Origin of the sequence: Acutalibacter sp. 1XD8-33 (assembly GCF_003612555.1) — a bacterium.
Classification (GTDB): Bacteria; Bacillota; Clostridia; order Oscillospirales; family Acutalibacteraceae; genus Acutalibacter.
This window is the reverse complement of record NZ_RAZF01000007.1, coordinates 1-115343: the sequence shown is the minus strand read 5'-3', so window position 1 is coordinate 115343 and position 115343 is coordinate 1. Positions and strand designations below refer to the sequence as shown.

The 115343-nt window shown below is 55.9% G+C and carries 94 protein-coding genes, 3 tRNA genes and 4 pseudogenes (1 of these 101 running past the window's edge); 72 read left to right on the top strand and 29 right to left on the bottom strand.

Features of this window, described 5'->3' with window-relative positions; all coding sequences use genetic code 11:
* From D7X94_RS07605 to D7X94_RS07590, 4 genes are all read right to left on the bottom strand, one after another.
* Positions 1 to 189, bottom strand: the 5' portion of a protein-coding gene (locus D7X94_RS07605; protein WP_120427127.1) for a hypothetical protein. It extends 48 nt beyond the left edge of the window; 189 of the gene's 237 nt are visible here — the first part of the coding sequence; it begins with the start codon at positions 187 to 189; its stop codon lies beyond the left edge, outside the window.
* Positions 186 to 332: a hypothetical protein gene (locus tag D7X94_RS18390; protein WP_158590944.1), complete on the bottom strand. Its 147-nt coding sequence runs from the start codon at positions 330 to 332 to the stop codon at positions 186 to 188. The genes D7X94_RS07605 and D7X94_RS18390 overlap by 4 nt, the downstream gene beginning before the upstream one ends.
* Before the next feature lie 762 nt (positions 333 to 1094).
* Complete coding sequence (locus tag D7X94_RS07595; RefSeq protein WP_120427125.1) at positions 1095 to 1385, bottom strand: helix-turn-helix domain-containing protein; 291 nt, start codon at positions 1383 to 1385, stop codon at positions 1095 to 1097.
* A 44-nt stretch (positions 1386 to 1429) separates the two neighbouring features.
* Complete coding sequence (locus D7X94_RS07590; RefSeq protein ID WP_120427124.1) at positions 1430 to 1669, bottom strand: helix-turn-helix domain-containing protein; 240 nt, start codon at positions 1667 to 1669, stop codon at positions 1430 to 1432.
* A 102-nt stretch (positions 1670 to 1771) separates the two neighbouring features.
* On the opposite strand from D7X94_RS07590, the gene D7X94_RS07585 reads away from it, so the two are divergent.
* The gene (locus D7X94_RS07585) at positions 1772 to 2005 is read left to right on the top strand and encodes a helix-turn-helix domain-containing protein (protein WP_120427123.1); all 234 of its coding nucleotides are present in this window, start codon (positions 1772 to 1774) and stop codon (positions 2003 to 2005) included.
* Positions 2006 to 2028: 23 nt separating this feature from the next.
* On the opposite strand, the gene D7X94_RS07580 is transcribed toward D7X94_RS07585, so the two are convergent.
* Positions 2029 to 3669 (bottom strand): penicillin-binding transpeptidase domain-containing protein, encoded by a 1641-nt coding sequence (locus D7X94_RS07580; RefSeq protein WP_120427122.1) that lies wholly within the window; start codon positions 3667 to 3669, stop codon positions 2029 to 2031.
* Between the two features lie 164 nt (positions 3670 to 3833).
* Between D7X94_RS07580 and D7X94_RS07575 the strand changes: the two genes are divergently transcribed.
* Entirely contained in the window at positions 3834 to 4202 is a 369-nt protein-coding gene (locus D7X94_RS07575; protein ID WP_120427121.1) for a sulfite exporter TauE/SafE family protein, read from the top strand.
* A gap of 12 nt (positions 4203 to 4214) precedes the next feature.
* A complete protein-coding gene (locus D7X94_RS07570; RefSeq protein WP_120427120.1) occupies positions 4215 to 4589 on the top strand; it encodes a sulfite exporter TauE/SafE family protein in 375 nt (124 codons plus the stop codon).
* A gap of 150 nt (positions 4590 to 4739) precedes the next feature.
* Here D7X94_RS07570 and D7X94_RS07565 read toward each other — a convergent pair whose 3' ends face one another.
* From D7X94_RS07565 to D7X94_RS19490, 7 genes and pseudogenes are all read right to left on the bottom strand, one after another.
* Positions 4740 to 5273 (bottom strand): HdeD family acid-resistance protein, encoded by a 534-nt coding sequence (locus tag D7X94_RS07565; RefSeq protein WP_120427119.1) that lies wholly within the window; start codon positions 5271 to 5273, stop codon positions 4740 to 4742.
* 161 nt (positions 5274 to 5434) lie between these two features.
* The gene (locus tag D7X94_RS07560) at positions 5435 to 6283 is read right to left on the bottom strand and encodes a hypothetical protein (RefSeq protein ID WP_120427118.1); all 849 of its coding nucleotides are present in this window, start codon (positions 6281 to 6283) and stop codon (positions 5435 to 5437) included.
* Positions 6284 to 6364: 81 nt separating this feature from the next.
* Positions 6365 to 6925, bottom strand: coding sequence for a GNAT family N-acetyltransferase (locus D7X94_RS07555; RefSeq protein WP_120427117.1), 561 nt, complete (start codon positions 6923 to 6925; stop codon positions 6365 to 6367).
* The gene (locus D7X94_RS07550; RefSeq protein ID WP_120427116.1) at positions 6925 to 9222 is read right to left on the bottom strand and encodes an AMP-binding protein; all 2298 of its coding nucleotides are present in this window, start codon (positions 9220 to 9222) and stop codon (positions 6925 to 6927) included. Before D7X94_RS07550 ends, D7X94_RS07555 begins: the two co-directional genes overlap by 1 nt.
* A gap of 891 nt (positions 9223 to 10113) precedes the next feature.
* Complete coding sequence (gene rsgA / locus D7X94_RS07545; RefSeq protein WP_120427115.1) at positions 10114 to 11235, bottom strand: ribosome small subunit-dependent GTPase A; 1122 nt, start codon at positions 11233 to 11235, stop codon at positions 10114 to 10116.
* Between the two features lie 951 nt (positions 11236 to 12186).
* Complete coding sequence (locus tag D7X94_RS19090; RefSeq protein ID WP_279221766.1) at positions 12187 to 12519, bottom strand: zinc ribbon domain-containing protein; 333 nt, start codon at positions 12517 to 12519, stop codon at positions 12187 to 12189.
* Positions 12520 to 12639, bottom strand: a pseudogene (locus tag D7X94_RS19490) (helix-turn-helix domain-containing protein); the annotation flags it as partial.
* A gap of 117 nt (positions 12640 to 12756) precedes the next feature.
* On the opposite strand from D7X94_RS19490, the gene D7X94_RS19080 reads away from it, so the two are divergent.
* From D7X94_RS19080 to D7X94_RS07495, 10 genes and pseudogenes are all read left to right on the top strand, one after another.
* Complete coding sequence (locus tag D7X94_RS19080; RefSeq protein ID WP_120427114.1) at positions 12757 to 12948, top strand: hypothetical protein; 192 nt, start codon at positions 12757 to 12759, stop codon at positions 12946 to 12948.
* Between the two features lie 19 nt (positions 12949 to 12967).
* On the top strand, positions 12968 to 13084 hold the full coding sequence (locus D7X94_RS19075; protein WP_158590943.1) for a sigma factor-like helix-turn-helix DNA-binding protein: 117 nt from the start codon (positions 12968 to 12970) through the stop codon (positions 13082 to 13084).
* Positions 13085 to 13386: 302 nt separating this feature from the next.
* Positions 13387 to 13733 (top strand): annotated as a pseudogene (locus tag D7X94_RS07520) (type II toxin-antitoxin system PemK/MazF family toxin); the annotation flags it as partial.
* 440 nt (positions 13734 to 14173) lie between these two features.
* Positions 14174 to 14683 (top strand): recombinase family protein, encoded by a 510-nt coding sequence (locus D7X94_RS07515; RefSeq protein WP_158590942.1) that lies wholly within the window; start codon positions 14174 to 14176, stop codon positions 14681 to 14683.
* Complete coding sequence (locus D7X94_RS07510; RefSeq protein WP_158590941.1) at positions 14658 to 14924, top strand: recombinase family protein; 267 nt, start codon at positions 14658 to 14660, stop codon at positions 14922 to 14924. Before D7X94_RS07515 ends, D7X94_RS07510 begins: the two co-directional genes overlap by 26 nt.
* Positions 14918 to 15031: pseudogene (locus tag D7X94_RS19835) on the top strand (hypothetical protein); the annotation flags it as partial. The gene D7X94_RS07510 and the pseudogene D7X94_RS19835, both read left to right, overlap by 7 nt.
* Positions 15032 to 15073: 42 nt before the next feature.
* Positions 15074 to 15265 (top strand): recombinase zinc beta ribbon domain-containing protein, encoded by a 192-nt coding sequence (locus tag D7X94_RS07505; RefSeq protein WP_120427110.1) that lies wholly within the window; start codon positions 15074 to 15076, stop codon positions 15263 to 15265.
* A gap of 18 nt (positions 15266 to 15283) precedes the next feature.
* Positions 15284 to 15415 carry a hypothetical protein gene (locus D7X94_RS19485; protein WP_279221764.1) on the top strand — a complete coding sequence of 44 codons (132 nt, stop codon included), beginning with the start codon at positions 15284 to 15286 and terminating at the stop codon, positions 15413 to 15415.
* 3 nt (positions 15416 to 15418) lie between these two features.
* Positions 15419 to 15649, top strand: a complete 231-nt coding sequence (locus D7X94_RS07500) for a hypothetical protein (RefSeq protein WP_120427109.1) — start codon at positions 15419 to 15421, stop codon at positions 15647 to 15649.
* Positions 15646 to 15864 carry a DUF4368 domain-containing protein gene (locus D7X94_RS07495; RefSeq protein ID WP_158590940.1) on the top strand — a complete coding sequence of 73 codons (219 nt, stop codon included), beginning with the start codon at positions 15646 to 15648 and terminating at the stop codon, positions 15862 to 15864. Before D7X94_RS07500 ends, D7X94_RS07495 begins: the two co-directional genes overlap by 4 nt.
* Before the next feature lie 123 nt (positions 15865 to 15987).
* Here D7X94_RS07495 and D7X94_RS07490 read toward each other — a convergent pair.
* Together D7X94_RS07490 and D7X94_RS07485 are read right to left on the bottom strand one after the other, a co-directional pair.
* Positions 15988 to 16075: transfer RNA gene (locus tag D7X94_RS07490), tRNA-Leu, on the bottom strand.
* Positions 16076 to 16549: 474 nt separating this feature from the next.
* A complete protein-coding gene (locus D7X94_RS07485; protein WP_120427107.1) occupies positions 16550 to 16960 on the bottom strand; it encodes an RrF2 family transcriptional regulator in 411 nt (136 codons plus the stop codon).
* A 144-nt stretch (positions 16961 to 17104) separates the two neighbouring features.
* Here D7X94_RS07485 and D7X94_RS07480 point away from each other — a divergent pair, with 144 nt between their 5' ends.
* The 7 genes from D7X94_RS07480 (at position 17105) to D7X94_RS07445 (ending at position 23414) form a co-directional block, all read left to right on the top strand.
* On the top strand, positions 17105 to 18385 hold the full coding sequence (locus tag D7X94_RS07480; protein ID WP_120427106.1) for an O-acetylhomoserine aminocarboxypropyltransferase/cysteine synthase family protein: 1281 nt from the start codon (positions 17105 to 17107) through the stop codon (positions 18383 to 18385).
* A gap of 772 nt (positions 18386 to 19157) precedes the next feature.
* Positions 19158 to 19231: transfer RNA gene (locus D7X94_RS07470), tRNA-Gln, on the top strand.
* An 89-nt stretch (positions 19232 to 19320) separates the two neighbouring features.
* Positions 19321 to 19397: transfer RNA gene (locus D7X94_RS07465), tRNA-Pro, on the top strand.
* A 248-nt stretch (positions 19398 to 19645) separates the two neighbouring features.
* Positions 19646 to 20041 carry a recombinase family protein gene (locus D7X94_RS07460; protein ID WP_330558183.1) on the top strand — a complete coding sequence of 132 codons (396 nt, stop codon included), beginning with the start codon at positions 19646 to 19648 and terminating at the stop codon, positions 20039 to 20041.
* Positions 19996 to 20370: a KilA-N domain-containing protein gene (locus tag D7X94_RS07455; RefSeq protein ID WP_120427103.1), complete on the top strand. Its 375-nt coding sequence runs from the start codon at positions 19996 to 19998 to the stop codon at positions 20368 to 20370. The genes D7X94_RS07460 and D7X94_RS07455 overlap by 46 nt, the downstream gene beginning before the upstream one ends.
* 248 nt (positions 20371 to 20618) lie before the next feature.
* A complete protein-coding gene (locus D7X94_RS07450) occupies positions 20619 to 21779 on the top strand; it encodes a DUF2971 domain-containing protein (protein ID WP_120427102.1) in 1161 nt (386 codons plus the stop codon).
* 72 nt (positions 21780 to 21851) lie between these two features.
* Positions 21852 to 23414 carry an ATP-binding protein gene (locus D7X94_RS07445; protein ID WP_120427101.1) on the top strand — a complete coding sequence of 521 codons (1563 nt, stop codon included), beginning with the start codon at positions 21852 to 21854 and terminating at the stop codon, positions 23412 to 23414.
* Between the two features lie 772 nt (positions 23415 to 24186).
* Here D7X94_RS07445 and D7X94_RS07435 read toward each other — a convergent pair.
* On the bottom strand, positions 24187 to 24420 hold the full coding sequence (locus tag D7X94_RS07435) for an IS66 family transposase (RefSeq protein ID WP_243111227.1): 234 nt from the start codon (positions 24418 to 24420) through the stop codon (positions 24187 to 24189).
* A 260-nt stretch (positions 24421 to 24680) separates the two neighbouring features.
* Here D7X94_RS07435 and D7X94_RS19480 point away from each other — a divergent pair, with 260 nt between their 5' ends.
* From D7X94_RS19480 to D7X94_RS18125, 4 genes and pseudogenes are all read left to right on the top strand, one after another.
* The gene (locus D7X94_RS19480) at positions 24681 to 24932 is read left to right on the top strand and encodes a Hachiman antiphage defense system protein HamA (RefSeq protein ID WP_330558188.1); all 252 of its coding nucleotides are present in this window, start codon (positions 24681 to 24683) and stop codon (positions 24930 to 24932) included.
* Positions 24881 to 25033 (top strand): Hachiman antiphage defense system protein HamA, encoded by a 153-nt coding sequence (locus D7X94_RS19475; protein ID WP_279221763.1) that lies wholly within the window; start codon positions 24881 to 24883, stop codon positions 25031 to 25033. The genes D7X94_RS19480 and D7X94_RS19475 overlap by 52 nt, the downstream gene beginning before the upstream one ends.
* Positions 25034 to 25217: 184 nt before the next feature.
* Positions 25218 to 25496, top strand: a complete 279-nt coding sequence (locus D7X94_RS07425) for a hypothetical protein (protein WP_120427098.1) — start codon at positions 25218 to 25220, stop codon at positions 25494 to 25496.
* A gap of 342 nt (positions 25497 to 25838) precedes the next feature.
* Positions 25839 to 26006 (top strand): annotated as a pseudogene (locus tag D7X94_RS18125) (tyrosine-type recombinase/integrase); the annotation flags it as partial.
* Between the two features lie 325 nt (positions 26007 to 26331).
* On the opposite strand, the gene D7X94_RS07420 reads toward D7X94_RS18125, so the two are convergent.
* From D7X94_RS07420 to D7X94_RS07405, 4 genes are all read right to left on the bottom strand, one after another.
* The gene (locus tag D7X94_RS07420) at positions 26332 to 28116 is read right to left on the bottom strand and encodes an L-fucose isomerase (protein ID WP_120427097.1); all 1785 of its coding nucleotides are present in this window, start codon (positions 28114 to 28116) and stop codon (positions 26332 to 26334) included.
* 384 nt (positions 28117 to 28500) lie between these two features.
* Positions 28501 to 29295, bottom strand: a complete 795-nt coding sequence (locus D7X94_RS07415; RefSeq protein ID WP_120427096.1) for a helix-turn-helix domain-containing protein — start codon at positions 29293 to 29295, stop codon at positions 28501 to 28503.
* A 71-nt stretch (positions 29296 to 29366) separates the two neighbouring features.
* On the bottom strand, positions 29367 to 30194 hold the full coding sequence (locus tag D7X94_RS07410; RefSeq protein ID WP_120427095.1) for a sugar phosphate isomerase/epimerase family protein: 828 nt from the start codon (positions 30192 to 30194) through the stop codon (positions 29367 to 29369).
* 15 nt (positions 30195 to 30209) lie between these two features.
* The gene (locus tag D7X94_RS07405; protein ID WP_120427094.1) at positions 30210 to 31415 is read right to left on the bottom strand and encodes a Gfo/Idh/MocA family protein; all 1206 of its coding nucleotides are present in this window, start codon (positions 31413 to 31415) and stop codon (positions 30210 to 30212) included.
* Between the two features lie 521 nt (positions 31416 to 31936).
* On the opposite strand from D7X94_RS07405, the gene D7X94_RS07400 reads away from it, so the two are divergent.
* The 3 genes from D7X94_RS07400 (at position 31937) to D7X94_RS07390 (ending at position 36763) form a co-directional block, all read left to right on the top strand.
* Positions 31937 to 33709: an ABC transporter ATP-binding protein gene (locus D7X94_RS07400; protein WP_120427093.1), complete on the top strand. Its 1773-nt coding sequence runs from the start codon at positions 31937 to 31939 to the stop codon at positions 33707 to 33709.
* The gene (locus D7X94_RS07395; RefSeq protein ID WP_120427092.1) at positions 33710 to 35479 is read left to right on the top strand and encodes an ABC transporter ATP-binding protein; all 1770 of its coding nucleotides are present in this window, start codon (positions 33710 to 33712) and stop codon (positions 35477 to 35479) included.
* 639 nt (positions 35480 to 36118) lie between these two features.
* Positions 36119 to 36763, top strand: coding sequence for a helix-turn-helix domain-containing protein (locus D7X94_RS07390; RefSeq protein ID WP_243111222.1), 645 nt, complete (start codon positions 36119 to 36121; stop codon positions 36761 to 36763).
* 341 nt (positions 36764 to 37104) lie between these two features.
* Here D7X94_RS07390 and D7X94_RS07385 read toward each other — a convergent pair whose 3' ends face one another.
* Positions 37105 to 37971, bottom strand: coding sequence for a DUF362 domain-containing protein (locus tag D7X94_RS07385; protein WP_120427091.1), 867 nt, complete (start codon positions 37969 to 37971; stop codon positions 37105 to 37107).
* A gap of 524 nt (positions 37972 to 38495) precedes the next feature.
* On the opposite strand from D7X94_RS07385, the gene D7X94_RS07380 reads away from it, so the two are divergent.
* The 5 genes from D7X94_RS07380 to D7X94_RS07360 all read left to right on the top strand — a co-directional run bounded on the left by D7X94_RS07380 (position 38496) and on the right by D7X94_RS07360 (position 47675).
* Positions 38496 to 40373 (top strand): LTA synthase family protein, encoded by a 1878-nt coding sequence (locus D7X94_RS07380; RefSeq protein WP_120427090.1) that lies wholly within the window; start codon positions 38496 to 38498, stop codon positions 40371 to 40373.
* Positions 40374 to 40539: 166 nt separating this feature from the next.
* Complete coding sequence (locus tag D7X94_RS07375; protein WP_120427089.1) at positions 40540 to 43566, top strand: type I restriction endonuclease subunit R; 3027 nt, start codon at positions 40540 to 40542, stop codon at positions 43564 to 43566.
* Positions 43559 to 44743 carry a restriction endonuclease subunit S gene (locus tag D7X94_RS07370; protein WP_120427088.1) on the top strand — a complete coding sequence of 395 codons (1185 nt, stop codon included), beginning with the start codon at positions 43559 to 43561 and terminating at the stop codon, positions 44741 to 44743. The genes D7X94_RS07375 and D7X94_RS07370 overlap by 8 nt, the downstream gene beginning before the upstream one ends.
* A gap of 5 nt (positions 44744 to 44748) precedes the next feature.
* Positions 44749 to 45870 carry an AAA family ATPase gene (locus tag D7X94_RS07365; protein ID WP_199715041.1) on the top strand — a complete coding sequence of 374 codons (1122 nt, stop codon included), beginning with the start codon at positions 44749 to 44751 and terminating at the stop codon, positions 45868 to 45870.
* A gap of 11 nt (positions 45871 to 45881) precedes the next feature.
* Positions 45882 to 47675: a type I restriction-modification system subunit M gene (locus D7X94_RS07360; protein ID WP_120427086.1), complete on the top strand. Its 1794-nt coding sequence runs from the start codon at positions 45882 to 45884 to the stop codon at positions 47673 to 47675.
* A 172-nt stretch (positions 47676 to 47847) separates the two neighbouring features.
* On the opposite strand, the gene D7X94_RS07355 is transcribed toward D7X94_RS07360, so the two are convergent.
* The 3 genes from D7X94_RS07355 to D7X94_RS07345 all read right to left on the bottom strand — a co-directional run bounded on the left by D7X94_RS07355 (position 47848) and on the right by D7X94_RS07345 (position 54180).
* A complete protein-coding gene (locus D7X94_RS07355) occupies positions 47848 to 49626 on the bottom strand; it encodes an ABC transporter ATP-binding protein (RefSeq protein ID WP_199715039.1) in 1779 nt (592 codons plus the stop codon).
* 384 nt (positions 49627 to 50010) lie between these two features.
* Positions 50011 to 51720 (bottom strand): ABC transporter ATP-binding protein, encoded by a 1710-nt coding sequence (locus D7X94_RS07350; RefSeq protein ID WP_120427085.1) that lies wholly within the window; start codon positions 51718 to 51720, stop codon positions 50011 to 50013.
* A gap of 885 nt (positions 51721 to 52605) precedes the next feature.
* Positions 52606 to 54180 carry a cellulase family glycosylhydrolase gene (locus D7X94_RS07345; protein WP_158590938.1) on the bottom strand — a complete coding sequence of 525 codons (1575 nt, stop codon included), beginning with the start codon at positions 54178 to 54180 and terminating at the stop codon, positions 52606 to 52608.
* Between the two features lie 584 nt (positions 54181 to 54764).
* Here D7X94_RS07345 and D7X94_RS07340 point away from each other — a divergent pair.
* From D7X94_RS07340 to leuB, 34 genes are all read left to right on the top strand, one after another.
* Positions 54765 to 55760 (top strand): glycosyltransferase family 2 protein, encoded by a 996-nt coding sequence (locus D7X94_RS07340; protein ID WP_120427083.1) that lies wholly within the window; start codon positions 54765 to 54767, stop codon positions 55758 to 55760.
* A 489-nt stretch (positions 55761 to 56249) separates the two neighbouring features.
* The gene (locus D7X94_RS07335) at positions 56250 to 57563 is read left to right on the top strand and encodes an oligosaccharide flippase family protein (RefSeq protein WP_158590937.1); all 1314 of its coding nucleotides are present in this window, start codon (positions 56250 to 56252) and stop codon (positions 57561 to 57563) included.
* Positions 57560 to 58699, top strand: coding sequence for a CDP-glycerol glycerophosphotransferase family protein (locus D7X94_RS07330; RefSeq protein ID WP_120427081.1), 1140 nt, complete (start codon positions 57560 to 57562; stop codon positions 58697 to 58699). Before D7X94_RS07335 ends, D7X94_RS07330 begins: the two co-directional genes overlap by 4 nt.
* Positions 58700 to 59210: 511 nt before the next feature.
* Positions 59211 to 60599 carry a sugar transferase gene (locus D7X94_RS07325; protein WP_120427080.1) on the top strand — a complete coding sequence of 463 codons (1389 nt, stop codon included), beginning with the start codon at positions 59211 to 59213 and terminating at the stop codon, positions 60597 to 60599.
* Between the two features lie 751 nt (positions 60600 to 61350).
* On the top strand, positions 61351 to 62070 hold the full coding sequence (locus tag D7X94_RS07320; RefSeq protein WP_120427079.1) for a WecB/TagA/CpsF family glycosyltransferase: 720 nt from the start codon (positions 61351 to 61353) through the stop codon (positions 62068 to 62070).
* Between the two features lie 36 nt (positions 62071 to 62106).
* Positions 62107 to 63216 (top strand): non-hydrolyzing UDP-N-acetylglucosamine 2-epimerase, encoded by a 1110-nt coding sequence (gene wecB, locus D7X94_RS07315; RefSeq protein WP_120427078.1) that lies wholly within the window; start codon positions 62107 to 62109, stop codon positions 63214 to 63216.
* Positions 63213 to 63758, top strand: a complete 546-nt coding sequence (locus tag D7X94_RS07310; protein WP_120427077.1) for a GNAT family N-acetyltransferase — start codon at positions 63213 to 63215, stop codon at positions 63756 to 63758. The genes wecB and D7X94_RS07310 overlap by 4 nt, the downstream gene beginning before the upstream one ends.
* Before the next feature lie 56 nt (positions 63759 to 63814).
* Entirely contained in the window at positions 63815 to 65896 is a 2082-nt protein-coding gene (locus tag D7X94_RS07305; protein ID WP_158590936.1) for an LTA synthase family protein, read from the top strand.
* A gap of 38 nt (positions 65897 to 65934) precedes the next feature.
* On the top strand, positions 65935 to 66528 hold the full coding sequence (locus tag D7X94_RS07300) for a GNAT family N-acetyltransferase (protein WP_120427075.1): 594 nt from the start codon (positions 65935 to 65937) through the stop codon (positions 66526 to 66528).
* Between the two features lie 179 nt (positions 66529 to 66707).
* The gene (locus D7X94_RS07295; protein WP_158590935.1) at positions 66708 to 67010 is read left to right on the top strand and encodes an OadG family transporter subunit; all 303 of its coding nucleotides are present in this window, start codon (positions 66708 to 66710) and stop codon (positions 67008 to 67010) included.
* 58 nt (positions 67011 to 67068) lie between these two features.
* Positions 67069 to 67428 carry a biotin/lipoyl-containing protein gene (locus D7X94_RS07290; RefSeq protein WP_120427073.1) on the top strand — a complete coding sequence of 120 codons (360 nt, stop codon included), beginning with the start codon at positions 67069 to 67071 and terminating at the stop codon, positions 67426 to 67428.
* 37 nt (positions 67429 to 67465) lie between these two features.
* Positions 67466 to 68632 carry a sodium ion-translocating decarboxylase subunit beta gene (locus D7X94_RS07285; protein WP_120427072.1) on the top strand — a complete coding sequence of 389 codons (1167 nt, stop codon included), beginning with the start codon at positions 67466 to 67468 and terminating at the stop codon, positions 68630 to 68632.
* Between the two features lie 212 nt (positions 68633 to 68844).
* Positions 68845 to 70320, top strand: coding sequence for a pyruvate carboxylase subunit B (locus tag D7X94_RS07280; protein ID WP_120427071.1), 1476 nt, complete (start codon positions 68845 to 68847; stop codon positions 70318 to 70320).
* Between the two features lie 488 nt (positions 70321 to 70808).
* Entirely contained in the window at positions 70809 to 72314 is a 1506-nt protein-coding gene (locus D7X94_RS07275) for an O-antigen ligase family protein (RefSeq protein WP_120427070.1), read from the top strand.
* A gap of 14 nt (positions 72315 to 72328) precedes the next feature.
* The gene (locus D7X94_RS07270; protein ID WP_120427069.1) at positions 72329 to 73948 is read left to right on the top strand and encodes an O-antigen ligase family protein; all 1620 of its coding nucleotides are present in this window, start codon (positions 72329 to 72331) and stop codon (positions 73946 to 73948) included.
* A gap of 234 nt (positions 73949 to 74182) precedes the next feature.
* On the top strand, positions 74183 to 75946 hold the full coding sequence (gene ptsP, locus D7X94_RS07265; RefSeq protein ID WP_120427068.1) for a phosphoenolpyruvate--protein phosphotransferase: 1764 nt from the start codon (positions 74183 to 74185) through the stop codon (positions 75944 to 75946).
* A gap of 334 nt (positions 75947 to 76280) precedes the next feature.
* Positions 76281 to 78110: a translational GTPase TypA gene (gene typA / locus D7X94_RS07260; RefSeq protein ID WP_120427067.1), complete on the top strand. Its 1830-nt coding sequence runs from the start codon at positions 76281 to 76283 to the stop codon at positions 78108 to 78110.
* A gap of 699 nt (positions 78111 to 78809) precedes the next feature.
* On the top strand, positions 78810 to 80513 hold the full coding sequence (gene pgeF, locus D7X94_RS07255) for a peptidoglycan editing factor PgeF (protein ID WP_120427066.1): 1704 nt from the start codon (positions 78810 to 78812) through the stop codon (positions 80511 to 80513).
* On the top strand, positions 80510 to 81394 hold the full coding sequence (locus D7X94_RS07250) for a radical SAM protein (RefSeq protein ID WP_120427065.1): 885 nt from the start codon (positions 80510 to 80512) through the stop codon (positions 81392 to 81394). The genes pgeF and D7X94_RS07250 overlap by 4 nt, the downstream gene beginning before the upstream one ends.
* Positions 81395 to 81676: 282 nt before the next feature.
* Positions 81677 to 82177 carry a CHAP domain-containing protein gene (locus tag D7X94_RS07245; RefSeq protein WP_120427064.1) on the top strand — a complete coding sequence of 167 codons (501 nt, stop codon included), beginning with the start codon at positions 81677 to 81679 and terminating at the stop codon, positions 82175 to 82177.
* Between the two features lie 10 nt (positions 82178 to 82187).
* On the top strand, positions 82188 to 82694 hold the full coding sequence (locus tag D7X94_RS07240; RefSeq protein ID WP_158590934.1) for a GNAT family N-acetyltransferase: 507 nt from the start codon (positions 82188 to 82190) through the stop codon (positions 82692 to 82694).
* A 331-nt stretch (positions 82695 to 83025) separates the two neighbouring features.
* Positions 83026 to 84324, top strand: a complete 1299-nt coding sequence (locus D7X94_RS07235) for a M18 family aminopeptidase (protein WP_199715037.1) — start codon at positions 83026 to 83028, stop codon at positions 84322 to 84324.
* 21 nt (positions 84325 to 84345) lie between these two features.
* Positions 84346 to 84753 (top strand): VOC family protein, encoded by a 408-nt coding sequence (locus D7X94_RS07230; protein WP_120427062.1) that lies wholly within the window; start codon positions 84346 to 84348, stop codon positions 84751 to 84753.
* Positions 84754 to 84807: 54 nt separating this feature from the next.
* Positions 84808 to 85731: an alpha/beta fold hydrolase gene (locus D7X94_RS07225; RefSeq protein WP_120427061.1), complete on the top strand. Its 924-nt coding sequence runs from the start codon at positions 84808 to 84810 to the stop codon at positions 85729 to 85731.
* A 40-nt stretch (positions 85732 to 85771) separates the two neighbouring features.
* Positions 85772 to 86194 (top strand): GNAT family N-acetyltransferase, encoded by a 423-nt coding sequence (locus D7X94_RS07220; protein WP_199715035.1) that lies wholly within the window; start codon positions 85772 to 85774, stop codon positions 86192 to 86194.
* Positions 86191 to 88161 (top strand): GNAT family N-acetyltransferase, encoded by a 1971-nt coding sequence (locus D7X94_RS19830; protein ID WP_120427060.1) that lies wholly within the window; start codon positions 86191 to 86193, stop codon positions 88159 to 88161. Before D7X94_RS07220 ends, D7X94_RS19830 begins: the two co-directional genes overlap by 4 nt.
* 181 nt (positions 88162 to 88342) lie before the next feature.
* Positions 88343 to 88990, top strand: a complete 648-nt coding sequence (locus D7X94_RS07210) for a lysoplasmalogenase family protein (RefSeq protein WP_120427059.1) — start codon at positions 88343 to 88345, stop codon at positions 88988 to 88990.
* 350 nt (positions 88991 to 89340) lie between these two features.
* Positions 89341 to 90819, top strand: coding sequence for a UDP-N-acetylmuramoyl-L-alanyl-D-glutamate--2,6-diaminopimelate ligase (locus D7X94_RS07205; protein ID WP_120427058.1), 1479 nt, complete (start codon positions 89341 to 89343; stop codon positions 90817 to 90819).
* Between the two features lie 128 nt (positions 90820 to 90947).
* Positions 90948 to 91451 (top strand): effector binding domain-containing protein, encoded by a 504-nt coding sequence (locus D7X94_RS07200; protein WP_120427057.1) that lies wholly within the window; start codon positions 90948 to 90950, stop codon positions 91449 to 91451.
* A 463-nt stretch (positions 91452 to 91914) separates the two neighbouring features.
* The gene (locus D7X94_RS07195) at positions 91915 to 93249 is read left to right on the top strand and encodes an aminopeptidase C (protein ID WP_120427056.1); all 1335 of its coding nucleotides are present in this window, start codon (positions 91915 to 91917) and stop codon (positions 93247 to 93249) included.
* Between the two features lie 603 nt (positions 93250 to 93852).
* Positions 93853 to 95205, top strand: a complete 1353-nt coding sequence (locus D7X94_RS07190) for a UDP-N-acetylmuramoyl-tripeptide--D-alanyl-D-alanine ligase (RefSeq protein WP_120427055.1) — start codon at positions 93853 to 93855, stop codon at positions 95203 to 95205.
* A 15-nt stretch (positions 95206 to 95220) separates the two neighbouring features.
* Positions 95221 to 95613 (top strand): VOC family protein, encoded by a 393-nt coding sequence (locus D7X94_RS07185; RefSeq protein ID WP_120427054.1) that lies wholly within the window; start codon positions 95221 to 95223, stop codon positions 95611 to 95613.
* Between the two features lie 161 nt (positions 95614 to 95774).
* Complete coding sequence (locus tag D7X94_RS07180; protein ID WP_120427053.1) at positions 95775 to 96974, top strand: L-serine ammonia-lyase, iron-sulfur-dependent, subunit alpha; 1200 nt, start codon at positions 95775 to 95777, stop codon at positions 96972 to 96974.
* Between the two features lie 101 nt (positions 96975 to 97075).
* On the top strand, positions 97076 to 98152 hold the full coding sequence (gene leuB, locus D7X94_RS07175; RefSeq protein ID WP_120427052.1) for a 3-isopropylmalate dehydrogenase: 1077 nt from the start codon (positions 97076 to 97078) through the stop codon (positions 98150 to 98152).
* A gap of 540 nt (positions 98153 to 98692) precedes the next feature.
* Here the strand turns inward: leuB and rpmB are convergent.
* Complete coding sequence (rpmB, locus tag D7X94_RS07170; protein WP_120427051.1) at positions 98693 to 98890, bottom strand: 50S ribosomal protein L28; 198 nt, start codon at positions 98888 to 98890, stop codon at positions 98693 to 98695.
* 307 nt (positions 98891 to 99197) lie between these two features.
* Between rpmB and D7X94_RS07165 the strand changes: the two genes are divergently transcribed.
* Positions 99198 to 99482, top strand: a complete 285-nt coding sequence (locus D7X94_RS07165) for a CD3324 family protein (protein ID WP_120427050.1) — start codon at positions 99198 to 99200, stop codon at positions 99480 to 99482.
* Positions 99483 to 100074: 592 nt separating this feature from the next.
* Here D7X94_RS07165 and D7X94_RS07160 read toward each other — a convergent pair.
* Complete coding sequence (locus D7X94_RS07160) at positions 100075 to 101112, bottom strand: YdcF family protein (protein WP_120427049.1); 1038 nt, start codon at positions 101110 to 101112, stop codon at positions 100075 to 100077.
* Between the two features lie 396 nt (positions 101113 to 101508).
* Between D7X94_RS07160 and D7X94_RS07155 the strand changes: the two genes are divergently transcribed.
* The 3 genes from D7X94_RS07155 (at position 101509) to D7X94_RS07145 (ending at position 103124) form a co-directional block, all read left to right on the top strand.
* Positions 101509 to 102027, top strand: a complete 519-nt coding sequence (locus tag D7X94_RS07155; RefSeq protein ID WP_120427048.1) for a pyridoxamine 5'-phosphate oxidase family protein — start codon at positions 101509 to 101511, stop codon at positions 102025 to 102027.
* A gap of 33 nt (positions 102028 to 102060) precedes the next feature.
* Positions 102061 to 102687: a histidine phosphatase family protein gene (locus tag D7X94_RS07150; protein ID WP_120427047.1), complete on the top strand. Its 627-nt coding sequence runs from the start codon at positions 102061 to 102063 to the stop codon at positions 102685 to 102687.
* A 227-nt stretch (positions 102688 to 102914) separates the two neighbouring features.
* The gene (locus D7X94_RS07145; protein ID WP_120427046.1) at positions 102915 to 103124 is read left to right on the top strand and encodes a cold-shock protein; all 210 of its coding nucleotides are present in this window, start codon (positions 102915 to 102917) and stop codon (positions 103122 to 103124) included.
* Between the two features lie 327 nt (positions 103125 to 103451).
* Here the strand turns inward: D7X94_RS07145 and D7X94_RS07140 are convergent, their stop codons facing one another.
* From D7X94_RS07140 to D7X94_RS07130, 4 genes are all read right to left on the bottom strand, one after another.
* Positions 103452 to 105509, bottom strand: coding sequence for a DUF4097 family beta strand repeat-containing protein (locus D7X94_RS07140; RefSeq protein WP_147401675.1), 2058 nt, complete (start codon positions 105507 to 105509; stop codon positions 103452 to 103454).
* On the bottom strand, positions 105506 to 105658 hold the full coding sequence (locus D7X94_RS18385; protein ID WP_158590933.1) for a hypothetical protein: 153 nt from the start codon (positions 105656 to 105658) through the stop codon (positions 105506 to 105508). Before D7X94_RS18385 ends, D7X94_RS07140 begins: the two co-directional genes overlap by 4 nt.
* 1 nt (position 105659) lies before the next feature.
* Complete coding sequence (locus D7X94_RS07135; protein WP_120427044.1) at positions 105660 to 106061, bottom strand: DUF2089 domain-containing protein; 402 nt, start codon at positions 106059 to 106061, stop codon at positions 105660 to 105662.
* Positions 106062 to 106317: 256 nt separating this feature from the next.
* Positions 106318 to 107298 carry a BadF/BadG/BcrA/BcrD ATPase family protein gene (locus D7X94_RS07130; RefSeq protein WP_120427043.1) on the bottom strand — a complete coding sequence of 327 codons (981 nt, stop codon included), beginning with the start codon at positions 107296 to 107298 and terminating at the stop codon, positions 106318 to 106320.
* Positions 107299 to 107571: 273 nt separating this feature from the next.
* Here D7X94_RS07130 and D7X94_RS07125 point away from each other — a divergent pair, with 273 nt between their 5' ends.
* Both D7X94_RS07125 and D7X94_RS07120 read left to right on the top strand, forming a co-directional pair.
* Positions 107572 to 108801 (top strand): hypothetical protein, encoded by a 1230-nt coding sequence (locus tag D7X94_RS07125; protein WP_120427042.1) that lies wholly within the window; start codon positions 107572 to 107574, stop codon positions 108799 to 108801.
* 178 nt (positions 108802 to 108979) lie between these two features.
* Entirely contained in the window at positions 108980 to 114898 is a 5919-nt protein-coding gene (locus D7X94_RS07120; RefSeq protein WP_120427041.1) for an S-layer homology domain-containing protein, read from the top strand.
* Positions 114899 to 115343 lie beyond the last annotated feature (445 nt).

Below are 115343 nucleotides of genomic sequence, written 5' to 3'. Positions count from 1 at the left end.
CAGCAGAAGAATACCGCCGACGGCCAGGGGAACGGCCATGCCGCTGGCCAGCATGGCTGTGCCGTAGCGGCCGGGCGGCGTGGACCAGCTGCCAACCCGGTCCATATAGGCGCCGCCCACCAGCAGGGCCGCCAGCGCCCAGATGCTGCCGATCAGGCTAAGAAAGCCGCCGATCACTACTCGCTTCATCCTGACGCCCCTTTCGCCTTCTGCCCCTTTCTGTGCCGCAGGAAATCCATCACGAACTCCGCCGCTGTAAAGACCGCCAGCAGGCAGGCCAGCCGCGCCGCCGCCAACAAGAACAGAATAAGGCTCTGTAGAAATTTTCCCAAGCAGATCCCTCCTCAAAAAAGAATAAGGGCATACCTGTCCCCATTGGGACGGGCATGCCCGCGGTACCACCCAAATTGCGCCAAGAAAAGCGCCAACTCAAATCCCGTTAACGCCGGGGTACGCCGCCGCTCGTCGCGGCGAAAGCGCGAAACTTCCCCCAAAAAAGTTTCCAGGAGCGGCCCGAACCCTTTTCCCAAGCGGCTTTCACCCGCCGCCGCCTCTCTGGATGGGAACGGCCCCATGGGCCGCAGGGAACGTCTTCTCCACGCTGAATCCAGTATCAAGCACAGTATACCGCGATTTTCCCGGTTTGTCAATAGGCCCGGCCGCGCGTTTTTTGCCCCCAGCAAGGTCGTGAGGGCTCTGCCCTCACACTCCCGCCACCTTTGAAAAGGTGGGCGAAACTTTTACCCTGCTTCCTCACTACGTTCGTCGCAGACAATTAACGTATTTTTGTCGAGCTAACCTAACAGCCGTAAGAGTTTTGCAGACTTCGCTCTGCGAAGTCTTAGCTTTCTTCAAAAGCTCGCAGGGGATTGGGGGTGAGCGTTCTGCCGGATACTTGGCAAAGCCAAGTATTGCAGACCACGCTGCGAACCGACCGAGCCGGCAGGCGAGACCAACGTCCCCAAGGTCTTGCCCTCGACCTTAACTCCTGAGAAGCGTATTTTTGCGGGTGTGAATAATAGTTAATGCTCGCTTCGCTCGATTAACTATCCGAGTTTTGCGAAGCAAAACTCTTGCAAGAGGGGACGGAGAGTTCATCTCGTATAACGAGATGAACTCTTTTGCAACTGAGAAAAAAGTCCCCTGGAAACCGGAGCAAGCCAGCCGCGCGGTGTGCCAGAAGCCGAAGCGTCCTCCACAAACCGGACCACATCGTTGGGTGTGCACTGGAGGATGGCGCAGAGCTTTTCCAGGGTGAGCAGCGTGATATTCTTCCCCTTTTTCAGGGAATCCAGGGTTTTGTTGTCAATCCCCTCCCGCAGAAGCCGGTACTGGGTTACGCCGCGGCTTTTCATGGTTTCCCAGAGCGGACTGTAGTCGATCATTGGAACCACCCCGCATATTCCAGTGGAATTCTAGGGAATACCCCCTATGGCTCCAGGTTGTCCTCCTGAAACAAAGGGGAGGCGAAGAACGCCTCCAGCCCGATTCCCAGCCCCTGGCACAATTCATGGAGAATTCTCAGCTTGATGGAGTCATAGGCGCAGTGGACGATATTGTTGATGGTGGATTTTGGCACGCCGCTGCGCAGGAAAAGCTGGTATTGGGTCATGTTCCTCTGGACCAGCAGTTCTGTGAGCCGCTGGCTTACCGCCTGATTCAATTTCATCTGGATCACCCATAGCGATTGTAGCAATCCATAGGACAGAAATAGTCCTTGTAGATGGACCATCGGCAAGATTAATGGTATACTACAACTGAGGTGGTATAAGTGGAAAAAGAATCCAGAGAGATAAGTCGGATATTGCGTCTGCTGCGGGTAAATCGTGGCCTCTCCCAGGAGGAGGTCGCCAAAGTGCTGGGCATCAGCAGGCCCGCCTATTCATATTACGAAACAGGAAAAAGTCTGCCGGGGCTGGCGGCGATCCGAAAGTTGGCGGAATTTTACGGGGTTTCCGCAGATGTTTTTATCTATCCGGAGTGGTTTGGAGAAACGGAACGCTAAGAGGGCCCGCCGCTTTTTTCAGGCTATGCTTCCGGGGCGAACTTCAGCCCCGCGATCCGCTCCCCAATCTCCCGGAAGATCCTGGCAGTATCCCCGCTTTCCAGCGCCGACTCCTTCAGCACGGTAATACAATACCGGGGACCGGAGCCATCGCTGAGAAATCCGCAGTACCAGAAATGGGACAGTTCCTGACTGTTTTCGTAGCGGCCTGTCTGAGCGGTTCCGGTCTTGATGCCGCTGACGCAGTTTTCCGGCGCGCCCCTTGCTCCCGTGCCGTTCTCCGCCGCGTTAATAAGACAGTCTTGCAGCCGCCGGGCGGTTTTTTGGCTCATGGCCTGGAGCGTCACATCGGTGACCGGACGGTGGGGGGTGAGGGAGCCCTCGCCGTCCACCAGGCCCGCAATGAGCTTGGGCGAGCGGTAAACTCCGTCAGAGGCGATGGCGTTCATCATGGCGCACAGTTGCAGAGGAGAAGCGGTAACATCCCCCTGACCAAAAGAGAAATTTGCCAGGGCTCTGAAGTTGGTGAGAGACTCCCCCTGCGGCAGAGTGCCAGAAGCGGTAAACAGTCCCCGACCAAATTCCTGTTCTACCCCCAGCCCTAGATTATACGCCATGTTCAGGATCGGCTGGCTTCCAATGGCTCGGGCCGCGCTGATAAAATAGCAGTTGCAGGATTTTTCAATGGCACCTTTCAAATCCACCTGGCCATGAGCAGTGCCGTCAAAACACTGGAAAAGCATTCCGCCGGCGTTAAGGGAACCGGTGCAGTCAAAGGACTTCAATTCTTGTCCGCTTTCCAGCTCCACCGCAGCGGTGACCAGCTTAAACACCGATCCAGGCGCATAGGCCTGAAAGGCTCTGTTTACCAGAGGAGAGTCCTTTCGCTGGGCGGCTTCGCCAATACGGTCGGGCTGAAAGTCCGGCAGGCTGGCCAGCGCCCGGATTTCGCAATTGGGAACCTCCGTTACCACTACAGCTCCCTGGCCAAGAGTCTGGGAAACCTCTTCCACGATCTGTTGGATGTCCAGATCGATGGCGGCCACTACGCCTCCAGCTGTCTCCTTCATGGAGTCTGCCACCATACGCTTAGCTCCGGCAATGGCTCGGCCCAAGGCATCCACCTGATAATAGACGGAAAGCTGTCCTTGGCTGCGGTCCAAGGCGTCGTCCATGGCCAGCTCAATTCCCGACGCGCCCCGGCCCTGGCTGTCCAGATATCCAACCACATGGGGGGCCGGCTGTTCCTCCCCATACCGGTCCGCTACCAGAAACATATCAATGCAGTCATGCTCCACTGGCCGGTCCAGGGCAAGGAAAAAGGGTTTTCCGTTTTCCAAAGCCAGCGCCAGGCGGTCCCGGTGCTTTCCGCCGGTGGCGGTTTCCAGCGCGCCTATGGCCTCAATGGTGGGGGCCACGGCGGCAACCCAGCTGTGGGAACCGCCGGTTAAGGGGCGCAGCGCGCAGTCATAGATGGTGCCCCGGGATTTGGCAATGTCCAGCTGGTAAAGGCTCTGCTGTCCAGCCGCCGCCACATACTCCGCGTCGCCGGAGACATTTGCCAGAGAGTGTCCCGCCACGCCCATGAGAATCAGCAACAAAAACATGAGCAGATAGGCCCGGTTTTTGGCTCTTGACAGATTTCCTTTGCGGCTGCTTTTCAATTTGGAATCCCTCTTTCCCAATAGTTTTGACGTGTTTTCATAGTATTTCTTCCTGTCTGAGAAAAATACGCATTTTCTCTTGAAAGAGAGGAAAGCTATCTGTAACACGGCTGAAATAGATCAAAAGAGCTTCTTGCTTAATGATATCAGACAGGGAGGATACCATGCAGGGTAGAAAGCAGAAATGGAAGTATTCGGTCGCAGGAGCGCTGGCAGGGCTTGCCAACGGGCTGTTCGGCGCTGGGGGCGGAATGTTCCTGGCTCCTTTGCTGGCTCAGTGGACAAAGCTCCCCCAGCGAAAGGCCTTCGCCACCTCCGTGGGAGTGATTCTGCCCTTATCGGCTGTGTCCGCGGCAGTGTACTGGTGGAAAGGCGCCGTGGACCTTTCCGCCGCCTGGCCCTACCTGCTGGGGGGCTTCCTGGGAGGCCTGGTTTCGGGGCGTGTCTTTCAAAAGGTGCCGGTAGACTGGCTGCGCAGGGGGTTTGGCCTGCTCATCCTGTATGGCGGAGTTCGAGCGCTGTTTTTTGCGTGAGGAGGGGGAAGCATGGAGTGGATCTGGAGTTCCGGCATAGGATTTCTGACCGGCATTCTGTCCGGGTTTGGAATAGGCGGCGGCAGCCTGCTGCTTCTCTGGCTGACGGCGGTTCAGGGCATAGAACAGCTTCAGGCGGGGGGAACGAATCTCCTGTACTTTATCAGCTGCGCTCTGCCCGCGATTTGGGGCCATATAAAAAACGGCCTGATGGAAACTCAAGCCGTTTTATGGTGTTCCCTTGGGGGAGTCCCGGTATGCATCGCAGCTTCGCTAGCGGCGGCGGGGATGGATACCAGCCTGCTGCGCCGGTGCTTTGGGGCATTCATCCTGGCGGTAGGACTGCGGGAAGTGTTCCACCGGAAAAAGAAGCCATCAGAAGGCTGATCCACCGGAAGCGGCATCCCGGTCCGCCGGTTATATAGTAAACGCACTTAAAAATCGGTATATACCGATTTTCAAGCTGGGCGGCTGAGGAGGTCGTGACCTCCCCGCCTGGTTCAAAAGAGGTAGGATACCCCATTTGAACTGCGTTAACTATAGGTCCTTATACAGATGGTCAGCGGCGATGGTGTTGGCCAGGGTATAGACTCCGTCAAATACAAAGCCAAGCCCAATGAATACTACCAAAGTTTCCAGGGTAGCAAAGGGACGCAGGACCATCACCAGGCCGAAGGCCGCCAAAATAACGGCCGCCGCCAGGGAGATCTGCCATTTGGGGAAGCCCAGGGCCTTCATGTCCAGGGCTTTTTTGATGGCGGAAACGCTGTCTACCAAAATATAGACGCCCAGAGCGATGGGAATCAGGGAGGCCAGTACCTGAGGCGTTACCAGCAGAAAGATTCCCAACAGGCCCAGCGCCACCCCCAGAAACAGATCAAAGCGCTGGGCATAGCCGCCCCCGTCCTTCCAATAGCCCACGGCCCGGACAACGCCGTACCCCAGCGTCACTACCCCAATGAGCGTACAGGTCCACCGCAGGGCAGAGCTGGGGAAAAGCATCAGAACCACGCCCAGAGCTGTATACAGTACTGACGTGAGCACCAGACTGTTGCGGATACTTTTCAACATAAGACCGTCTCCTTCAAATAGTTTTTCCAACGCGTGTTCACACAGGCTGAATATAGCCAATTAACTTAAAAGATGCCTTTTCGAGTTGCAGATAACGGAATAACGCAGAGGCAGGTAAAACCGCCCCCAAACCCCGTATGAACACCCCACGCGGGAATTACCTAGAATTCTCCCGCCAGGTCAACTGCCCGGAAGCTCTCCGAGGCCCCGCACTGCTTCACATAGGGCTTCATTGCCTCAAAAGCCTGAGAAGCGTTTCCGTCCCAATAGAAATAGGTCCACTGGGACAGCAGGCTGTGGGCATAGTTGCAGTGAATATTGCCGGTGTATATCTGGGCGACAGGGTCTGAGATCCGGTTCCCCGTGTCCGCCGCGCAGTCTTTTCGAAAGGTGCAATATTCCTGGCCGTTCTTCACATAGATGATATGAACGGAGAGATCCTCCAAAGACAGGTCCAGCCGCTCCTGGATCCCTGCCTCTTGGTTATAGCTGTTCTCCGCCTCCACTTTCTCAAAGTAAAAGTGTTTCCGGTAGCCCTCCAGAATATCCGCCTCCTGCTCCCGGAATTTCTCCGGCACCAGCAGGTTCAACGTGCAGTCGTCCATGACGAGCTGCTCCTCAATGGGCCGGCCGTCGGCAGATTCAATCGGGTTTACCTTCAGATAGTTCGGGTCGATCCGCACAGAACAGCCATTGGGGTCGATCTCCTCCGGGTAATTCATGCCGTTCAGAGTATATAGGAGAGTACCCTCGCCGTCCGCATCCTGGAAATTATAGGCGTCCATCACGAACGCGTCCAGATTCTTCTCCAGCAGGGGCAGGAGTTTTTGGCTGCGCCCCGCAATCTCCAGGTACTTTTCCGTGCTCTCGTCCTCGCCGCTATACTGCACTACCGTGGTATAGAGGCTTTGGCTTCCGGCTTCTCCGGACTCCGCCGCGCCTTTCTTTCCGCCGCAGCCCGCCAGGATTACCAGCAGGCAGAGGGCAAAAAACAGGGCTGTCTTTTTCATGGGGCATCACTCCTGACTTTTTTATGGGATCATGATACCGCATGGTTTGAAAGAATGGCTTGCGGGTTTCTGAAAAGTTTCTTACTCTTGGGATAACTTTCTCATCATGATATACTCATGATGCAGCGTGCCGTCCTTCAGGCGGAACGCGTCCGGCCGCACGCCCACTATGCGAAAGCCCATCTTCTCATAGAGCCCCCGGGCTCGGGTGTTGCCCTCCACAAATTCCAGCTCCAGCTGGGAGACATCATCCCAGCCCTTGGCGATGTGCTCTATCTCCCGGAACATGGCCGTGCCGATCCCCTGGCCCCAGAACTCCTTCAAGAGGGCAATGCCGATGGCAGCCCGGTGCCGGGTTATCAGGGCGGCACTTCTTGTGACCTCGCAGTTCCCGGCGATTCTGCCCTCCACCTCACAGACCAGCGTGGCGGCGTTCTCCGAGGCGTTCATACTCTCAATCCACTTGGCCTCTCTCTCAGGGGTATACTTACCACACTCTTCGGGGCTGCGCACGATGAATTCCGTCTCGCCGGCTGACTGCACCAGATATTCCAGCAGGCCGGGGATATCCTCATTCCGGGGATTCCGGAGCAGGGCCTTCCTGCCGTCCTTCAGGGTGAATTCCACTTCTCTTGTGCGCATTATTTGTCCTCCTCTCTGATCTGCACCCGCCGGATCTTGCCGCTGATGGTCTTGGGCAGGTCCTCCCGGAACTCCACAATCCGGGGATATTTATAGGGTGCGGTGTGCTTCTTCACGTAGGTCTGGATCTCCTTTTTCAGCTGGTCAGTGCCTTCAGTGCCCCTGGTCAGCACAATGGTGGCCTTGACCACCTGCCCCCGGATAGGGTCCGGCGCGGCGGTGACGGCGCACTCCAGCACATAGGGCAGCTCCATAATCACGCTCTCGATCTCAAAGGGCCCGATGCGGTAGCCGCTGGACTTGATCACGTCGTCCGTGCGGCCCACATACCAGAAATAGCCATCCTCGTCCCTCCAGGCGGTGTCGCCGGTGTGGTACATGCCGTCGTGCCAGGACTCCTTGGTCTGCTCCTCGTTCTGGTAGTAGCCCCGGAAGAGCCCGCAGGGAACCCGGTTGTCCGTACGGATGACGATCTCGCCGGTCTCGCCCACGGGAGCTGGGGAACCGTCCGGCAGGACCAGGTCCACATCATACAGGGGGCTGGGCACGCCCATGGAGCCGGTCTTGGGGATGGACCCCACGGGGTTGTAGATCACGCAGGTGGTCTCCGTCTGGCCGAAGCCCTCCATGAGCATCAGGCCCGTGGCCCGCTTCCACTGCTCGTAGACCTCCGGGTTCAGAGCCTCTCCGGCGGTGGTGGAATACTCGATGCCGGAAAGGTCATACTTGGACAGGTCCTCCTTGATGAAGAACCGGTACATAGTGGGCGGGGCGCAGAAGGTGGTGATGTGGTACTTGGCGAACATGGGGAGGATGTCGTGGGCGTCGAACCGGTCGAAGTCGTAGGTGAAGATGGCGGCTTCGCACATCCATTGGCCGTAGTATTTGCCCCACATGGCCTTGCCCCAGCCTGTGTCCGAGATGGTGAAGTGCAGGCCGTCAGGGTTCACGTTGTGCCAGTACCGGGCGGTGATATAGTGGCCCAGGGCGTATTTGTAGCTGTGCTCCGCGATCTTGGGATAGCCCGTGGTGCCCGAGGTGAAATACATGAGCATCAGGTCGTCCCCGCAGGGGGAGTCGGGCTTCCTCTCATACTCATCCGGGAAAGCGGCCATCTCCTTGTCAAAATCTCTCCAACCCAGCCTGTTTTCCCCCACCATGATCTTGATCTCCACGCCGGGGCAGTTCCGGGCGGCCCGGTCGGCCTCGTCGGCGGTCTGGCCGTCGCTGGTGCACAGGATGGCCTTGACCCCTGCGGCCTGAAAGCGGTAATCGAAGTCGTGCTCCATCAGCTGGTTGGTGGCGGGGATGATCACCGCGCCTATCTTGTGCAGGGCAGTGATCACGTACCAGAACTGGTAGTGGCGCTTGAGCACCACCAGCACCCGGTCCCCCCGGCGGATGCCCAGGGATTCCAGGTAGTTTGCGGTCTGGTTGCTCAGGCGGCTGATGTCCGAGAAGGTGAACCGGCGCTCCACCTTGTTCCGATCCACATGGAGCATGGCCAGCTTCTCCGGGGTGCGGCGGGCGATCTCGTCCACGATGTCAAAGGCGAAGTTGAAATTGTCCTCGTTTTTAAAGCGGATCTCAGAGAGGATGCCGTTTTCGTCCAGCGTGGTCTCCACAAAGGGGTTGGAGACGTTCTCCCGGTGCCGGCGGGCCAGCTTGCGGTCGATGAGGGTCTGGAATTTGTCCGGCTCGGCGGGCTTATCCTCTGTTCCCTTCATGACCATGGCGTAGAGCTGGCAGTCCTGGCCGCCGGTGGCGATCATGCCGTGAGGGGTGCCGGAGTTGTAGTAGATGGAGTCCCCCTCGTTGAGCACCTCAATGTGGGAGCCGATCTGGGCCTTCATGGATCCCCTCACCACGATGTCGAACTCCTGGCCCGCGTGGGAGGCCAGCTTGATAGCCACGTGCTGCTCGGCCTCGGAGTAGGGCATGGTGACGAAGAAAGGCTCGGCGGTCTTATTCTTGAATAGCGGCGCCAGATTCAGGTATTTGAAGCCGTGGCGGCGGGTGATGGGCAGGCCGTCCCCGTGGCGCACGATGGTATAGCTGGACAGGGTGGGACTCACGCCCCGGATCAGGTCGGTGGGGTCCACGCCGAAGCGCTTGGCGCACTTATAGATGAAGGTGAAGCTGAAGTCCTGCTCTCCGGCCTCGCACCGGGCGTATTCCTCCGGGCTCACCCCCGTGCACTTTGCCATCTCCTCCTCGGAGAGTCCGGTGATCTCCCGCATGGTGCGGATGCGCTCCGCCACCTCCGCCAACTGTGCTTTCAAATCTGCTCTTTCCATTGGGCTTTCCCCCTTAAAGATTTATATTGAAAATAATATGCTTTTTGAGAGTAATACGGAGTGGCCTTCGCCGCAAAGGGCGCGGCTACGGCAAGGTCGTGGGGTTTCGCCCCCACATAACGACCAGCTTAAGGCCAGCTGGACCGGCCAAAGCCGTCCAGGGTAAAAGTTTCGTCAACCTTTTCAAAGGTTGCGCGGTGTGGAGCAGAGCTCCACGACCTTGACCTTAAACATCTGAGAAGCGCAATTTTTGCGGGGTGAATTGGCGGACGGAGTCCGCCAAGAGGGGTGCTTTTTGCAAGAATAAAAAGCACCCCTGGGTCCCGGAGAAGGCCAGCGTCCCACGTATGGGGGTAAGTGTCTGCCAGTGGCAGACAAGCTACGAACTGACCGAGCCGGTAGGCGAGACCCCTGGAAACCGGAACCAGCTGTCCCTCGTCGGGGAATGAGCGCCTGCCAGTGGCAGGCGGGACAAAGCCCCTCAGTCCCGGAACTAATCCAGCTCTGTGAGCATGGACACAAAAAAACCGCCCCACAGGGAAGTATCCCCTATGAGACGGACAGAATCCGCGGTACCACTCATATTGCGGCCCCTTTTCACCAGGGCCGCCCCTCGCCGGGCTCCAACAAGCCCTTCGCACTAACGCGGCGTTCACGGGAGGCGTCTACACCCGGCAACACGCTCGAAAGAACAACATGGGCTCGGTTTCGGACCTCCGGCTCGGAAGGGATAGGCGGCGCACAAAACAGCGCCCAGGGATTCTCCTGCTGGAAAGCGTCCCGTTGGCTCACAGCAACCGCCAACTCTCTGAAGCGGATGGCTCTCCGACCGGCTTCGTCATAGCCTTTATTCTATATATTTCAATATTATATCCTGGAAAGGGGTAAAAGTCAATACGGTTCTGAAAAATTTTTCCTGTACTTTTTCTCCTGGCGCCGGGCTTTTGCCAAAGCCTTGCTGGGCTGGCCCTGCTTCATGCGTACCGTGCTCAGGTGATGGCTGTGCCGGGATTCCCAGTTAAGGACCTTATAGCTTTCCCAGCGTCCGGGGTCCAGCTCACCGCTGGCCAGCGCCGCGCGGACGGCGCAGCCGGGCTCGTTCTCGTGGCGGCAGTCTGAGAACCGGCATTGGCCCAGGTACTGTTCCACATCCGGGAAGGCTTCGCTAAGGCCGTCAAGAGAGTCCCACATGCCCAGTTCCCGCATCCCGGGAGTATCAATGAGCAGCACGCCCGAGGGCAGGCGCAAAAGCTGCCGGTGGGTGGTGGTGTGACGGCCCATGCCGTCCTTTTCCCGGACGCTTCCGGTGGCCATCCGTTCTCGGGGGATCCCGGGCGGCGAGGCCGTTTCCTCCGCCGAACCTGGTTGCGCGGCAGAAAAGGAGTCCTCCCAGAGGCGGTTAATCAGGCTGGACTTGCCCACACCGGAGGACCCCAGAAACGCCGCCGTGGTCCCCGGGGCCAGATAGGGCAAAAGCCGGTCCATGCCTTCTCCGGTTTTTGCGCTGAGAGCCACTACAGGAACCTTTCCGGCGGTTTTCCGGGCAGTGGCGATCTGCTCTCCGTGGTCCCCGGGCAGGTCCAACTTGGTGAGCAGCACCACAGGCCGTGCGCCGGAGTTCCAACTGAGGGTCAAGTAGCGCTCCAGGCGCTTGGGGCTGAAATTCTCATTAAGGGATTGCACCGCAAACACCACATCCATATTGGCGGCCACGGCCTGCTCTGTACCGTGCCAGGAGTCTATCCGGGAAAAAAAGCTCCTGCGGGGCAGGGTTTCCACAATCTGCCAGTCGCCGGCAGCTGGCAAGGCCAGCACATAGTCCCCGGTGGTGGGAAACTTCCGCCCGCCGTCGTAAAGGTATTCCTTGGTTTTCAGCCTGCCATAATGTTCACCCTCCTGGGTCATCAACTGAAAGCGTTCTTTAAAAACCGCCGTTACCCGGGCGGGCAGGGCGGGGCTTCCCTCTGGGGGAAGAAACTCTTGGGGAAAGCCGTAAGCGAGTAGATCTGTCATTGAATTCCTCCAATCGAAAATTGGTCTTGGGGTTTCTGGTTTTTCTGGAAAACATATGCACGCTCATGAAACCTCTCTCCTTTCACGCAAAAAATCCGGCCCCACAGGAGGCCGGTTTTGCCGTTTGATTTCAGTCATAGGCGCGAAACAAGCCTATGAAAAGGCAAGGCGGGCGGCGGCTTCTCTGTTTTTCGGAAAATATATAATTGCCATACGCTCACCGCCTTTTTTATGGATTGCGGATACAGTATATCACAGCCGGAGGGAGATGTCAACCGTTCCTTCGGCCATGGGAGCGTCCAAATGCAGGAGTACAATACAAATTAGACAGAGGCGAAAGAAAAAAGTAGAAGAATGAAGTCAGGTCGGTTTAAAGTTGAGTTACCACACTTAGCCGTACCAAGAAGAGGCCACATCCTTCATGCGTAAAAGTATAACATAGAGCATGAAACTCCGTCATCCCTAATGAAGTACGCAGAGAAATATGGTGTGAGCAGGGCCAGCCGGAAGTGCAATAAAAGCCGGTCCTACATCTACTTCTGGACGGCGCACTGGCGCGGAAGTATAGAGTCTCTAACTTGTCAGTCCCGGCGACCGCACAGCCCCCCAGACAGCACACGGAGGCGGAGTACCAGTCCCTGTGGGTAAAACAGGCCAGTCGTGCATAAGGTTTGTGGTCCCATCAACCGGGTCTAAAATTCAAAAACGATCCGCCTCTATTTCCTGCAATCCAGTTTCTTTTCCCAGAAGCAGATTCACAAGCCAGTCAAAATCCTGCTGCAATACCAGACCGCAGGTAAAGGCAATATTCTTACCGTAATCCTGAAACAATCCTGAAACACCGCTAATCCAAACAGATCCTCATAAAATTTTCTTGCGGCATTTATGTCAGCCACAGAAATAACTATACAAGTGAATTTCATAGTATCAGCTCCTTGGAATTTTATGTCCTTATTTCGGCGAGACACCGGTTTGTTTTTCTTCTTCACCATCCTTTGCCCGCCAACGTTTTAGCGTTGGTAAGAATTGTTGCAGTTCAGCTCTTGCCTCCTGCGCTGTAAAATTCACATGATTTTCCTTGTTCCAGGTATCCAAATGTCGCAAAAGTATTTCTATCAATTCCTCAATTGAAAAATCTTGCACAAATTGACCTTTTTGGTAGCAATAGGCGCAGTATTCCTCTGATTTGCATCCATTGCTCTCTGTTCCTTTGTCACTATTCTTTACTAAGATCATCCCGCAACTCTGGCACTGTCCGGCGGAGCGTCCCAGCAGGAAGTCCACCGACACATCAAAAGTTTCAGCAATAAGTCTCAGTGTATCAATATTCGGTACAGTGTCCCCGTTTTCCCAACGAGAAACTGCCTGCCGTGTGACCAGTAGCTTTTCTGCAAACTCATTTTGAGATAAGTTTAGATATTTTCATAACTCTAAAATTGTATTTCTCGTTTCCATTGATACAAACCTCCGTATCTATTTTATACGCTAATCTGGGAACGGTGCGTTAAGATCGACAAGCCCTTGTTTGATGCCTTTGACCGTTTTGAGTTGGAGGATATTTCTTTCACGCACAAAGTGGACAAGCACTATGAGCGGACGGAACAGACGGAGGTCACGCTGAGCAGGCGGGCCTTGAAGCCCCAGGAGAGCGTGGAGGAAACCGTTTCACAGCGGATGGAAGTGGACAAGCTGCATCAGGCCCCAACTGCCTGAAAAGCAGCGCCGCCGTCTGGTGCTGTACTACTTCGGGGAGTTTACATACGAGCAGATTGCGGATATGGAGGGATGCACGATTTCGCCGGTCAAAAGGTCTATTGAGAAGGCAATCGAGAACTTGAAAGTTTTTTGATTTAGGGGGGCAAATTTCGCATTTGAGTGAGGAACAGGTGAAGGGCGATGGAAAGCCCTTCACCTGTTCCTCGTTTGTGCGGCGAATGGGTTTGACCTTTGACAACTTCATCCCCATTCATCAAGCACATTCCTATTGCCGTGAGCCACTTTTGTCGCCGCGCCAGGATGTGCCGGACAGGACAGCGGGACAGGTTTATGGAAACGGGAGCATTTATGCTCCACCAACCTTGATATGTCATGCTGTCCGGCCCCTACATAGGCGGCGCAGGCCGTCTAATTTTTATGGGGAGGTCAAACACCATGAGCAGGACATATTTGCGCGGCGACCTGTATTATGCCAACCTGGGCCATGGGATCGGCTCGGAGCAGAAGGGCACCCGGCCCGTCGTTATCATTCAGAACAACGTGGGCAACAAGTACAGCCCCACCGTTATCATCGCCGCCATCACCAGCAAGGCCAACGCCAAGGCCAAGCTGCCCACCCACTACTATCTCTGGACGCCGGGAACGGGCTGACGCAGCCCTCCCTTGTCCTGTTGGAGCAAATTCGCTCCGTGGACAAGCGGCGGCTGTCCGGCTACATCGGCAGGCTGGACGAGAAACATATCCGGGGCATCAACCACGCCCTGGCGGTCAGCATCGGCCTGATCGAACCCGTACCCCCGAAACTAACCCTCTGCTTATGCTGCGCTTGTGCTGACGCTTTTCGCGGCACAGGCGCTTTTGCTTTGCGGAGGCCGCGTCGGGACAGCCTGAAAAAGAGATTTGCGCCTACTGCAAGAAGCGCATGGGGGGTGTATTTTGACGTGACGCCCCAGGGGGGGGATCGGGGACAGGTATGAAGAAAAAAGCCTTGCCGCCCCGCTGACCGAGCATACGGTCAACAACGTGAAATATGAGGTCGTTTCCGCCTTTAAGGAATCTGAAGCTGGAAAAGAAGCGGAGGATTTGACCGACAAGATGAAACGGCTCATTCTGACCGAGGACATCAAGCCGAGGAAAAGTGATTTGCACCTTTGTGTTTTGCAGTCAGGGCCATTACAATGAAATAGAAATGTGTTTGTCTGGCTGCCGGGAAGGAGGAAATATGCAGTCCAGAACAGGCAATAAGCACGACGTTACCGCGTTATATCTCCGCCTCAGCCGTGACGATGATCTCCAAGGCGAGAGCAATTTCATCGTGAACCAGCGGATGATGTTACAACAGTACGCACTGGAGCATGGACTGACCATAACTCAGGAGTACGTTGACGACGGATGGAGTGGCACGAACTACGATCGTCCCGCTTTCCAGCGCATGATTGACGACATTGAGGACGGCAAAATCAACTGCGTAGTGACGAAGGCTTTGTCCAGATTAGGCCGAAACTACATCCCGACCGGGCAGTACACGGAGATTTACTTTCCCAGCAAGGGCGTTCGCTATATTGCCGTAAACGATGACGTGGACAGCGACCAGGGCGACGATGATTTTTCGCCCTTCCGAAACATCATGAACGAGTGGTATGCAAAGGATATCAGCCGCAAGGTACGCAGTTCAAAAAAACTGCGCGGCGACGCCTGGCGACCCCATGTGTCCGCCGCCCTACGGCTATAAAAAAGACCCAGATAACCCCCGGAAATGGATCATCGACAACGAAGCTGCCGATGTCGTCCGCAGGATTTACCGGCTTTGCGTAGAGGGGAAGGGAATCGAAACCACGGCCCACTTGTTGCAGGAGGATGGTATTTTGATCCCCACGCAGTATTGGGAGAGCAAAGGCATCCGCAAGGGCGGCAAAAAGAGCCAGGATACCCCTTACAAAGGGTGTAAGACCACCCATCAACCAAAATCCTGACCCTCCGGGAGTACACGGGCACCCTGGTCAATTTCAAAACCTACTCAAAGTCCTTCAAGAACAAGCGCCGCCTGGACAATCCCGAAGAAAATTGGGATATCTTTGAGAACCACCATGAGGCTATCATCGATAAGACCACATGGGAACAGGTGCAGAAGCTCCGGGAGGGGGCGAAGCGCCGGAAGCCCAAAAACACCAAGAAGAATATGTTCGCCGGTCTGCTGTACTGCACCGACTGCGGCCATAAGCTGTATTACAACATTAACCATCCCAACAGCTCCATTGAATATTTCAACTGCTCCAACTACCGGGGCACCTGCAACGAAACCCACTACATCTGAGCTGACTCACCGGAACAGGTGATACTGCTGGAACTCAACCGCATGGTCAGCTACCTGAAAAACCATGCCGAGGAATTTGCCGAACTGCTGGCTCAGAAAACCGCCAAGGACTATGAGCTGGAGAGCCAAAACAGGCGGCAGCGCCTCTAGGAGTTGATTGCCAGGAATAAAGAGGTTGACCGGCTGTTTGAGCGTATTTACGAGGACAATGTATCGGGTAAGCTGACGGATGAACGCTTTATGAAAATGTCCCAGCGGTATGACGCGGAACAGCAGCCGCTCAAAAAGGACATTGAGGAATTGCAGCGCCAGTGTGACAAAGAGAACGACCGGGCTTTCTGCAAGGAGCAATTTTTGAAAGCAGTGCGGAGTTCATGGAGATGAAAACGCTGACGCCCACCATTCTGCATGAGCTTGTAGAACGCATCGACGTGTACCAAACCCAGGGCAGGGGAAAGAACCGGACGCAGCGCATCGTGATCCACTATAACTTCATCGGTGTCCTGGATTTGCCGGAGGTAGAGGAATACCCGGAGAACGTGGTGCTGGACAGCCGCCAGGGTGTGGCGATTGAGTATCTTGTCGGCAAGGCCAGCTAAAGAAAACGGAGCGGCCCGAGAGCCGCTCCACCGGGGCAGACCGCCCCATAGAAATAGTAAAGGAACAGCCTTTCGACTGTTCCTTTACATACGAGTGTTCAGTTGCGTTATGAACACTCGACATGGTGCCGGTGGCCGGACTCGAACCGGCACGGGTTATTAGCCCGGTGGATTTTGAGTCCACTACGTCTGCCAATTCCATCACACCGGCATGTCTATTTTCAACGTCCAACACCCGCTCCATTCTCTGGAAAACGGAGGAATATGAAAACCAAACTATATATTTACCTTTTATTCTCCTCATGCTTTCTAAATGTTTACACGTCCCGGCAATCGAAATAATCTTGCAGATTTCGAATCCAGTTTGCCAATCAATTTGAACATCCCCAAATTATATAATACAGTATACTACGTATTCTAAAAAAAAGCAAGAGTTTTTTGCCCAAGCATTGCAATTAGGTTACACAGGGGTCAAACGGCCCGTGTAACCTAATCTTTATATATCTCCCCCGGGCCGGAAAGTCAAGAGAGAATCCCCAAAGAACACGATGCGTTTGAGGGGCGCGAAGCTGCAAAAACTGAAATTCTGTTAGGCATATACCACAAAAAGGATCCCACAAGGAACTCAATCTATATATAATCGGTCCATATCGAAAGAGGGGACAGACAGTTTCCTTCAAGATATTCACACGTCGCTTTTGCGACACAAGTCTGCCAGGGTAAACTGTGCCAGATATTCCGAAATCACCTGGTTCAATCCCTGCCATAGGGACAGCGTTGGACAGATGCTCCTCTGCTGGCAAGGCTTCTGCCCGGGACGCAGGCACGCCACCGGCGACAGAGGCCCCTCCATGATTTCAATGATTGTCTTCACGCTATACTCTTCCGGCACGCGGCTCAGCTGGTAGCCGCCGCCTTTACCTCGCGCGGCGGTAAGCAGGCCGTTTTTGACCAGTTCTTTCACCACTATTTCAAGATATTTTTCGGAGATTCCCTGGCGCAGAGCAGTGCTCTTCAGGGGGACAAAGCCTTCGGCTTGGTGCTCCGCAACATCCACCAGGAACCGCAGAGCATATCGGCCTTTTGTGGAAATCATCTTAAAACCTCCTTTTACTTTTCCTATTATACCACAAGGTAAATAGGATTTCAAGAGATAGCGATATTCCTATTGACACGCTAGGTAAATAGGAATATAATAGGATTACTTCAGAGACCTGGAAAAAGAAGGGAGCTTTGCTTTATGAGCTATAAATTTGAGACGTTGCAGCTTCACGTAGGCCAGGAACAGCCTGACCTCGCCACAGATGCCCGTGCGGTGCCCATCTATCAGACCACCAGTTATGTTTTCCGCAATTCGGCCCATGCTGCCGCCCGGTTCGGCTTAGCAGACGCCGGCAATATCTACGGCAGGCTGACCAATTCCACCCAGGACGTATTGGAGAAGCGAATCGCGGCTCTGGAGGGCGGCGTGGCAGCTCTGGCCTTGGCCTCTGGCGCGGCAGCTATCACTTACACCATCCAGGCCCTGGCCCAGGCGGGAGACCACATCGTGGCCCAAAAGACCATCTATGGCGGCAGCTATAACCTGCTGGCTCACACGTTGCCTCAGTTCGGCGTGGAGACCACCTTTGTAGATGCCCACAACCTGGCGGAGCTGGAGGAGGCCATCCGTTCCAACACGAAGGCGGTCTATTTGGAGACCCTGGGCAACCCCAACTCCGACATCCCGGATATCGACGCCATTGCGGCGATTGCCCACAAGCATGGCCTGCCCCTGGTGATCGACAACACTTTCGGCACTCCCTACCTTATCCGGCCCATCGAGCACGGAGCGGACATTGTTGTACACTCTGCAACCAAATTCATCGGTGGACACGGCACCACCCTGGGTGGTATCATAGTGGACAGCGGTAAGTTCGACTGGAAGGCCTCGGGAAAATATGCCCCCATCGCTAAGCCAAATCCCAGCTATCACGGCGTTTCCTTTGTGGATGCGGCGGGTCCCGCCGCCTTTGTCACCTACATCCGGGCCATTCTGCTTCGAGATACGGGTGCGACGATTTCTCCGTTCAACGCTTTCCTGCTGCTACAAGGCGTAGAGACCCTCTCCCTGCGGCTAGAGCGCCATGCTGAGAACACCAAGCGAGTGGTGGAATTCCTAGACAATCATCCCCAGGTAGAGAAGGTAAACCACCCCTCCCTGCCGGACCATCCTGACCACGTCCTGTACAAGAGATACTTCCCCAATGGCGGCGCGTCGATCTTCACCTTTGAGATCCAGGGAGGACAGGAGGAGGCCCACAGGTTTATTGACAGTCTGGAGATATTCTCTCTGCTTGCTAATGTGGCGGATGTGAAGTCTCTGGTGATCCACCCGGCTACCACCACCCATTCCCAGCTAAGCCCTGAGGAGCTGTTGGACCAGGGCATCAAACCCAATACCATCCGGCTGTCCATCGGCGCAGAGCATATTGACGACATTATAGCCGACCTGGAGAAGGGCTTTGCGGCTGTCAGATGATGCTGCCGCACGGTGAAGATGGGAGTATCCGATATAGGGTTTCTCATGAAGAAGGCCTCTCAACAGTGTAGTGTACAAGTATATGCTGGATATGGGTGGCTATGAGAGGGGCTTTGCCGGCCGTACTTATCTGGAGGAACACATTTCCCCAAAGCAGTGGTTCACGTCAGAACGCTTGGAACATCGCATGCCGGAGTACAAACTCTGGTTGCCAGTCAAACGAGTTTCGGCACAAAGCAAAAAGGGCAGCAGTCTGGGCCCACCTCATGTCCCAGCATATGTGAAGTTCAACAGAAAAATCGCCCTCAACTTCCATAATGCGAGTTGGGGGTATTTTTATTCCATTTTCTATCTATTATAGAACCCCTTCATCCCCCCAGACACAGCGGGCTACACACTCCGGTGCCTCCTTTTCAAACTCCGTCAACGGCTTGATAATCGCTGAGCCTATAATTGCGCTGTCCGAGAGGGCGGTCACTTTTTTGCCTGCTTCTGAGTGGAGATGCTAAAGCCAATGGCATGGGGAATGGTGCTGTGATGTTGTTCTCCCTTTACAACCCGGACGGTGGTGTTATAAGGTCCATACGAAGTTTGCCGCGAGCGCCGGTGGTTCCCAGGCTGGAAACAATGTACAGGAAGCCTTGGGAAAAAAGCAGCAATACCGGTTACGCTTGCAATTTCAAAAAAATTGTGAAAGCCTCTTGACAAAATTGAGAAATTGGGTATAATTAAACTTGTCCCTAGCGAGAGGCTTTACCACTGGGGAGTATGAAGCGGTATTGTGTAATGGTAGCACAGCAGACTCTGACTCTGTTTGTCTGGGTTCAAATCCTGGTACCGCTGCCAACGGATCGGGCCTGGGGTCGGTGTTCGTTTTCTGGACGGACTCTTCTGCTCCTGGCCCTCTTTTTATGTTGTTGTTTTGAACGATTTTTCGAGGTGTGGCTCAGCTTGGTAGAGCGCTACGTTCGGGACGTAGAAGCCGCAGGTTCAAATCCTGTCACCTCGACCAAAAGGAGACAAAAGCATTTTAGAGGCTTTTGCCTCCCTTTTTATGCTCTAAAGTTCTATTTCAGAAACAAATAAAGCGTGGATAGCGTCATAATCCACGCTTTTTTGTTCTTATCTACAAGAAATGCCTGATAACCCACTAATAATCATATTTATCAGAAGAAAAGAGCAAAATCAATTCCACTAATTTGTAGGTTCTACTTGAAAACGCTCGAGCAACCCACTATAATGTAAGAAAGGAAGATAACCGTGAAGTTGTCCCCATTGGAATCAAAAATCTTCGGCAAAGTATGCTATGGCTTTCGACGTGACAAGAACAAGAGAGTAGAAACAGTTGAGCCGGAGGCCGAAATCGTGCGAGAGATATTTGGCCTATACCTGTCAGGAAACAGTTTGGAGAAAATTCAAGAGCATTTGCGCAAGCAAGGTATTCCTTCTCCATCTGGGAGAACAGTGTGGAGCCGTGATGTCTTGAACAAGCTGCTAAACAATTATAAGTACACGTTTGGCATTATCGACCATACCACTTACATGGCTGTGGAAGAAATGAAATCTAGCCGGTGCAGAAATCCCAATCGGAATGTCGAGGACAATGAAGAATGGAACGAGCAAGTCAATCTGAACTACTATGGGCTTACGCGATAACGAGGGATGAGTATGCCAAGAGGCTAAATGAAAAATCGCTGCTCAAAGCGGAAGACCTGGAGTTTATACGAGACCGTATCTTTGAACTTATCAACCGTGGGGAGGCCAACATTCATGACCCGAAGGAGGAGCAAAGACTTCAAGCGGTTGTAGAAAAGTATTTATATCCTGAAGTTGACTATATCTCGCTGACAGATATCGCAAGGCGTTTTTATTCAGAGAACCCAAGCTATGTGATTCATAGCTGGCTTCGCAGTAGGAACACGATTGCATTCTTAGACCAGTGGGAAAGAGAAAATAATCCCAACTTTGACGAGCAGGCATTTTAGCAGTTGCTTTTTGATGTTCGCTCCCCTTCATATACCTTGACTCCTGCCAGATGGATAGAAAGGGTAAATGCTGTTGGGATTACCTCTAAGCGGGGAAAGGCTAGTGGCACTGCAGCTCACCCCTTCATTGCTTGTGATTTTAAGATGTGGGACGATGTTGTATTTCGATACAAATTGATTGCGAACTTTACCAATTTTCACAAGTAGAAAACAGATTAAGAATTTGAACCATAAAAGGAGTTTCTCTTATGGAACTATCTAACTTGTTTGCTAGATTTCAACAACTTGGGCCAAAGTTGGCATTGTCATATTGTTTTGTAAATGGGGCAATCATGGCACTTGATGAAATCCAAAATATGGGATATGATGAGTTTGCTCTTCGGTCAAAAATCAATATGCCGTTACGGCTTTACCGGTATTACCCCAATCTAGATATACAAGATGTGGGAACCGGGAAAGAAATCAACTATTCTGTTCAAGCTTTGGAAAACAACACGGTTTTTCTTCAAACACCAACCGCCTACGATGATATATATGATTCTGATATCAATATTGATTTTCCGGAATATGAGCATCTTCGTTTAATAGAATACTGCCGGAGATGTGGAGTGGAGATCGATACAGAACTTCAAACCCAACAGATTGGAGATATCTTGGTTAAAGTACTATTGGAACATTATACTGCCAATGGAAATCTCGATACTGTGTTCATAAAAACACCTGATTTGGAAATAGAAAACCTTGCAAATCAGGTGTTTCAGCAAAAAGTAATCATTGAGTTGCATAATTCTTCTGATATGGGAATGGCTGTGTCAAAAACAATACAAGGTGAATATAGGGACTACACTTCCAAGTTAAAAACTATATTCCGCACTGTTTGTTTTACTACAACACCATATTCACAGTTGATGTGGGGAGGAGCATATGCTAATTGTCATAACGGTTTTTGCATAGAATACACGGTTTTACCCAATGACAAATCCTACCAGGAAATCTATTATAATTTGTTCCCGATGATTTATTGTAAAGTTCGTCCTAATGTGACCTCACAACTTGTCGCGGCACAAGACAAAGAATTAACTAAAGAAACACTATGGAATCTATATTTTCATGGTGTTTTACGAAAAAGTATGGATTGGGCATTTCAAAACGAGTGGCGGTTATTGCTTCCATTGAGTGGCGAGAACATATCCAACTTTAATGTCAAGTTTTTCCCCATCACAAAGGTTTTTCTTGGAAACCGTATGAGACCTTCCTCTAGAAAAAAGATAATAGATATTTGCAATAGAAAACACATTCCGTATATTGGTGTAAAAAGAAATGCAGCAATATTTGAAATGCAGGATTGTGAAATCAAATGTGAGGATTGCCCTCAATATAAGAATGCCAAAGGCCAAAGCGTTTTATGACTTTATTACTATTGTAGAACACAGCACGTCGGTTTTAAAAAACTGTATACCATGTGGTTTGGGTGTTGAATTATGAATCTAAAAATAATATTTTATAAATCGTCATCAAAATATTATGATTCTGTTTGCTTGCAATGCGAAAATTTCGTTGGTTACTCATGCGAAAAATCAGCAAACACCTTAGTACTTGGAATGGAAGAGATTCGCCAATGCGAATTCGAAATAAAAGGCATTTTGGAGACAATACGCAACTGGACAAAAACAGAATATTTCATTGATGAAGAAAGAGCCACGTTAACGGATATAAACACTATTTTTACTATTGTTGATTGTGAAGCCGGATGTAGTTCGTGTATCCATCCCGAAGAGTATTGCTATGAGAATGCCGGATGGGGATGTAAGTCCCTTGACTTGATTTCTTTAAGAAAAGATTCATACTATTCCTATCGTCTGAGTAATTGCTGGTACGAATTTGGGCATTTTGAAAACAACGTCTGGAATATAGACAAGGAACAAATTCTTTTTATGTTGCAAAAAGAAGTCAAAAAGAAAAAAGTCAACATATGCAAACATTTTTCTTATGAACGGCTTCAGAAAGCCTTGGATACCCTGCCAAATATCATTGAAGTGACAGAGGATGGGGACTGGGAGTATAAGTATCGTAATGCACCACTTGGAATGAGGCAAAGTGAAATTATTGGTGTTAAGCCCAGAGAAAAACGAGAAAAAGATTATAGGAGTCCTTTCTCACTTTCGTTATTTGAAGACAAACAGGAAATACCAGTAAATGATACAAAGTATGTTCCAACGACCACCTTTAAAGATATCGGTGGTTTGGATGAAATTGTACAACAAGTGCGAGAAGTTATTGAGCTACCATTGATTGCACCGTATCTTTTTGAACATTATCGCATTAAGCCTCATAAAGGTATCCTGCTATATGGGCCGCCAGGGTGTGGAAAAACATTGATTGCAAAAGCTATTGCAAATGAGATTAGCGCACACTTTGTTTCTGTGAGTGGGCCGGAAATATTAAACAAATTTATTGGCCAGTCTGAGGCAAATCTGAGAAAGATATTTGAGGAAGCCAAGAAGATGCGCCCAGCAATTATTTACTTTGATGAATTTGATTCAATTTCTTCTACAAGAGATGCAGACGGTAACCCGTTAATGGCCACAGTTGTAAACCAATTGCTAACCTTGTTGGACGGAATTGATGAAAACAGCCGAATATGTGCAATTGCTTCCACCAATAGAATCGACATGATTGATGATGCAATAAAGCGTCCGGGACGGTTTGATTATGTAATAGAAATACAGAAACCCAGTCTTGAGGGTTGCAAAGCCATATTTAGAATACATACGGAGAATATGCCTGTCGCGAAAGATTTTGATAAGAATGATTTCGTTGAAGAGTGGTTAGTCGGGTGTTCAGGAGCAGAAATAGATTTTGTGGTTTCAGAAGCAGCTTATAATTCAATTAGGAGAACTGTAGATATCGGTCGTACCTTTGAAATCAATACCAATATTGATATTACAGATAAGAATGTGATTGTTAAAGAAGATTTTGTCAAAGCAGCTATAACGCTTAAAGAAAGTCGGGCACGCGCCGAAACTGCAAAATGGAGATATTGATTAAATGACTATAGTTGTTTTTGCGTGGGTTCAGATACACCCACCAACTAGGCAAAAATATCTTTTTGGTCGTGCGTTCACATCCTGTGGATATAAAAAAATATTCGCTCAAAAAAACCGCGCAGCCGCGCGGTTTTTTTGATGCCCGAAAGCCTGGATTTCAAAAGTGCGAAAATGTGGATGTAAGTAAGCGAAAAATCGAAACGAACCCTCGTAACAAGAAGAAAGCAATAGCGATCCTCAAAAGTGAAATCGCTATTTGAAATATTAAGCAAAATGAGCCGCCAAGCTACCTGCACAAAGTCTGGGCCCTCTGTCCCCAGGGCAGGCAATCTTCAATAGGAGTCCCCACAGACAGCCGCTCCAGCAAAAACTGAAAATGCCGGAAAGGCCGCAGTCAATTGGCTTTGGCTTTTTCCACAATAGAATAAGCTGCCGCACTGGCGCTGGCCTCTGCTCCTCTGGGCGAATTATAAAACAGCTAGTTTTCCCGACCCACCGCAAAAGGCCGTTCCGTGCGGTTGTTGTGGATAGTTCCAAGCGTCCGTCCAGAAACACATGCATCAGCCCACTCTTTCTGCTATAGTTAACGCATGTTAACTATTCGGCATCAGCTCAGTGCCGCGCCGTAGGCAGATTTTGGCACGGGATTATGGTGTATTCATTGCTTTCCCAGAATAAAAACTCTTCTGCTGTTGACACAGAACGCTTCTTCCTCTCCAGAAACCGTTCCTGGAAAGAGAGCTTTTTCTCCGCATACCCGGCCTTCAGCTCAAACAGCTTGTTGCAGTACCGCAGGCCTTTCGCTGTCCCCCGAGGTCCGATACACCCACACATAACTTTTCTGTGTGGCCTTCCTGCCATCCTCCCACAGCACGGTCAGCGTGATCTCGTCCGCATGAAGTATCTCGTTGGAGAGCAGTTCTTCCCGCAATCGCCGGAACAGCTCCCCGAACCACCTCTCGTGGGCGGCAATCACCCAGTTCGCCATAGTCTGCCTGGATATGGGCAGCCGCTGAAACTCCTGCTCCTGCCGGTACAGCGGCAGAGTCAGCGCATATTGATTGATTCAGATATAGATGATAACGGAAAACCTTTATATATCAATTAGACGAGTTTACGCAGGCTGTATTAATACTATACCAGAATTTATTTTTGCGGAGTATGCGAATCCGAAAATTCCACAGACCGATGCTGTCGAAAAGCTCCGTGAGGCGGCAAGAAGTATTTATAAAATAAATGATTACGAATTAATGAGACGTTGGTATTTTAGATAATGAAAAATCCGTTGAAGAAGAAATAAAAAAATTAGGAGGTTCACGTAGAGGAGAATTTGGGGAATTAATACTTCATTTATTACTAAGAGATTTCAAAAATACAATTCCCTTAATATCAAAAGTCTATTTTAAAGATTCAATAGGCAATTTGACACGGTACATATTACTCCAAATGATGGTATTCTATGGTTGGGGGAAAGCAAATTTTATACTGATAGTAAACGAGGAATTAGAGAATTAATTGGTGACTTGGAGAATCAATTTAAAAGGGAATATTTAGCCGAGCAATTTCTAATTATTAAAGAGGATGTAGAAAACAAACTCAATTCCTTATCGCGATGAATGGATTAAGAATGTCGGTTGAGGATAGCCCAGGAACTTGACCAACATTATATCGCTATCAAAGGAGCGCACAAGGGCGGTCATATCTATTGGGCCAACAGCGCCCAGGCGGTCACTACCAGCAACACCAAAATGAAGGCTGTCCTGACCCTCTCCCCCGGTGGATTACAAATGCGGGGTTAAAATGGTGAGAGGCACCGGCGAGATCAACCCGGCTGACACCTGTGGAGCCTTGCAAAACGATGATGGTTTATTCCGTGAAATTCTATACTTCAATCCCGGCCCCGGTGACACGCTGGACGAATTGCCGTTCTATGACCGGCCTATGAAGTCCGGCGAGAAACACCAATTTTTCCTGATCCAAGAAAGGAAGTGCCAACAAATGGCTATATTGGCAATGAAGCCCTGTATTATGCCGATAAAACGATTCTTTCATATCGCAAAAGGGGTGTTGACCAGCTAAATCAGCTTTTGGAAGGGGAAAAAGCATAATGGAAGAAAAGGCACGTCCGCCCCTTGATCGTATTCGTGGCCTATTCTTCAGTTAGGCTCCATTCCATCAATTTTCCTTGGTCATGCTAAACCCCCGCCAATGGCTTTTGGGGAGCCGTGTCGGGGGTTCTCTTTTTCTGTTTGAAGGTTTATTTTCAAGCCCTTGTTCAGTGTTGCAAATGTATTGCAAACGCCACCAGCGTCTACCGGCGTTGTGGAGGTGCGAAATATTGAATATCCTGAAATATCAAGGCTTATCAGCGCACAGCGAAGGCGCTGATAAGCCTTGATACTGAACGTATTTATTATACCAATAGAGCACACGTTCTGCACACGGTTAGCAAATGCAGGCATGAACCCCAAGGCGTTGTAGTGTATCATGAGACACGCCAACATCACGATGACGCTGAACTATTACGCCCATGCGACCTACGATTCCGCAAAGGCAGAAATGGAGCGTCTGGCAGCATATGAGGAATGAGCCTTGATACGGTAAAATGCAAAGTTACAGTTTTGACGGGACTTCCCCATAACGGTATAATGTAGCCAGAAAGGACGGTGGACGGTATGAGGAAAAAGACAACGCATCTATATGTAGACAGCAGGGAGAAATCATTGCTTTTCCATAGCCTTGTGGAGCTGAAAATCAGCTCATACAGCAGGGCAAATATGGGGACTGCGTTGACGAGATTGTCTTCAAGGTAGCCAATGCCCCGATAAAGAAAGTGAAAATTGAATATGTCTAAGGCACATTCGCCAGAAGTCTCTTATTCTTAATACTTTGCTGAAGCGGCACGAAGGAAATCTCACCGGTACAGGGGACCATAGGTGCAACAGGCCCGGTAGTCGGCGGACTCCGCGTCCTCGGTGCCGAAGGCCGCCCAGGCGTGGGGCCGGAACACCCGCCCTGCTTCCACATTGTGCATGGCGACGGGAATCCGCAGCATGGCGGCCAGGGTAATCAGCTCCGCCCCCACATGGCCGTAAACCGTGACCCCGTGGTTGGCCCCCCAATTGGCCATCACACTGTACACATCTGTGAAAGCCCCATGGCCCGTGAGCTTGGGCACGAACCAGGTGGTAGGCCAAGATGGGTCTGTGCGCTTGTCAATGACAGTGTGGATCTCGTCCGGCAGATCGGCGGTCCAGCCCTCGGCAATCTGGAGCACCGGGCCGATCCCTTCCACCACATTAGCCCGCAGCATGGTGACAGGCATCTCCGCCCGGCACCGGAAGTGGCTGGAGTATCCGCCTCCCCGGAAATACTCGTAGTTGGCCCGGCACCAGTCCGTGGCGCCAAGGCAGGCGACAACGTCCTCCTCCGTCATCTCCCAGAAGGGCTTCATGCAGCCCTGGCCCTGAGCGTTTTTGGCCGCGCCGGAGCCGTCCAGGGCTGTGGCTCCGGAATTGATCAGATGGATAAAGCCGTTCTCCGCCACGCCGGCGGGCCTGTGCCCAGTGACCCGCTGGCAGGCCTCGGGGCTCCAATAGGTGCGCACATCATGGAAGCAGGGCGCCGTGTTGCTGACCAGCATGCCCAGCATCATCGCCACGCCGTTGAGGGTGTCGTTTTCTGTGGCAAAGGGCGTGGGGGGCTTTTGTCCATTCCAGTCGAAAGTGGAGGCCATAATGGCCTCGGTGAAGTCCGCGTTGGGCAGCCAGTCCGTCCACTGGCGCTGGCCCTGGAAGCCTCCCGCCACGGCGTTCTTGCCCAGAGCCTCCTCGTGCCAGCCCAGCTCGTCCAGCTTGGGGTTGCCGTAGAGGATGTCCCGGACGATGATGGTCATCTTGGCGATGAACTCCCAGTCCTTGTCCGCCGGGACTACTTTGGATCCAGTGATTATTTCCGGCAATTCCTTGCCCTCGTTCAGGTCGAAGCCCTCCTTGCAGTTCTCCTGGATCCACGCAAGCGCTTTCTCATATTCGGCCTTATCGTAAATTTCCAGAGTAATCCGCCGGAGGATCTCGGTCATGTCCACCCATTCGGCCCGGATGCCGAAGTATTTCTGGAACATATCCGCGTTGCAGTAGCTGCCCGCGATGCCCATGGCCACGCCCCCCAGGTTCACATAGGACTTGTTCCTCATCCAGCCCACGGCCACAGCCCCACGGGCGAATTTCAGAATTTTTTCCGCCACATCGGCAGGGATACTGCCGTCCCCCAGGTCCTGTACGTCATGACCATAGATCGAGAAGGCGGGCAGACCCTTCTGGGCGTAGGCGGCCATCACCGCCGCCAGGTACACCGCGCCGGGGCGTTCGGTGCCGTTGAAGCCCCACACAGCCTTGATGGTTCCGGGATCCATATCGAACGTTTCGGAGCCATAGCACCAGCAGGGGGTGACGCTCAGCGTGGCCACGACGTTTTCCCGGGAAAAGGCCTCCGCGCATTTCGCGGCCTCGGCCCCGCCGCCGATGGTGCCCAGATTGACAAAGCACTGGACAGGGGTGCCGTCAGGATATCGAAGAGTGCCTTCTATAAGTGCCGCCGCGGCTTTTGCCATACCCATGGTTTGAGCCTCCAGGCCCTCCCGTACCCCGCCCCAGCGGCCGTCGATAACCGGGCGAATTCCGATCTTGGGATAAATCATAGGGAAACCTCCATTTCGCAGATTCAATTTAGCATTCTGCTTGTATTATATCCCTCGGCCGCCCTAGACGCTTGAGGAATACTAGCCCTGTAGTAAAAGGATATTCACTTTTTCTAGGAGCTGAGGAAACAAAGCACGGCTTCTTTGGGCAGTATCGTTAACGCCGTTCAAAAAAGGTGCCCTGCCCTCCGAAGAGCTCCGCGAGAGTGTGCGCAACCCCTCCAACCACATCCGTCAGCGGCAATTCCACCCGCTTGTCGGGTGGGTGCTCATTTGGCTCCAGGCCCCCCTTCCGATAGGAGAGCATTCCCACCAGCCTGCCGCCGGGTGTCGAGATGATAGACCTCCGGCAGAGACGTCTCGTCGTCTTAACTGTTAGTCCGCCTAACCTTTTTGATTCCGCCGGCGGTACTCTAAAGGCGTCATGCCATGATGTTGGCGGAACGCTCGGAAAAAGGTGCGCTGGCTTTCAAAGCCGGCCTCCTCTCCCACCTGGGTAATAGACATATCGGTGCTTTGCAACATGATTTGAGCATAGGAAAGGCGGATGCTGGACAAGTAGGCAGGAAAGCTCTGGCCCATTTTTTCAGAAAACACATGGGAGAGCCGCCCCGGGCTGACGCCCACACCCTTTGCCAGCATAGACAGCGTCAGAGGCTCCCGATAATGCTCGTTTACAAAATTGGCGACCTGCCAGATCAGGTCCTGGTGGTTGTTGCTGCGGTTCTGACAAAGATCTAGCTCTGGCAGGGCCCGGGCCAGGATCAGTTGAATCAAGGGGCCGTATACCTCGCCGCTGGAACCCGCCTGCCCATATTCTTTCACCAGCTCGCCGATGGCGTAGGAGATATTAGGGTGAAGCCGGGTCAGAAAGGGAGAGGCTGGGTGAAGGTGCAGAAGGGCGTCCAGATATCCTCCTGTATGGGAAAGGCTGGCAATCAGCATGGTGATAGAGGAGTCCGGCGCGACGTCGCGGTAGCTATGGATCTGGTTAGGGAAAATGACCGCCAGGCTTCCCGCGGCCAATACCGCGTTCCGGCTCCCCACCGTAACGCCCACCTCTCCCTTCTCCACAAAGAACAGTTCCAGCTGGGGATGCAGGTGCGGGGGAAAATGAAAACCCGGGGAGGAGATCGCCTGGAACTGCTGGGTGCGGTACTCAAAAAACGCGCGCTCCATGGTTTTGCTCCTTTCCCGGGCGTATTAAGGGGTGGATTTATCGTGTAGAAATGCCGTTCAGGCCATGCCGCCTATAGCCCCAGAACGTCCCGCAGGTAGATGCGGGATACCTCTGCCGAGTGGAAATTGCACACCTCGGGCCGGTCCAGCTCCACACAGAGCACGCCGTCGTAGCCAATCTCCTCCAGAGCGGCCTTCACTGCCGGAAAGTCCACCGTACCGTGGCCCAGGGCCCGGAAGGTTCCCATCTTGGCCGGACCCTCCGCCTTAGAGAGGGCATAGGTATCCACATCTTTTAAATGCATATAGGCGACGCGGTCCCCGTACTGGCGGATAATGGCCGCAGGGTCGATGCCCGCCAGAGTGGTGTGCGCGGTGTCAAAGCAGAAGGAGACGTACTCCGGGTTGGTGTGGGCGGCAAAGTAGTCGATGTCGCTCTGGCTGAACACGCAGGTGCCATAGTGAGGGTGGAAGCAGACCGTGATCCCCTTCTTTTTGGCATACTCCCCCAGACGGTTGGCAATCTCACAGGTCTTGTCCAGCATTTCAGGGTTGGTAGGCCGCTCACTGGGGCCATTGTCTCCAAAGCCGCCGTTCTGGCAGTTGAACCATTTTCCCCCGATTTCCGAGAGGAAATCCACCTGCTCCATGCTCCGCTTCAGGGAGCCTTCCACGTCGAAATCGAAGTGGCCGTAGAGGTTTACCAGCTCCACGCCGCAGTCCGCGCAGAGCTTCTTCAGCTCGCCGGGGTCGTCCTTGTAATAGTCCCGGATGAAGGCGAAATTTTCCACCGTGTCATAGCCTAAAAATTTGCACTCTTTGAAACTCTGCTCCAACTGTTTCTTGGCGGTGTCAGGGTCTCCGTGGATCCAGGTCCAGCCGGTGTAAGCAACTTTCATAGTAGGTTCCTCCTGTTAATCTAAAATTCCGTGCATGGGGTTGTTTTCCATGGGCGCGGTGCGGGTGTATTTGGTCTGCATGGGGATATATGCCTTGCTCTCGCAGGACTGGGAGAAGCTGGTCATAATCTCCAACACATGGCGCTGCTGCTGGTAGTTGGCCCGATGGTCCCGGCCGGTGCGCAGAGCCTTGCACATGTCCGCCAGCCCCAGGCCCCGGCTGTTTTCCAGGTAGTCGAAGAGCAGGGGCATCTCCTTCCAGCCCTGGTAGAAGTCCGGCACACCATGGCGGGCAAGACCCGGGTCGGTCTTAGGCGCCGCCGCGGCATCCTCCGGGCGCAGCAGGAGCACGGGCCCGCCGAAAGTGTTGGGGTCGGGAACCATCAGGCTGCCCTTTGTGCCATATACCTCAAAACGGGATTGTGCCGTATAGTGCACGTCGAAGGTTGTGAACACCTGGGCCACGGCTCCGCTGGAAAATTCGATATTGCCGGAGAGCCAGGTGTCTACATCCACATCAATAATTTCTCCCCGATGGGGCTCGGAGGTGATGAGCCGCTGGGGGAAGGAGCGCTTGGTCATGCCCATCACGCCCCTGGCCTCTCCCAGCAGCTGCACCAGGGCGGTGACGTAGTAGGGCCCCATGTCCAGCATGGGGCCGCCTCCCCGCTTGTAGTAGAACTCCGGGTCCGGGTGCCAGGTCTCGTGGCCGTGGCATACCATGGCGCAGCTAGCTCCCACGATATCACCGATCATGCCGCTGTCAATGAGCCGCCGGGCGGTCTGGATGCCCGCGCCCATGAAGGTGTCCGGCGCGCCGCCCAGGCGCAGCCCTTTTTCCTCCGCCAGGGCAACGAGCTGGCTGGCCTCGTCCATATCCACACCCAGCGGCTTCTCGCTGTACACATGCTTGCCGTGGAGAAGAGCCTGCTTCGTCACCTCAAAATGCTCATAGGGACGGGTCAGGTTGAGGACAACCTCTACCTGCGGGTCATTGAATGCCTCATACATGTCTTTATAGATTTTGGGCTGGGGAGCCTGAGCCCCTTTCTCGATCTCGCCCTTCACATAGGCCGCGCCCTTTTCCGCTCGTTCGGGAATAAGGTCGCATACCCCCACCAGCTCCACTTCCCGGAAGGTATGGGTGATGTTTTGCAGATAGATGCCGCTGATGGCGCCTACACCGATCATCGCCATTTTTACTGGCTTCCTGTTTTCCATGATGAATCATCCTTTCACCTGCACAATATTTTCTGTGCATTATAGAACCTGCCGGCCTGTAAATCGTATCCGCCAGACCCCAAACAGGTCTTTTCTATAGTGACAAGTATAGTGCTTTTAACCTGAAGGGTCCTGCCAAAAACCGGATTGTTTACGCCATTTTCTGCTGATTTTTGAAAGAATGCCGCACAAAAAGGAAAAGGAGTGGTTCTGCCAGATTTGAACAAGGAATCCCATCTAAATCATACCAGATCTATCGAAAAGGTCAAGAGGAAAAAACGGGAGCGTTATGGAACCACGGGCAAAACTGGAAGCAGATTTGTTGCAAGTCAATATGCTGAATTTGTCAAAGCAGAGCGACATCGTTGGGCAAAAACTGGCAGAATGCCGAAAATTGAATTTTTAGCAAAAACATCTTTCATTTTTCTGCCCGTTCGCTATAATAGGGTGAAGTTGCTTGAACAGAAGCAGCAAAATATCCCCAGGAGGGAACTTTGCGTTTTGCAAGGAGGGAAAAATCTATGTTCCAGCTCAGATGGGTCTGGACGCGCATGGCCGGCACCCATAAGCGCTACGTGTTCGCCCTATTCTCCACCGCCGTCCTGGCAGTCATGTCTCTGGGAAACTCCATGATTACCGCCAATATCATGGATACCGTGTTCTATCCTTTGCAGGAGACAGGAACCGTCACGCCGGAAGCGGTCCGGCAGCTGGGATGGCTTGTTGCCCTGCTGATCGGCTTTGTGCTGGTCCGCACCAGCTTCGGCTATCTGTCCGTCATGACCTATGAAAACTGCTCCCAAAAGCTCATCTATCAGCTGCGCCGGGACCTGTATAAGAACATGCAGGAGCAGGATCAGGCCTTCTACGGCCAGTACCGCACCGGCGACCTGATGACCCGTCTCACCGGCGACATGGACATGATCCGCCACGCGGTGAACTGGGTGATCCGCCAGCTGATCAGCTGCACGGTGATGTTCTTCACAGCAATCATCACCTTCTTTGTAGCGGACTGGCAGATGGCCCTGACCATGCTGGCCATCACCCCGTTCATCTTCGCCCTGACCCTGATGTTCTCCAAACGGGTGCACCCCCTCTATGTGGACCTGCGGGAGAAGCTCTCCAGCCTGAACACCGCCGCCCAGGAGAATATCTCCGGCAACCGGGTGGTGAAGGCCTTTGCCCGGGAGGACTACGAGATCGCCCGGTTCGACGAGAAAAACCGGGAATATAAAGAGGCCAACAAAACTGCCTCTCTGCTGTGGTTGAAGTTCTGCCCCTATGTGGAGACTTTGTCCCAGTCTTTGTCTGTGGTGGTGCTGCTGGTAGGGGGCGCGTTCCTCATCAGCGGCCGGATCACCATTGGTACCTTCGCTATGTTCAACGGCCTCACCTGGACCCTGGTGGACCCCATGCGGATGCTGGGAATGCACCTAAACGACCTGCAGCGCTTCTTCGCCAGCTCCAACAAGATCATCGAGCTCTACTACGCCAAGTCCACCATCACCACCCGTCCGGATGCGGTAAAGCCCAAGGGCCGGGTGAAAGGCGAAGTGAAGTTCCAGGATGTAAGTCTCAAGCTTCATGGCACGGAGGTGCTGAAGCATGTGAACCTGGACATCCATCCTGGAGAAACCGTGGCGGTTATGGGCCCCACCGGCTCCGGCAAGACCTCCCTTGTAAACATGATCCCCCGCTTTACGGACGCCAGCTCCGGAAAGGTGCTGGTGGACGGGACGCCGGTGCGGATGTACGACCTGAAGTCCCTGCGCTCCTCCATCGGCATCGCCACCCAGGATGTGTTCCTCTTCTCCGACTCTGTGGACGGGAACATCGCCTACGGGGACAGCAAAATGCCCGAGGAAGAGGTGAAACGCTTCGCCAAAATGGCGGACGTGGACTTCGCCGAGAAGCTGGCCGAGGGCTTTGACACTGTCATCGGCGAACGGGGCACGGGCCTTTCCGGCGGGCAGAAGCAGCGCATTGCCCTGGCCCGGGCCCTGGCTGTGCGTCCCAGCATTCTGATTCTGGACGACACCACCAGCGCGGTGGACCTGGAGACGGAGAAATACATCCAGGAGCAGCTGGCGAACCTGGATTTCCCCTGCACCAAGATCATCGTGGCCCAGCGGATCTCCACCACCAAGCGGGCTGACAAGATCGTGATTCTGGAGGACGGGCGGGTCACCCAGGTGGGCACCCATCAGGAGCTCTCCCAAGCCCCCGGCTATTACCGGGAGGTATTCCTGCTGCAAAACGGCCAGGAGGCCGGCAGCGAAAGGCAGGTGGTCTAAATGGCGCGCAATCGTTTTGACGTAGACGAAAACCTGGAAACCCCGTTCAGTATAAAGCATCTGCTCCGGGCAGGCACCTACATAGGCCGGCACAAGAAAAAGATGATCCTCTCTCTGGTGTTTTCCGCCATTTCCGCCGCAGTGGGCCTGATCGGCCCCCTGCTGGTGCAGAGGGGAATCAACGTCTCCGTGCCCAACAAGGACTATAGGGAGCTGGCCATTCTGGCCGCCTGTATGCTGGCCTCCATCATCATCTCCCTGCTGTTCGCCATTGCCCGCAGCCGGTACATGATCCAGGTGGGCCAGGAGATCATCTACGACATCCGCAAGGACCTGTTCCAGCACCTGCAGAAGCTGCCCTTCCAGTTCTACGACGACCGGCCCCACGGGAAGATCCTCACACGGGTCATCAACTATGTGAATAGCGTCTCCGACGCCCTCTCCAATGGTATTATAAACTTTGTGCTGGAGATCTTCAACCTGATCCTCATCGCCATCTTCATGCTCATCTGCGACGTGAAGCTGTCCCTGGTGGTGATGGCGGGCATCCCCCTGCTGCTCGTTGTGATCTTTCTGGTCAAGCCCGCCCAGCGCCGGGCATGGCAGGATGTGTCCAACAAGAGCTCCAACCTGAACGCCTACCTCCACGAGAGCCTGGACGGCATGAAGATCACCCAGGCCTTCACCCGGGAGGAGGAGAACGGGGAGATCTACGACCGGCTGAACCAGAACTGCCGCAGGACCTGGATGAAGGCCCAGTACACCTCCAACCTGATCTGGGTCTCTGTGGAGAACATCTCTACCTGGGTGGTGGGGGCCATGTATCTGGTGGGCCTGTGCACTCTGGGGCCCAGCATGCAGATCGGCACCATCATCGCCCTGGCCTCCTACGCCTGGCGGTTCTGGCAGCCCATGCTCAGCCTCTCCAACCTGTACAACACCTTCATCAACGCCGTGGCCTATCTGGAGCGGATCTTCGAGATGATGGACGAACCCATCACCGTGGACGACGCCCCCGGCGCCACGGAGCTGCCCCCCATCACCGGCGGGGTGGAGTTCCGGAACGTGGTGTTCTCCTATGACGGCTCTGTGAACGTGCTGGAGAACTTCAACCTGAACATCACCCCAGGGGAGTCGGTGGCCCTGGTGGGCCCCACCGGCGCGGGCAAGACCACGGTGGTAAATCTGCTCTCCCGGTTCTACAACCTCACCGGCGGACAGCTGCTGCTGGACGGCCACGACATCGCCGGGGTGACCCTCCACTCCCTGCGCTCTCAGATGGGCATCATGCTCCAGGACAGCTTCATCTTCTCCGGCACCATTATGGACAACATCCGCTACGGCCGCCTGGACGCCACGGACGAGGAAGTGATCGCCGCCGCCAAGACGGTGTGCGCCCACGAGTTCATCTCCCAGATGGAGCAGGGCTACCAGACCCAGGTGAACGAGCGGGGCTCCCGGCTCTCCCAGGGCCAGAAGCAGCTGGTGGCCTTTGCCCGGACGCTGCTCTCCGACCCCAAGATCCTGGTGCTGGACGAGGCGACCTCCTCCATCGACGCCAAGACGGAGAAGCTGGTGCAGCAGGGCCTGCAGGCTCTGCTGAAGGGGCGTACCTCCTTCATCATCGCCCACCGGCTGTCCACCATCAAGAACTGCGACCGGATCCTCTACATCGCCGACAAGGGCATCGGGGAGATGGGCACCCACCAGGAGCTGCTGGAGAAGCGGGGCAAGTACTACCACCTCTATACCGCCCAGGTGGAGGACTGACAGAGAGCCGAAGGTTTGACTAATTTTGGGGGATGGAAGGCCTCCGGCACACCGCGCCAAGCGAGGCGAGATGAGCAGGCTGGCTTTCTCCAGGATTAGGAAACTTTTTTCTCAGTTGCAAAAGAGATTCATCTCGCACGGCGAGATGAACTCTCCGTTTCCTCTTGACGCTTCGCGTCAATTCACCTTCAAAAAATGCGCTTCTCAGGTGTTTAAGGCCAAGATCTTGGGGACGCCGGTCTCGCCTGTCGGCTCGGTCGGTTCGCATCGTGTCTGCCACTGGCAGACGCTCACCCCCAAACCCCTGCGAGCTTTTGAAAAAGCTCGACCAAAACTTTTACGGTGGTTAGGATAGCTTGGCAAAAAACCGTAAGACGTTCACGACGAGCAAAGCGAGGCGTGGGTAAAAGTTTCGTAGACTTCGTTTTACGAAGTCTTACCTTTCTCAAAGGTGGTGGGGGCGGAGGGGGGCGACAATCGCCAGTGGCGATTTCCCGTCGCCGACCGAGGCGGCAGCTGAGACTCAAATCCCCCTCCACCCCGCAACCCCTGGTTGACAGATTTCCAGGCCCGCTCCCTTGCGCCGCAACCGCTCCTTAGGATAAAATAGAGACACAAAATCGAAAGGAGCGCATTGCAATGAATATCATGGAAATGGCGGACAGAATCCAAAGCCTCCGAAAGGCCCGAGGCCTCTCCCAGGAGGAGCTGGCCGAGCGGCTGGGGATCTCCCGTCAGGCGGTGAGCAAGTGGGAGAGCGGGCAGAGTATGCCGGAGCTGGACAAGGTCACCGCCCTCAGCGACTGCTTTGGCGTGACCACGGACTACCTCCTCAAGGGCGTGGAGCCCGAAAAGCAGGAGGCGGACAGGGGCCTGGGCAGCCGGGTGCTCTATATCGCCTCCACAGCGATAATCTTCATCGGGCTCTTCGCCGGGTGTGCCGGGTGGTACGAGGACCAGAGCCCCGCCAGCTTTCTGGGGGGCATGTGCGCCCAGGCCATGGGCGCGGCGGGGTACTTCATCGGCAAGGTCCTGTCCGGGGAGAAGCCGCCCTTCGCCGTCAAATGGCTGAACGTGCTGGGCGGGGCCTTCATGCCCTGCTCCATCCTGGCCGAGGCGTTCTTCCGGGGTGGGTCCTCCCCGTTCCCCAACTGGCCCGCCCCCTATCCGGTGGACGTGGGCCATCTGGCGGTGTTCCTTCCCCTCTATCTGGCGGCGGCCGCCGGAAGCTGGTTCCTCCTGCGCCGCGCGGGCCGCAGGAAAAGGCAAGGTTCTGACAAATAATAGTAAATTAACTTAAAAACCGACAAAGCGGGTTCTTAAGTTCGGTGGCTCAGGAGGTGTTCCCTTCTCGTCTAGTTCAAAAGATTCTTTTGAACTTAATTAACTATACGATTCCCAATTCATGGTAAAAAAAGAGAAGGACATTTCGCGGATAACGAGATGTCCTTCTCTTTTTTTACCCAGTTATTCCCCGTTTTTATAGTAAACGCACTTAAAACCGGTAAATACCGATTTTCAAGCCGGGCGCCTGAGGGGGGCATGACCCCCTCAGGCTGGTTCAAAAGAGGTATCTTACGTCTTTTGAACTGCGTTAACTATAAGCGCGTTTCCTTAGCGTCTCTTTAGTCCATCTCGATCAGTTCATACTCCCGGTTGGCAAAGCCCAGCTTCTCGGCGGTATCCACAGTGTGGACGCCGTTGCGGCTCTCAATGCGCTCAATGAGATGGTCCCGGCCCGGGTCGTCACTGGCATACACCAGATCCAGGCAGGCCTGGTCCAGAGCCAAGGGGTCCAGGGAAGCCAGCACACCGATGTCGCCGATCTGGGGATCCTCAGCCACGGCGCAGCAGTCGCAGTCCACGGACATGTTGGCCATGACGTTCACATAGGCGATCTTGCCATTAAAGTATTTTACAATAGACTGGGCGGATTCCGCCATGGATTCCAGGAAGCAGTCGTGGTCCGTCTCCCACATGCCCATGTCTCCGCCTGCGCTGTGGATGTGAGATTTACCGTGGGAGGAGGCGATGCCGATGGAGATATTTTTCAGTGCCCCGCCAAAGCCGCCCATGGGGTGCCCCTTGAAATGGGAGAGCACCAGCATGGAGTCGTAGTTCGCAAGGTTTTTGCCCACGAAGTTTTCCTTCAGGTGCTGACCGCCCTCCACGGGCAGGGAGATCTCCCCCTCGGCGTCCATGATGTCCACCGGGGCAATGTCCGTCCAGCCGTGGAGCTTCATGGTCCCCCAGTGGGCCTCGGTGGTGTTGCGCTTGCCCTCATAGGCGGTGTTGCACTCCACGATGGTGCCGTGGACCTTGTCCACCATGGGCTTCCAGAATTCGGGGCGGATGAAGTTCTGGTTTCCTACCTCGCCGGAGTGGACCTTGACCGCTACCTTGCCGGGAAGCTCCACACCCAGGGCGTCATAGAGCCGGAGTACCGCCTCGGGGGTGACGGAACGGGAGAAATAGACCTTTGCTTTTGCCATATGGATCCTACCTTTCTATAGTTGGTATTCTTTAAAATTTAGTATACTACCTGGAGCGCGGTTTAAGTCAAGGGGGTATTTGCAAAATGACGAAATCTATGCTATAATCGAAAAAATAGGTATGCGGCGGGATTCCACTCTCCCGAGAGGGATTGGACGGGATTTCAGGAAACTTTTTCTCAGTTGCATTTCCTCCTGCCGATGTTTTGCAAAGTAAAACTCGGATAGTTAACCGAGCGGAGCGAGCGTTAACTATGATTCGCCTCTTCAAAAATACGCTTCTCAGGTGTTTAAGGGCAAGACCGTGGAGCTCAAGAGTTCATGAAGTGAGCTCTCCCACATACTCGCAAACTTTTACGGTTGTTAGGTTAGCTTGTCAAAACATCAAAACCTTCACGACGAATGTAATGAGGAGTGACATTGCGCGGTCAAAGACTTGGCGAAGCCAAGTCTCAGGCGTCTAGGCCCCTTGTGGGGTTTGGGATGAAACCCCAAGCCCTTAAAAAAGAATCGAGGGAAAAATTTTGGAAGAAAGAGAAAATCCGGGGCTGCGGGCCAAACTTGCCGCCCTGTTTCAAAAGAAATGGTTCACCGCCCTGCTGCTTCTGGCAGGAGCCCTGGGCGTGGGCCTGCTGACCTTATGCTTCTCCGTGACAGCCAACCGTGCCCTAATGCTGCAGAGCTATCTGAAGCGTCCTCTGCTCATGACTCTGAACCTGCTGCCGCCGGTCCTTTTGTGCTTCTTTCTGTGGTTTCTCACCAACCGTGCCGTGATCGCCTACGGAATCACGGGGGCGGGCGTGTTTGGATTGGCCCTGGCCAACTGGTTCAAGCTGCAATTCCGCAACGACCCCCTCATGTTCGAGGACCTGCTTTTGGCAAAAGAGGCCGGGAATATGCTGGGGCGCTACAGCCTGTTTATGACCCCGATGCTGGCGGCGGCGTTGGCCTGTATTGTGGGCTGGGGCGTGGTGATCTTCTTCTGCGGGCGGGGAAGGTTTCGGCCGGTGTTTTTTAAGAACCTCCAAGCCAGCTTTCGGGCGGGCTGGCTCCGGTTTGCCTTGGCGGCGGTTTTGCTGGCCGCAGTATTTCCCTTGTCTAAGGTATACGGGGACAATCGGGTCTACTCCACCCATACCGCCAATTTCGACCACGCCAACCGGTGGTCCGCTACAGACGTTTATACGTCCAAGGGGTTTGTCTATCCTTTTTTATATAGCGTGAAGAGTGCCTTCGAAACGCCTCCCGAAGGCTATCATAAGGAAGCGGCCCAAGCCCTGCTGGCAAAGTATGAGGACCGGGAAATTCCAAAGGAAAAACGGGTAGACATGGTTTCCGTTATGCTGGAGGCGTATAACGATCTCTCTAAATTTGAAGAAATCCCCTTTGTCCAGGATCTCTATGCCTCCTATCACGCTTTGGAAGCAGAAAGTTTCACCGGTAACTTGGTTACCAGTGTGTTTGCGGCGGGCACAGTGAAAACCGAGCGATCCTTTTTGACGGGGTACGAGACTCTTAGCAGCTTCCGCCGGGCCACCAATTCCTATCCCTGGTACTTTAAGAGCCAAGGGTATGCCGCCACAGGAAGCCACCCTTGCTACAACTGGTTCTATAACCGGGTCAACATCAACCCCAACCTGGGTCTGGATGACTACCTGTTTTTTGAGGAACATTACGGGGAGCTGGCCGGGGGCAATATTGCCCGGGACAAGATTTTGTTCCCGGAGATGTTCCGCCTGCACCAGGAGGCTGTGGAGGCATCCCAAGCCCCCTATTTCTCCTTTTCCGTCACCTACCAGGGCCATGGCCCCTATAATACCGGCGTGAACGACTGGGGCCAGGACTTCATCCAGCCCGGAAAATATAGCCAGGAGACGGAGAACATTGTGAACAACTATCTGGGCTCAGTGAAGTCCACCAGCGAGGAGCTGGCAGCGTTTGTAGACTCTTACCGGGAACTGGACCGGCCGGTGGTGATCGTGGTATTTGGGGACCATAACCCCTGGATGGGAGACGGAAACAGCGCCTACCAGGAGATGGGGATTGACCTGGGCCAGGACCACAAGGAGGGCTTTCTGAACTACTACTCTACCCGCTACCTGATCTGGGCTAATGACGCGGCTAAGAAGATCTTAGGCAATGATTTTGCCGGAGAGGGGCCAGACATTTCCCCGTGCTTCCTTATGAACCAGGTGTTCCAGCTGTGCGGCTGGGACGGGCCCGCCTATATGCAGTATACAGACGAGCTGATGGCGGACCTGCCGGTGATTCAGCCCAATGGGACCTGCGTAACGGCAGAGGGCAGCTATCTGCCAGAACCGGAAGGAGAGACAGCGGAACGGATTTTAGAATTTCAGCAGGTGGAATACTATATGCGCCACGCGTTCTTGTATGGGCAATAATGCGCCGGGGCCTTTCCGTTCCCGACGAGATGTAACCATAGAGGATAGAAAGGCCCTGCGGTTGTATGTCTGAAGTGTGCTGGGCCGGATATGCTTTATGTGCGGCAAAAAGGCAAGCCGTCTTTCGTGATAACCGCTATTTCGCCAGGAAAGGAGGACTCCCGCCATGAGATCCGAACGGGAAATTGAGATAAATTTTATTAATAGCCTGCGGAACTTGAAGTATAAATATCGGGAAGATATTAAAGATAAGGCTTCCCTGGAAGCGAATTTCAGAGCGCATTTTGAAAGATCCAATCGTGTTAACCTGAGCGATTCCGAGTTCACGCGGCTGCGGGACAGCATCATAACCTCCGGCGTGTTTGCCGCCGCCAAAGCTCTGCGGGAAGTGAACACCTTCAAACGTGACGACGACACCCCCCTGCAATACACCCTTCTAAATTTGCGGGATTGGTGCAAAAACGAATTTGAGGTAGTCAATCAGTTACGGATTAACACAGACCACAGCAGCCACCGCTATGATGTCATTCTCCTAATCAACGGCATCCCGGTTGTCCAGATTGAGCTGAAAACATTACAGATCTCCCCTAAAAAAGCCATGGAGCAAATTGTCCATTACAAAAACGACCCTGGAAACGGCTATACAAATTCTTTGTTGTGCTTTATGCAGCTCTTTATTGTAAGCAACGAAACCAAGACCTACTATTTTGCAAATAATCATACAGAGCATTTTTGCTTTCACGCAGATGAGAGGTTCTTGCCTGTCTATGAGTTTGCCGACAGGGAAAACAGAAAGATATCCAATCTCTATGAATTCACCGCAAGCTTTTTACCAAAATTCGCCCTGGGAGAATTGATCAGCCGGTACATCGTGCTGATGGCCAGTGAACAGAAATTGATCATTATGCGCCCCTATCAGATTTATGCTGTGAAAGCAATCCTGGACTGTATCGATGAAAATAGAGGAAACGGGTATATCTGGCATACCACCGGGAGCGGAAAGACCCTTACATCCTTTAAAGCATCTACGCTTTTGAAGGATAATCCGGAAATCGAAAAATGTCTCTTTGTTGTGGACCGGAAAGATCTGGACCGGCAGACCCGTTTGGAATTCAACAAATTTCAGGAGGGCTGCGTGGAGGAGAATACCAACACCGAAAGCCTGGTCAGGCGTCTCACCTCCGACGACTATAAGGATAAAGTGATCGTGACTACCATTCAGAAGCTGGGGTTGGCCCTGGATGAGAGCAGCAAAAAAAACCAGGAGAAAAAAAGGAAGGGCCAGCCCACATTTAAAGAAAGACTGGCCAAGCTCCAGAACAAGCGCATCGTCATCATTTTTGACGAATGCCATCGTTCCCAATTTGGGGAAAACCACGACGCGATTAAGAGCTTCTTCCCAAAAGCACAGCTTTTTGGTTTTACTGGAACCCCAATCTTTGACGAAAATTCCACCTACAAAAAAATAGACGGCACCATCGGCTCTTACAGAACAACCAAGGACGTGTTCCAGCAGGAGCTGCATACCTACACGATTACCAACGCCATTGACGATGGCAACGTGCTGCGTTTCCACATCGACTATTTTAAGCCTAACGACTGGAAAAAAGCGGCGAAGGCCGGCTCCGCAATCAGCAAAACGAAAATTGTGGAAGCCATCCTTTCAAAACACGACGCCCTGACCTTTGGCCGCCGCTATAACGCGATTTTCGCTACAGCTTCTATCAACGGGGCAATTGAATACTTTGACCTGTTTCAAGCGCTGCAAAAAAGATTCGCGCGGGACCGCGAAAACTTTACTCCCCTTAACGTTGCCTGCGTTTTTTCTCCACCGGCGGAGGGGAATAAGGACGTGAAACAGCTGCAAGAGGATCTTGAGCAGGAAAAAGCTGACAATCGGGAAAATCCCGACAAGAAAAAAGCGGCGCTGAGAAGGATTATTGCAGATTACAACGGAAAATATGGAACAAACCACAGCATAAACGAGTTTGACCTGTACTATCAGGATGTGCAGAAACGCATTAAGGATCAGCAATACGGCAATGGGGATTATCCCCATGAAAACAAGATCGACATCGTCATTGTGGTCGACATGCTGCTGACCGGATTTGACTCCAAATATTTAAACACATTGTATGTGGATAAAAACCTCAAGCAGCACGGCCTAATCCAAGCCTTCTCCAGGACCAATCGTGTGCTGAATCCCACAAAGCCATATGGGAATATCATCGACTTTAGAGGTCTGGAAGCGGAAGTCGATGACGCCATCAAGCTGTTTTCCGGCAGGGAAAACGCGGAAAGGGTCAAAGAAATCTGGCTTGTGGATCCGGCCCCGGTTGTGGTTGAAAGGCTGGAAAAAGCCGTTACAGCGCTTAAACGGTTTATGAAATCCCAGGGCCTTGCCTATAGGCCGGAGGAAGTGAGCAATCTGAAGGGGGATGCCGCCCGTGCGGAATTCATTGATGAATTTAAAGAAGTGCAGCGGTTAAAAACCCAACTGGACCAATATACGGAAATAGGCAAAGAGCAGGCGGGCATCATTGCCGGGCTGCTGCCTGAGGACACCTTGCGGGCGTTCCGAGGAGCCTATCTTGAAACCGCCGAAAGACTAAAAGAGCAGCAGGGCAAGGGGCTTCCAGATCAAGAGCCAGAAGCAGCGCGGCTTGATTTTGAGTTTGTTCTGTTTTCTTCGGCCATTATTGATTATGACTACATCATGGCGCTTCTTTCTCGATACACCCAGCCCAATGTTTCTCAAAAAGAAAAGATGACAAAAAAGGAATTGGTGGATCTCATTGCTTCTACCTCTAATTTGATGGAAGAGCGGAAGGACATTGAAGCGTATATCGAGGAACTCGACAGATATATCAAAACTTTTGAGAACCATCAGGGCCTTACAGAACAAGAAGTTATGGACGGCTATCATAAGTTCAAAGCTAAAAAATCAGTAGATGAACTTGGGGCGCTTTCCCAGAAATACGGTCTTGAGGCGGATTCTTTGCAAACCTTTGTCAACGGCATTATGGAAAGAAAGATTTTTGACGGCGAAAAGCTAAGCGACTTATTGGAGCCCCTTGATCTTAGTTGGCGCGATAGAATCAAAAAGGAATTGGATCTGATGGATGACTTAATTCCACTGCTGAAAAAGTTGGCCGGTGGCCAGGAGATTGTGGGGCTAAAAGCGTATGAGTAAAAAAGAAAAGATAGCGTTCCACCTGAAATATAGATTTTCGGAGTTTGTGGAAAACGGCCCTCCTCTTTTTGAAAACGCAAACTTGCTTTTTAAGCAGGTCAACAATCGAAATCATCGCGCTGATTTACCGATCCTCGCTATTTCTCAAGAATATGGCGCAATTCCAAGAGATAAGATTGATTATACCGTTTCCGTTTCTGCCAAAAGCCTGGAAAGCTATAAAGTGGTGGAAAAAGGCGATTTTATAATTTCCCTAAGGTCGTTCCAGGGCGGCATTGAATATTCCGTATATCACGGCATTTGCAGTCCCGCCTATATCATTCTGCGAAAAAGGGTCGATATTGAAGAGAGATATTACAAATATTATTTCAAGTCTTATAGATTTATCCAGGATTTAAAAAAAGACCTTGAGGGAATACGAGATGGCAAAATGGTCAGCTATCGTCAGTTTTCCACGATATTGCTGCCCAGACCCGATAAAAAGGAGCAACAAAAAGTCGCCGACTGCCTCTCTTTCCTTGATAAATGGATTGCTGCGGAGGATAAGAAGCTATCCACGCTGAAGGACTACAAAAAAGGCTTGATGCAGAAGCTCTTCCCTGCTGCGGGCAAAACCATTCCAGAGTGGAGATTTCCGGAGTTCCGCGATTGTGGGGAGTGGGAAACGGCTTATGTATCAAAGCTGGTCTCCGTCATTACACCGCCAAAAAAAATCCCCTCTTCTGAATACCAGGCCAACGGCAAATTCCCAATTATAGATCAAGGGCAGGATTTGATTTGCGGATGGACGAATGATGCCGGCGCCGTAGTAAAATTCGAACAAAAATTATTGATTTTCGGGGATCACACCTGTATTATAAAGCTGATTGACAGGCCTTTTGCTCAAGGCGCCGATGGAATAAAAATTTTGTCAGCGAAAAAAAGAATCAGCGTAGAATTTCTATTTCATTATCTCTCTTTTCATCCGATAAAGTCTGATAGCTACAAAAGGCATTTTTCTGAATTAAAAGAAACACTGGTCCTGTTTCCCAATATAGAGAGCGGCGAACAGCAAAAAATCGCCGCCTGTTTTTCTACTCTTGATGAATGGATCACCGCGCAGGCTCAAAAAACGCAAGCCTTGCGAAATCATAAAAGGGGCCTGGTGCAAGGGCTTTTTCCTCTATTGAGGAGGTAAATATAATGAGCACAAAACAGTTTGCAAGCCTGAAAGGCCTGGCAAAAAATATCCGGGATAGCCTTGGCACGTCGGATACACCCGACACAAAAAATTACTTCCTCCTTTTTGCTTATAACGGGACCGGAAAAACCAGACTTTCAGGGGAATTTAAGGATTTGGGCAAGAAGAAAGTTTCCGGAAGCAAAGAAACAACCCGGGACACCCTATATTACAACGCCTTTACCGAGGATCTTTTTACCTGGTACAATGATTTGTATGAGGACACGGACAGGCGCCTGCTTTTCAACACGGACTCCCGCTTCTTCGACGGGCTGAGGGATCTTGAGATGGACACTCATATCCGGGAATTTTTGCGGGTCCATGTCGACTTTGATTTTACCATCAATTATGACGAGGGATATGTCAACTTTTCACGGGAAGTGAGAACCAGGGAGGGGCTAGAAACCGTCAGTGGGATCAAGATCTCCCGCGGCGAAGAAAACATGTTTATCTGGTGCTTTTTTCTTGCCATTATACAGCTGGTAAAGCTGGAATCCCTGTCCTACGACTGGGTTAAGTATATCTACATAGATGATCCGGTCTCCTCGCTTGATGACAACAATGTCGTCGCGATGGCGTGCCAGCTGGCGGAACTGCTTAAGGACTGCCGGACTAAAACGGTCATCTCCACCCATCACGCGTTATTTTTTAATGTGATGCATAATGAACTGAAAAAAGAGAGCACGGCAAGCCGGTTCCTAAGTTTTAACAAAGAAACAGGAAAATATATTGTGAAAAATACAGGGGATACCCCCTTCTTCCATCATATCGCTTTGATAAAAGAATTAAAGAGGGCTGCGGACAGCGGGAAAATTTACACCTATCATTTTAATATTTTGAGAAATGTCCTGGAAAAAACCGCCGCTTTTCATGGATTTAATCATTTTTCAGCATGTATAAAGTGGGAAGAGGACGATTTAGACGGCATAATCTACGCACGGATCATCAATCTGTTAAGCCATGGCAATCATTCCGTATTTCAGCCTATTGAAATGGTGGCCGATAATAAGGCTCTGTTCAGAAAGGCGCTGGCTGGATTTTTGGAAACTTACAAATTTAACGACGACTTGTTTACAGAGGAATAGAGGTGCCCGCCATGAACGACGCAAATCAAAAAGAACTGGGAAAAACTCTTTGGGGCATTGCCGACAAGCTCCGGGGAGCGATGAACGCGGACGACTTTCGGGATTACATGCTGTCGTTTCTTTTTCTGCGCTATCTCTCCGACAATTATGAAACAGCCGCCCAAAAGGAGCTTGGAAAGGACTATGCCATCTGTGAAAAGGAAATTGTGGCTGCTAATGACGAAACCCGGAATGAAATCATAGCCGAATTGAAGCGGCGGGTAATAGACTATTTTGAATCATTGCCGGTAGAAAAGCTGCCAGTAAAAGAAAACGAAACCGACAAAACAGCCATTCAACAAGCGCGGCAAGCGCGGATTGACGACTATGAAGTCCTGCTTGAGAGCGGCAAACTGACCCCGCTGGGAGTTTGGTATATCAGAAATTTGGACCAGATAACCGAGTTTGAAAAGCAAATGCGCCGGAAGGTCCATTTTGTCATACAGCCTTACTATTTGTGGAGCACTATATATGAACTGGCCAGAACGCAAAGCAACCAGCTCTTAAATATCCTGCAAAGGGGCTTTAAATTTATCGAAAACGAATCTTTTGACAGCACCTTTCGCGGTCTGTTCTCGGAGGTGAATCTGGATTCTGAAAAGCTCGGGAGGAATTATGAGGCGCGCAATGGAATGCTGTGCTCCATCATAACGCAAATTGCCGAAGGGCTCGCCGGATTTACAAATGAAACCGACCTCTTGGGAGACGCGTATGAATATTTAATTGGACAGTTTGCCGCCGGCTCTGGCAAAAAAGCTGGGGAATTCTATACGCCCCAGCAAATCTCCACCATTCTTTCCCGCATTGTCATTCTGGACAGCCAAGATCCCCAAAACGGCAAAAAGACCTTTATCCGCAATCTCTTGGATTTTGCCTGCGGGTCGGGCTCGCTCCTCATCAACGTTCAAAAGCAGCTTGGCCCTAATCGTATCGGGCAAATCTATGGGCAGGAAAAAAACATTACAACGTATAACCTAGCCCGTATGAACATGCTGCTGCACGGCTTTAAAGATTCCGAATTTCAGATTTTCCACGGAGACTCCCTGACCAATGACTGGCCCATCCTCAGCGAGATGAACCCAGCCAAAAAGCTAAAATGCGACGCGGTTGTGGCCAATCCTCCATTTAGCTATCGTTGGAGCCCTGACGACACTCTGGCGGAGGACTTCCGCTTTAAGAGCTACGGGCTTGCTCCAAAGTCAGCGGCTGACTTTGCTTTTTTGCTGCACGGCTTCCACTTTTTAAGCGACGATGGAACGATGGCAATCATTCTGCCCCACGGCGTTCTCTTTCGCGGCGGTGTGGAAGAACGAATCCGGACAAAGCTGCTGAAGGATGGCAGCATTGACGCGGTTATAGGCCTGCCGGCCAATCTATTCTTTTCCACCGGAATACCCGTCTGCATTCTTGTGCTTAAAAAGCGCAGAAAATTCGATGACGTGCTATTTATCAACGCAAGCAAGCATTATGAGAAGGGAAAGCGCCAAAACGTCCTCCTGCCGGAGCATATCGACCGAATTGTTGAAACCTATCAGTTCCGGAAAGAGGAAGATAGCAGGTACTCCCGCCGGGTTTCCATGAAGGAAATCAGCGGGCACCGTTTTAACCTGAATATCTCCCATTATGTAAACACGGCTGAAGAGGAGGAACCTATTGACCTGACCGAGGTAAAAAAGGACCTGGACCATATTGAGCAGGACATTATCGACGCAAAAAAAAAGCACAATCAGTTTTTAAAAGAACTTGGCCTGCCAGAGCTGCAATAAATAGCCGTACTCGCATACTTCGGCACAGAAGAATTTGTAATGCAGGCATCTTCTATAACCCGCAAACAGGGTCTAAGCCGTTTCTTTTCGGCTATGAACGCAAGTCTCTCCTGCATCAAACCGGTTTCAATAGCAGTACCCGGAAGATTCGGCGCCTTCCGGGTACGTTTGCTCACTGAAACTGAGAATTATACAGGCTTGCGTAGAAGCCGTTTTTGGCCATCAGCTCCTGGTGGTTCCCCTGCTCCACAATGTCTCCGTCCCGGACCACCAGAATGTTGTTGGCGTTCTGGATGGTGGACAGCCGGTGGGCGATGACAAAGCAGGTCTTATCCTTCATCAAGGTGCGCATAGCCGCCTGAATCTGCTGCTCGGTGCGGGTGTCTACGTTGGAGGTGGCCTCGTCCAGGATCAGCATCCGGGCGTCCAGTAGCATGGCCCTGGCAATGGTCAGCAGCTGCTTCTGGCCCTGGGAGATATTGATGCCGTTCTCGTCCAGGATGGTGTCGTAGCCCTGGGGAAGGGCCTTTATGTACCGGTGGATCCGGGCCGCCTTGGCCGCGGCCTCCACGTCCTCCCGGCGGGCGTCCTTTTTGCCGTACGCCAGATTCTCAAAGACCGTGCCCGTAAAGAGCCAGGTGTCCTGGAGGACCATGGCGTAGGAGAGCCGCAGGCTCTTTCGGGTGATGCTCTGGATGTCCCGGCCGTCCAGGGTGATGCGTCCCCGGTCCGGGTCGTAGAAGCGCATGAGCAGGTTGATCAGGGTGGTCTTGCCCGCGCCGGTGGGGCCCACGATGGCGGTCAGGCCCCCGGGCGGGGCGTGCAGGTCCAGGTTGTGGATGATGGTCTTGTCCGGGTCGTAGCCAAATCCCACGCCCTCCATGCGCACGTCCCCCTCCACATGGGAGAGCTCCAGGGCGTCCGGAGTGTCCTCCGGCTCGGAGGGCTGGTCCATCAGGTCAAAGACCCGCTCCGCCGCCGCGCAGGCGGACTGGAGCTCGCTGACGATGTTGGCCATCTCGTTGATGGGGCCGGAGAACCGCCGGGAGTACAGCACAAAGCTGGATAGGTCCCCGATGGAGATCCGCTGCAGCAGAAACAGCACCGCGCCGAACATGCTGATAAAGGCCAGGGAGAGGTTGTTGATGAAGTTTACCGAGGGACCGGTCATGGCGCCGTAGTAGTCGGCATTGTAGTAGGCGTCCACGGCCTCCTTGTTTTTCCGATCAAACCGGCCGACCATAGTTTGCTCCTGGTGGTAGGCCTTCGTGGTTTTCTGGCCGCTAATGATCTCCTCTACAAAGCCGTTCAGCTCTCCCAGCTTCACGGAGCGCTTGTGGAAGAGGGGCCGCACCTTTCGGGTCATGTACCGGGTGAACAGCACGGACAGCGGGATGGTCACTGCGAACACCAGCACCAGCATGGGGGAGATGGCAATCATCATCACAAGGGAGCCCACCACGGTGATGGCGCTGGCGGCGATCTGCAGCAGGTCGTTTGAGAGGGAGGCGTTCACTGTGTCGATGTCATAGGAGAGGTGGCTGACGATGTCCCCGGTCTGGTGCTGGTCAAAGTACCGCACGGGGAGCAGGGTGAGCCGGTCGAAAACCTGCTGGCGCATCTCCCGGACAATCTTCTGGCTAAGGTGGATCATGAGGATGGACAGGGCGTAGGAGAAGGCGGAGGAGATGGCGTAGAACAGCACCATGAGCCCGCAGTAGAAGAACACTGTGGGAAAGTCTACCCCGCCGGGGACAAGCCCGATGGCGTCGATGGCCCGGCCGGAGAGATACGGCCCCAGCAGGGCCAGAAGATTGCTGGCCACGGTGAGCAGCACCGCCCCCAGGGCCATGAATTTGTGGGCATAGATATAGCCCCACAGGCGGATGAGCACCTTTTTCCGGTCCCGGGGCTTTTCGATGGGGCCTCTCGGCATGAATCTGGGGGGCATAGGCTGGTTCCTCCTGAAAACGAAAATCAAGGCTTCTTAATATATATTCATGGGCCTTCGGCCTGGAAGTTGCGCCCAGAGCTGGCTGGTTCCGGTTTCCAGGGGACGCTTTTTCTCTTGCAAAAAGCGTCCCCTCTTGACGGACTCCGTCCGTCAATTCACCCCTTGCAAAAATGCGCTTCTCAGGTGTTTAAGGTCAAGGGAAAGACCGTGGAGCTCCGCTCCACGCCACGCCAGGGGCCTAACGCCCCTGGACCGCGTAATGTGTTGTGGCTACGCGAAAACCGTAAAACGTTCACGACGAACGAAGTGAGGAGTGGGTAAAAGTTTTTGATCAAACTTTTTTCAAAAAGTTTGTGGGGTTTGGGGCAACGCTCCAAGGTCTTAGGCACCCTCGCCCATCTGAGAGACGGCGATCTCCCGATAGACGCCGCAGCTTTCCAGCAGTTCCTCGTGGGCGCCGTAGCCCAGCTCCTTGCCCTCGTCCAGCACCAGAATATGGTCCGCGTGGTAGATAGAGCTCACCCGCTGGGCGATGATCACTGTAGTGATCCCGCCGTATTCCTGGCGCAGAGCCTGGCGCAGGGCCGCGTCCGTGCGGTAGTCCAGGGCAGAGGAGGAGTCGTCCAGAATGAGGATCTCCGGCGTACCCGCCAGCGCCCGGGCAATGAGCACCCGCTGCTTCTGCCCGCCGCTGAGGTTCGTGCCCTTGGAGGTGAGCATGTGGTCGAAGCCCTCCGGCAGGCCGGAGATGAACTCCATGGCCTGGGCGCATCGGGCGGCTTTTTCGATGGCCTCCTGGGAGAGCCCCCGGCCGAAGTCGATGTTCTCCCGGATGGTGTCCGCGAAGAGCACGTCGTTCTGGAACACCACCCCGAACTTCCGGTGGAGCTCCTCGTCCGGGATGGAGGCAATGGGCCTGCCGCCAATGGTGATCTTCCCGCTGTCCGCGTCATACAGGCGCATGAGCAGGTTGATCAGGGTGGACTTGCCGCAGCCGGTGGCCCCGATGATTCCCAGGGTCTCCCCCTGCTTCAGCCGGAAGCTGATGTCCTCCACGCTGGGGTCCGTTTTGCCATAAGAGAAGGTCACGTGGTCAAAGGCCACATGGTCCGGGCCCTCCTCCCGCTCTCCGGGAACGGTCTGCAGGTCCGCCGGGGCGGTCATCACCTGGGCGATCCGGTTGCCAGAGGCCGAGCTCCGGGAAAAGGACACGAAGATCCGGGTCATGGCCATCATGGCGTTGAGAATAATGGTGAAATAGCTCAAAAAGGCGATGATCTTTCCCGGCTGGGTCAGACCCTCGTTCACCCGGAACGCGCCCACAATGATCACAGCCGTCAGGCCCAGGTTCAAAAACAGGTTCATCAGGGGGTTGGTCAGGGCCATGGTGACGCCGGCCCTGGTCTCCTTCTCCACCACGCCGTCGTTCACCCCGGCGAAGCGCTCCTTCTCGTAGTCCACCTTGGAGAGGGCCTTGATCACCCGGATGCCGGAGATGGTCTCCCGCACCGTGCGCACCATGGAGTCCACGCTCTGCTGGAGCTGGGTATACATGGGCACGCCCCGCTTGGAGACGGCATACACCAGAAGGGCGATAAAGGGCAGGGTGCACACCAGCACCAGAGTGAGAACCGGGTCCAGGGTGAGGGTGATGAGCACCCCGCCCACCAGCAGAATGGGGGCCCGGACGCCGATGCGCTGCATCATGCCCAGCATCTGGTGGACATGATAGGTGTCGGTGGTGAGGCGGGCCTCCAGGGACGGCACGGAGAAGGCGTCCACCTGGGCGCAGGAGAGCTGGGAGATCTTGGCGAACAGGTCGTGGCGGATAGCCTGGGTGGTGTGCTGGGCCACCCAGGCGGCCATGCGGTTGGCTAAAATATTGGTGACCCAGGCCGCCACCGCCGCGCCCACCATGGCCCCGCCCCACAGGGCGATCAGTCCCATGTCCTTTGTGGGGGCCACCTCGTCGATCATGTAGGAGAGGATCCAGGGCAGCAGCAACTCCACGGCCGAGCCCGTGAACTTGATGGTCAGCCCCAGGCTCATCCGGGGCACAAACGGCTTCAGATAACGGAAAATGATTCTCATGAACGAAACTCCTTTTTAGACCGTGGGGTTTCACCCCACACCCCACAAACTTTTTGAAAAAAGTTTAATCAAAAACTTTTACCCACTCCTCGCTCTGCTCGTCGTGAACGTTTGATGTTTTTTGCCGAGCTAACCTGACAACCGTAAAAGTTTCGTAGACTTCGTGAAACGAAGTCTTACCTTTCTCAAAGGTTGCAGGGTGTGGGGTGAGCGTCTGCCAGTGGCAGACATGCTGCGAACCGACCGAGGCGGCAGCCGAGACCGAAGTCCCACGGTCTTGCCCTTGACCTTAATACCTGAGAAGCGCAATTTTTGCGGGGTGAATTGGCGGACGAAGTCCGCCAAGAGGGGTGCTTTTTGCAAGAATAAAAAACACCCCTAGTCTCGGAACCAGCCAGCTCTTTCAAGGGCTTTCCGCCTGCACGGCAGGCGGAATAGGGGACCCCCGACGAGGGGCGCTGGTCCCCTGTGGGGACCGTTCAGCGCCGACCGAAGCGGAAGCGTAGACTCCCTACGCAAAACGTCCCACCGGGACGTTTATGCTACCCTCCTGCGTTGTTTTCTCAGGTGTTTAAGGGCCAGGTCGTGGGGCTCCGCGCCCCACACCCCCGCCAGCTTAAGACCAACTGGACCGGTCAATGTATGGAGCTTTACGCTCTCAGCCAGCCTTGGGCGCAGTATCCCATCCCAGCCAAAACGCCCTCCTGGCCTTGTGCTCCTTACCGCGCCGCCACGCGCACTCGCCCCCATACAAACACTCAAAAACTCTCTTCCCCCATTATACCTCTATTTCGTTGCGAATACAACTATTTTTTTACGTGTCCCCCACTGATTTTTCTCCCGGCCCTGCGGGCTGAATCCAGGCCAGTCTGTCCAGCTGGTCTGTCAAAACCGCCCGAACACGAACTTCCCAGAAGGGCTCAGGTCCTGCTCCGTCCATTGGGCGCTGGGGTCCGTACCCGGCTTCAAAGCCGCCGAGGTCTCGTCCTTGTCGCAGAGGGACCAGTTTGCCCAGCTAATCCCTTTTTTCTCCAGAAATTCCAGCCAGACCTCCGCCTCGCCCAGATAGACCCCGCCGCTGCCGTCCGCAGCACTGGTCCCCCACTCGCTGACGAACAGGGGCAGGCCCGCCTCCAGCGCGCTCTCCGCCCGATCCCGAAGCCACTGCCCGTGGGTGCCCGCGTAGAAGTGCAGGGTGTACATGAGATTTTCCCCCTCCAACGGGTCGGCGGCGGCCAGATGGATGTCCTGGCTCCAGGTACCGCTGCCGATGAGGATCACGCTCCGGGGGGATTTCTCCCGAATCGCCCCGGCCACCTCCTGGGCGTAGGGCTTGATGTCCCGGGCCCAGTCCACATTGCCGTTGGGCTCGTTGCAGATTTCATAGAGCACCGCTGGCTGGTCCTGGTAGCGCTCCGCCATCTCCGAGAAAAAGGCCTTGGCCTCGCTGAGATGGTCCATGGGGTTGCCGTCGGAGAGGATGTGCCAGTCCAGGATCACATACAGGTCCTGGTGGACGGCGGCATCCACCGCCTCTATGGCCCGCTGCTTCATGGCCTCCGGCTGGGAGAGGTAGCCCCCCTCCCCGGTGTACATGGCCACCCGGAACAGGTTGGCCCCATAGGCGGCGGTGTTTTTCACGGCCTGCTCCCCGGCGAACTGGGGGAACCACTGGATCCCGTGGCTGCTCATGCCGTGGAGGACCACCGGCTCCCCGGCCTCGTTGCAGAGCTGGGTGCCCTTCACCTGAAGCCAGCCGTTCTCCGCCACGCCCCCGGAGATGGGCTTCGCCGTGGGGCCGGGAGAAGGGGCCGGGCTCCGGCTGGGCGCGGGAAGCTCCTCTATCAGCCGCCGGGCCCGGTCAATCAGGGTGCATGCCTCGGCCCGGGTCAGGCTGGATTTGGGGTGGAACCGCCCGCTTCCATCCCCCCGGGCCACCCCCACGGAGTAGGCGGCCAGGACCTCCTCGTAGTACCGGCCGTCCAGCTGGGAGAAGTCCCGGATCTTCTGGCTCTCCGTGTTGTAGTCTCCCCGGACGTCCGGCAGGAAGGCCCGCATGAGGATTTTCACCGCCAGTTGCCGCTGGATGGGCTTGCCGAAGGTCTCCCCGGTGGGCGGGATCTCGTCCCAGTCGTACCAGCCCCGGTCCAGGCCGGTCCGCAGGTAGCCGGAGGCCCAGTGCCCGCCATCCCCGCCGGTATTCGCCACGCCCGCGCATCGGGCGGTGATGGCCACCAGCTCTGCGGCGGTGACCGGCCGGTTGGGACGAAAACTGCCGTCCGGATAGCCGTTCAGCCAGCCTCGGCGGGCCATGTCCAGCACCTGGGGCTCGTACCAACTGCCGGGGGCCACGTCGGTAAACACCCGATTCGAAGGGGGCGCGGCGGGAATTCCAAGGGCCAACGCAATGGACAGCGCCGCCATCAGCGCGATTTTGATGAAGCCTGCTCGATTTGTCACGGTTATTCCTCCCAAAAGGACAAATAGTAGTTTAAAGTATACTTTCTTGATAGTCATACGGAGTGGCCTTCGGCGACTCAAGGGCTGCTCGCCCTTGAGAATCCTCGCCAACGCAAAGGCGGCGTTGGATCCGCCACTGCGCATTCCGCTAACTTTTGCGCACTCAGCTAACCAGGATAAAAGTTTTGTCCACTTTTTCAAAAGTGGCGTGGTGTGGAGCAGCGCTCCACGGTCTTGCCCTTGACCTTAAGACCTGAGAAGCGCATTTTTTGAAGGTGAATTGCCGGGCGAAGCCTGGCAAGAGGAAACTTTTTGCAAGAGAAAAAAGTTTCCTAGTCCCGGAACCAGCCAGCTCTGGGCGCAGTATCTCAGCTCAAAGTTCCCATCCAGTTGTGTGTCTGTCGCCAAGCTGCCCCGCACGCCGTTCCCCCCATAAAAACTCTTAAAAAGTATACTATATCCGGAGCGGCTTGGCAAGAGAGGCGGGCCGCCGGAAAAAGGGGGGACTTGCAAAATGATGACGGACTGTGTATAATATTCTAAATAAAGAAAAACCCTTTTGGCGCCGGAAGGAGGCGCGCTCTATGCCAAAAATCACCGTGGCGATTCCCGTTTACAATGTGAAGAGCTATCTGGAAAAATGTGTCCGCTCTGTTTTGGACCAGACAGAACGGGATTTTGAGCTACTGCTCATAGACGATGGCTCCACCGATGGCAGCGGGGAGCTCTGCGATCATCTGGCCCGGCAGGACACCCGGATTCGGGTGATCCACCAGGAGAACCGGGGCCTGGGCGGGGCCAGAAACACCGGGATCGAGGCCGCCCTGGGGGAGTGGATCCTGTTTCCGGACAGCGACGATTGGCTGGAGCCGGAAACTTTGGAACGGGCCCTGCGCGCCGGGGAACGCGCTGGGGCGGATATTGCCGCTTTTGCCTTCCGTACAGTGGACGAGGCCGGCCGGGAGCTCCATGTTTTCCGGGAGGACCTGCCCGTGGACGTGGGCCTGGACGTCGCCGCCCGCAGGGAGGTCCTGCTGGCCGCGCCCAGCGCCTGGTGCCGGCTCTATAAGATCGCGCTTTTTCGGGAAACCGGCGTACGCTACCCCCCACGGGTATGGTATGAGGATGTGCGCACCACCCTGAAGCTCCTGCCCAGCTGCAAAAGGAGCGTCTACACGGATTATGTAGGGTATAACTACCTGCAACGGGCCGGGTCCATTATGAACAATCTGAATCTGGCTCGGAACCGGGAAATCCTGGATGCTTTCGACGACATTCTGGACTGGTATAGGAAGCAAGGGCTTTTTGACCAATATAAGGACGAGCTGCGGCATCTGACCCTGGTCCATGTGTATCTGACCGCCTCTGTGCGGGTGCTGCGCCAGGATCCCCGCCATCCTCTGCTGGAGGAGTTCCAGGCGTACCTTCTCCGGGAGTTTCCGGACTATAAGGAGGACGTCTACCACAGCCGCCTGACTCGTAACCAGCGTCTGGCCCTGGACCTGCTGGACAGCGGACGGGTTTCCCTGCTCCACTGGATTTTCAGGCTGAAGGACGCCCTGGGGAGGGGAAGGTCGTGAGGCTCTGGGTCTCACCTGCCGGTTCGGTCGACGACGGGAAATCGCCACTGGCGATTTCCCGTCGCCCTCACACTCCGCCACTTTTGAAAAAGTGGACAAAATTTTTACCCACTCCTCGCTTTGCTCGTCGTGAACGTTTGATGTTGGTTGACGAGCTAACCGAACAACCGTAAAATGTTTCGTAGACTTCGTGAAACGAAGTCTTACCTTTCTCAAAGGTTACGGGGATTGGGGCGGAGCCCCAAGTTTTTGCCCTTGACCTTAACACCTGAGAAGCGTATTTTTGCGGGTGAATTTGCGCAAGAATTGCGCAAAGAGGGGGCTTTTTTACAAGAAAAAAAGCCCCCTGGAAACCGGAACCAGCCAACTGCGTGCGCAGCTGCCAAGCCAAAGCGCCAGCCCAGGCATGTGCTCTTCTCCGCGCTGGCGCGCCCGCTCAGCCCCCCTTATACCATTATAAAAAGAAATCGATACGGAAGGAGCTTTCTTTTGAATCTGAAGGAAAAATGGAAGAGCCGCAAGCGCCACAGCCTGCTGGAAAACACCATCATGCTCTATATTCTCCAGTTCTCCAACATGTTCCTGGGAATGCTCACCCAGGGCTACAAGATGCGGGTGCTGGGGGTGGAGCTGGTGGGCGTTCTGGGCGCGGGACAGTACGCCGCCAACTTCTTTCTGATCTTTATGGACTTCGGCTTCCTGCTCTCCGCCACGGCGAAAATCTCCGCCCGGCGGGACAATAAAGAGGAGCTCTCCAGGATCCTCTCCTGCGTCATCGCGGCCAAGGTCCTCTTCGCCCTGATCTCTGTGGCGGTGCTCGCGTTCTTCATCGTGCCCAACCTCAGCGGGCCCGGGGAGGTCCTCACCTACAGCTTCTTCCTGCTGTCCACCATCACGGTCACCCTGCTGCCGGACTACATGTACCGGGGCCTGGAGCAGATGTCCGCCATCACCGTGCGGGCTGTGGCCATCAAGCTGGTGGCTACTGCCCTGGTCTTTCTGCTGGTCCGCCGGCCGGAGGACTTCTATCTGGTGCCCCTGTGCACCGCCATCGGCAACGGCGGCGCCCTGGCCTTTGTCTACTGGCATCTGTTCACCAGAGTGGGGGTCGGCTTCTGCCGGGTGCGGCCCAAGGAGGTCTGGGCCGAGATCAAGGATTCCTCCCAGTTTCTGTTCTCCCGCATGGCGGCGTCCATCAACTCCAACCTCAACGGCCTGCTTCTCAAGCATGTAATGCCCGACACCGGGGAAGGGCTCTACGCGAACCCCGCCACCGCCACCGGGCTCTATTCCAGCGCGGACACGGTGATCCTGGCCGCCCGCAACGGCATGTCCCCCATCGCGGACAGCCTCTACCCCCATATGATGAAGCACCGGAACTTCCAGATCATCAAAAAGGCCATGCTCTTCATCTATCCCGTGATCCTCCTGGGGTGTGGGGTGGTATTCCTCTTCGCCCAGCCCCTGCTCACCATCTGGCTTGGGCCCGAGGGGGTCAACGTGGTGCTGCCCCTGCGGCTGATGATCCCCGTGGCGGTGTTCGCCTTCCCCAACTACGTGCTGGGCTACCCCACCCTGGGGGCCATGGACCTCTCCAAATACGCCAACATCTCCACCGCCTTCGGCACGGCGGTCTATCTGCTGGGGGCGGGGATTGCCTATCTCACCGTAGGTATCAATCTGATCGTCCTCTGCCTGCTCTCCTCCTTGACGGAGCTCTCCATTCTGCTGTTCCGGCTGACGGTGATTCTCAAAAACCGGCGGATCCTTACGGGAAGCGCCCCGAAGGAGGTCGCCAAATGAGTTCTCTCCAGAATTTTGCCGGGAAGCTGGCCCGGAACATTCTCTGGCCCTGCCTCTCCCTGCTGCCGAAGAAACGGCGCAAGGTCCTATGCCAGAGCTTTCATGGCCGGGGATACTCCGACAGCCCTAAGGCCATTGCCGACGAGCTGCTGGATCGGGGCTGGGAGGTCCTGTGGGCGGTGAAGTCCCCCCAGGAGGCGGAATCCCTGCCCGTCGGGGTGCGCCCGGTCCTTCTGAACAGCCCGGCCTATATCTACCACATGTGCACGGCGGGAGTCTGGGTGGACAACTGCCGCAAGTGGGGCCGCCTCCGCAAGAGGTCCGGCCAGCTCTATGTGCAGACCTGGCACGGCTTTCCCCTCAAGCGCATCGAGAGAGACGCGGAGGATGCCTTGGCCCCGGACTATGTGGCGGCGGCGAAAAAGGACTCCGCCCTGTGCGACCTGCTCCTCTCCAACAGCGCGTTCCTTACAGAGATCTACCGTCGGGCTTTCTGGTACGGGGGAGAAGTCTTGGAGTGCGGTTTTCCCCGAAACGACTGCCTGTTCGCCTCGGGGGAAGAGGCCGCGGCCAAGGTTCGGCGGGAGCTGGGCCTGCCGGAGAAGAAAAAGTTATTGCTCTACGCCCCCACTTTCCGGAAGGACCAGGGCCTCTCGGCCTATGACCTGGACTACCGGCGGCTGGCAGAGGCCCTCTCCCAGCGTTTCGGCGGGGAATGGCTGGTGCTGGCCAAGCTCCACCCCAATATCGCGGACAAGGCGGAAAAGCTGCGGCTGGATCCCCGGTACGTGGTGAACGCCTCCCCCTATCCGGACATCCAGGAGCTCTATCTGGCCTGCGGCGCCCTGGTAACGGACTATTCCTCTGTCATGTTCGACTATATGAACACGGGCAAGCCCAGCTTTCTCTATGTGAACGATCTGGAGACCTACCGGGGGGACCGGAACTTCTATTTCGACCTGGACCTGCTGCCCTTTGCCCGGGCGGAGGACAACGCCCGGCTAGCTCAGACCATCCGGGACTTTGACGCAGAGGCCCAGAGCCGGCGCGTGGAGGATTTCCGGGAAAAATTCGGCATACTAGAGGATGGGCGCGCCGCCCAAAGGGTGGCGGATTGGCTGGAGGAGCGGTCCTGATAGAGGTTTTTGGCGGGGAATTTTGCATTTTGGAGAAATATGTGTTATAATGAGCAGGTTCCTTTTGGAAAGCATAGTTTTTGAGACCTTGGGGTTTCACCCCAAACCCCACAAACTTTTACCCACTCTTCGCTTTGCTCGTCGTGAACGTTCTATAGGTTTTTGCTAAGCTAACCAGCATAAAAGTTTCGCCCGCCCTTTCTAAAAGGCGACAGGGTGCGGGACGGAGTCCCACAGTCTTGACCTTGCTGAAACTCCTGAGAAAACAGCGTAGGAAGGATGAATGAAAGTCTCCAGCGGAGACTTTCAGAGGGAAACCTTCGCCGGGGGATTCCCTGGGCTCTGGAACCGGCCAGCGGCGTGCACAGGCGTACCAGCCAAAAGGCGCTCCGGGCCTGCTGGAATCTGGACGTGCCGCCGCGCCCAAAAGGCCCCCATACAACCTCTCAAAAAATCCTCGAAATCGTAAAAACTCGCGTTTCGCCGCGCATCATATATAGAAGGTGACTATATGCATGGCATGATCAAAAAGCTGAAGCGGACCGTGGTGTTCGTCTTGAAGCTGGCGTTGTTCGCGTCCCTGTTCGGCATATTCTTCGGCATTTTCGGCATCAACAATCCCTGGCTCTTCAATCTCTCCCGAACTACCGGCGTCACCATGGTGACCTTCGTGGTGCTGGGCATTGCCCTGATGTCCGTCTACGGCGGTTACGCGGTGGGCACCCAGAAGTCCAGGCCAATCATCCACTCCATGGCATTGGCCACCATCATCACCGATCTGGTCACCCACCTGCAGCTCTCCATCATGAACACCAGCCAGTTTAACAACGACCATTTTGTCTATGAAACACCTCATTTGCTCTTGCTGGTGATGTTTCTTCAGGTCATCGTCATTATCATTTTCGCCTATTTGGGGAATTTCATCTACTTCTCCCTGGAGCCCCCGGAGAAATGCTGTGTGGTTTCTTCCTCCCGGCAGAGTCTTGGCAGCATTATCCCGAAAATCCGGCGGTTTCCAAAGCAATACGAGATCGACGAGATCATTCGCTATGACGACCCCAAGATTCTGGATATCATCCTGCGCAACGACACTGTTTTCCTCTACGATGTCCCCGCCAAGGAGCGCACGGACCTGATCTCCTTCTGCTACCAGACTCAGAAGAATATCTACTACAATTTCGAGACCATCGACGTGGTGTCTCAGGGGGCGAAGTATGTCACGCTGGACGACAAATCCATGGTCATGTACATTGCCAAGGATCTGACCATGGAGCAGCGGATCGTCAAGCGCCTGACAGATCTGGCCATGGCTGTGATTGGTCTTGTGCTCACCAGTCCCATTATGCTGGCCTGCGCTATTGCCATCAAGCTGGAGGACCACGGCAAGGTGATGTACAAGCAGAAACGCCTGACCAAATACGGCCGGGTGTTCGAGGTGTACAAGTTCCGCACCATGAAGGAGGAAAACTCCATCCACAAGTCGGTGACAGCGGATGACGACCGGATCACAAGGGTGGGCCGGGTGTTGCGGAAGTTCCGCATCGACGAGCTGCCCCAGCTGATCAACATCCTCAAGGGGGACATGACTGTGGTGGGCCCCCGGCCGGAGATGCTGGAGAACGTGGAGAAATACACCGAGGAGCTGCCGGAGTTCTCCTACCGGCTGCGGATGAAGGCGGGCCTTACTGGCCTTGCCCAGATCTCCGGAAAATACAATACCTCCCCCAAGGACAAGCTAGTGATGGACCTGATGTACATTGAGAACTACAGTATCTGGCAGGATTTCAAGCTGATCTTCCAGACCATCACCGTGTTTTTGAAGGCCTCGGAGAGCACGGAGGCCTTTGGTAAGGAGGAGCTCTACGACTTTGACGAGGACCGGGAACGGGACCGGAAATAGGAGAAGGATGATATGGGGGATACGGGTGCAAGGGCTGAGTGGACGAGCAGCAGTCCGGGCGGGCATTTGGGCTCAACACATTGGCCGGTCCAGCTGGTCAAAATTTGGCAACGCCAAGTTTGCAGCTGGCGGGGGTGTGGGGGTGCTGGTCCCCAGTGGGGACCGTCAAGCACTGACCGAGCTGGCAGGCGAGACTCGCGGAGCCCCACGGCCTTGAATGCATGAGAAAAACAACGCAGGAGGGTAGCATAAACGTCCCGGTGGGACGTTTTGCGTAGGGGACCCTCGTCGGGGGTCCCCTGTTCCGACTGTTTCACAGTCGGAAAGTCCTTGAAAGCGCTGGCTTACTCCGGGACTAGGGGAGCTTTTTATTCTTGCAAAAAGCACCCCTCTTGGCGGACTCCGTCCGCCAATTCACCCCGCAAAAATTGCGCTTCTCAGGTTTCTCAGGTGTTTAAGGGCAAGGACAAGACCGTGGGATGTTGTCCCACACCCTACCACCTTTGAAAAGGTGGACGAAACTTTCACGGTTGTTAGGTTAGCGCGTCAAACAACATAAAACCTTCACGACGAATGCAATGAGGAGTGACATTGCGCGGCCAAGGGGCGGAAAACTTGGCTTTGCCAAGTTTCGGCCCCTTGGCAGGGGTTTGGGGGCGCTGGCCCCCAGTGGGGACCGTCAAGCGCCGACCGAGCCGGCAGGCGAGACCAGAGTCCCCAAGGTCTTGGTCTTAGAAAGGAGGCTGTCTCAATGGCGATCAGTGAATACTTGAAGCGGGTATACGGCGGCACGGCGGAGGAATACGCCCGGCGGGCGGAAGAGGCCATGGAGCGGGGAGAGCGCCTGTTCGTGGTCACCGCCAACCCGGAAATCCTCATGCACGGGGAGCGGGACCCGAAAATCCGGGAGCTGCTGCTCTCCGAAACGGCGGAAATCGTCCCGGACGGGGTCAGCGTGGTAAAGGCCATGAACATGCTGGGCCTGCCCGCCAAAGAGCGAATCACCGGGGTGGATCTGGCGGGAAAGCTGCTGGAGGCCGCCGGAAAGGGGAAAAAGTCCGTGTTCCTCCTGGGCGCGAAGGAAGAGGTGGTCTCAACCCTGGCCGGGAAGCTGCGCCGGAAATACCCGGGGATTTCCCTGCGCTTTCGCAACGGCTACGATGGGGACAAGGATCAAATTTTTGAGGAGATCGCGGCCCTCGCCCCGGATCTGGTGCTGGTGGGACTGGGGGTCCCGGCCCAGGAGCTGCTCATCTGCCGGCATCTGGAGAAGTTCTCCAAAGGGGTGCTGATGGGCGTGGGCGGGTCCTTCGACGTGCTCAGCGGCAGCAAGAGGCGGGCCCCGGCGGTTTTCGTCAAAACCAATACGGAGTGGCTATACCGCATCGCCAGAGAGCCCCAGCGGCTGGGCCGGTTCTGGAACAACAACGTGAAATTCCTGGGCGCGGTGAAAAAGGCCGCGAAGAAATAATATCCTTCCCCTGTGAATAGAGATAGGAGTGACACGATGGACAAGATCAAAGTCATGCTGGTGTTCGGCACCCGGCCCGAAACCATCAAAATGGCCCCTCTAGTCAAGGAGCTGAAGAGCCGGGATGCTTTCGAGACCCTGGTATGCGTCACCGCCCAGCACCGGCAGATGCTGGACCAGGTGCTCTCCGCTTTCCAGATTGTCCCGGACTATGACCTAGACATTATGCGCCCGGGTCAGACCCTCTCTGACATCACCGCCCGAGTGCTTCAGGGCTTGGAAAAGGTCATTCAAAAGGAGAAGCCTCAGATGGTGCTGGTCCACGGGGACACTACCACAACCTTTGCCGGAGCCCTGGCCGCCTACTACACCCAAACCGCCATCGGCCATGTGGAGGCCGGGCTGCGCACCTTCGACAAGTACTCCCCCTATCCGGAGGAGATGAACCGGCAGTTCGTGGGCTGCATGGCGGACCTGCACTTCGCGCCCACAGAGCTCAGCCGCCAGAATCTGCTGAACGAGGGCAAAAAGCCGGAGTCCATTGTGGTCACCGGCAACACCGCCATCGACGCCCTCTCCACCACCGTTCGGGAGGACTTTTCCCATCCTCTGCTGGACTGGGCTCAGGGCTCCCGGCTGATCCTCCTCACCGCCCACCGGCGGGAAAACCTGGGAGAGACTATGCACCGCATGTTCCGAGCCATCCGCCGGGTGGTGGATGAGTTCCTGGACGTGAAGGTGGCCTACCCGGTGCATCTGAACCCCCTGGTTCGCAAAGCTGCGGAGGAGGAGCTGGGCGGCTGTGACCGGATCCGGCTGGCCGAGCCCCTGGAGGTGGTGGAGTGCCACAATCTGCTGGCCCGGTCCTATCTGATCCTCACGGACAGCGGAGGCATCCAGGAGGAGGCCCCCGCCCTGGGCAAGCCGGTGATCGTGCTGCGGGACACCACCGAGCGCCCCGAAGGCGTAAAGGCCGGCACCCTGAAGCTGGCCGGCACGGACGAGGAGACCATCTATTCCCTGGTAAAGGAGCTGCTCACCGACGAGGCGGAGTACCGGCGGATGAGTCTGGCCAGCAATCCCTACGGGGACGGCCGGGCCAGCGGAAGGATTGCCGACGCCATTGAGGCGTATTTCCGCAGATGAGCGGGGCGCTGATCCTGGAGCAGGTCCGGCAGCGGACAGAGACCTTTTACTCCCGCTTCTGCGGGGTCAGCCTGGCAGAAGCGGGGCCCGGGGCGCATCTGGTCTGTTCGCCTGAGCGGGATGAGATTCTGCGCGGGTTTGGCCGCCGCTTCCCCATCTATATTCTGGTAAAGGAGGGCTTCAGCGCGGCCTGCTGCGCCCCCCGATACCAGGAGCTCCTGCGGCCCCTGGAAAGCCTCAGCCCAGAGGGCACGGCCCAGGCGGCGGAGGCGGCGTACCGGCAGGGACGGCTGGCCTGCGTGTGCGACGCGCCCGACATGCCCTATCTCCAGGGGCTGGTTCAGCACACGGGCATTTTCACCCTGCCCCAGGCCAGAAGAAGGGGCTTTGCCCGGCGCGCGGCCGGGCTGGCTGCCCGGCATCTTATGGAGCTGGGCCTGTCCCCTCAGTGGGAGTGCGCCGCGGACAACGAGGCCTCCTTCCGGCTGGCCCTGGCTGTGGGATATCAGCCCTATGGAACCGCGTATATTTTGGAGGAATAGCTCCTTCTTTCTGGCGGAGCACAATGAATGAATCGAAAAATGGAGATCAATGCCCTATGTCTACATCCGCAATCAAAGAAAAATTCTCTGTGCGGCTGAACCTCAGCCCGGGAAATATGGTTGCCGCCGCCGCGGTGCTGGTGGTGTCCACCGCGTTTTTTGCTTTCGAATGGCCCATCGCCCTGGAAAAGGGCGGCGGGGGCCGCCAAAGCCTCTGCTGGTGGTATGTGCTCTTATACAGCGGACTGGGCGCTCTGGGCGCTGGGCTCTGCCTTTTGCGGGTCGAGCTGTCCTATGCCGCCGCCTACCGCCTGAGCTGGCTTTTGATGCTGGCCCTGCCTTTGGCCGCGTTCATTGCGGTGGACATGATCAACAGCACCCGCCTGTGGCAGTTTCCCGGCAACCGTTGGCTGGCCAACTATCTCTGCTATTTGCTGCTGTTTACCACAGCCTACGCCTTGACCCGGCGGCTTTGGGTGGCGGTAGCTATTGGCGGCGCGGCCTCCATCACCTTTGGCATCGCCAACTACTTTGTGGTACAGTTCCGAGGGATGCCCATCCTCCCCTGGGATTTTCAGTCCTTTTCCACCGCCCTGACTGTCTCCGGCGGCTATGAATACGTGCCCACCCGAAAGATGGCCGTGGCCGTGATGGGATATCTCTGCACCGTTGTGTTGTGCTATAAACTCACTCCCCACGACCCGCCGCAGGTTTCCCGCCGGTTTCGAATTGCAGAGCGCTCCGCCGCTTTCGGCATCTCCGCTCTGCTGGCGATCACGATTTTCCCCCTGGACGGGCTTTCCTCCCTGGGGGTTTCCGTTTTTGCTTGGAATCAAAAGGGCAGTTCCGAGCGCACGGGCATTGCGGCCAGCTTTTTCCTCAATATGCAGAACATGCTGGTGGATATGCCCACAGGATATTCTTCCGTTCGGGTCAGGAACCTGGCCTCCCGGCTGGATACGCTGGAACCTCCCGCCCCCTTGGGCGAGCCTGAAAAGCCTCCGACAATTATTGCCGTCATGAACGAATCTATGACGGATCTGGGCAGCCTGAACACGCTGAAGTTTCAGCCGGACAATCAGCCTTTCCTTCACCGCTTACAGCGCAGCGGAGACTGCGTCTGGGGCACGGCCTACTCCTCCGTCTATGGAGGAAATACCTGCAACAGCGAGTATGAGTTCCTCACAGGGAACACCATGTCCTTCTTGCCCTTGGGCAGCAAACCTTACCAGCAGTACATAAAATCTCCCCATTCCGGCCTGCCGGAGATCCTGAAAAGCTACGGCTACCACTGCGTGGCCATCCATCCAGGGGACCGGGACGCCTGGCAGAGGATCGAGGCCTATCCCCATCTGGGGTTCCATGAATTTGTGGACGCCACGATCTTTGACGTGGACCGCACCTTCGAGCACCGGCTCACCAGCGACCAGTCCTGTTACGAGCAGCTTATATACGAATACGAGCGCTGGGAGGAGATGAAGCGCTCCTCTCACCCCCAGGCCCCCTCTGCGGGCGAGCCGCTGTTTCTCTTCAACGTGACCATCCAGAACCACGGCGGTTATGAGGACCCTAACTATCCCACCCGAATCCGCGTGGCGGAAGCGGCCGGCAAATGGCCCAAGGCCGAGCAGTATCTGTCTCTGACAAAAAGTTCCGACGAGGCCCTGGAATATCTGCTGGACTATTTCAGCGCTCTGGACGATCCGGTGGTGATCCTGTTTTTCGGGGACCACTGGCCCAAGCTGGAGGACGGCTTCAATCAGAGGGTGCTGGAGAACTACAACATTAACATGGACCTCTACCGGGTACCCTTTCTGATCTGGGCAAACTATCCCCTGAAGAGCCAGGAAATAGAGGCTGTCAGCCTGAATTATCTCTCGGGGCTGCTGCTGCGGGCCGCTGGCCTGGAGGGCACGGCTTATACAAACTATCTGGAGACACTCCGGCAGACCGTGCCGGTGGTTACGGATATTGGAGTTATTGACTGCACGGGGCGCTTTTATCCTGCGGGAAGCCGTCTCCCCAGTCCGCTGTCGGGAATGGTAAACGACTACGCGGTTTTGCAGTATAACAATTCTTTTGACCCGGAGCGGAAAGACGCCCGGCTGTTTCAGCGGGAGGCGTCCGGCGCAGACTGACCCGCCCGTTATAGAATCTATCATTTCAGGAGGAAATCATGGTACGAGTGGCAGTTCGCAGAATCAACGAGTGGGACGGGCCCTCCATGCTGAAGGTCTATGCGCCCTACACCGGAACTATTTTCGCCCCGGAAGCAGAGCCTCCGGAGCTTCAGTCGTATATTCAACGTATTGACAGGTATACTTATGGTTTAGGGTGGCTTCTCTGCGAGCTGAACTGCCAGACCGCCGGTTTTTGTCACCTTATGGAGAACCGTTTCTCCCCCCAAGACCTGTTCTCTGTGGAGTTTCAGCTCTATGTAAAGCCGGATCTCCAGCGCAGGGGCATAGGCCGGGCCCTCTGGTCCCTGATGCGAGATATGATGGAAGTGGGCAGCCGCCGGGAAGTCTTTGCCCGGGTGCATCCTGAAAACACCGGCGCTCTGGCTTTTTTCCAGGCCATGGGGTTTCAGAGGCAGGAACCTCAGGAAGGAGCCATTCCTCTGCGTTATGCCCTGAATCCTGCCGACCCCCAGGCGGAACGCCCCACAAAACCTTATCTCATCGACAAGTTTGATTACGAGGCCGCCCGGGAACGTGCCGCCGCTTTGGTGCGGACCGCCGGCCTGGGTCAGGGGCAGACAGAAACGTAAAAAAATCTGGGATATATTTTTAAAAAATCGTGAATGAAACCTCTTGTCAAAAATGTCGGACCGTGGTATTATTTATAATGATTTTGATAAAATGCGGGAGAAGGGCATTTTGTCAGAATCTTATCCGCATTTTCTGCCATTGCCTTATCATAATTCCCTTGCGAAAGGAGGTAAAAAGTATGAAGCTGTTAGCAGCTGCCAGTGCCGCTCCCGGCTTTTTGCAGGTGGTAGCCATGGGCCTCATCACCGTTTTTGTGGTGCTGATCTGCCTGATTATCCTGATCAAAATTATGGGCGCTTTGATGGCCGGCTCCGCCAAAAGCACCGCTCCACAGCCTGTGCCGCAGCCTGCCCCCGCTCCTGTTCCAGCTGTCCCCCAGCCCAACAAGCAGCAGCTGGTGGCCGCCATTTCTGCGGCTATCGCAGAGGATATGGGCAGCGGTGTGAATCACATCAAAATCCATTCCATCCGCAAGCTGTAAGCCGGCACGTCCTCTTTTTCACCTAATCGATTTACCTAAAGAAAGGAAACTGGTCAATATGAGAAAGTATAACGTAAATGTAAACGGTACTGCCTATGAAGTCACGGTAGAAGAGATCCAGGGCGGCGCGGCCCCCGCTCCTGTGGCGGCTCCGGCGGCTCCCGCTCCCGCGCCGGTCCCCGCAGCTCCTGCCACCGCTGGCTCCGGCGAACCTGTGAGCGCCCCGATGCCCGGCACTATCCTGGATGTTAAGGTCGCCGCCGGCCAGGCCGTAAAATCCGGCGACGTGCTGATGATCCTGGAGGCTATGAAGATGGAGAACGAGATTATGGCTCCCAAGGACGGCACCGTCACCAGCGTGACTGTCTCCAAAGGCGCTTCCGTGGAAAGCGGCACTCTTCTCTGCACCATCGCCTAAGCCCATAGGGCCAATCAACTGAGAAGGAGTGTAACCTATGGAAGCAATACAAAACTTTCTGGAGAGCACAGGCTTCGCGGTAATTGCCAACGAGCCCCTGGACCTGGTGATGCTGGCCATCTCCTGCGTGCTGCTCTATCTCGCCATTGTGAAAAAGTTCGAGCCCCTGCTGCTTCTGCCCATCGCCTTCGGCATGCTGCTGACCAACTTGCCCGGCGCGGGGATGTACCATGCCGACTATTTCGCGGGCGGTGTGATCAACTGGGAAGAGCTGGGCACGGGCCACGGCGGCCTGCTGGACTACCTCTATCTAGGCGTCAAGCTGGGCATCTACCCCTGCCTGATCTTTATCGGCGTGGGCGCGGGCACTGACTTCGCCCCCCTGATCGCCAACCCCAAGACTCTGCTTCTGGGCGCGGCCGCCCAGCTGGGCATCTTTGTTACTTACATCGGCGCCAACCTGCTGGGCTTCACCCCAGCGGAGTCCGGCTCCATCGGCATCATCGGCGGCGCGGACGGCCCCACCGCCATCTACACCACCGCCACCCTGGCCCCCCATCTGCTGGGCCCCATCGCCGTGGCCGCCTACAGCTACATGGCTCTGGTGCCGGTGATCCAGCCTCCCATCATGAAGCTGCTCACCACCAAGGAGGAGCGGCGGATCAAGATGAAGCAGCTGCGGCCGGTCTCTAAGACCGAGAAGATCCTGTTCCCCATCATGGTCACCATCTTCGTATCCTTCATGCTGCCCAGCGCCGCCCCCCTGGTAGGCTGCCTGATGCTGGGCAACCTGATGCGGGAGTCCGGCGTGGTGGAGCGTCTCAATAAGACCGTGCAGAACGAGCTAATGAACATCGTCACCATCTTCCTGGGCATCTCCGTGGGCGCTACCGCCACGGCCAAGAACTTCCTGAACCTCCAGACCCTGGCCATTCTGGCCATGGGCGTGGTGGCCTTCGGGATGGGCTCCGCCGGCGGCGTGCTGCTGGCCAAGCTGATGAACGTGTTCAGCAAGGAGAAGGTGAACCCCCTGATCGGCTCCGCCGGCGTCTCCGCCGTGCCCATGGCCGCCCGGGTCTCCCAGGTGGTGGGCCAGAAGGAGGACCCCTCCAACTTCCTGCTCATGCACGCCATGGGCCCCAACGTGGCCGGCGTGATCGGTTCGGCCGTGGCCGCAGGCGTTCTGCTGGCGCTGTTCGGTTAAAGCTCCGGCAGGATCATGCTTGCTTTCGCGCGAAAACTTGCCCCGCGCGTCCATGACCGTGCCGGATCGTAAACCAGACCCGTGGTGGAGAACCGGCTCTGTCCCTTGCTCCACCAAAAAGTGGTAAGACGCGGTGCAGGAGCGTCAGGCTCCTGCTGGGGTTTGGGGCAACGCCCCAAGGTCTTAAAGAAAGGAAGGCGGTTAATAAGCATATGGCTAAAAATCCCCTGAAGATAATGGACACCATCCTGCGCGACGCCCACCAGTCTCAGGCGGCCACCCGCATGAAGCTGGAGGACATGGTCCCGATTCTGCCCGTGCTGGACAGCATCGGCTACTGGTCCCTGGAATGCTGGGGCGGCGCCACCTTCGATGTGTGTATGCGCTTTTTGAACGAGGACCCCTGGGAGCGCCTGCGCACCCTGAAAAAGGGCCTGCCCAACACGAAGCTGCAAATGCTTCTCCGGGGCCAGAATCTTCTAGGCTATCGTCACTACGCTGATGACGTGGTAGAGGCCTTTGTAAAGAAATCCATCGAGAACGGCATCGACGTGGTCCGCATCTTCGACGCCCTGAACGATCCCCGAAACGTCCAGGCCGCAGTGAAGTACGTGAAGGAGTACGGCGGCATGGCCGAAGTGGCTATCAGCTACACCAAGAGCCCGGTCCACAACGAGGACTACTTTGTGAAGCTCTCCATGGAGCTGGAGAAGATGGGCGCTGACACCATCTGCATCAAGGACATGGCAAACCTGCTGCTGCCCTACGATGCCTACTCCCTAGTGAAGAAGCTAAAGGAAAACGTGGGCGTGCCTATCCATCTGCACACCCACAACACCACCGGCACCGGCGACATGACCAATCTGATGGCCGCTCAGGCCGGAGTGGATATTGTGGACTGCGCCCTGTCCCCCCTGGCCAACGGCACCAGCCAGCCGGCCACCGAAGCCATGGTCGCCACCCTCCAGGGCACCAGCCGGGACACCGGTTTGGATATGGGCAAGCTCTCTGAGGCCGCCGCCCACTTCCGGGACGTGGCTCAGAAGCTGGATATCAACCCCAAGGTGTTGAAAGTGGACGTGAACACCCTGCTCTATCAGGTGCCCGGCGGAATGCTCTCCAACCTGATCTCCCAGCTGAAGCAGGCCAACGCCGAGGGCAAATATTATCAGGTGCTGGAAGAGGTTCCCCGGGTTCGGGAGGACTTCGGCTTCCCGCCCCTGGTAACCCCCACCAGCCAGATCGTGGGCTCTCAGGCGGTGCTGAACGTGCTCTCCGGCGAGCGATACAAGATGGTCTCCAAGGAGTCCAAAGGTCTGCTCCGGGGCGAGTACGGCAACCTGCCCGGCACGGTGAACGAGGAAGTGCGCAAGAAGTGCATCGGCAACGACGAGGTCATCACCTGCCGCCCCGCCGACCTGCTGGAGCCCGAGATGGAGAAGCTCCGGGCCGAGTGCAAGGAGAAGGGGCTGGGCCACTGCGAGGAGGACACCCTCAGCTACGCCCTGTTCCCCCAGGTGGCCGCTAAGTTCTTTGACTGGCGGGACCATCCCCATTCCGACCCTGTACCCGCTCCCGCCCCTGCCGCGCCCACTGCGGCCCCGGCGGCGTCCGCCGCACCCGCTCCGGCCAATAATACCTTCCCCCGCACTTTGGTAGTGGAGGACCTGACCGGCGGCAATTTCTAAAACACAATTTTTTGCTGAAAAGGCTGGTACTGGAAAGTACCGGCCTTTCTGTATTTTTGCTTGTGCCCTGTCGAAAAATATGTTATAATGAGAAAAGAGTTTGATTTTTGAGAAGAGTGACGAAGGTTTTGTGGGAACCGTTGTGCAGCTTCCGGCGGGTGTTTTGGATTTTCTGCTGCGCTTACAGTTGGCTTCCTTCGGGACGAGGGAACTTTTTTCTCTTGCAAAAAGTTCCCTCTTGCCCAGGCTTCGCCTGCCAATTCACCTTCAAAAAATGCGCTTCTCAGGTGTTAAGGTCAAGACCGTGGAGCTCTGCTCCACACCTCGCCAGGGGCCTAACGCCCCTGGACCGCGCAATGTGTTGTGGTTATGCGAGAATCGTAAAACGTTCACGACGAGCAAAGCGAGGAGTGGATAAAAGTTTCGCCAACCTTTTCAAAGGTTGCGGAGGTTTGGAGGCAGAGCCTCCAAGGTTTTAAGGGAAGGTTATGGAAAATATCAAAGAGAAAATTTCTACTTACACGCCGCAGATTCTGGCGGCGTTGCTGTTCATCCAGCCGTTGCTGGACGTGTTGTCCTACTTCATGCGGAGTCTGGAGGCCACAGCTGTCACCACGGCGATCCGCACGGTTCTGCTGTTCGCTGTGGGGGCCTACGGGTTTCTCCTGTCAGAAAAAAAGCGGGCCTACTTTGTCTTTCTGGGCATTGCGGGCGGGTTCTGGCTGGCCCATATGCTCAACTGCCTGCGCCTAGGCTATGCCAATCCTGTGGCCGACACCGGGGAATACCTCAAGCTGATTCAGCTCCCCCTTTGGACTCTCTGCTTTACCACCTTTTTCCGACAGGTGCCCCGGCTGCGGGAACACTCCACCGGACTGCTGGCTGTAAATTTTGCCCTCATTTTAGCTGTAATTCTTCTATCCTACTTGACTCGTACTCCAGAATATACCTATGCGGGAATTCAGATTGGAATATTGGGCTGGTTTGCCGTTCCCACCGCCCAGAGCGCAATCGTCTCCCTCTTGGCAATTGGCTTGTTGCTATGGGCCAGCCGCACCGGACGGTTCTGGATATTCTGCGGGGCAGTCTTATTAGGCCTTGGCCTGCTTTACGCCACCGGCACCCGGTTGGCCTATTACTCGGCAATCCTGATTGCATTGGGGTTTTTGGTACTTTTTCTGCTTTCTCGAGGAAAACTGCTTTTCTTCTGCATTCCTCTGGTCATGGCAATTCTGTTCCTCTTTCTGTTCCGGAACGGCTCCCCCATGGCTCAGCGTCGGGCAGCAGCCCAGGACTCCTATGAGATCTATCAGGCCCAGACAGATGAAATCATGGGGGACGACAAGGATTTCACCTATACCGGCGGCTCTGTCCCTGAGGATGTGGAAAAGAAAATCCGCCGGGTTTATGAAGAGGTTTATACCCAGAAGAATATTGCCGGAACCCCGCTTTTAGGGGATCTGCTGGACCGTTTCGGCACAGAGCGGGTGATGGAGGCCTACCGGTATTCCACCAGGGCAGACGTGCTCTATCATACCCGCACCAAAAAGCTGAAAGTGATGGAGCTGGTTTGGGCAGAGCAGGATGTTGCCACCAAGGTGCTGGGCTTTGAGTTTGCTCATTCTGAGATCAATGGAAACACGTATGATCCAGAAAATGATTTCCCCGCCCTGGTATACTATTACGGGTGGCTGGGAATCGGGCTCTATTGCGGCTTTCTTGGATTCTTTCCACTGTCGATTTTGGCGAAGCTGTTCCGCCGCTTGCGCCGTCTGTCGGATTTTCTCACCTTGGAGCTGGGCGCCTACACCATGATGTTCTGCCTGGGCTTGGGGGCCGCCCAGTTCTCGGGAAATGTCATTCGCCGTCCCAGCGTAACGGTATATCTCTCCTTTGCGGCAGCCCAAATCATTCAGGAACTGTTTCAGGATTCCGGCAAGCGGATTTTTGCGCGGTATGAACGCCGGGCCGAAGTGACTATTAAGCAACTTTAAGGGAGGTTGAGGACTTGCAAACAGTCAAACGCGCTTTAGAGAGGAAACTGCCCCTAATTGTCCTGCTTATCGTAACCGTGCAGCCCCTACTGGATGTTCTCTCCTATTTCCTGAGTGAACGGGGCAGCAACGCCCTCTCCACCCTGCTGCGATTCGGGATGCTGGCGGCTGTGGCCCTGCTGGGCTTCCTTCTCAGCGACAGAAAACGAGTGTATCTTATCCTCTATGGGATTGTGGTGGTTTTCTGGGGCGCCCATGTGGCCAATTGCTACCGGATAGGCTATATCTCTATGGTGCAGGATACCGCCAATTTTCTGCGGATCCTGAACTTCCCTATCTTTGTGCTCACCTTTATTACCATCCTGCAAAAGGATGCTGGCCTTCGGAAATTTCTTTACCTAGGTACCGCTATCAGTTTCGGGGAAATGATTCTTTTTACAGCCCTCCCCTGGCTCATGAGGTCTCCTATCTATACCTATGACTATCTGGAAGTAGGGATCATGGGATGGTTCGCCATTCCCAATGCCCAAGCCGTTATTCTAACTCTCACTGTTCCCGTGGTAATCTTCTGGGGTTATCAGAGCGGAAAATATCCGGTCTTTTTGGGAACTTCCCTGTTATGCTGCGCCATGCTCTATGTAACCGGCACAAAGTTCACTTTTTACTCCATCTTTATCATTACAGGGGCATATCTGTTCCTGTTCGTCCTTCAGCTGGGGAAAAAGTCTCTCAAATACGCCTTGCCTATGCTGGGCATCTTCGCTGTAGTTTTTGTTTTCCGCCACCAGTCGCCTATGGCCCTGCGGGAACAGATGTCCCGATATTCCCAGGGACTTTATGGGGCCATGGTGGAGGAGAGCCTGGAAAACAGCGGCGCGGATAAAGAAACCATTGAAATGATCAAAAACGACGGCGAGCTGCCCGAAGAGGAGGAGCCAGAAGAGAACGTCCCTGTCACTCCCCCGGAAAAGCGCCGGGAACGGATGCGCCGGGCCCTGATGGGCATCTATTCCGACGAAGGGGTCTACGGCTGGCTGCTGGAGAATCCCAACGAGCGCTTCGGCGTATACAATGTGATGGAAATCTACCACCATACAGATGCCTCCGGCGCTCTCTCGGATTTCCGGCTGTTGAAAACCAACTTCGCCAAATTGGTGTGGAATGAGAAGGATCTGCTCACTCGGATTTTGGGATTTGAATACAGCGAATTTTTGATAAACGGCTCGGTCTACGACTTGGAAAATGATTTTCCCGCCGTATATTATTGCTGTGGCTATTTGGGCTTCGGGCTATATATGTTGTTTTTAGCCTGCTTTGTAATTCTAGTGTTGCGGGCTTTTAGCGGCGACCTGTACCTCAGCTGGAAGGCTAGAGCCGGTGGACTCCAAAACCCAGCGTGTAAAATCCTTGGGACCTTTTGGCAGGGACTGCGGAACTTTCTCTCTGTGGAAATGGGCGCTATGGGTATGAGCTTCTTGCTGGCACTGATTGCCGCCCAAATCTCCGGCTATGTGCTGCGCCGGCCCAATGTGACCATCTACTTTGCTTTGACCGCCGCCTGCCTGTTTGGTTTGACCGCAGAAAAGCCCGGCCCTGTACTGCCTACCTTTACCCAGAAGTTAAAAAAGCGGTAACCGCAAGAATTTATTCCAGGATTATATAGTTAACGCAGTTCAAAAGAGGTATACCTCTTTTGAACTGCGTTAACTATATCTGCTCCCTCTGTAAGGAAAACCATTCCACAGAGGGAGTAATTTTTCTTTTATTGAGGCCTTAATTTTTTTATTTCTCTGCCGATAATATGATCGGATTATATTTTCATTCTAGGATTTTATTTTTACAAATCCACCAAAAGGGAGGTTTATCAAATGCTACACGGCATCGCTGTATCTGAGGGGGTCGGCCTTGGCCGGGTTATGCTGCTGGAAGAGCCATGCCTGCCATACCATTCGGAAGAAGTCCGGCGGACCACAGAGGCCCCAGCCGAACAGGAGCGGTTCCGGCAGGCGGTCGAAACCTTCCGCCGCAACACCGCTGAACAGGTAGAGCTGCTCCGGCTGTCCGCCGGATATGACGAATCTCTTGTTTTGGATTCCCATATTGATATGGTCCGCGATCCCGTCCTACTGGAAGAGATAGAGAACCTCATTCTACAGGGCTACAGCGCAGAAGCCGCCTTACAGGAAACCTGTGATAGCTATATCGAGGCGTTCTCCTCCTCTACCGACGAGCTTACCCGCCTGCGTGCCGAGGATATCCGGGATGTATACCGGGCTCTGCTGTGTGTGCTGTTGGGTGTAAAAGAAAAGAGCCTTAGCCATGCCCCCAAAGGCACCGTTTTGGTGGGTCGGGAGTTAAGCCCCTCTATCATGTCCGGCATCGACAAAGAAAATATCGTCGGCATCATCACCGAAACCGGCGGTTTTGTTTCCCATTCTTCCATATTGGCTCGGGCGCTGGGGATTCCTACAGTATGCGGCGTGACAGGGGCGACACGTAGTCTGTCTCCCGATTCCTTTGTCATCGTGGATGGTATGAAGGGAGAAGTGCTCAGCGATCCAAAAGAAGCTGAAATCAGCACTTATTGGCAACGCCGGGAGGATTTTCTAAACCAACGCCGGCAGATGGAGATATTTCGGGACAGAAAGACCCTCTCGGCGGATGGAGTCGAATACAAGCTATACTGCAACATCAGTATGCCCGCCGGGGCGCCCCGGGCCATAGAATCCGGCGGGGAGGGAATCGGGCTCTTCCGCACAGAGTATCTTTTTATGAACAGTCCTCATGTCCCCACAGAAGAGGACCAGGTTCTAGCTTATTCTCAGGTACTCCAGGCAGCTGCGGGGCGTCCAGTGGTCATCCGTACGCTGGACATTGGCGGCGATAAAGAGGTTCCCTGCCTGAATCTCCCCCAAGAGGAGAACCCCTTTCTGGGCCTTCGGGGAATCCGCTGGTGCCTAAAAAATCCAGAGGTATTCCTCGTGCAGCTGCGGGCCCTGTTGCGCGCAGGCATGGAGGGCGATCTGCGGATCTTACTGCCGATGGTTTCCACCATAGAAGAGCTGCGCGCCGGCAAGGCTCTTTTGGCAACAGCCGAAGCACAGCTCACAGCCCGTGGAATCCCCCATGCGGAAACGCTTCCGGTGGGGGTAATGATTGAAACTCCGGCAGCGGCGCTTTTGGCAGGCATTTTAGCCACAGAAGCAGACTTCTTTAACATAGGCACCAACGATCTGACCGGCTACATTATGGCCTGCGACCGGGGGAACTCTCATGTGGCGGATCTATACTCTATCCTACAGCCCGCAGTTCTTCGGGCCCTCCGGCATGTCATCCGCTGCGGACGGGAGAGGGGGATTCCCGTATGCATTTGTGGCGAAGCCGCCTCCGACCCCAGAATTATTCCCCTGCTCATGTCCTTTGGCATCACAGGATTCAGTGTATCCGCAGCCTCTCTACTTTCTGTCCGCCACGCAATATCCCACTGGACAAAGGCGCAGGGGGACCGCCTGGCAGAAGCCGTTCTTGCCATGAAGTCAGAGGAGGAAGCAGGGGATTACCTGGCCGCTGCCGCCCGGAATGAAGCCATAGACGGGGTGTCTCCAACCATAAAATCGCCATACATATCGTAACCGTACCCGAAAATACTGACTTCCGAGCTGGGCGGTTCCGGCGTTTGTTTTCTCCCCGCCTGGTTCAATAGCAGCGTTTCGTCTCTTTTGAACTGTGTCAACTATAAGAAGCTGCAGCCCTGGGCTAAGGGCGGGCCAACCGGCATCCTTCGCTCTGACGAGGCATGCCGGTTTTTCCTGGAATTCCTTCTATGAAGGGAGAGCCTAAAAACGTTTTTGCATAATACGCTTCCATGCCCTCTGCAAATAGGGCTTTTCAAACCCTGCCTTTCGTGGTATAATAATTGACTAGAAAATGGGAATGTTGAAAGCAATAGAAAGGAATGTATTTGCGATGGGTATTCGAAACGATCTGCGCAACGTGGCGATTATCGCCCATGTTGACCACGGAAAGACCACCCTGGTAGACCAGCTGCTGCGCCAAAGCGGCATCTTCCGGGCCAACGAAGCTGTGGCCGAACGGGTCATGGACTCTGGGGATCTGGAGCGGGAACGGGGCATTACCATTTTGTCCAAAAACACCGCCGTAAAATATAACGATACAAAAATCAACATTGTGGACACCCCCGGCCATGCGGATTTTGGCGGCGAGGTAGAACGGGTTTTGATGATGGTGGACGGCGTGCTACTGTTGGTGGACGCCTTTGAGGGCTGTATGCCCCAGACTCGTTTCGTGCTGAAAAAGGCCCTGGGCTTGGGCAAAAAGGCCCTGGTAGTGCTGAATAAAATCGACCGGCCCGGCGCCCGCCCTGCGGAAGTGGTGGACGAGGTGTTGGACCTGTTTATAGAGCTGGGAGCCAACGATGACCAACTGGAGTTTCCCGTGGCCTACTGTTCCGCCCGGGACGGCTATGCCACCCTGGATCCGGACGTTCCCGGCACGGACATGACCCCGCTTTTTGAGATGATCCTCAACGAAGTCCCTGCTCCCCAGGGAGAACTGGACGGCCCCACCCAGGTGCTCTTCTCCAATATCGACTATGACGACTATGTGGGCCGTATCGGCATAGGCCGGGTGGAACGGGGCTCTGTGAAAACCGGCCAGCAGGTGGCCATCTGCGGGGGCGGCGAGGAGGGCCATAAAAACGCCAAAATCACCAAGCTCTATCAGTTTGAGGGCCTGCGGCGGGTGGAGGCGGAATCCGCCCAGCTGGGAGATATTATCGCCGTGTCCGGCATCGCGGATCTGAACATCGGTCAGACCGCCTGTGCTCCGGACCAAATTGATCCTCTGCCCTTTGTGAAAATCGACGAGCCCACTGTCTCCATGATGTTTAAAGTGAACGACTCCCCCTTCGCCGGAAGGGAGGGGAAATTTGTCACCTCCCGGAACATCCGGGACCGGCTCTTCAAAGAAGTGGAGACCAATGTGGCCATGCGGGTGGAGGAAACCGAAAGCATGGACACCTTCAAAGTCTCCGGCCGGGGCGAGCTGCACCTGTCCATTCTCATTGAACAGATGCGTCGCCAAGGCTATGAATTCCAGGTTTCGCCCCCCACGGTGATCTACAAGGAGAAGGACGGCCAGCGCCTGGAGCCCATCGAACTTCTGATGATCGAGACTCCAGACAGCTACGTGGGCGCGGTGATGGAGAAGATCGGGTCCCGTAAGGCGGAGCTCATCAACATGGGCACCCGGGAGGGAGGCATGACCCATATGGAGTTCAAAATTCCCGCTCGGGGGCTTATGGGCTATCGCTCGGAGTTTCTGACGGACACCAACGGCAACGGCATTATGAATCATGTTTTCGACGGCTACGAGCCCTACAAAGGGGATATCTCCCAGCGGCAGCAGGGCTCCATCATCGCCTTTGAAACTGGGGAATCAACCGCCTACGGCTTGTTCTACGCTCAAGACCGGGGACGGCTGTTCATTGGCCCCGGCGTGGAAGTATACGAGGGAATGATTATCGGGGCCAACCCCAAGAACGAGGACCTAGTGGTGAATGTGTGCAAGAAAAAGCATGCCACCAATACCCGTTCTTCCGGCGCAGACGAAGCCCTGAAGCTCACCCCCCACTCTGTTCTCAGCCTGGAGCAGTGCCTGGAGTTCATCAGCGGCGACGAATATGTGGAGGTGACCCCCAAAAGCGTGCGGATGCGCAAGGCCATCCTCTCCCACGAGCAGCGGATGAAGATCCAAAGCCGCAAGAAGTCCACGTGACGGAAGGTCGTGGGGCGCTGGGTCTCGCCTGCCGGCTCGGTCGGTTCGCAGCGTGTCTGCCACTGGCAGACGCTCACCCCCACACCCCGCCACTTTTGAAAAAGTGGACAAAACTTTTACCCTGCTTCCTCACTTCGTTCGTCGCAGACAATTCACGTATTTTTGTCGAGCTAACCGAACAACCGTAAAAGTTTTGCACGAGCTTTTTCAAAAGCTCGCAGGGGTTTGGGGACGGCGTCCCCAAGGTCTTGCCCTTAACACCTGAGAAAAATAACGCAGGAGGGTAGCATAAACGTCCCGGTGGGACGTTTTGCGTAGGGGACCCTCGTCGGGGGTCCCCTGTTTTTCTTTGCATTTGCAAAGCAAACGAGAGGAAACTTTCTCTCTTGTAAAAAGTTTCCTCTTGTCAGGCTTCGACTGCCAATTCACCTTCAAAAATACGCTTCTCAGGCTACGAAGGGCAAGACCTTGGGGTTGTCTCACCTGCTGGTTCGGTCGGCGACGGGAAATCGCCGCAGGCGATTGTCGCCCCCAAACCCCACCAGGGGTTAGGCCACCCCTGGACCCGGCAATGTGTGGAGCTATCCCTTCTCAGCCAGCTGTGGGCACAGTTTCCCAGCTGGCTCGCCCGCCCGGTCTTGTGCTCCTCACCTAGCTTCTTCGCCCCAAAAGCCGCCAAAATCAAACCAAAGGAGGCCTATGCCATTGAACATCGCCGTTCTCGACCTGGAGTGGAACGCCGCCTATAGCCGTAAGCGGAAAGGCTATATCAACGAAATCATCGAGTTCGGCGCGGTGAAATGCGGCGAGGATTTCTGCCCCGCCAAGACCTTCTCCTGTTTCGTGCGCCCCCAGGTGGGAAAGCATTTAAACTCTGTGGTGGCCGGGCTCACCAGCATCACAGAGGAAAACCTCACCGGCGGCATCACCTTTATGCGGGCGGTCAGCCAGTTCCGCCGGTGGCTGGGGGACTGCCTGCTGATAACCTGGGGCTTGGCGGATATCCTCACCCTTATTGAAAACTGCCGCTATTTCAACGGAGACATACAGGTTCCCTTCCTCACTCATTACTGCGACTTGCAGCGCTATGCTGAAGAACGCCTGGGTCTGAGTACCACAGAACAGGCAGGTCTGGAAAAGGTAGCCCGTCTGCTGGATCTGGACATCTCAGCGATGGAACAGCACCGGGCTCTGGATGACAGCCTGGTCACCCTGCGGATTCTGGAAAAGCTCTATGACAGCGAGGCCATCATCCCGTATATCCAGACCTGCGACCAGGAGTTCTACCAGCGGATGACTTTTCGCACCAGCTTTGTGCGGGACTTGGCCGACCCCAGAATCCGTCCGGAATATCTGAGCTTTCTCTGTCCCCGCTGCGGAGGTAGATGCTGCCGCTCCACCCGCTGGACCGCGCGGAACCGGGGCTTTCAATCCCAGTTCCACTGCAAAAGCTGCGGCCTGGACTTTGTGGGCCGGGTGATGATTAAACAGAAATATGAGGGAATTAACGTGAATAAAAAAACATATCCCGTGCCGGTGATTGAATCTCCTAGGACACTCCCTCCCGACTCCCCCAAAAAACTGCCCATTGGCAATATGGAGCTAGAGCTGCAGGATGGCGTGGGGGTGCTGCGTTTCACCCCCTGGAAGGACTTGCCTTTTGTCAACCATGCCTTTTCCACTCGGCTGGGGGGCATAAGCCAAAAGGAGTTCGCCGCCATGAACCTGGGCTTCGGCCGGGGCGACAGCGAGGAAAACGTCAGCGAAAACTACCGGCGCTTCTGCGCGGCAGCGGGGCTCGACCCGGAATCTTTGGTGTGTGGCACTCAGGTACACAAGACGGACATCCGCCGGGTGGACCAGAGCCATCGGGGGCTGGGTATCTGGACCCGCAACGACACGGAAAGCGCGGACGGCCTGTGTACCAACGCGCCGGGAGTCAGTTTGGTGGTCTTTGCTGCGGACTGTGTTCCCGTCTACTTTGTGGATCCGGTCCACCGGGCCATCGGGCTGGCCCACGCGGGCTGGCGGGGCACCGCCGCCGGAATGCCCGCCGTGATGGTCCGGCGCATGGTGGAGGAGTTTGGCTCAAGGCCCGAAGAGCTTCTGACCGCTATTGGCCCCTCCATCTGCAAAAACTGCTTCGAAGTGGATGAGCCGGTGGCAAAGGAATTCCTGGCTCTGCCAGAGGCAGAGAGCTTCGTCACCGGGCCGGAGCACGAAAAATACCATGTAGACCTGTGGGAGTGCTGCCGTCAGTCCCTGCTGGGAGCGAGCGTTCTGCCGGAGAATATCATCCTGGGAGGCGTATGCACCATGGAGGAGAGCGACCTGATCTTCTCCCACCGGAAAACCCGTGGCCAGCGGGGCAGCAACTGTGCCATACTGGCTCTGCGCCCATGAGCGCTTTCCATTGCCGCCTTTGCCCCAGGCAGTGCGGAGTTCTCCGGGAAAGCGAGGTTGCTTCCTGCCACAGCGGCGGCGAAATCCGCGTCGCCCGGGCGGCCCTTCATCACTGGGAGGAGCCTCCTATCAGCGGGCATAAGGGCTCCGGCGCGGTGTTCTTCTCGGGATGCCCCTTGGGCTGTCTCTACTGCCAGAACCGGGAGATCAGCTCCGGGGAGCTTCCCGGCTGGGCGGTCAGCCCGGAGGAGCTCAGCGGGATCTTCTTCCGGCTGGCGGACGAGGGGGCCCACAACATCAATCTAGTGACCCCCACCCACTATGCCCACAAGATCCGCCAGGCGCTTCTTCTGAGAAAGCCGCCTGTTCCGGTGGTCTATAACACCTCCGGCTATGAGCGCGTGGAGGTACTGAAGAGTCTGGAGGGGCTGGTGGATGTCTATCTGCCGGACTATAAATATGCAGAAGCCTCCTTGGCTCGGGATCTTTCCGGCGCGGAGGACTATCCGGAAACGGCGCTTCAGGCTATCCGAGAGATGGTCCGTCAAGCAGGGCCTCCGGTATACGGGGAGGACGGCCTGATGAAGCGGGGGGTGCTGATCCGCCACCTGATTCTGCCCGGGCACACGAAGAATTCCATCGCGGCCCTGGAGCGGATCGCCCGGGAGTTCCCCGGAATCCCCGTGAGCCTCATGGCTCAGTACACCCCCTGGGGGCTGGCCAAAGCGCCAGGGGGCATTCCCGGCTACCCGGAGCTCTCCCGGCCCATCACCCGCCGGGAACTTCAAAAGGTCCAGGAGGCGCTGTTCGACCTGGGGCTGGACGGGTTTGTCCAGTCCCGCAAGGCCATGGGAGAGGAATTCATCCCGGCGTTTTCGTGAGGGCGAGGGATGCGTATTTTCTGAAGTGGTAGGAGGCCTTCGCCGCCACAGGTCGGCGGCTACGGCAAGGTCGTGGGGTTTCGCCCCCACACGACGACCAGCTTAAGACCAGCTGGACCGGTCGATGTGGTCGGCTTTACCGAATCAGCTAACCAGGATAAAAGTTTGCGTGTGTGTGGGAGAGTTCGCTTCGCGAACTCTTGAGCTCCACGACCTTGCCGTAGGGCCGTCCTTTGGCCCGAAGGCTTTCCATTACTCAAACAATAAAGGAGGACGCCGACTATGGCGACAAAACTTGATCTAGCCAATCTGGCCCGGGCGGAAGCCCTGAAAACCTGGCACGGCGCTGTGATGGGCCTGAAGCCCAACATCCAGCCCATCGTCAGCCTGTTTCCCAAATGGACCTTGAAGGAGGCCAACGGCCTCTGGTGCGCGGCCTTTGTCTATTATTGCTGCGTCCAGGCGGGGTACGAAATCCCCGCGCGGCCCCAGGAGTGCTCCTGCAGTCTGGCCGGCTGCGGGGCCTGGGACGAATGGGCCCAGAAGGACAACCGCATCGGCTGGCGCTCCGCCGCCTGCGCGCCCCTACCTGGGGACATCGTGCTCTACGACAAGGTGTTCGAGAACAAGCAGCATGACCATATTGGCATCGTGCTGGAGGACCGGGGGAATTCCATCCTGGCGGCCGAGGGGAACCTGGGAAACGTGTCCGGCGTTGTGGAGCGGCCCAAAGACAAGCATATTCGAGGCTATATCAGCCTGCCGGATCATTTCGTCTATTAAGGAGGCCGGGATGAAACGCAGTATGCCCTCTCCCATCCTCCCCATGGCTCCGGAACATGCCGCCCAAATTGCCGCCTGGCGCTACCCCGGCGAATACGCCCTCTATAATTGGCCAGAGGGAGAGCCGCCCTGCAATCTACTGGACAGCGGCTCCTATGTCCTGCTCAACCAAACAGGGGGACTGGTTGGTTTTTACCAGTTCGGTGCTGAAGCGAGGATTCCCACAGAAGGGGCGTCTCCCTATCTCCCGGGTTTTCTGGATATGGGCCTGGGACTGCGCCCAGATCTGTGCGGACTGGGATTGGGGAAATCTTTTGTACTGGCCGGCATGGACTTCGCCCAAAGCCGGCTCCGCGCTGAAAGTCTCCGCCTTACTGTAGCGGCATTCAATCTCCGGGCCCGAAAGGTCTATGAGCGGTGTGGGTTCGTCGCTGTGGGAGAAGCAGTCCACAGGAAGGAGCACACTCCGTTCTGGATTCTTACCTGGCAGAATGCGGCTTGCAGAGCTTCTCGATAGGTCAGCCCCCCCCCCGTATAGGAACCTCACTTGAAAATCGATGAGTACGACTTTCAAACTGGGCGGATCCGGAACTAGCAGCCTCCCCGCCTGGCTCAAAAGAGGCAGAATTCCTCCTTTGAGCTGCGTTCACTATGCCTTTCCTATATAAACACGCTCTGGATCTTTCAAGGGAGGAATCCTTTTGGGTTCCTTCCCTTCTTTTTTCTTTCACCGGCTTGCGTTAATTAGGAAAATATGGTATGATACAAATTGGTTAATTTCTATAATTTCTGTAGCAAAAATCAAGTTTTTAAACGGTTATCCGACAAAACAAGGGGAGGAAGAAATCATGACGGACCAACTGACCAACCGGCTCTTTGACTTTATTGAGAGCAGCCCCACAGCCTTTCACACCATAAACGCGGTGCGGGCAATGCTGCTCCATGCCGGCTTCACCGAGCTCTCCGAGACGGAGCCCTGGGTCCTGGAGGCGGGCGGGGGCTATTTCACCACCCGGAACATGAGCAGCCTCATCGCGTTCCGCTGCCCGAAGAAGGACTTCGCCTCCTTTTCCGCCGTGGCCCCCCACGGGGACTCCCCCTGCTTCAAGGTGAAGGGCTCCCCGGAGATGAAGGCCGGGGACGGCAAATACACCAAGCTGAACACCGAGGTCTACGGCGGCATGACCCTGAACCTCTGGCTGGACAGGCCCCTCTCTGTGGCGGGGCGGCTGGCCCTGCGCACAGAGGCCGGCCTGCGGATGCAGCTGGTGGACCTGCACCGGGACCTTCTGGTAATCCCCAGCCTTGCCATCCACATGAACCGGGAGGCCAACAACGGCTCCAAGACCGATCCCCAGCGGGATACCCTCCCCCTGCTGGGCACCGGCGAGGCCGACCTGCTGGCCATGCTGGCGGAGCATGTGGGGGCCAAAAAGGTGGACGTCCTCTCCCACGAGCTCTACCTCTACAACCGCCAGAGGGGCACGGTCTATGGGGCAGGGGAGGAGCTGATCGCGGCCCCCAAGCTGGACGACCTGGAGTGCGCCTTCTCTGCCGTCACGGCCTTTTTGCAGAGCGAAAACCCCGAGAACTGCACGGTCTGCGCCATCTTCGACAACGAGGAAACCGGCAGCGCCACCCGCCAGGGGGCCGGGGCCACCTTCCTCTTGGACGTGACCTCCCGAATCTGCCAGTGGGCCGGGAAGGACGAGGAGGGGCGGATCCGGGCCATCCAGAGGGGGATGCTCCTCTCTGCGGACAACGCCCACGCCGTGCACCCCAACTACCCGGACAAGGCCGACCCCACCAGCCGCTGCTATCTCAATGGGGGCGTGGTGGTGAAGCACAGCACCCGCTACGCCACGGACGCCTCCACCGCCGCCCTGTTCAAGCTGATCTGCGAGAAGGCCGGCGTCCCCACCCAGGACTATTACAACAACTCCTCCGCCCCCGGCGGGGGCACCCTGGGGCTGATCTCCGGCTCCCAGGCGGCGTTCCCCACGGTGGACATCGGCCTTGCCCAGCTTGCCATGCACTCCCCCTATGAGACCGGCGGCCGGGAGGACCTGCGGCACATGATCGACGCCATGACCGCGTTCTACCGCAGCGTGTTCGCCTGGGAGGGGAACGCCTGCCGCTTGGGCTGACTTGTGGAAGGGAGACCGGAAATGCAGCTGATCACAACATTGAATTTTGGAGGAACCTGCCGGGAAGCGATCCATCTGTATGAAAAGGCCTTTGAGGGAAAGATTGCCTGTCTGATTTCCTATGGAGAGGCCAACGATCCCCAATATAGCTCTCTGGACGATACCCAAAAAGACAATATCTACCATTCGGAGCTTGTGCTGGGAGGCCACCGGATCTTTATGAGCGACGATGTGGAGATGGAAGCCCAGACCTGCCATTCCAATTCCCTCACGGTCATCTATGACACGGAAGAGGAAGTGCGGAGGGCGTATGAAGTCATGAAAGAGGGCAGCAGGACCATATACCCGCTGGAAACCACGTCCTATAGCTCCTGCCATGTGGTTTTTGTGGACCGGTTCGGTATCCGCTGGGCGATTATGACCGAGTGATGAATTCCAGTCCCCAGGGCAGGCGGGGCAAAGTATCAGAAGGAGGATGCAGAAATGTTTGTAGATATTTTTTCTCATAAAATGTATTATGAACTGTATGGGGCGGAGCACAGGAATACGCTCTTGTATCTTCACGGCGGCCCGGGGGCCAGCTGCCTTGATTTTGTGAACCAGGGGAAAGCCCTGGGCGAAAAAGTGAGGGTGATTTCCTTCGACCAGTTGGGAGTCCTCCGCTCAGATGCAATCGGCGAGGACGAGGACTACAGTATGGAGTATCAGGTGGAGATGCTGGAAGAAATGAGGAAATCCTTTGGCATAGAAAAATGGAGCATACTGGGGCATTCCTATGGAGGGATGCTTGCGGTTCTATACACGGATATGTATCCGGATTCCATCCAGAGGATCATCCTGGAGTGCCCCTCCCTGTGGTTTGAGGATTCCGCGAAATCCGTGGCGGAGTATGTAAGCGGGCATATCGAGAGCCTGGCTCATCAGGAGGCCCGTGAACTCTGCGAAAAGATAAAAGCCCCTGACTACCACGGCGGGCAGGAGGTTCCCATTGATCTGATGACCCTGCTCGGCTATGTGGAGGACCCGAAGCTGCGGAACTACCTGCACGGCATTTCTGCTGAGGAATACTGGCGGAGCATGGACACCAGCGGCATTACCGACGAGATGTGGGCCAAAGGGGAGGGGCACCTGAAAAAGCTGCTGGAGGCCGGGCCGGCGCAAGGGGATTCTTCCGGAAAAAGGGTAACCATGCTGGATAATTTTTTGCCAATGCTCCTTAAGACAAATCTGCCGATACTGCTGATCAACGGGAAATACGACCCCGCCTGCACAAAATATCAAACAGAGTATCTCACGAAAAATGTGCGGAATCTGACGCGGGTTGTCTTTGAAAACAGCGGGCATTTCCCCAGAATAGAAGAGCCGGAGAAATACACCAGTACGGTTTTCAGCTTCTTGGAAGCATAAACCGGCAGAATGCCCCCTGCGGCTTAAAAAGGAGAAATCTATGCTGGAATACAGAATCAACCCCCGCATATCCCCCAGAAGCATCGCGGCCCTGCGGCGCTCGGTGGGCTGGGGCGGCATGGAGGCGGAACTGGGAAACCCCGCCCTGCGGGACTACCTCCAGATCGCCTGCTATGACGGAGAAAGGCTGATAGGCTTTCTGGATGTGGTGAGCAACGGCGTGACCGACGCCTATATCCAGGACGTGATGGTCCACCCGGAGTATCAGGGGAAAGGCATCGGCACGGAATTGATGAACCGGGCCATCCAGCGCCTGAAGGCCGGCCGAATTTATATGATATCCGTGATCTACGGCGAGGAGGGCCTGCGGCCGTTTTATGAGAAGTTCGGCTTCTCCACCATGCTCTGCGGCCAGATGGAAGCCCGCCCGGAATATCAGGAAAGAGAGGAAACGAAACCATGAGCGAAAAGCAAGTGATCCATCTGAAAAACCAGCCCGGCTGGCAGAACTCCGCCATGTTCTACCAGATCTACCCCATCGGCTTCTGCGGGGCCCCCTATGAGAACGATGGCCAGCCCCAGAGCCGCATCCGCAAGGTGATCAACTGGGTGCCCCACCTGGAATCCCTCCACACCGGCGCGGTGTACTTCTCCCCGGTGTTCGAGTCCGACACCCACGGCTACGACACCCGGGATTTCCGGAAAATCGACACCCGCCTGGGCACAAACGAGGACTTCGCCGACGTGTGCAACGCCCTCCACGAGGCCGGCATCCGGGTGGTGTTGGACGGGGTGTTCAACCACGTGGGCCGGGGCTTCTGGGCCTTCCAGGACGTGCTCCGCAACCGGGAGAATTCCCCCTACCGAGACTGGTTCCACATCAATTTTGGGGGCAACTCCAATTATAACGACGGCCTCTGGTACGAGGGCTGGGAGGGTCATTTCGAGCTGGTGAAGCTGAACCTGCAGAACCCCGCCGTCATCGACCACATTCTCGACTGCGTGGGCGGCTGGATGGAGGAGTTCGCCATCGACGGCCTGCGCCTGGACGTGGCCTACCTGCTGAACGAGAACTTCCTGCGCCGCCTGCACCAGTACTGCAAGGGCAAGGATCCGGCCTTCTTCCTGCTGGGGGAGATGATCCACGGGGACTACCGGCGGATCATGAACCCGGAGATGCTGGACAGCGTCACCAACTACGAGTGCTACAAGGGGCTCTACTCCTCCTTTAACGACAAGAACATGTTCGAGATCGCCCACTCCCTGAACCGGCAGTTCGGCAGCGAGAACTGGTGCCTCTACCAGGGGGAACATCTGCTCTGCTTCGCCGACAACCACGACGTCACCCGGATCCACACTATTTTAAAGGAGAAGGAGCAGCTTCCCGGCCTGTACACCATGCTCTACTGTATGCCGGGCATCCCCTGCCTCTACTATGGCAGCGAGTGGGGGGCGGACGGGGACAAGAAAGACGGCGACCCCTCCCTGCGCCCCTGCTTCGACGTCCCGATTCAGAACAAGCTCACCCGGTTTATTGGGGAGCTCAGCCGGATCAAGCTGGGTTCCAAGGCCCTCAGCGAGGGAAGCTACAAGAACGAGACCTTGCTGAACAAGCAGATCGTCATCCGCCGGGAGTGCCCGGAGGAGACCGTGCTGGTGGGCATCAACGCCGACCAGAGCGGCTTCAACATCAACATAAACTACCACGGCCCGGCCGTGGACCTGTTCACCGGGGAGGCCCGGGAGCTGAACGGCTGCATCGAGCTGCCCCCCTACGGCGTGGGGATCTACCGCCTGGGCCCACCCCGGGAGGGGGACAAGCCGGAGGCTCCCCAGACGGTGGCCAGTCCCATCACTATGACCATTCCCTCCGGAAAGCCGGAGCAGAAGCCCGCGCCCGTGCCCAAGGAGGAACCCGATCAAAAGCCCGCGGAGAAGATGCCCCTTTCGGTGAGCTATGGGGTGATCAACGGGGGCAACCGGGAGCAGGCCAACGCCTACCTGCGGGAGCACTGGCTCTTCGCCACGGATATGGTTGTCCATGGAATTGTCATCGACATGACAAAGCTGCCTGGCTTCGGGGCCTGGGCAGACGGGAAGCTGGTGGGCCTTGTGACCTATTCCATCGCGGCAGGGGTGTGCGAGATCGTGTCCCTGAACAGCGATGCGCCGGGCCAGGGCATCGGCACGGAGCTGATCCAGCGGGTGAAGAAGGCCGCCAAGGACCAGGGCTGCCGCACTCTCACCGTCACGACCACCAACGACAACCTGGAGGCCCTGGGCTTCTACCAGAAGCGGGGCTTCGACATGGCCCGGTTCTACCGGGGCTCCCTGGAGTATACCCGCCGGATGAAGCCCCAGCTGCCGGAGCTGGGCGAGCACGGCATCCCTCTGCGCCACGAGATCGAGCTGGAAATGTATCTGGATTAGGGCCTTATTGCCGTTTTCCCCTGGTCCATGACATTTCCCGGGAAAGAGGCCTCTAAAGCCAGACGTCTCAAAAAGAATCACCTTCCCCGCCTGCTTCAAAAAATCAAAGATTCTGACTTCTTTTGAACTGAATGAACAATATATTGACAGCAGTCCGAATACTCTTTAGGAGGGAAGCCCTATGAGCCTTGCGCTATACTCCGCCTTTGCCCTGCCCCTCTGGGCGGCGCTGTTCGCCCTATACTTCATCCTGCGCCGGGCCGGGCTGATGGGGGAAAGTCTCATCGCCAAATGTGCGGGAAGCTTTCTGGCGGTGGCATCGGCGGGGCTGGCCCTGTGCCTGCGTGGGGAGAACCCCCTGGCCCAGTGGGCGTTCTGGTTCTTCGTGCTCTGCACCGGGGCCGACGCCCTGCTGGAAATCCGCTTTGTCCCTGGGATGTTGCTGTTCGGCGGGGCCCATGTCTGCCTGATTGTGTGGCTCTGGGGGCTGGCCCCGGCGGGGTGGGCTGGCCTTGCCCTCTGGGTTCTGTCCTATGCCTGCGCGGCCTGGCTCTTCCGCAAGGAGCTGCCCAAGCTGGGGAAACTCACCGTGCCCTTCTGCCTATACCCGGCGCTGCTGGGGGCCTCCCTGGCTTTGGGTCTGGCGCTGCCCTTTTCCGCCGGAGAGGCCTATTGGCCCCTGGCGCTGGGGACGCTCTTCTTCTTCGTCTCCGACATGATGGTGGCCAAGAGCGAGCTCTCCGGCCTGCCCCCGGTGTGGCAGAAGCCCATCATGGTCCTCTATTGGGCCGCGCTCTATCTGATCTCCGCGCCCCTGTGGATTCATTGACAACCGCCGGGAAAAGGGGTATACTGACCTAAGACCTTGGGGACTCTGTCTCGCCTGCCGGCTCGGTCGGCGCTTGACGGTCCCCACTGGGGACCAGCGCCCCCACACCCCTGCAATGGGGCCGAAACTTGGCAAGCCAAGTTTTCCGCCCCTTGACCGCGCAATGTCACTCCTCATTTCATTCGTCGTGAAGGTTTTATGTGTTTTGACAAGCCGACCAGGGTAAAAGTTTCGTCCACCTTTTTAAAGGTGGTGGGGTTCTTAGGGGCAACGCCCCTAAGCTGCCAGAGGCCATCAACACTCTCAAAAAAATACCTTTTTACACCCTGCCCCACGAAAGGACGGTTTCTATGCTGCTCTCCAAACTTCTGGCCCCCCTGGGCATCTCCCAGGGCTTTGAGGAGGCCGAGATCTCCCAGATCGTATACGACTCCCGGAAGGCCGTTCCGGGCTCCCTGTTCGTGTGCCTGCGGGGCGCGGCCTCCGACGGCCACTCCTTCGCCGCAAAAGCCACCGGGGCCGGCGCCCGGGTGATCGTCGCCGAAGAGGCGGTGGAGGCCCCCGGGGCCCAGGTGATTCTCGTCCCCGACAGCAAAAAGGCCCTGAGCCTTCTCAGCGCCGCCTTTTTTGGCGATCCCGCCCAGAAGGATATCCGGGTGATCGGCATCACCGGCACCAAGGGCAAAACCACCACCGCCCACATGATCCGCTCCATCCTGGAGGCCGCCGGTCACAGGACCGGGATCATCGGCACTATCGGCGCGGCCATGGGGGACGAGGTGGTCCCCCTGAACAACACCACCCCCATCAGCTACGAGGTCCAGAAGCACCTGCGCCGCATGGCGGACGGGGGCTGCGAATACTGCGTGATGGAGGTGAGCTCCATCGGCCTGAAGGACCACCGGGTCTACGGCCTGCCCTTCCGGATGGGGGTGTTCACCAATTTCTCCGAGGACCACATCGGCGGGGTGGAGCACAAGGACATGGAGGAATACCTTGCCTGCAAGGCCATGCTCTTCTCCATGTGCCCGATGGGCGTGGTAAACTCCGACGATCCCAGCGTGGAAAAGCTCCTGGCACACAGTAGCTGCCAGGTTTACCGCTACGGCATGGGCCCAGACGCCAATCTGCGGGGAGAGGACTGCCGCCACCTGAACCGGCCCGGCCTTCTGGGGGTGGAGTTCCATGTGGCCGGGGACCTGGACTTCACCGCCCAGGTGGGCATTCCGGGGCAGTTCAACGCCTACAACGCCCTGGCCGCCATCGCCTGTTGCCATCAGCTGGGAATCCCCGTGGAGGCTATGCAGCGGGGTCTGCTCTCCGTGAAGGTGAAGGGCCGGGTGGAGCCGGTGCCCGTGCCAGGAAACTATACCCTGCTGCTGGACTACGCCCACAACGCCGTGAGCATGGAGAGCCTGTTGCGCACCCTGCGGGAGTATGTGCCCCGGCGGCTGATCTGCCTGTTCGGGGCGGGGGGCAACCGGCCCAAGGTCCGGCGCTACGAGATGGGCGAGGCCAGCGGAAGGCTGGCGGACCTGTCGGTGATCACCGCCGACAACTCCCGCTTTGAGGACGTGCTGGACATCATCGCGGACATCAAGGTGGGCATGAGCAAGACCGACGGCAAATATATCGAGATCCCGGACCGGCGGGAGGCCATCCGCTGGTGCCTGGAAAACGCTCAGGACGGGGACATCATCGTCCTGGCGGGCAAGGGCCACGAGGACTACCAGGAGATCCAGGGGGTGAAGCACCCCTTTGACGAGCGGGTGGTTATCCAAGAGCTGCTGGGTTCAACTGAACAAAGTGATGCGGTCAAGGGGCGCTAGGCCCCTTGCAGAGCGCGTCCTAGCAGAGTCTCGCGACCTTCGCCGCAGGGGGCGAAGCCCCCGGAGGCCAAACCATACTCATGTCCTTTTCGTCAGTCTAACAGCAATCACAAACGGAGGAACCCACAATGGACGAACCGAAAATCATCACCTACCAGCTACACCTGGAGGATTTCACCTTTCTGGGGAATCCCAATATCATAGACCAGAACTCCGACTTCGGGGCCATCTGGGACGGCTTTTTCCAAAAGGGCGGCTACGGGCCCATCCTGCCCTACGCAGTGGACAAAAGCCCCACCAACATCTGGTTCCACGACGAGGAGGGCCGAGACGTGTACTTCCAGGGCCTCTTCGTGAAGAATGTGGGCCATGTGCCTGAAGGCTACACCCTGATGGACTTCCCCGGCGGGGACTATCTGGCGGTGACCACCGAATGGATGGAGACCAACGAGGAGGCCGTGGGTCCCGCGGGAAACGGCCGGTGCAACGGGTACGCGGAACACGTGCCCGCTCCGGAGGGCTATGTCCGGGCGGACGGTCCGGGGTCTCTGATCTACGAGATCGAGAAGGAATACGCCAATACGCCCCAGGGCAGCCGCTACGAGGTGTGGGTGCCCATCCAAAAGGTATGATGCAATTTTTATTGATGTATGGGGGCCTTCCGGGCGCGACGACACGTCCAGATTTCATCTGGCCTAGAGCGCCTTTTGGCTGGTACGCTCGTGCGCTCAGATAGCGGGGTCCGGGGCTAAGGGAATTCCCGTCTGCTCCGTAGCCGGGACAGGGGACCCCCGACGAGGGTCCCCTACGCAAAACGTCCCACCGGGACGTTTATGCTACCCTCCTGCGTTGTTTTCTCAGGTGTTAAGGTCAAGGTCAAGATCTTGGGACGTTGTCCCAAACCCTACCAGGGGCCTAACGCCCCTGGACCGCGTAATGTGTTGGGACTATGTGAAAAACGTTAAAATGTCTGCGACGAACGAAGTGAGGAAGCAGGGGAAAAGTTTTTGATCAAACTTTTTTCAAAAAGTTTGTGGGGTTTGGGGTGAAACCCCAAGGTCTACCAAAAAATAAGGGAATTTGGAGGAAAGAAAAATGAACAGATCCATCGAAGCAGCACAACTGGAATCCTTTGAGAGCGACTTCCAGCGGGACCCTGCCAAGCGGGTGGCCCAGCTGGCCGTCACGTCGAACGGCGTGAACAAGTCCGCCACGGACCCCTTCGTCCAACGGGAGGACCGGCATCAGTTCTCCGTCCAGCTGGAGACCGGGAAGATCACCAACCAGAAGGGCTCCGGCCGGTGCTGGATGTTCGCCGCCCTGAACACCATGCGGGTGGAGGTCATGCGCAGGCTGAACCTGGAGCATTTCGAGCTCTCCCAGAACTACACCCTCTTCTACGACAAGTTGGAAAAGTCCAACTACTTCTTGGAGACCATCCTGGACACCCTGGATGAACCCACCAACGGCCGGCTGATCGCCCATCTGCTGCAGGCTCCCCTGAACGACGGCGGCCAGTGGGATATGCTGTGCAATCTGGTGGAGAAGTACGGCGTGGTCCCCAAGGACGCCATGCCCGAGACCGCCTGCTCCTCCTCCACCTGGGAGGTCACCTCCTACATGACCCGCAAGCTCCGGGAGTTCGCCTGCGTGTTGCGGGAGGGCCACGCCGCCGGAAAAACCGCCGAACAGTTGCGGAACCAGAAGGAGGTCATGCTCTGCAATATCTACAATATGCTGTGCATCGCCTTCGGCAATCCCCCCAAGACCTTCACCCTGGAGGTCCGGGACAAGGACAAGAAATTCATCCGGGACGAGGGCCTCACCGGCAGGACCTTCTTTGAGAAGTATGTAGGCTGGGATATGGGCGACTACGTGAGCCTCATCAACGCCACCACCGCCGACAAGCCTTTCCACAGGACCTTCACCGTGAAGATGCTGGGGAACATTGTAGAGGGCCGCCCGGTGAAGTACCTGAACCTGCCCATCGAGGATCTGAAAGCCGCCGCCATCCGCCAGATGCAGGACAACCAGCCCGTGTGGTTCGGCTGCGACGTGGGCAAATGCTCCATCCGGGAGGGGGGCATCATGGACCTGGAGGCCCTGCGGGCGGACCAGCTCTTCGGCACGGAATTCGGCATGAACAAGGCCCAGCGCCTGGACTACGGTGACAGCATGATGACCCACGCCATGGTGTTCCAGGGGGTGAACCTGGACGAGTCCGGCAAGCCCACCCGCTGGCGGGTGGAGAACAGTTGGGGCAAGGAGGCCGGCGTGGACGGCTACTATGTCATGAGCGATGACTGGTTCAACGAGTACACCTATCAGGTGGTGGTACATAAGAAGTACCTGACCGAGGAGCAGCGGGCCGAGCTGGAGCAGGCCCCCATCGAGCTGGAGCCCTGGGATCCCATGGGGTCGCTGGCCTGATTGGTACAGAACGCGGAGGGCCTTCTCGGGGCCCTCTGCTTTTCGGGAAAGGCTTTTTAATTTGAGAGTCATACGGAGTGGCCTCCATGCGCACAAGACTTGGCAAAGCCAAGTCTGCCGCGCATTCCGGCAAGGTCGTGGGGGTTCGCCCCCACACGACGACCAGCTTAAGACCAGCTGGACCGGTCAATTTGGTTAGCTTTATCGCACACAACTAACCAGGGTAAAAGTTTCGTCAACCTTTTCAAAGGTTGCGGAGGTTTGGAGGCAGCGCCTCCAAGGTCTTGCCTTAACACCTGACAAAATAACGCAGGAGGGTAGCATAAACGTCCCCGTGGGACGTTTTGCGTAGGGGACCCTCGTCGGGGGTCCCCTATCCCGGCTGCGGAGCAGACGGGAAGCCCTTGGAAACCGGAACCAGCCCGCTCTGGGCGCAGTATCTCAGCCAATTCGCCTGCTTGGCGCGGTGCTCCGCAATCAGCCAGCGCGCGCACCTACGCGCCCATATAAAAATATGAACGCTCAAAAGCATATGCATTGAGTGATGCAATAAGCAAAGCCTTTTGCCCACGACGATCCCTTTATCTTGTGTGAGGTGTTTTTATGAAAATGACGGTTTCTGAGATCGCGGCGCTCGCTGGCGGCAGGCTTCTGTCCGGCAGCCCGGAGACAGAGGTCACCCGGTTCTTCACCGACAGCCGGATGGCCGCGCCCGGCATGATGTTCGTGCCCATCCGGGGGGAAAATATCGACGGCCATGTGTTCATCCCCAACGCCCTCTCCGCCGGAGCCGCCGCCAGCTTCACGGACCATCCGGTGGACTGCCCCCCGGGCAGGGCCCTGGTGCTGGTGGAGGACTGCCGCGCCGCCCTTCAGCAGGTGGCCGCGGCCTACCGGGGCCGGTTTACCCTGCCCATCGTGGGGATTACCGGCAGCGTGGGCAAAACCACCGCCAAGGAGATGATCGCCCAGGGCCTTTCCGCCGGGTTTCAGGTGCACCGCACCCCAGGAAATGCCAACAGCCAGATCGGCGTCCCCATTACGGTATGTGGGATCGAGCCCTTCCACACCGCCGCCGTCATTGAGATGGGGGTGAGCATCCCCGGAGAGATGGCCCGGATCGCCAAGGTAGTCCGCCCCACCTGCGGGGTCATCACCACCATCGGCACCTCCCACATTGAATTCATGAAAACCAGGGAGAATATCATGGCGGAGAAGGTCCATCTGGCGGACTACCTCCCTGACGGCGCGCCCCTGTTCGTCAACGGCGACAACGACCTGCTCCCCACCCTCACCGGAATTTCCTGCCAACTGGTAACCTTTGGCCTGAGAGAATCCTGCCGCTGGCGGGGAAAAGATGTGCGGGAACGGGACGGCTATCTGACCTTTACCTGTGTAGCGCCGGACGGTCGGGAACAGCGGGTCAACCTGCCGGTGGTGGGCGAGCATAACGTGCGCAACGCCTTGGCCGCCCTGGCCGTAGCCGACTATCTGGGTCAGGACCTGGGGACCACAGCCCGAGCGCTGGAAGGCTACGAGCCTCCCGCCATGCGCCAGCGGATTACAGAGCATGAAGGCGTCACAGTCATTGATGACAGTTATAACGCCAGTCCCGATTCCATGCGCGCCGCCATCGACGTGCTAGCGGGGAGACCTGTCTCCGGCCGGCGGATTGCCGTTTTGGCTGGAATGCGGGAGCTGGGGGATTTTTCCCGCCAGGGGCATCTGGAAACTGGCCGCTATGCCCGGGAACACGGCGTGGACCTGCTTCTCGCTGTGGGAGGCCTGGCAAAGGACATAGCCCTGGGCTATGGGCCCGAGGCCCATACGGCGGGCAGCAATCAAGAGGCCGTCACCTTTCTGGAAAAAGAGCTGGCGCCTGGAGACGCGGTGCTGGTCAAAGGGTCTCGAGGCATGAAAACTGAGGAAATCGTGGCCGGAATTACTGGCCGGTAAAGGGGGAATCATTTTATGAGACTGGGAGATTACGCGAACGGCCTGCAGCACATTGGCCTGCCCTCCAACGATCTGGACAAAACTATTCAGTTCTACACGGATCTTGGCTTTGAGAACGTATATGAAACGATAAACCGCCAGGCCGGCGAGAGGGTTGCCTTTCTGCGCCTTCAAGGTCTGACTATGGAAGTCTACGAAACCGGGCAGGCCGCTATGCGTTCCGGTGCCATCGACCATATCGCCATCGACGTGGCCGATGTGGAGTCTGCCTACGCCCTGGCCCAGGAGCAGGGCCTGGAGATCGTTAGCAACGGGATAGAATCTTTACCCTTTTGGGAAAATGGGGTAAGATTCTTTATCGTTCTAGGCCCCAACCGAGAACGGATTGAGTTCAATCAATATCTATAAATTTGGGGCGCGACTGAGCCGCCTAAACTTACTCTAAAGCCTAACACATGGCGCGTCCGAGTGTGAAAAACTGACTCTGCCAAGTTTCGGCCCGTGACGAGATAGATGCCGGCTCTATGACCTTGTCCCGCAACTTTGCCACCTTTGAAAAGGAGGTTAGTATGGAATCTCTTAAGGAGTTATATCGAATTGGCCGGGGACCCTCCAGCTCCCACACCATGGGGCCGGGCCGGGCGGCAGAGCGCTTTCTGGCGGCGTACCCGGAGGCAGACAGCTTTCAGGCCACGCTGTATGGCTCGTTGGCTAAGACCGGTCGGGGCCATCTCACCGATGTGGCCATAACCGAGGCCCTGGAGCCGGTCCCCACCCGGATCCTTTTTGACACGGACACAGTAGATCTGCCCCACCCCAACACCATGGAGCTGGAGGCCTTCCGGCTGGGGGAACGGCTGGGGCGGTGGCGAGTGTTCAGCGTGGGGGGCGGCAAAATCGAGATCGAGGGCCAAAAGGAGGCCGACCCGCCCCAGGTCTACCCCCTCTCCACCTTCACCGAAATCAAGGGGTACTGCCGGGACCGGGATATCTACCTTTGGCAGTATGTGGAGGAGTGCGAGGGACCGAAGATCTGGGATTACCTCTCAGAAGTGTGGGAGACGATGAAAGAAGCTGTCTACCGGGGAATCCGCAAAGACGGGGAGCTGGCCGGAGGACTGGGTGTCCAGCGAAAGGCCATGTACCTGAACCGTCAGCGCCATATAGACGAGAGCAAGGAAACCCGGGAGAACCGGAAAGTCTGTGCCTATGCCTTTGCCGTCAGCGAAGAAAACGCAGGGGGCGGCACTATCGTCACCGCCCCCACCTGCGGAGCCTGCGGCGTACTACCGGCCGTGATGCTTTATAAGCAGGAGCAGCAGGGCTTTTCCGACCGTCAGATGCTCAAGGGCCTGGCGGCAGCGGGGATTGTCGGCAACATTATCAAAACCAACGCCTCTATTTCCGGGGCGGAGTGCGGCTGCCAGGCGGAAATCGGCAGCGCATGTTCTATGGCTGCGGCAGGCTTGGCGGAGATCTACCATATGGATCTGGACCAGATCGAGTATGCCGCCGAGGTGGCCATGGAGCACCACCTGGGCCTGACCTGTGACCCCATTGGGGGACTGGTGCAGATCCCCTGTATCGAGCGCAACGCTGTGGCGGGTATGCGTGCCATCAATGCCTTGAGCCTGGCGAACTTCCTCACCTATACCAGGAAGATCAGCTTTGACATGGTGGTTAAGACCATGTATGAGACAGGCCGGGATCTGTTCAGCAAATACCGGGAGACCAGCGAGGGCGGACTCGCCAAAACCTACCGGGAATAAGGGGCCCCTGAACTTCGCCCTGCGGCTTGTCCTGGCGGCGCCTTACCCCATATGGAACTCTTGACATTCTCACATAACTTATTTGTAAAGGAGCCTTTTTCATGAAAACTTATCGCATCACCGTCTTAAAAGGCGACGGCATTGGACCGGAAATCGTAGACGAAACCATAAAGGTCTTAGACAAAACCGCGGAAAAACACGGCTTCGCTCTGGAATACACCTATGCACTGCTGGGAGGCGCGGCCATTGAGGCCACAGGAGTCCCTCTGCCGGAAGAGACCGTAGCCGCCTGCAAAGCGGCCGATTCTGTGCTGCTGGGGGCGGTGGGCGGTCCCAAATGGGACAACCAGCCTGGAAGCAACCGCCCGGAAGCGGGGTTGCTAGGCATCCGCAAGGCGCTGGGGCTCTATGCCAATCTGCGTCCGGCTGTGATTTTTCCACCTCTGCGGAACGCCTCCCCTTTGAAGCCGGAGGTGATCGGCGAAAGCCTGGATATCATGGTGGTGCGGGAGCTCACCGGAGGCATCTATTTTGGCGACCGGGGCACCCAGGAAAAAGACGGCGTGAAATCTGCCTACGACACGGAGCGCTACAGCGAGCCCGAGGTAGAGCGCATTGCCCGGATAGCCTTTGACATGGCCAAAAAGCGGAACCACAAACTGTGCAGCGTGGACAAAGCCAACGTATTGGACAGCTCCCGGCTCTGGCGGGCCACTGTGAACCGCATTGCCAAGGAATACCCGGAGGTGGTGGTAAGCCACCTCTATGTAGACAACTGCGCCATGCAGCTGGTGCGGGACCCCGCCCAGTTCGACGTGATCGTCACCTCTAACATGTTCGGGGATATCCTCTCTGACGAAGCCTCCATGATCAGCGGGTCCATTGGGATGCTGGCCTCGGCCAGTCTGGGCGGCAGCGGCTTTGGGCTGTATGAGCCCATCCACGGCTCCGCCCCGGACATCGCAGGTCAGGACGCCGCCAACCCCCTGGCCACCATTCTTTCCGGGGCCATGCTTCTGCGCTACTCTCTGGACGAGCCTCAGGCGGCGGAATCCATCGAAGCAGCCGCGGCCAAGGCCCTGACAAAGGCCCGCACAAAGGACATCTATACCCCGGACTGCGGCGCGGAGCTGGTTGGCTGCGCCCGGATGGGGGATATTGTGGCGGAGCTGGTCTGAACCGGCGGTAATTTGCCATAAGGCCGTGGGGTTTCACCCCACACCCCACAAACTTTTTGAAAAAAGTTTGATCAAAAACTTTTACCCACTCCTCGCTTTGCTCGTCGTGAACATTTCATGTTGTTTGACGAGCTAACCGAATCACCGTAAAAGTTTTGCAGACTTCGCTCTGCGAAGTCTTAGCTTTCTTCAAAAGCTCGCGGTGGTTTGGAGGGCGACAATCGCCAGTGGCGATTTCCCGTCGCCGACCGAAGCGGCAGCTGAGACTCAGCGCCTCCAAGGTCTTGTCCTTGACCTTAACACCTGAGAAGCGCATTTTTGCGGGTGAATTTGCGCAAGAATTGCGCAAAGAGGGCGCTTTTTGCAAGAGAAAAAGCGCCCTGGAAACCGGAACCAGCCAGCTGAGCGCGCCAGCGTACTAGCCAAAAGGCGCTCTGTGCCAGCTGGAATCTGGACGCGCCATCCCGCGCGCCGTTCCCCCCATACAAAATCTCAAAACTATAGAAAAGCCAGGGCGGTCTGCCCCGGCTTTTTCTCTGTTCAGGCCTGCCCGTGTTTGCGCAGGGTGCGCATACACCGGGTGCAGACGGTGAGCCTTTTGGGCCCCGACGGCGTCTGCAGGGTCATGGCGTGCAGGTTTGGCTTGATCTTCTTGGGTGTCCGGCCCGCAATGTACATTCGGTTATGGGCCACTTTGTTGCCGAACACGGTGGTCTTGCCGCAGATCTCGCAGCGCAAGGAAGCCCCTCCTCTCTGGCAGTTTCAGCGGGCTGACCCGCCTCTGTCAGTATAAGTCCTGACCCTGACGGGATGCAAGCCCGGAGACACTTCTGGGCCAAATCCGGGCGGGCTGGCGGGACCCATCTCCATACAGAAGAGAACCCGCGCTTGCCAAGGACGCAAAGAAAAAGTATAATAGAAAAAACAGGGAAAAGGGGGATCGCCGTTTTGACCCGATACGTAATTCGGCCATAGCAAGGGCTATGGCGAAAAAATAAGGCGCGATAGCCTTTGCTCATCCTGAAAACTTTTTAGGAGGAGCACTATGCGCTATGTTCGGGCGCAGGAGATTTTACCTGCGGAACTGCTCAGAGAATTGCAGCAATATGTGGACGGGGCCTATCTGTACATTCCACGCAAAGCGGAGAACCGGTTGGCCTGGGGCCAGCGCACCAACAGCAAGGCCGAAATCGTCCATCGAAACCGGGAAATATTCCAGCGGGCCCAGGGAGGGGAATCCGCCGCCCAGCTGGCAGAGGCCTATTATCTGACAGAGAAAACCATCCGGCGCATCCTGCTGGAGGAACGCCGGAGAGGTTCCGGTCAATAAAGGTTGAAACACCTGTATTCACTGCCTGCAAACGCAACCTGAGAGGTGCTTTCGCACCGTCTGCCGTTGAATCTGCTGCCCTTTTGCAGCCGAAAGCCATAAGAATGCCGTAGCTTTGCGGCTTCCCCATGGCTTTCGGCTATTTTTCTTCTTCTGCCCAGAGGCTTTTTATAGGAAACGCACTTGGAAACTGGTGTTTATAGTTAAGGCAGTTCAAAAGAATTTTTCCCCTCTTTTCAACTGCGTTACGGAAGCTCTCTGAAAGGCAAATGTCCAAAACCGGTTTCTCTCAAAAAGCATACTCTTTGAGAGTGTTGATGGCCTCCGGCGGTTCAGGGGTTCCACCCCTGAAAACCCCGCCACCTTTGAAAAGGTGGACGAAACTTTTACCCTGGTGGGCATTGGCCGCTCCAGCTGGCCTTAAGCTGGCGCGGGTGTGGGGGTGAGCGTTCTGCCGGATACTTGGCAAAGCCAAGTATTGCAGACAAGCTGCGAACCGACCGAGGCAGCAGCCGAGACTCGCGGAGCCCCACGACCTTGCCGTAGTACGCGACCTGTGCGTACGAAGGCCACACCGTATCACTCTCAAAAACTATGCGGCAATCAGGTATAGGAGCAGCACCAGGCCTCCCATAGAGCACAGCACCCGGAGATGCCGCTTTCTGGTAAGCTTCAGATACCCGGCAAATTCTCGCAGTACAGCATTCAGGGTAAAATACCACTTGGTCTTGGCCCCGAAGCCTACACATTTCATCCCCTGCTTTCTGGCCAAAATCAACGCCCGGAACACATGATAGGCTGTGGTGACCAGAGCCACCCGGGGGGCCTTCCCCTTCGGCCCCGGCTCCATCATTTCTCGGGAAAACAGCAGGTTTTCTTCTGTAGACGTGGATCGCCGTTCTAGGAGGATCCGGCCTGGGTCTACGCCTTTTTCCACGACATAGGCCCCCATGGCGTCGCTTTCCGGCAGGTCCTCGCCCGGGCCCTGTCCTCCGGAGAGAATCATCTTGGCCTGGGGATTTTTCTCCAGTAACTGGATCCCCCGCTGGATGCGCCCCGCCAGCAGAGGCGTCACCCGATCCCCGTTCAATCCCGACCCAAGAACTACAATATAATCCAGATTCCGGCTTTTCCGCAGGTGGACCAGATTCAGGATGGTCGAAAGGGCGTACATAGCCATGAGGGAGAGCAGATACACGGCGGAAAGGCTGACTATGAGATAGAGGGCCGAACCCAGGGAATCCTTTGCCCACACACCCACTGCCGGCCAGATGAACAGAAACCCGAACCAGAGCCCCGCAAACAGCAGAGAGAGCAGGTTGGCGGGACTCAGGCCCTCATGGCGGACCACTCGAATCCCTTGTATCAGGAACAGGATCAAAAGGAGAAGCGGAAAGGCCAGCACGAAGAGAGCTGCAAATCCGGCAAGAATTAGCAGCGCCCAGACGGCGATGGTGTGGGCGGACAGCCAGTCCCAGTAAACGGCGGCGGCCGTCAGCAGGAATCCACCCAGGCTGAGCATCATAAGGAAGAAAGTGACGCCGCTCCAGAGGCCCCGGGGCTCATGGAGCATCACTCCCACAAATACACAGAAAAACGTTAGAAAGGCGAAAAAGCTCACTTGCAGCATGGAAATACCTCAGATTCCTAAAAATTTCTGGCTATCTCTGCCGGCGGCCATCCCCCTTTTTCATGGCGGTAAAGCGGGGGGGGGGCAAGGTTATGGAACTACATCCCAACGGAAACCGAAATTCAGCAGAGCCAGGTTTTTCATATCCAGACCACACAATGCCCTGAGAACCTTTGGCTCCAATGGGAATCAGCTCCCGATAATTTCCTTTTCGTAATATTATAGCGGTTTCCTCGGATGTTTTCAAGCTGGACCTGTAAATTATTCTCTAATAGCTTGGAGAAGTCCGGCGCTCTCCCGTAGGAAAAGAGAGGCGCTTTGGGCAGGATCTTTCCCAGGCCTTGCGAAAACCGGTCTGATATGATAAAATAATCAAAATGGAAAGGGGGATCTGCAATGGGACTATTTCGGGAAATGAGAAGAAAAAATCAACAGATGTCTGAGGCCCGCTGTGTGGCACTCTTAGAACAGGGGACTTCTGGCGTGCTGGCTTTGCTGGGAGACGAGGGGTATCCCTATGCCCTGCCCATCAGCTATGTGTACCACGACCATGCCCTCTACTTCCACGGGGCCAAATCCGGCCACAAGATGGACGCCGTCAAGAGATGCTCCAAAGCCTCTTTCTGCGTGGTAGGGCAAGACCGGGTGATCCCAGAAAAATACACCACCGCCTATCTAAGCGTAATCGTTTTCGGGCAGATCCGGGTGCTTCAGGGAGACGAGGCCCGAACTGTTATGGAAAAACTGATGCTGAAATATTACCCCGGAGACTCCGAGTCCAATCGGGAACAAGAGATCCTCCAATCCTGGGCCGCAACATCCGTATTTGCACTTTCCATTGAGCATATGACGGGAAAGATGGGCAAAGAACTGCTTTCTTCCCCTTGCAAAAGCGGGGAAACCCCGGTATTATAATTTTTGTCCAAAATACTTTCTCAGGAGGGCGCTATGAAATCCTACACCATCCATATGCTGCGCTCTATGCCCAGCCAGGGGACTCTGGAAGGCCGTTACATAGGCCAGGGACAGTCGCCTCTGGCCATGAGCTCCGTCTCCCAGCTGGCTGGGCTTAAAAGAGATTTTGCCTATCCAGAGGCCCGGTTCTTTTGCGCCAGCCCTTCTGTGGCCTGTGTAGATACCCTGAAGATCCTCTACCCACAAGCCGAGCCGGAGGTCATTCTAGAACTGGCGGAATGTGATTTCGGAGACTGGGAGAACAAGACTGCCGCCGAACTCCAGGGGGATCCCCGTTTTGCCCAGTGGCTGGCCGGACAGGCCTCTCCTCCCAACGGGGAGAGCGGGCAGGTGTTTTTTAACCGGATTTGCGGCGGGTTTCAGCTTTTGGTGCAGAATCTTATCTCCCGGGGGCTGACCGAAACCGTGCTGGCAGTCCCGGCGGGCGTTCTGACCTCTCTGCTGGCGGCATTCGGGCTGCCCCAGGCCCAGCCCCAGGACTGGCTCTGTGATCCAGGCTTTGGCTATTCGGTACGCATCACCCCCGGGCTTTGGGCCCGCCAGCCAGTGATGGAGGTCTTTGCCAAAACCCCTTTTTCTCGGGAAACGGGCAACCTCTGAGAAAATCTGCTAAAACCGCTTGACAAACCCCACCGGGAATGGTATACTTAACGTGTATTCTGATAGCACGAAAATGCACTCACAGTTTCTGTAAGTCATTGAGCGTCTGATGATTTACACAAGCTGTGAGTCCTTCTTTAGTCAGGGGAGTTCTGATTTCCAGAGCACCTGGGCCGGGCAACCGGCTGGCTACCCAGATACGAAACATTTCTATGGAGGTGCCGAACATGAACGGTACAGTCAAGTGGTTCAACGCAGAAAAGGGCTATGGATTCATTTCCAACGACGAGGGCGGCGAGGACGTTTTTGTGCATTTCTCCGCTATCCAGGCCGATGGCTTCAAGACTCTGGAAGAGGGCCAGAAGGTCACTTTCGAGACTGAGCCCGACCCCAAGAACAGCGAAAAGCTGCGTGCTGTAAACGTGGTTAAGCTGTAAATTCCAGAAAAAAGTACCGGGTTTCGCCTGTGGCGGGATCCGGTCTTTTTTTGTTTTTTCAAGAAGGACGGACGGGAAAAATCCCGCCCGTCCTTCTGCTGTATCGTTAACGCAGTTTAAAAAGTACTCTATCCCTTTTGCGCCAGATGGAAAGGAGCTCCCTCCTGAGTCACCCAGTTATAGTTCATCAAGTCCAAAAAAATCTTTTGAACTAGGCGGGGAGGGAACACTTCCTGAGCCGCCGAACTTAAAAACCAGCTTTGTCGGTTCTTAAGTTAATTTACTATAAAAATCGTCTTTACCTGTCTGTGCACGGTCGGACCGGGCCTAGCTTTCTCTGCGCATGAGCTTCATGCCGCCGGAGGTGGTGTTCATCTTGATCTTCGTGCCGCCGCCGCCATAGACCGCCCGGCCCCGCTTCTTTTTCCCGTCCTTCTCGATCTTCGCCGGGAAATCCGTGGTAAAGCCGCCGGACATGGAGTTGAACTCCGCCGTGAAGCCTTCGTTTTCCGGAAGGTTCAGCCGCAGCTCTCCAGAAACCGAGTTGAACTCCGCCTTTTCCGGGCACTGGTCCACCGTCAGCTCCACCCGGCCGGAGGTGGTGTGCACCTTGAACTTCTCCGCGTTGGCGTGGGCCATGACCCGCCCCGACACAGAGGACAGCTCCGCCTTTTCGGCGGCAGCCCGCTCCGTCTCCACTGAGCCGGAGACTGTGCCCAGCTTCAGCACCTGGGCGGAGAGGTTCTCCGTCAGCACCCCGCCGGACACCGAGCGGATATTGAGTACTTCGGCCCGCAGGTCAGAGACCGCCACCCGGCCCGACACAGAGGAGATGTCCATGCTCTCCCCCGCCAGCTCCCGGATCGTGACGCCTCCAGACACGGTCTCCACCCGCAGCTTCTCGATGCTCTCGCTGAGGCTTCGGGGGATCCGCACCACCAGCCGCTTGGACTTTCTCATGCTGATCCCCTTCCATCCGCTGATCTTGGGGGTGAACTGGATGCTCATGGCCTCCTCGTCCTTGAGGGCCAAGACCATCATCTCGTGGAGCTCCAGGGGCTTGTCGCAGTACTCTGCGGCCTCCACCAGCTCCCCCTCCCAGGGAACAATCTCCACAGAGCCGGAGAGCCAGTTCACGTCCAGCTTTTCCAGGGCGTTCATCTTCACCGTGAGGCGGTGGACCCACTGGCCATTCTCCCATTCGCTGGAGCCCTGGGCACATCCGGCCTGGGGCTGGGGCTCTTCGCTTTCCTCCCCGTCATCGTCTCCAAAGGGGAAGTCGTTCCCAAAGTCCAGGAAATCCTCGTCCTCGTCATCGTCCTCATCGTCTTTCCGCTCTCTCCAGGCCTCCACAAAGTCCCAGAGGGAGTCCTTCAGCTCGCCGATGGTGTCGGAGATCTCCTCCATGGCGTCGCTGAGGTCCTCGGTGATCTCCTCGCCGATGCCCCCCATGGCCCGGTTGATCTCCTCGCCCAGGCTGTTGATCTTCTCCCGCCAGCCGCAGGCCCGGTCCTCCATATCCTGGGGCGGGATGCCCTGGCGCTTTTCCTCCCGTGCCTTCTCCACGGCGGCCTGGGCGGCTTTCTCGGCTTCGTCCGCAATCCGCCTCACCTCCTCCCGGAAGCCGTCGGTTCCGGGGCCGAACTTGTTGTAGAGCCTGTCATAGGCGGGGTTATAGATCCCGTTATAGGCCTCATTGTAAATGTGGTTGAATTCCTCGTCGGTGAGGGGCCAGAAGCTCGTGTTCTTCCTGGGGACATCCTCCACCACGGTTACGGGGATCTGCCGCCGGGCCTGCTCCTGCTTCTCTCGAAGCTCCTGCTCATACACCCGCTGGCTCTCCCGCAGCTTCCGCCGATAGGCTTCCATCTCCTGGGCGTACTGGTTCTGGTTCTCCTGAAGCTCCCGGCGGTATTCGTCCAGCTCTTTGGCATAGCTTTCCTGGGTCTTTCTGTACTCATCCAGATCCTCGGCGCTGCCGGCCTGCGGCGGCGTGGGTGGGGTAGGAGGCGTGGGAGGGGTTGGGGGCGTAGGCGGCGTTGGAAGTGTAGGCAGAACCGGCATGACCGGCACTTCTTCCTGATCCGGGTGCAGAGTCAGGGAGACCGGCGGCTGGTCGCTGTTCGCGCTTTCTCCGTTTACATCCGTGATCTGGACGTCCCCATCTGAGAATACCATCACTCTATTCTCGCCGTCATTGGCGACAACCACTGGCTCCCTTTGGTCATCTTCGGCTGTCTGCCCATCCAGACTCTCCTCGGCGGCTATATCGCCCGCCTCCGGCTCTTCCTCGTCCTCCAAAGCCGCCAGCAGGCGGTTGGCCTCCTCCTGGGAGATCTTTCCCTGCTGCAGCAGTTCCAAAATCGAGCGCTTGTTGTCATTCATTTTCTTTCCCGCCTTCCATGGGTATTTTTCCTGCTCCGTTTCTCAATCATGTTCTCCCAGCGCTCTTCCGCAGCCAGGCGCAGGGCATTTTCCCGATTCATCTCCATATACTTGACTAAAATGGGCATCGCCCGATTTCTCTCGCACATGTTATTTCCCACCTTTCAATTGGTTCAGCGCCTCAATGGCGGCGTTCACGTCCAACTCTCCTTGAGAAAGCCGGGACAAAATTTCGGATCGTTCCTCCTGAGTTCTCACCTGGCGAAACTCGGGCTTCTCATCCAAGCCTAGGGCGGCCAAAGCCGCGTCTAACATATTTTTTACGGTAGGGTAGCTGACGCCCAGGGCCTTTTCCACTTCCTTGATGGAGCCGCGGCACCGAAGAAACACTTCTACAAACTGGAGATGCTTCTCTTCCAGGGCGCAGAACCGGCATGGCGTAAAACTGCCGGTGAGCTCCGTGCCGCAGCGGCCGCATTTTAATCCGGTCACCTGCATCCGGCTGCCGCACACTGGACACTGGGTTGGGGCGTGATATATTTGTGTTGACATGGAATTCCCTCTCTTCCTTTCCGCAGGCCTACATGGTCTGCCCATTCAGTCATCGTATTCCTATGAGCGCTCTCTATAGTTGCATTATATCCTCTTCAATTAATAAAGTCAATAGCAAAATTGATTTTTTTAAGTTTTTTCTTTAATATATTTAATTTTTTAGATTTATCAATACACTTGTTTGTTTAATTGGCAATTTCTACGCAAAAAAAGCCAGTATACGGCTGTACACTGGCTTTTCAGGCAGCATTTTCTCTTAGATTTCCTTTTCTCGGCAGGAGCAGCAGTTTAGGGACTCCTGAAAATTTTGGAAGAACTCTGGACCCGGTTCTAGCCCCGCCGCAGCCATGACCTCTACCGCCGAGCCAAATACTGGGGGCAGCTGGGGACGGATAAACTCATGCCGCCGGTCCAGTAAGGGCAGGAGTACCGGCTCCATCCAGGAAAACTCTTGAAAGAGTCCTCCGGCCAGCCCTGTCCGGACAGGGCGCTCTCCCCCCGGGAACCTGTTTCCGACAGCGTTCAGCAGCCGGGCCAACTCCCTCACATTCCGTTCCAAAATTTCCCGAGCGGCCCAGTCTCCTAGGCGAAGCCCCTCAAAAGCCAGCGGCGCGAAGGATGCTATGAAAGGCTTGCCCCGGCGGTAAATCTCTCCCACTCCGTCTCCTACCGGCATTTCTAGTTTTTCCTCCGCCAGACGGCGCAAAATCGTATCCCTCCCCCGGCCGTCCGCCGCGCACAGGCTGTAGTACAGCACGTCCCGCCCAAAATCATAGCCGCTGCCCCCTTTGTCCAACAAATATCCCCAGCCGCCCGCCCGGAACAGCGCCTCCCCCTGTCGGGCATAGGCAGCGGAACCCGTACCGGAGATCACCACGCACCCGTCCTGGTGACCTATACAGCTGGACAGGGCGGTGACGGCGTCGCTGTGGATTTCCACAGTCCGGCATCCGGGCAGCAGTTTCTGAAAGAAATCTCGGAACTGCTGGCGGTACTCCCCAATAGTTCCCCCGGAAATCCCTGCAAAGGCCCCCAGCAAGGCACATTGCCCCACCCCTCCATAAGGCTTTAGCAATTCTCCTGTCACCTGGCCCAGAGCGCGGCAGGCCTCCTCAAAGCCGATATCATTGGGGTTGCAGCCCCGCTCTCGCGCCCGGGCCAGAATCCGCCCTTCCTCCGTCAGGAGTACGCCATCAGTCTTTGTTCCTCCCCCATCAATAGCAAGCAACAAGTTCATTTCTCTTTCCCCTCTCTTCCCACGTCATTCCCCCGGGGAGTCATCTGAAATTCCATATACGAGATCCTTCTTATGGTCCCATTTTATCCGATTCTTTTTCAGAAAGCAAGGGGACCGTCAAAACCTCCATTTTCCGATCTAAGCCGCCATAGCGCCAATCTTCGCCAATGAAATTTCTTTGGGAGCCCCGCCGCTTCTTCATTTTTTCTCTTCGGTGCCGATTAATTATATAAGGAGTAAATTTGGAAAATAACCGAAAAGGGAGGTATTTTTATGCGAATTGCTGACAGCACTGTGGCTATGGCCTCTTCCCGTTCCTACAAATCTGAGACACAGGCAGACGCTTTGACCATCACCCGGCAATATGACGGCAATACCGGGAAGTCCCGAGTTACCAGCGCGGCGGTTGCTTCTGTCCGGACTAGGCATTTGGAGGTGAGCGGCCAGACTTCCTTATTCACCAGTTCCGGCAGACCGGAATTGGCGGAAGCATCACAAGAGTCTCAAGGCCAGGGGGTACAGTCTGATTCCACACAACAGGCCAGGCCGGAGTCCGGAAATAGATTCGCCCCTTCGGTAGGGGGAAAGGACTGGCTCAGCAACATCCAGGCCAGCATTGACCGGGATCCCAAAGTGCAGATGCTTCGAAAAATGATGGAGCTTTTGGATCGGATTACCGGCAGGCGGACCTCCTATGGCTCGAAAGATCTCTTTGGGAGCCAGGGCTCCCGCTCCTGGAACTTTTCCGGTGGGCTGCGCTACACAGAGGCAGCTTTAGGCTATCAAGGGGTCTCCTTTTCCTCCGGAAGTGAGGCCAGTCTCTCCGGTCCGATAAACGGCCATTGGACCAGGCAGACCATTCAGTCCGGCTTTGTGCGCGGGGAAGAGCACACCGCTTTTTCTTCTGTGGGCACAGCGGTCACCGAGGACGGCCGTACCATAAACTTCGGGATTCATATGGAAATGTCCCGAAACTTTGAGGCTGCATTTCATATGGTGGGCAAGGAGGAGGTTTACACCGACCCCTTGGTGATTAATCTGGACACCCAAGCGGCCTCTCTGTCCGATGTGAGCTTCTATTTTGATTTGGACTGCGATGGCGAGGAAGAGGAACTCTCCAACCTAAACTGGGGCAGTGGTTTTTTGGCCCTGGATAAAAACGGAGATGGCAGGATTAATGACGGTTCTGAGCTTTTCGGCGCGAAAACCGGAGATGGTTTCCAGGAATTAGCCCAATATGACCAGGACGGCAACGGCTGGATTGACGAAAACGATGAGGTTTTCTCCCGGCTCTCTGTCTGGACCCAATGCGGCAATGGCGAACCCAAGCTGCTTTCTCTTTCTGAGGCCGGTGTAGGCGCGATTTTCCTGGGCAGCCAGAACACCCAGTTCACATTGGCAAATTCCTACGGACAGGAAAACGCCATGGTGCGCAAGTCCGGCTTCTATCTAAAAGAAAACGGTCAGGCCAGCACCATTCAACATGTGGACTTTAAGGTCTGAGGCTAAAATAGTTGCTTTTCTACAAAATATAGTGTAATTACGGCGTTTTCTCCCCTATAGGGGCTGAGAAGCGCCGTTTTTCTTTCACCCCTCCACACGAATGTGAGTATATAGTTAACTTCCACTCAGGGGCGGAAAGCCGCCCTATGAGAATCTAAAATTTAAGAGGGTTGAAATCATGAACAAAAGCAAGTTTCTGAAGAAATCACTTGCGGCGCTTCTGGCCATTCTGATGGTCGTCGCAATGATTCCGCTCAGTGCTGCGGCTGCGGATGAAGATCCCACGCCGGCGCCCGGTGCGCCGAAGGGGCTCAACATCACGGTGAATAACCGTGCGGCTGTAGCGCAGACGGCAGAGGACGGCGCTGTCTCCTTCTCTGCTACTGTCCAGGACGCGACCACCGTGTCTATTGGATGGAGCTATGAGGCGGGCTATAGCGCCAAACTGAAGGTGCGGAGCACCACGGTTTACGCTCCTTTCCCGATGCTGGACCTCCTGGCGGAGGCCACTCCTGTGGACAAGGACGGCAAACCCACCACTGAAGACACCGATACCTATCAGGTGACCTTCATTCTGGTGAACAACGAGACGAAGGAGGAGACCTCCTTCCCGCTGAACATCACCACCGAGGTCACCAAGCCTAACGATGATACCCTGATCAAGGACGTAATCGTGAACCAGGAGTTCCGCTCCGGCAATACCGATTACAAGTTCTCCGGCATCAGCTATGTAAAGGATGACGAGAACCGGGTTATCACCATCACCCTGCCCCTGGGCATGCGGTTTGCCAATGCCGGCTTCGGCGATGGCGCCGGCACTTCTGTGGCCGCCCCCAACATTGCTGGCCGTAAGTTCGGCCAGGCTGACGGCGTTGTCAACACCGACGGCATCTACGAAGAGGGCGTTGCCCCCGCTGGCAAGGCCATCAACGGCAACGGCAACAAAGAGCTGAACAACCAGCTGGCCCGCCGGGTATTCGTGCCCAACTCCGTGTACTCCAGCGTGCAGTATGTGGCTCCCACCACCGTGAACGGCGAGGGCAAACTGACCGTCACCGCCCGGGACGGCCACAGCCAGAACTACGTTGTGAAGTTCGTCCAGGAGAACGCGCTTAACGAGGTGAAGGTTGACGCTTCCGGCGCGAACGCCCGGGGCAAGTGGTATGGCTTTAGCTCCAAGACCGTGGACACCGATGGCGTTGTCACCTACAACATCGACATGGACGCCGACACCTTCGACAGCCTCCCCACGAAGCTCCGCGTTGGTTTTGCCAAGGAGAATAACGTGGTCCGCGTGGAAGATCCCTATGATTACACCGATCCCGGCAGTGACACCGGTCATGTTCCCGGCGGCAATGTTGGCTATTATGCCTCCCGCTCCGCTTGGACCCAGGGCGGCGACAGCGCCGACTACCCCATCCAGAGCGGCGAGAACCTGATCAATTTCGTAAATATGCCCGGATCCACCATTGCTAAGATTGCCTATCTGTCTGTCAAGACCCTGGGCAACATGGCTCCCAACGATGAGGGCATCAATAGCAGCGCGTTCTTCCAGGACGTGAAGATTGTGATCCGCAGGGGCCAGCCCACTGGCGCTCCTGTTCTGAAGGAGCTGCAGATCAACGGCTATCAGGCTAAGTTTGAGAACTTCGCCCCCCTGGGCACCGAGCTGGAGTACTGGGTCAGCTATGACTTCGAGTTCAGCACCGGCGACGGCCAGCATCCCGCCCGTATCTCCGCCGTGGTGGAGAACACCAAGCTGGCCTCTATCCCCGCGCAGGACGCCCGTCTGGTCAGCAACTCCTATTGGGCGGTTACTCCTGTGAATCCCACAGGCGACCGTCTGGGCAAGCCCGGCGATGCTGTTGTAATCAGCAATGTGCGCATTGATGAGAGCACGGATCCCAAGTTCGTTCTGCGCCTGCGCGGCACAGACGGCAAGGATTACGACTACACCATCCATGTGAAGAAGCCCACCCAGAACACCGGCACCACTCCCAAGGTTTCCGGCATCAAGCTGGTGAAGGATGACGGCACTGTTGTTGCCGTTGCTACCAAGAACAACACCGACCGGAACTTCAAGTTCCAGCTGGCTCCTGAGTACTACAACAACGTGAAGGGCGCTCATCATGACGCTGGCTTCGCTTGGAATGCTACCAATCCGCAAACCACCGGCTTTGGCCAGTTCAACACCAACAAGACCCTGGCCCTGACCTGGGAAGCCGACGCTGCGGCGACTATCACCCAGCGGCTGACCGCTCGCGCCGCTATTGGCGGTTATACGATTAACGAAACTGTGGACATCCCGCTGAGCATCCAGTATGACGGCGCCACAGCAAAACTGCGCGCCAACGTCATCGATACCAATGGCGTTGCGCACAACGAGGCCATTGCCGACGGCGCTCTGAATACTGCGACCCCGAAGCAGCTGGTGTTCTCTGTGAGCGTGGACGGCGCCCCCAAGACCATCGTGACCGCTTCCTTTACCAAGGGCGCGGCTGACCCCACTCTGGCTTGGCCGGATAATAGTGATCCTGACAATCCCAGCCTGGTTTCCACCGGCTTTGAGCTGAAAACTGCCGCGCAAACTGTGTTGGCTAACACTGGCACTGCCGGAGGTGGTACAGCAAATAACAATAACCTTACCGCCACTCTGGCTATGGAAGATGCCAACCTGGAGGCTTTTGCGGCTTATGTGACCGCAGAGGTTCAATCTGCCTGGCAGGCTGTCACTCCCGCTGTTACTCCGACCGGCGACCTTAAGGTGCAGCTGGTGCTGGCTGTGGATGGCACTACCAACAAACTTCAGCTGAAGGCTAATCTGAGCGATGATAGTGGCGCTGTTACCGGTTATACCGCTCCTGTTGTGGCAGAGGGTGATTATCCCGCTACTATCGCTCAGGGCGGCACCGCTGAGGCAATACTGAAATTCCTTCCCGATGGTGGGCAGGCTGGCGTTGATGAGGAAACTGCGGCTACTGTTACCTTTACCGCTGGCGCTGCTTATGCTATAGCAAACCTCGAGACCAATATTGACGCTTGGCCGACCCTTACCGGCACCGATGACCAGATCGGCGCTCCCATGAAGTTCACCCCTACCGTTCCCGCTGCCGGTGTGGACGCTGACCCCAGCTGGTTCCCCATTTCTACAGATACCCCGCCTGCCACAGCTGTAGGCACTGGCAAATACAAGAACGCCTATGACGATCCCGACGAGCTGAACTCTGACCTGCGCGGCCTGTACCTGGTGATGGACGTTCCCGAGGGCGCTGTGGTTACTCCCGGCGCTTCCAACCTGAACGGCCGCACCACCGCTTGGGTGGGCAAGAGCCTGTGGGGCGTTGGCAACGGCTATAACGTGCCGTGGCCTACCACTCCCGGTAGCTCCATCAGCGAGTATAACTACCGCGAGCTGGAGAATGGCTTTACCACCTTCGGCAGCTGGTGGACCGAGGCTTACACTCTGAATAGCGACCGTCAGCCTTACACTCCCTTCGTGACCAGCCCCAACTTCAAGGTTGACAACACCCATGTGCTCTACTTCACCGTATCCAATGGCCGCGACGGCGACGCCCAGGCCAGCGCTCAGGGCTACACCCTGACTCTGGAGCCCATTCCCACTCTGGGCACCAGCGACGACGCGGAGATCGATTTCAGCGAGGGTCTTGCTACCACCGCTGTGGACGATGACCTGGTATACGGCGGACACACCGTGACCAATTCCATCATGAAGCAGGCCAACGGCAACACCGTTTACTATGAGGATGGCTGGCCGAACGATGGCGACGACAACACCGATAACGACAACACGAATACCAACCCCGCCGACGACAACCCCGGCCTGATCAATCCCACGGATTCCGCCTACATCGGCGCGATCGGCGCTGTGAACGGCAAGAACGTGGACCGGAATATTGAGGTTGCTCCTGTTGCCAGCATGGGCAATACCTATGCTGTTACCATCCACATGCCCCAGGACTTCCTGGATGCTGCGGATTCTGTGGACAACATCTCCACTCAGGCCGACCGTGGCGACCTGTACTTCGCCGGCCTGAAGATCACCGGCGAGCGGGTCTACCTGGGCGATGGCACGAAGATCTATGACAAGACCGCCCTCCTGGACAACCTGAACCTGGATATGCTGGATCAGTCTGCCCAGGGCAAGAATAACGGTGGCGCTCCCCAGGTGTTCACCTTTGATAACGATAATTTCCATGCCTGGGACGGCGAAGTGTTCAACCCCGAGCAGGTGAATGCGAACACCCAGGTCCTGTATGTCCTCAGCGAGAAGAAGGTTGAGGAGCTTAAGGCCGCTGGCCGCAACGAGGCTTGGATTGCGGCTAACTGCCAGGATGCGGCTGGTGCGATTTACTACATCACCGTAAAGCACGACACCTACTCCGAGAAGGACTTCCTGAAGTCCGTCACTTCCACCAACGGCACCGGCGTTGACTTCAACGACGCCCTCAAGACCGTTACCCTGACCGTGCCCTATAGCTACAACTGGACCAGCACCAGCATCGGCGGCCCCCACTACTTCAACATCGACTTCACCGCTGACGACGGCGCTCTGGTAATCGACGCCGTGAAGGACCATCGCTTCACATTCTTCCGTCCCGGTGTGGACACCGGCGCCATGGCTCCCACCAACTTCACCACCCTGGCCCTCATTCAGCAGGAGCAGGACGTGGCCCAGTGGATTGCCAAGAAGAACGCCGACACCGTGAATCCCACTACCTTCTACGTGAAGAACAACGAGCTGTACACCTTCGATCCCAACACCGGTATTTCTACGCAGGTTACCGGCATGGGCGACGGCGTGGAAGATAAGTTCATGAACTACCAGTGGGGTCCCATCAAGACCCAAGAGGCCGAGATCCGCGTGTACAACGAGGCTCGCACCGGCTTCAACACCTACAAGCTGGCTCTGAAGATCGCCGATCCCAATGGCGACGCGGTGATCACCAGCCTGATTGTAGACCAGGTCACCGCCAAGGTGAACAACGAGGGCACTGACCGTAGCGCCCAGGTTGAACTGCCTGCCGGTTCTGATCTGAAGAACGTCACCCTGCGTATTGCCACTAACGACCTGGCGACAATCGCCTCCGTGGACGGCAAGCCCTTCAACAAGGATGACGCGAACCTGAAGTATGACATCACCGATGGCATCGACATCGTGATCGCCGCTGAGAACGGCACTCAGTACACCTACAAGCTGACCGCCACCATTGCCGGCGGCGAGCCCACTGCCACACCCACGGCGACTCCTACCGCTACTCCCACCGCCACACCCACGACTACTCCCAGCGGAAATCCTGCCGACCGTTACACTGATCTGGGCACTATTCCGGACAGCATGATCGATCAGGTGAAGGAGGCCCTGAACCTGGGTCTGATGAACGGTGTGAGCAGCACCAAGTTTGCTCCCAAGCAGGCTATGCCTCGTTACCAGTTCGCTCTGGTGATTGCCCGCGCCAGCCTGATCGCCTCCGACGATACCGTCAACGGCGAGAATGTTGACGCGAAGCTGCTGGAGATGTATCCCGGCAACTACACCTTCACCGATGTGAGCGAGCAGGTACAGCTCCCCGCCGCAGCCGCTGCTGTGCAGTACTGCTACGACAAGGGCTATATCAATGGTAAGAGCCTGGCCGAGCGGAAGTTCGCGCCCATGGACATCATCAAGCGTGAAGAGGCCGCGAAGATCATGGTTGAGTGGGCTGGTCTGGACCACGACAACACGGATGTATCCGCGATTGTGGACAACGCTCAGATCTCCAACTGGGCCAAGGGGTATGTGAAGGCTGCTTATGACGCTGGTATCGTGAACGGCGTAGGCGGCGGCAAGTTCAATCCTCTGGGTAACCTGATCCGTGAGCAGGGCGCCTGCATGATGGTGCGTACCTACAACAACTACATTGTGAAGGGTGACGAGCCCACGCCGGACCCCGATCCTACTCCGGATCCTGATCCGACGCCCGATCCTGATCCGACACCGGATCCCGATCCCACTCCGGATCCTGATCCGACGCCCGATCCTGATCCGACACCGGATCCCGATCCCACTCCGGATCCGGACCCCGCTCCGGCTGAATAAGGTTTCAACTCACCTAAATTTTATGATTACCCCATAAAAGCGAGGGGGGCGGAGAAATCCGCCCCTCTTGCTTTTTGCTTTTCGGAAGTGATATAGTTAACGCAATTCAAAAAAGTAGAATCTCTTTTGAACCAGGCGGCGTAGGTGTCCAGCTTAAAAATCGGTATATATCGATTTTCAAGTGCGTTTACTATACTGTGTAGCCTCCGCCGCAAAGGTCGGCAGCTGCGGCAAGGTCATGGGACTCCGTCCCACACCCTGTGAGCTTTTGGAGAAAGCTAAGACTTCGTGAAATGAAGTCTGCAAAACTTTTCCCCTGGTTAGCCTTAACACATTCAGTCAGCCAAGGAAAAAGTTTGGCAGGGTGGAGGGGCGGAACCCCTCCCAGCCGGCGGTCAAAACACACACCACAAAAAAGCAAGAGGGGCGGATTTCTCCGCCCCCC

What these genes read in the sequence shown, in the direction of transcription:
- D7X94_RS07595 (WP_120427125.1), bottom strand. Translation starts at nt 1,385, where the DNA reads ATGATCGACTACAGTCCGCTCTGGGAAACCATGAAAAGCCGCGGCGTA.
- D7X94_RS07590 (WP_120427124.1), bottom strand. Translation starts at nt 1,669, where the DNA reads ATGAAATTGAATCAGGCGGTAAGCCAGCGGCTCACAGAACTGCTGGTC.
- D7X94_RS07575 (WP_120427121.1), top strand. Translation starts at nt 3,834, where the DNA reads ATGCAGGGTAGAAAGCAGAAATGGAAGTATTCGGTCGCAGGAGCGCTG.
- D7X94_RS07570 (WP_120427120.1), top strand. Translation starts at nt 4,215, where the DNA reads ATGGAGTGGATCTGGAGTTCCGGCATAGGATTTCTGACCGGCATTCTG.
- D7X94_RS07565 (WP_120427119.1), bottom strand. Translation starts at nt 5,273, where the DNA reads ATGTTGAAAAGTATCCGCAACAGTCTGGTGCTCACGTCAGTACTGTAT.
- D7X94_RS07560 (WP_120427118.1), bottom strand. Translation starts at nt 6,283, where the DNA reads ATGAAAAAGACAGCCCTGTTTTTTGCCCTCTGCCTGCTGGTAATCCTG.
- D7X94_RS07555 (WP_120427117.1), bottom strand. Translation starts at nt 6,925, where the DNA reads ATGCGCACAAGAGAAGTGGAATTCACCCTGAAGGACGGCAGGAAGGCC.
- D7X94_RS07550 (WP_120427116.1), bottom strand. Translation starts at nt 9,222, where the DNA reads ATGGAAAGAGCAGATTTGAAAGCACAGTTGGCGGAGGTGGCGGAGCGC.
- rsgA (WP_120427115.1), bottom strand. Translation starts at nt 11,235, where the DNA reads ATGACAGATCTACTCGCTTACGGCTTTCCCCAAGAGTTTCTTCCCCCA.
- D7X94_RS07515 (WP_158590942.1), top strand. Translation starts at nt 14,174, where the DNA reads ATGCAGTCCAGAACAGGCAATAAGCACGACGTTACCGCGTTATATCTC.
- D7X94_RS07510 (WP_158590941.1), top strand. Translation starts at nt 14,658, where the DNA reads ATGTGTCCGCCGCCCTACGGCTATAAAAAAGACCCAGATAACCCCCGG.
- D7X94_RS07495 (WP_158590940.1), top strand. Translation starts at nt 15,646, where the DNA reads ATGAAAACGCTGACGCCCACCATTCTGCATGAGCTTGTAGAACGCATC.
- D7X94_RS07485 (WP_120427107.1), bottom strand. Translation starts at nt 16,960, where the DNA reads ATGATTTCCACAAAAGGCCGATATGCTCTGCGGTTCCTGGTGGATGTT.
- D7X94_RS07480 (WP_120427106.1), top strand. Translation starts at nt 17,105, where the DNA reads ATGAGCTATAAATTTGAGACGTTGCAGCTTCACGTAGGCCAGGAACAG.
- D7X94_RS07455 (WP_120427103.1), top strand. Translation starts at nt 19,996, where the DNA reads ATGGAACGAGCAAGTCAATCTGAACTACTATGGGCTTACGCGATAACG.
- D7X94_RS07450 (WP_120427102.1), top strand. Translation starts at nt 20,619, where the DNA reads ATGGAACTATCTAACTTGTTTGCTAGATTTCAACAACTTGGGCCAAAG.
- D7X94_RS07445 (WP_120427101.1), top strand. Translation starts at nt 21,852, where the DNA reads ATGAATCTAAAAATAATATTTTATAAATCGTCATCAAAATATTATGAT.
- D7X94_RS07425 (WP_120427098.1), top strand. Translation starts at nt 25,218, where the DNA reads ATGGTGAGAGGCACCGGCGAGATCAACCCGGCTGACACCTGTGGAGCC.
- D7X94_RS07420 (WP_120427097.1), bottom strand. Translation starts at nt 28,116, where the DNA reads ATGATTTATCCCAAGATCGGAATTCGCCCGGTTATCGACGGCCGCTGG.
- D7X94_RS07415 (WP_120427096.1), bottom strand. Translation starts at nt 29,295, where the DNA reads ATGGAGCGCGCGTTTTTTGAGTACCGCACCCAGCAGTTCCAGGCGATC.
- D7X94_RS07410 (WP_120427095.1), bottom strand. Translation starts at nt 30,194, where the DNA reads ATGAAAGTTGCTTACACCGGCTGGACCTGGATCCACGGAGACCCTGAC.
- D7X94_RS07405 (WP_120427094.1), bottom strand. Translation starts at nt 31,415, where the DNA reads ATGGAAAACAGGAAGCCAGTAAAAATGGCGATGATCGGTGTAGGCGCC.
- D7X94_RS07400 (WP_120427093.1), top strand. Translation starts at nt 31,937, where the DNA reads ATGTTCCAGCTCAGATGGGTCTGGACGCGCATGGCCGGCACCCATAAG.
- D7X94_RS07395 (WP_120427092.1), top strand. Translation starts at nt 33,710, where the DNA reads ATGGCGCGCAATCGTTTTGACGTAGACGAAAACCTGGAAACCCCGTTC.
- D7X94_RS07390 (WP_243111222.1), top strand. Translation starts at nt 36,119, where the DNA reads ATGAATATCATGGAAATGGCGGACAGAATCCAAAGCCTCCGAAAGGCC.
- D7X94_RS07385 (WP_120427091.1), bottom strand. Translation starts at nt 37,971, where the DNA reads ATGGCAAAAGCAAAGGTCTATTTCTCCCGTTCCGTCACCCCCGAGGCG.
- D7X94_RS07375 (WP_120427089.1), top strand. Translation starts at nt 40,540, where the DNA reads ATGAGATCCGAACGGGAAATTGAGATAAATTTTATTAATAGCCTGCGG.
- D7X94_RS07370 (WP_120427088.1), top strand. Translation starts at nt 43,559, where the DNA reads ATGAGTAAAAAAGAAAAGATAGCGTTCCACCTGAAATATAGATTTTCG.
- D7X94_RS07365 (WP_199715041.1), top strand. Translation starts at nt 44,749, where the DNA reads ATGAGCACAAAACAGTTTGCAAGCCTGAAAGGCCTGGCAAAAAATATC.
- D7X94_RS07360 (WP_120427086.1), top strand. Translation starts at nt 45,882, where the DNA reads ATGAACGACGCAAATCAAAAAGAACTGGGAAAAACTCTTTGGGGCATT.
- D7X94_RS07355 (WP_199715039.1), bottom strand. Translation starts at nt 49,626, where the DNA reads ATGCCCCCCAGATTCATGCCGAGAGGCCCCATCGAAAAGCCCCGGGAC.
- D7X94_RS07350 (WP_120427085.1), bottom strand. Translation starts at nt 51,720, where the DNA reads ATGAGAATCATTTTCCGTTATCTGAAGCCGTTTGTGCCCCGGATGAGC.
- D7X94_RS07340 (WP_120427083.1), top strand. Translation starts at nt 54,765, where the DNA reads ATGCCAAAAATCACCGTGGCGATTCCCGTTTACAATGTGAAGAGCTAT.
- D7X94_RS07330 (WP_120427081.1), top strand. Translation starts at nt 57,560, where the DNA reads ATGAGTTCTCTCCAGAATTTTGCCGGGAAGCTGGCCCGGAACATTCTC.
- D7X94_RS07325 (WP_120427080.1), top strand. Translation starts at nt 59,211, where the DNA reads ATGCATGGCATGATCAAAAAGCTGAAGCGGACCGTGGTGTTCGTCTTG.
- D7X94_RS07320 (WP_120427079.1), top strand. Translation starts at nt 61,351, where the DNA reads ATGGCGATCAGTGAATACTTGAAGCGGGTATACGGCGGCACGGCGGAG.
- wecB (WP_120427078.1), top strand. Translation starts at nt 62,107, where the DNA reads ATGGACAAGATCAAAGTCATGCTGGTGTTCGGCACCCGGCCCGAAACC.
- D7X94_RS07310 (WP_120427077.1), top strand. Translation starts at nt 63,213, where the DNA reads ATGAGCGGGGCGCTGATCCTGGAGCAGGTCCGGCAGCGGACAGAGACC.
- D7X94_RS07305 (WP_158590936.1), top strand. Translation starts at nt 63,815, where the DNA reads ATGTCTACATCCGCAATCAAAGAAAAATTCTCTGTGCGGCTGAACCTC.
- D7X94_RS07300 (WP_120427075.1), top strand. Translation starts at nt 65,935, where the DNA reads ATGGTACGAGTGGCAGTTCGCAGAATCAACGAGTGGGACGGGCCCTCC.
- D7X94_RS07295 (WP_158590935.1), top strand. Translation starts at nt 66,708, where the DNA reads ATGAAGCTGTTAGCAGCTGCCAGTGCCGCTCCCGGCTTTTTGCAGGTG.
- D7X94_RS07290 (WP_120427073.1), top strand. Translation starts at nt 67,069, where the DNA reads ATGAGAAAGTATAACGTAAATGTAAACGGTACTGCCTATGAAGTCACG.
- D7X94_RS07285 (WP_120427072.1), top strand. Translation starts at nt 67,466, where the DNA reads ATGGAAGCAATACAAAACTTTCTGGAGAGCACAGGCTTCGCGGTAATT.
- D7X94_RS07280 (WP_120427071.1), top strand. Translation starts at nt 68,845, where the DNA reads ATGGCTAAAAATCCCCTGAAGATAATGGACACCATCCTGCGCGACGCC.
- D7X94_RS07275 (WP_120427070.1), top strand. Translation starts at nt 70,809, where the DNA reads ATGGAAAATATCAAAGAGAAAATTTCTACTTACACGCCGCAGATTCTG.
- ptsP (WP_120427068.1), top strand. Translation starts at nt 74,183, where the DNA reads ATGCTACACGGCATCGCTGTATCTGAGGGGGTCGGCCTTGGCCGGGTT.
- typA (WP_120427067.1), top strand. Translation starts at nt 76,281, where the DNA reads ATGGGTATTCGAAACGATCTGCGCAACGTGGCGATTATCGCCCATGTT.
- pgeF (WP_120427066.1), top strand. Translation starts at nt 78,810, where the DNA reads ATGCCATTGAACATCGCCGTTCTCGACCTGGAGTGGAACGCCGCCTAT.
- D7X94_RS07250 (WP_120427065.1), top strand. Translation starts at nt 80,510, where the DNA reads ATGAGCGCTTTCCATTGCCGCCTTTGCCCCAGGCAGTGCGGAGTTCTC.
- D7X94_RS07245 (WP_120427064.1), top strand. Translation starts at nt 81,677, where the DNA reads ATGGCGACAAAACTTGATCTAGCCAATCTGGCCCGGGCGGAAGCCCTG.
- D7X94_RS07240 (WP_158590934.1), top strand. Translation starts at nt 82,188, where the DNA reads ATGAAACGCAGTATGCCCTCTCCCATCCTCCCCATGGCTCCGGAACAT.
- D7X94_RS07235 (WP_199715037.1), top strand. Translation starts at nt 83,026, where the DNA reads ATGACGGACCAACTGACCAACCGGCTCTTTGACTTTATTGAGAGCAGC.
- D7X94_RS07230 (WP_120427062.1), top strand. Translation starts at nt 84,346, where the DNA reads ATGCAGCTGATCACAACATTGAATTTTGGAGGAACCTGCCGGGAAGCG.
- D7X94_RS07225 (WP_120427061.1), top strand. Translation starts at nt 84,808, where the DNA reads ATGTTTGTAGATATTTTTTCTCATAAAATGTATTATGAACTGTATGGG.
- D7X94_RS07220 (WP_199715035.1), top strand. Translation starts at nt 85,772, where the DNA reads ATGCTGGAATACAGAATCAACCCCCGCATATCCCCCAGAAGCATCGCG.
- D7X94_RS19830 (WP_120427060.1), top strand. Translation starts at nt 86,191, where the DNA reads ATGAGCGAAAAGCAAGTGATCCATCTGAAAAACCAGCCCGGCTGGCAG.
- D7X94_RS07210 (WP_120427059.1), top strand. Translation starts at nt 88,343, where the DNA reads ATGAGCCTTGCGCTATACTCCGCCTTTGCCCTGCCCCTCTGGGCGGCG.
- D7X94_RS07205 (WP_120427058.1), top strand. Translation starts at nt 89,341, where the DNA reads ATGCTGCTCTCCAAACTTCTGGCCCCCCTGGGCATCTCCCAGGGCTTT.
- D7X94_RS07200 (WP_120427057.1), top strand. Translation starts at nt 90,948, where the DNA reads ATGGACGAACCGAAAATCATCACCTACCAGCTACACCTGGAGGATTTC.
- D7X94_RS07195 (WP_120427056.1), top strand. Translation starts at nt 91,915, where the DNA reads ATGAACAGATCCATCGAAGCAGCACAACTGGAATCCTTTGAGAGCGAC.
- D7X94_RS07190 (WP_120427055.1), top strand. Translation starts at nt 93,853, where the DNA reads ATGAAAATGACGGTTTCTGAGATCGCGGCGCTCGCTGGCGGCAGGCTT.
- D7X94_RS07185 (WP_120427054.1), top strand. Translation starts at nt 95,221, where the DNA reads ATGAGACTGGGAGATTACGCGAACGGCCTGCAGCACATTGGCCTGCCC.
- D7X94_RS07180 (WP_120427053.1), top strand. Translation starts at nt 95,775, where the DNA reads ATGGAATCTCTTAAGGAGTTATATCGAATTGGCCGGGGACCCTCCAGC.
- leuB (WP_120427052.1), top strand. Translation starts at nt 97,076, where the DNA reads ATGAAAACTTATCGCATCACCGTCTTAAAAGGCGACGGCATTGGACCG.
- D7X94_RS07165 (WP_120427050.1), top strand. Translation starts at nt 99,198, where the DNA reads ATGCGCTATGTTCGGGCGCAGGAGATTTTACCTGCGGAACTGCTCAGA.
- D7X94_RS07160 (WP_120427049.1), bottom strand. Translation starts at nt 101,112, where the DNA reads ATGCTGCAAGTGAGCTTTTTCGCCTTTCTAACGTTTTTCTGTGTATTT.
- D7X94_RS07155 (WP_120427048.1), top strand. Translation starts at nt 101,509, where the DNA reads ATGGGACTATTTCGGGAAATGAGAAGAAAAAATCAACAGATGTCTGAG.
- D7X94_RS07150 (WP_120427047.1), top strand. Translation starts at nt 102,061, where the DNA reads ATGAAATCCTACACCATCCATATGCTGCGCTCTATGCCCAGCCAGGGG.
- D7X94_RS07145 (WP_120427046.1), top strand. Translation starts at nt 102,915, where the DNA reads ATGAACGGTACAGTCAAGTGGTTCAACGCAGAAAAGGGCTATGGATTC.
- D7X94_RS07140 (WP_147401675.1), bottom strand. Translation starts at nt 105,509, where the DNA reads ATGAATGACAACAAGCGCTCGATTTTGGAACTGCTGCAGCAGGGAAAG.
- D7X94_RS18385 (WP_158590933.1), bottom strand. Translation starts at nt 105,658, where the DNA reads ATGTGCGAGAGAAATCGGGCGATGCCCATTTTAGTCAAGTATATGGAG.
- D7X94_RS07135 (WP_120427044.1), bottom strand. Translation starts at nt 106,061, where the DNA reads ATGTCAACACAAATATATCACGCCCCAACCCAGTGTCCAGTGTGCGGC.
- D7X94_RS07130 (WP_120427043.1), bottom strand. Translation starts at nt 107,298, where the DNA reads ATGAACTTGTTGCTTGCTATTGATGGGGGAGGAACAAAGACTGATGGC.
- D7X94_RS07125 (WP_120427042.1), top strand. Translation starts at nt 107,572, where the DNA reads ATGCGAATTGCTGACAGCACTGTGGCTATGGCCTCTTCCCGTTCCTAC.
- D7X94_RS07120 (WP_120427041.1), top strand. Translation starts at nt 108,980, where the DNA reads ATGAACAAAAGCAAGTTTCTGAAGAAATCACTTGCGGCGCTTCTGGCC.